91 protein-coding genes and 1 tRNA gene (1 of these 92 cut by a window edge) are annotated in these 90233 nt (G+C 59.6%); 54 read left to right on the forward strand and 38 right to left on the reverse strand.

The annotated features are described in order from the left end of the window. The 3 genes from leuS to PSJ8397_RS08730 form a co-directional block, all read right to left on the reverse strand. A protein-coding gene (gene leuS, locus PSJ8397_RS08720; RefSeq protein ID WP_085864178.1) for a leucine--tRNA ligase crosses the window boundary here: on the reverse strand, positions 1–197 show its start. 2368 nt of this gene lie to the left of the window's left edge; only the first 197 of its 2565 coding nucleotides appear in the window; its start codon is at positions 195–197; its stop codon lies off the left edge, out of view. A gap of 69 nt (positions 198–266) precedes the next feature. Next, on the reverse strand, positions 267–749 hold the full coding sequence (locus PSJ8397_RS08725; RefSeq protein WP_085864179.1) for a DUF3576 domain-containing protein: 483 nt from the start codon (positions 747–749) through the stop codon (positions 267–269). A gap of 161 nt (positions 750–910) precedes the next feature. Next, entirely contained in the window at positions 911–2008 is a 1098-nt protein-coding gene (locus PSJ8397_RS08730) for a porin (protein ID WP_085864180.1), read from the reverse strand. Between the two features lie 232 nt (positions 2009–2240). Here PSJ8397_RS08730 and PSJ8397_RS08735 point away from each other — a divergent pair, with 232 nt between their 5' ends. Continuing rightward, positions 2241–2897 carry a YggS family pyridoxal phosphate-dependent enzyme gene (locus PSJ8397_RS08735; RefSeq protein ID WP_085864181.1) on the forward strand — a complete coding sequence of 219 codons (657 nt, stop codon included), beginning with the start codon at positions 2241–2243 and terminating at the stop codon, positions 2895–2897. On the opposite strand, the gene PSJ8397_RS08740 is transcribed toward PSJ8397_RS08735, so the two are convergent. After that, positions 2894–3388, reverse strand: coding sequence for a L,D-transpeptidase family protein (locus PSJ8397_RS08740; protein ID WP_085864313.1), 495 nt, complete (start codon positions 3386–3388; stop codon positions 2894–2896). The two genes, PSJ8397_RS08735 and PSJ8397_RS08740, sit on opposite strands and share 4 nt — an antisense overlap. A gap of 99 nt (positions 3389–3487) precedes the next feature. On the opposite strand from PSJ8397_RS08740, the gene PSJ8397_RS08745 reads away from it, so the two are divergent. Continuing rightward, a complete protein-coding gene (locus PSJ8397_RS08745; RefSeq protein WP_085864182.1) occupies positions 3488–4333 on the forward strand; it encodes an EamA family transporter in 846 nt (281 codons plus the stop codon). On the opposite strand, the gene ribA is transcribed toward PSJ8397_RS08745, so the two are convergent. Further along, positions 4330–5403: a GTP cyclohydrolase II gene (gene ribA, locus PSJ8397_RS08750; RefSeq protein ID WP_085864183.1), complete on the reverse strand. Its 1074-nt coding sequence runs from the start codon at positions 5401–5403 to the stop codon at positions 4330–4332. The two genes, PSJ8397_RS08745 and ribA, sit on opposite strands and share 4 nt — an antisense overlap. A 154-nt stretch (positions 5404–5557) precedes the next feature. Here ribA and PSJ8397_RS08755 point away from each other — a divergent pair, with 154 nt between their 5' ends. The 7 genes from PSJ8397_RS08755 to PSJ8397_RS08785 all read left to right on the forward strand — a co-directional run bounded on the left by PSJ8397_RS08755 (position 5558) and on the right by PSJ8397_RS08785 (position 10686). Beyond that, complete coding sequence (locus PSJ8397_RS08755; protein WP_085864184.1) at positions 5558–6244, forward strand: response regulator transcription factor; 687 nt, start codon at positions 5558–5560, stop codon at positions 6242–6244. A gap of 196 nt (positions 6245–6440) precedes the next feature. Beyond that, a complete protein-coding gene (locus tag PSJ8397_RS08760; RefSeq protein ID WP_085864185.1) occupies positions 6441–7553 on the forward strand; it encodes an aminotransferase in 1113 nt (370 codons plus the stop codon). Positions 7554–7576: 23 nt separating this feature from the next. Then, a complete protein-coding gene (locus tag PSJ8397_RS08765; RefSeq protein ID WP_085864186.1) occupies positions 7577–8365 on the forward strand; it encodes an exodeoxyribonuclease III in 789 nt (262 codons plus the stop codon). 162 nt (positions 8366–8527) lie between these two features. Further along, positions 8528–9439, forward strand: coding sequence for a thioredoxin (trxA, locus tag PSJ8397_RS08770; RefSeq protein ID WP_085864187.1), 912 nt, complete (start codon positions 8528–8530; stop codon positions 9437–9439). Positions 9440–9466: 27 nt separating this feature from the next. Next, positions 9467–10099, forward strand: a complete 633-nt coding sequence (locus PSJ8397_RS08775) for an LON peptidase substrate-binding domain-containing protein (protein WP_085864314.1) — start codon at positions 9467–9469, stop codon at positions 10097–10099. Then, positions 10096–10296: a Trm112 family protein gene (locus PSJ8397_RS08780; protein WP_085864188.1), complete on the forward strand. Its 201-nt coding sequence runs from the start codon at positions 10096–10098 to the stop codon at positions 10294–10296. Before PSJ8397_RS08775 ends, PSJ8397_RS08780 begins: the two co-directional genes overlap by 4 nt. A 60-nt stretch (positions 10297–10356) precedes the next feature. Further along, on the forward strand, positions 10357–10686 hold the full coding sequence (locus tag PSJ8397_RS08785; RefSeq protein ID WP_085864189.1) for a hypothetical protein: 330 nt from the start codon (positions 10357–10359) through the stop codon (positions 10684–10686). A gap of 36 nt (positions 10687–10722) precedes the next feature. Here PSJ8397_RS08785 and PSJ8397_RS08790 read toward each other — a convergent pair whose 3' ends face one another. Further along, positions 10723–11982 carry a UbiH/UbiF/VisC/COQ6 family ubiquinone biosynthesis hydroxylase gene (locus PSJ8397_RS08790; RefSeq protein ID WP_085864190.1) on the reverse strand — a complete coding sequence of 420 codons (1260 nt, stop codon included), beginning with the start codon at positions 11980–11982 and terminating at the stop codon, positions 10723–10725. 47 nt (positions 11983–12029) lie between these two features. Here PSJ8397_RS08790 and PSJ8397_RS08795 point away from each other — a divergent pair, with 47 nt between their 5' ends. The 3 genes from PSJ8397_RS08795 (at position 12030) to PSJ8397_RS08805 (ending at position 17718) form a co-directional block, all read left to right on the forward strand. After that, entirely contained in the window at positions 12030–13358 is a 1329-nt protein-coding gene (locus PSJ8397_RS08795; protein ID WP_085864191.1) for an amidase, read from the forward strand. A gap of 123 nt (positions 13359–13481) precedes the next feature. Continuing rightward, positions 13482–14657, forward strand: coding sequence for an aminotransferase class I/II-fold pyridoxal phosphate-dependent enzyme (locus PSJ8397_RS08800; RefSeq protein WP_085864192.1), 1176 nt, complete (start codon positions 13482–13484; stop codon positions 14655–14657). A 13-nt stretch (positions 14658–14670) separates the two neighbouring features. Further along, complete coding sequence (locus PSJ8397_RS08805) at positions 14671–17718, forward strand: DNA translocase FtsK (RefSeq protein ID WP_085864193.1); 3048 nt, start codon at positions 14671–14673, stop codon at positions 17716–17718. A gap of 3 nt (positions 17719–17721) precedes the next feature. On the opposite strand, the gene PSJ8397_RS08810 is transcribed toward PSJ8397_RS08805, so the two are convergent. Then, positions 17722–19695 (reverse strand): cation:proton antiporter domain-containing protein, encoded by a 1974-nt coding sequence (locus tag PSJ8397_RS08810; RefSeq protein WP_085864194.1) that lies wholly within the window; start codon positions 19693–19695, stop codon positions 17722–17724. A gap of 277 nt (positions 19696–19972) precedes the next feature. Here PSJ8397_RS08810 and PSJ8397_RS08815 point away from each other — a divergent pair, with 277 nt between their 5' ends. Continuing rightward, the gene (locus PSJ8397_RS08815; protein WP_235000632.1) at positions 19973–20563 is read left to right on the forward strand and encodes a LolA family protein; all 591 of its coding nucleotides are present in this window, start codon (positions 19973–19975) and stop codon (positions 20561–20563) included. A gap of 79 nt (positions 20564–20642) precedes the next feature. Here PSJ8397_RS08815 and PSJ8397_RS08820 read toward each other — a convergent pair whose 3' ends face one another. Continuing rightward, positions 20643–21233: a transglycosylase SLT domain-containing protein gene (locus tag PSJ8397_RS08820; RefSeq protein ID WP_085864196.1), complete on the reverse strand. Its 591-nt coding sequence runs from the start codon at positions 21231–21233 to the stop codon at positions 20643–20645. Between the two features lie 85 nt (positions 21234–21318). Further along, a complete protein-coding gene (locus tag PSJ8397_RS08825) occupies positions 21319–22200 on the reverse strand; it encodes an AEC family transporter (protein ID WP_085864197.1) in 882 nt (293 codons plus the stop codon). An 83-nt stretch (positions 22201–22283) separates the two neighbouring features. Here PSJ8397_RS08825 and hspQ point away from each other — a divergent pair, with 83 nt between their 5' ends. Beyond that, a complete protein-coding gene (gene hspQ, locus PSJ8397_RS08830; RefSeq protein ID WP_085864198.1) occupies positions 22284–22610 on the forward strand; it encodes a heat shock protein HspQ in 327 nt (108 codons plus the stop codon). Here hspQ and PSJ8397_RS08835 read toward each other — a convergent pair. Further along, on the reverse strand, positions 22607–22801 hold the full coding sequence (locus tag PSJ8397_RS08835; RefSeq protein ID WP_085864199.1) for a hypothetical protein: 195 nt from the start codon (positions 22799–22801) through the stop codon (positions 22607–22609). The two genes, hspQ and PSJ8397_RS08835, sit on opposite strands and share 4 nt — an antisense overlap. Before the next feature lie 2 nt (positions 22802–22803). Continuing rightward, positions 22804–24396 (reverse strand): gamma-glutamyltransferase family protein, encoded by a 1593-nt coding sequence (locus tag PSJ8397_RS08840; RefSeq protein WP_085864200.1) that lies wholly within the window; start codon positions 24394–24396, stop codon positions 22804–22806. A 287-nt stretch (positions 24397–24683) separates the two neighbouring features. On the opposite strand from PSJ8397_RS08840, the gene PSJ8397_RS08845 reads away from it, so the two are divergent. From PSJ8397_RS08845 to PSJ8397_RS08890, 10 genes are all read left to right on the forward strand, one after another. Further along, a complete protein-coding gene (locus PSJ8397_RS08845) occupies positions 24684–25142 on the forward strand; it encodes a GAF domain-containing protein (protein WP_085864201.1) in 459 nt (152 codons plus the stop codon). A gap of 91 nt (positions 25143–25233) precedes the next feature. Beyond that, positions 25234–25803, forward strand: coding sequence for a helix-turn-helix domain-containing protein (locus tag PSJ8397_RS08850; protein ID WP_085864315.1), 570 nt, complete (start codon positions 25234–25236; stop codon positions 25801–25803). Between the two features lie 11 nt (positions 25804–25814). Beyond that, on the forward strand, positions 25815–26438 hold the full coding sequence (locus PSJ8397_RS08855) for a LysE family translocator (protein ID WP_085864202.1): 624 nt from the start codon (positions 25815–25817) through the stop codon (positions 26436–26438). Beyond that, a complete protein-coding gene (locus PSJ8397_RS08860; protein ID WP_085864203.1) occupies positions 26435–26821 on the forward strand; it encodes a GFA family protein in 387 nt (128 codons plus the stop codon). The genes PSJ8397_RS08855 and PSJ8397_RS08860 overlap by 4 nt, the downstream gene beginning before the upstream one ends. 11 nt (positions 26822–26832) lie before the next feature. Then, entirely contained in the window at positions 26833–29283 is a 2451-nt protein-coding gene (locus PSJ8397_RS08865) for a GcvT family protein (protein ID WP_085864204.1), read from the forward strand. Between the two features lie 64 nt (positions 29284–29347). Continuing rightward, positions 29348–30223: a homocysteine S-methyltransferase family protein gene (locus tag PSJ8397_RS08870; protein ID WP_085864205.1), complete on the forward strand. Its 876-nt coding sequence runs from the start codon at positions 29348–29350 to the stop codon at positions 30221–30223. 11 nt (positions 30224–30234) lie between these two features. Further along, positions 30235–32673 (forward strand): GcvT family protein, encoded by a 2439-nt coding sequence (locus tag PSJ8397_RS08875; RefSeq protein WP_085864206.1) that lies wholly within the window; start codon positions 30235–30237, stop codon positions 32671–32673. A 4-nt stretch (positions 32674–32677) separates the two neighbouring features. Further along, positions 32678–32893, forward strand: coding sequence for a DUF6552 family protein (locus PSJ8397_RS08880; RefSeq protein ID WP_085864207.1), 216 nt, complete (start codon positions 32678–32680; stop codon positions 32891–32893). Positions 32894–32956: 63 nt separating this feature from the next. Then, on the forward strand, positions 32957–33856 hold the full coding sequence (rarD, locus tag PSJ8397_RS08885; RefSeq protein ID WP_085864208.1) for an EamA family transporter RarD: 900 nt from the start codon (positions 32957–32959) through the stop codon (positions 33854–33856). 8 nt (positions 33857–33864) lie between these two features. Continuing rightward, entirely contained in the window at positions 33865–34515 is a 651-nt protein-coding gene (locus PSJ8397_RS08890; RefSeq protein WP_085864209.1) for an RluA family pseudouridine synthase, read from the forward strand. 46 nt (positions 34516–34561) lie between these two features. On the opposite strand, the gene PSJ8397_RS08895 is transcribed toward PSJ8397_RS08890, so the two are convergent. Next, a complete protein-coding gene (locus PSJ8397_RS08895; protein ID WP_085864210.1) occupies positions 34562–35569 on the reverse strand; it encodes a serine/threonine protein kinase in 1008 nt (335 codons plus the stop codon). A 74-nt stretch (positions 35570–35643) separates the two neighbouring features. Continuing rightward, positions 35644–37068 (reverse strand): aldehyde dehydrogenase family protein, encoded by a 1425-nt coding sequence (locus PSJ8397_RS08900; protein ID WP_085864211.1) that lies wholly within the window; start codon positions 37066–37068, stop codon positions 35644–35646. An 88-nt stretch (positions 37069–37156) separates the two neighbouring features. Between PSJ8397_RS08900 and PSJ8397_RS08905 the strand changes: the two genes are divergently transcribed. Then, positions 37157–37810, forward strand: a complete 654-nt coding sequence (locus tag PSJ8397_RS08905; RefSeq protein WP_085864212.1) for a peroxiredoxin — start codon at positions 37157–37159, stop codon at positions 37808–37810. 91 nt (positions 37811–37901) lie between these two features. Here the strand turns inward: PSJ8397_RS08905 and PSJ8397_RS08910 are convergent, their stop codons facing one another. The 5 genes from PSJ8397_RS08910 to PSJ8397_RS08930 all read right to left on the reverse strand — a co-directional run bounded on the left by PSJ8397_RS08910 (position 37902) and on the right by PSJ8397_RS08930 (position 43377). Beyond that, a complete protein-coding gene (locus tag PSJ8397_RS08910; RefSeq protein WP_306372140.1) occupies positions 37902–38441 on the reverse strand; it encodes a L,D-transpeptidase in 540 nt (179 codons plus the stop codon). An 82-nt stretch (positions 38442–38523) separates the two neighbouring features. After that, positions 38524–39078 carry a L,D-transpeptidase gene (locus PSJ8397_RS08915; protein WP_085864213.1) on the reverse strand — a complete coding sequence of 185 codons (555 nt, stop codon included), beginning with the start codon at positions 39076–39078 and terminating at the stop codon, positions 38524–38526. 233 nt (positions 39079–39311) lie between these two features. Beyond that, positions 39312–39986, reverse strand: coding sequence for an outer membrane protein (locus tag PSJ8397_RS08920; RefSeq protein ID WP_159453115.1), 675 nt, complete (start codon positions 39984–39986; stop codon positions 39312–39314). Positions 39987–40228: 242 nt separating this feature from the next. After that, the gene (gene pnp / locus PSJ8397_RS08925) at positions 40229–42361 is read right to left on the reverse strand and encodes a polyribonucleotide nucleotidyltransferase (protein WP_085864215.1); all 2133 of its coding nucleotides are present in this window, start codon (positions 42359–42361) and stop codon (positions 40229–40231) included. 155 nt (positions 42362–42516) lie between these two features. Next, positions 42517–43377, reverse strand: coding sequence for a LysR family transcriptional regulator (locus PSJ8397_RS08930; protein ID WP_085864216.1), 861 nt, complete (start codon positions 43375–43377; stop codon positions 42517–42519). Between the two features lie 91 nt (positions 43378–43468). On the opposite strand from PSJ8397_RS08930, the gene PSJ8397_RS08935 reads away from it, so the two are divergent. Then, positions 43469–44524 carry a sodium-dependent bicarbonate transport family permease gene (locus PSJ8397_RS08935; RefSeq protein ID WP_085864217.1) on the forward strand — a complete coding sequence of 352 codons (1056 nt, stop codon included), beginning with the start codon at positions 43469–43471 and terminating at the stop codon, positions 44522–44524. Between the two features lie 42 nt (positions 44525–44566). On the opposite strand, the gene PSJ8397_RS08940 is transcribed toward PSJ8397_RS08935, so the two are convergent. The 4 genes from PSJ8397_RS08940 to PSJ8397_RS08955 form a co-directional block, all read right to left on the reverse strand. Beyond that, positions 44567–45661 (reverse strand): THUMP domain-containing class I SAM-dependent RNA methyltransferase, encoded by a 1095-nt coding sequence (locus PSJ8397_RS08940; RefSeq protein WP_085864218.1) that lies wholly within the window; start codon positions 45659–45661, stop codon positions 44567–44569. A gap of 88 nt (positions 45662–45749) precedes the next feature. Further along, the gene (gene rpsO / locus PSJ8397_RS08945; protein WP_085864219.1) at positions 45750–46019 is read right to left on the reverse strand and encodes a 30S ribosomal protein S15; all 270 of its coding nucleotides are present in this window, start codon (positions 46017–46019) and stop codon (positions 45750–45752) included. Between the two features lie 140 nt (positions 46020–46159). Further along, positions 46160–47080, reverse strand: a complete 921-nt coding sequence (locus PSJ8397_RS08950) for a calcium-binding protein (protein WP_085864220.1) — start codon at positions 47078–47080, stop codon at positions 46160–46162. A gap of 166 nt (positions 47081–47246) precedes the next feature. After that, positions 47247–47756, reverse strand: a complete 510-nt coding sequence (locus tag PSJ8397_RS08955) for a DUF1643 domain-containing protein (protein ID WP_085864221.1) — start codon at positions 47754–47756, stop codon at positions 47247–47249. Between the two features lie 63 nt (positions 47757–47819). Here PSJ8397_RS08955 and PSJ8397_RS08960 point away from each other — a divergent pair, with 63 nt between their 5' ends. Continuing rightward, positions 47820–48188, forward strand: a complete 369-nt coding sequence (locus PSJ8397_RS08960) for a VOC family protein (protein ID WP_085864222.1) — start codon at positions 47820–47822, stop codon at positions 48186–48188. Between the two features lie 51 nt (positions 48189–48239). Here PSJ8397_RS08960 and truB read toward each other — a convergent pair whose 3' ends face one another. From truB to rbfA, 3 genes are read right to left on the reverse strand one after another with little or no spacing between them, the layout of a single operon-like run. Continuing rightward, positions 48240–49145: a tRNA pseudouridine(55) synthase TruB gene (gene truB / locus PSJ8397_RS08965; RefSeq protein WP_085864223.1), complete on the reverse strand. Its 906-nt coding sequence runs from the start codon at positions 49143–49145 to the stop codon at positions 48240–48242. Positions 49146–49174: 29 nt separating this feature from the next. Beyond that, positions 49175–49900, reverse strand: coding sequence for a phosphodiester glycosidase family protein (locus tag PSJ8397_RS08970; protein ID WP_085864224.1), 726 nt, complete (start codon positions 49898–49900; stop codon positions 49175–49177). Then, positions 49900–50295, reverse strand: coding sequence for a 30S ribosome-binding factor RbfA (rbfA, locus tag PSJ8397_RS08975; RefSeq protein WP_085864317.1), 396 nt, complete (start codon positions 50293–50295; stop codon positions 49900–49902). Before rbfA ends, PSJ8397_RS08970 begins: the two co-directional genes overlap by 1 nt. An 82-nt stretch (positions 50296–50377) precedes the next feature. On the opposite strand from rbfA, the gene dapB reads away from it, so the two are divergent. Both dapB and PSJ8397_RS08985 read left to right on the forward strand, forming a co-directional pair. Further along, positions 50378–51196, forward strand: coding sequence for a 4-hydroxy-tetrahydrodipicolinate reductase (gene dapB / locus PSJ8397_RS08980; RefSeq protein WP_085864318.1), 819 nt, complete (start codon positions 50378–50380; stop codon positions 51194–51196). Between the two features lie 56 nt (positions 51197–51252). Continuing rightward, positions 51253–51612, forward strand: a complete 360-nt coding sequence (locus PSJ8397_RS08985) for a dihydrodipicolinate reductase (RefSeq protein WP_085864225.1) — start codon at positions 51253–51255, stop codon at positions 51610–51612. Positions 51613–51703: 91 nt separating this feature from the next. Here the strand turns inward: PSJ8397_RS08985 and PSJ8397_RS08990 are convergent, their stop codons facing one another. Then, positions 51704–51877 (reverse strand): DUF1674 domain-containing protein, encoded by a 174-nt coding sequence (locus tag PSJ8397_RS08990; protein ID WP_085864319.1) that lies wholly within the window; start codon positions 51875–51877, stop codon positions 51704–51706. Positions 51878–51950: 73 nt separating this feature from the next. On the opposite strand from PSJ8397_RS08990, the gene PSJ8397_RS08995 reads away from it, so the two are divergent. The 10 genes from PSJ8397_RS08995 to PSJ8397_RS09040 all read left to right on the forward strand — a co-directional run bounded on the left by PSJ8397_RS08995 (position 51951) and on the right by PSJ8397_RS09040 (position 63180). After that, a complete protein-coding gene (locus PSJ8397_RS08995; protein WP_085864226.1) occupies positions 51951–53252 on the forward strand; it encodes an RsmB/NOP family class I SAM-dependent RNA methyltransferase in 1302 nt (433 codons plus the stop codon). Positions 53253–53364: 112 nt separating this feature from the next. After that, entirely contained in the window at positions 53365–55056 is a 1692-nt protein-coding gene (locus PSJ8397_RS09000) for a heparinase II/III family protein (protein WP_085864320.1), read from the forward strand. 23 nt (positions 55057–55079) lie between these two features. Then, positions 55080–56669 (forward strand): bifunctional phosphoribosylaminoimidazolecarboxamide formyltransferase/IMP cyclohydrolase, encoded by a 1590-nt coding sequence (gene purH, locus PSJ8397_RS09005; protein WP_085864227.1) that lies wholly within the window; start codon positions 55080–55082, stop codon positions 56667–56669. Between the two features lie 19 nt (positions 56670–56688). Next, a complete protein-coding gene (gene lspA / locus PSJ8397_RS09010) occupies positions 56689–57168 on the forward strand; it encodes a signal peptidase II (protein WP_085864228.1) in 480 nt (159 codons plus the stop codon). Between the two features lie 52 nt (positions 57169–57220). After that, a complete protein-coding gene (locus PSJ8397_RS09015) occupies positions 57221–57724 on the forward strand; it encodes a DUF3035 domain-containing protein (protein ID WP_085864229.1) in 504 nt (167 codons plus the stop codon). A 90-nt stretch (positions 57725–57814) separates the two neighbouring features. Beyond that, complete coding sequence (locus PSJ8397_RS09020) at positions 57815–59140, forward strand: M16 family metallopeptidase (RefSeq protein WP_085864230.1); 1326 nt, start codon at positions 57815–57817, stop codon at positions 59138–59140. Next, complete coding sequence (locus PSJ8397_RS09025) at positions 59140–60447, forward strand: M16 family metallopeptidase (protein ID WP_085864321.1); 1308 nt, start codon at positions 59140–59142, stop codon at positions 60445–60447. Before PSJ8397_RS09020 ends, PSJ8397_RS09025 begins: the two co-directional genes overlap by 1 nt. Positions 60448–60506: 59 nt before the next feature. Continuing rightward, positions 60507–62345, forward strand: coding sequence for a DNA mismatch repair endonuclease MutL (mutL, locus tag PSJ8397_RS09030; protein ID WP_085864231.1), 1839 nt, complete (start codon positions 60507–60509; stop codon positions 62343–62345). Positions 62346–62420: 75 nt separating this feature from the next. Next, positions 62421–62807 (forward strand): hypothetical protein, encoded by a 387-nt coding sequence (locus PSJ8397_RS09035; protein WP_200811298.1) that lies wholly within the window; start codon positions 62421–62423, stop codon positions 62805–62807. Continuing rightward, on the forward strand, positions 62788–63180 hold the full coding sequence (locus PSJ8397_RS09040) for a hypothetical protein (RefSeq protein ID WP_235000634.1): 393 nt from the start codon (positions 62788–62790) through the stop codon (positions 63178–63180). The genes PSJ8397_RS09035 and PSJ8397_RS09040 overlap by 20 nt, the downstream gene beginning before the upstream one ends. A gap of 78 nt (positions 63181–63258) precedes the next feature. Here the strand turns inward: PSJ8397_RS09040 and PSJ8397_RS09045 are convergent, their stop codons facing one another. Together PSJ8397_RS09045 and PSJ8397_RS09050 are read right to left on the reverse strand one after the other, a co-directional pair. Next, the gene (locus PSJ8397_RS09045; RefSeq protein WP_085864232.1) at positions 63259–63915 is read right to left on the reverse strand and encodes a ChrR family anti-sigma-E factor; all 657 of its coding nucleotides are present in this window, start codon (positions 63913–63915) and stop codon (positions 63259–63261) included. A gap of 8 nt (positions 63916–63923) precedes the next feature. Next, complete coding sequence (locus PSJ8397_RS09050; RefSeq protein WP_143515417.1) at positions 63924–64448, reverse strand: sigma-70 family RNA polymerase sigma factor; 525 nt, start codon at positions 64446–64448, stop codon at positions 63924–63926. 327 nt (positions 64449–64775) lie between these two features. Here PSJ8397_RS09050 and PSJ8397_RS09055 point away from each other — a divergent pair, with 327 nt between their 5' ends. Genes PSJ8397_RS09055 through PSJ8397_RS09075 form a run of 5 tightly spaced genes read left to right on the forward strand, consistent with a single transcriptional unit; the run spans position 64776 to position 69376 of the window. Continuing rightward, the gene (locus PSJ8397_RS09055; RefSeq protein WP_085864234.1) at positions 64776–66074 is read left to right on the forward strand and encodes an NAD(P)/FAD-dependent oxidoreductase; all 1299 of its coding nucleotides are present in this window, start codon (positions 64776–64778) and stop codon (positions 66072–66074) included. A gap of 4 nt (positions 66075–66078) precedes the next feature. Continuing rightward, a complete protein-coding gene (locus PSJ8397_RS09060; protein WP_085864235.1) occupies positions 66079–66834 on the forward strand; it encodes a DUF1365 domain-containing protein in 756 nt (251 codons plus the stop codon). After that, entirely contained in the window at positions 66831–68057 is a 1227-nt protein-coding gene (locus PSJ8397_RS09065) for an MFS transporter (protein WP_085864236.1), read from the forward strand. The genes PSJ8397_RS09060 and PSJ8397_RS09065 overlap by 4 nt, the downstream gene beginning before the upstream one ends. 4 nt (positions 68058–68061) lie before the next feature. Beyond that, positions 68062–68640 (forward strand): DUF3833 family protein, encoded by a 579-nt coding sequence (locus PSJ8397_RS09070; RefSeq protein ID WP_085864237.1) that lies wholly within the window; start codon positions 68062–68064, stop codon positions 68638–68640. 1 nt (position 68641) lies between these two features. Further along, on the forward strand, positions 68642–69376 hold the full coding sequence (locus PSJ8397_RS09075) for an SDR family NAD(P)-dependent oxidoreductase (protein ID WP_085864238.1): 735 nt from the start codon (positions 68642–68644) through the stop codon (positions 69374–69376). Positions 69377–69382: 6 nt separating this feature from the next. Here the strand turns inward: PSJ8397_RS09075 and PSJ8397_RS09080 are convergent, their stop codons facing one another. Together PSJ8397_RS09080 and PSJ8397_RS09085 are read right to left on the reverse strand one after the other, a co-directional pair. Beyond that, positions 69383–70414: a saccharopine dehydrogenase gene (locus tag PSJ8397_RS09080; RefSeq protein WP_085864239.1), complete on the reverse strand. Its 1032-nt coding sequence runs from the start codon at positions 70412–70414 to the stop codon at positions 69383–69385. A 73-nt stretch (positions 70415–70487) separates the two neighbouring features. Next, positions 70488–71339 (reverse strand): hypothetical protein, encoded by an 852-nt coding sequence (locus tag PSJ8397_RS09085; RefSeq protein ID WP_085864240.1) that lies wholly within the window; start codon positions 71337–71339, stop codon positions 70488–70490. Positions 71340–71479: 140 nt separating this feature from the next. Here PSJ8397_RS09085 and PSJ8397_RS09090 point away from each other — a divergent pair, with 140 nt between their 5' ends. Continuing rightward, positions 71480–73159, forward strand: a complete 1680-nt coding sequence (locus PSJ8397_RS09090) for a peptidoglycan-binding domain-containing protein (RefSeq protein WP_085864241.1) — start codon at positions 71480–71482, stop codon at positions 73157–73159. Positions 73160–73212: 53 nt separating this feature from the next. Here PSJ8397_RS09090 and PSJ8397_RS09095 read toward each other — a convergent pair whose 3' ends face one another. The 3 genes from PSJ8397_RS09095 to PSJ8397_RS09105 all read right to left on the reverse strand — a co-directional run bounded on the left by PSJ8397_RS09095 (position 73213) and on the right by PSJ8397_RS09105 (position 74890). Then, positions 73213–74421, reverse strand: coding sequence for an ABC transporter substrate-binding protein (locus PSJ8397_RS09095; RefSeq protein WP_085864242.1), 1209 nt, complete (start codon positions 74419–74421; stop codon positions 73213–73215). 192 nt (positions 74422–74613) lie between these two features. Next, positions 74614–74739 carry a type B 50S ribosomal protein L36 gene (ykgO, locus tag PSJ8397_RS09100; protein ID WP_010141322.1) on the reverse strand — a complete coding sequence of 42 codons (126 nt, stop codon included), beginning with the start codon at positions 74737–74739 and terminating at the stop codon, positions 74614–74616. Positions 74740–74815: 76 nt separating this feature from the next. Further along, a tRNA-Val gene (locus PSJ8397_RS09105) sits at positions 74816–74890 on the reverse strand. A gap of 170 nt (positions 74891–75060) precedes the next feature. Here PSJ8397_RS09105 and PSJ8397_RS09110 point away from each other — a divergent pair. Then, entirely contained in the window at positions 75061–75936 is an 876-nt protein-coding gene (locus tag PSJ8397_RS09110) for an N-formylglutamate amidohydrolase (RefSeq protein WP_085864243.1), read from the forward strand. Between the two features lie 49 nt (positions 75937–75985). Here PSJ8397_RS09110 and PSJ8397_RS09115 read toward each other — a convergent pair whose 3' ends face one another. Continuing rightward, a complete protein-coding gene (locus PSJ8397_RS09115) occupies positions 75986–77239 on the reverse strand; it encodes a DNA polymerase IV (RefSeq protein WP_085864244.1) in 1254 nt (417 codons plus the stop codon). 242 nt (positions 77240–77481) lie between these two features. Here PSJ8397_RS09115 and PSJ8397_RS09120 point away from each other — a divergent pair, with 242 nt between their 5' ends. Beyond that, positions 77482–78375: an SPFH domain-containing protein gene (locus tag PSJ8397_RS09120; protein WP_085864245.1), complete on the forward strand. Its 894-nt coding sequence runs from the start codon at positions 77482–77484 to the stop codon at positions 78373–78375. Between the two features lies 1 nt (position 78376). Further along, the gene (locus PSJ8397_RS09125; RefSeq protein WP_085864246.1) at positions 78377–78652 is read left to right on the forward strand and encodes an NfeD family protein; all 276 of its coding nucleotides are present in this window, start codon (positions 78377–78379) and stop codon (positions 78650–78652) included. A 110-nt stretch (positions 78653–78762) separates the two neighbouring features. Here PSJ8397_RS09125 and PSJ8397_RS09130 read toward each other — a convergent pair whose 3' ends face one another. Both PSJ8397_RS09130 and pyrF read right to left on the reverse strand, forming a co-directional pair. Next, the gene (locus PSJ8397_RS09130; RefSeq protein WP_085864247.1) at positions 78763–78975 is read right to left on the reverse strand and encodes a hypothetical protein; all 213 of its coding nucleotides are present in this window, start codon (positions 78973–78975) and stop codon (positions 78763–78765) included. A 355-nt stretch (positions 78976–79330) separates the two neighbouring features. Beyond that, entirely contained in the window at positions 79331–80059 is a 729-nt protein-coding gene (gene pyrF / locus PSJ8397_RS09135; RefSeq protein ID WP_085864248.1) for an orotidine-5'-phosphate decarboxylase, read from the reverse strand. A gap of 114 nt (positions 80060–80173) precedes the next feature. Here pyrF and PSJ8397_RS09140 point away from each other — a divergent pair, with 114 nt between their 5' ends. Together PSJ8397_RS09140 and clpB are read left to right on the forward strand one after the other, a co-directional pair. Continuing rightward, the gene (locus PSJ8397_RS09140; RefSeq protein ID WP_085864249.1) at positions 80174–80554 is read left to right on the forward strand and encodes a hypothetical protein; all 381 of its coding nucleotides are present in this window, start codon (positions 80174–80176) and stop codon (positions 80552–80554) included. Positions 80555–80692: 138 nt separating this feature from the next. After that, positions 80693–83305 (forward strand): ATP-dependent chaperone ClpB, encoded by a 2613-nt coding sequence (gene clpB / locus PSJ8397_RS09145; RefSeq protein WP_085864250.1) that lies wholly within the window; start codon positions 80693–80695, stop codon positions 83303–83305. Positions 83306–83351: 46 nt separating this feature from the next. Here clpB and PSJ8397_RS09150 read toward each other — a convergent pair whose 3' ends face one another. Both PSJ8397_RS09150 and PSJ8397_RS09155 read right to left on the reverse strand, forming a co-directional pair. Beyond that, entirely contained in the window at positions 83352–84098 is a 747-nt protein-coding gene (locus PSJ8397_RS09150) for an SDR family NAD(P)-dependent oxidoreductase (protein WP_200811299.1), read from the reverse strand. Positions 84099–84183: 85 nt separating this feature from the next. Beyond that, positions 84184–84660 (reverse strand): fasciclin domain-containing protein, encoded by a 477-nt coding sequence (locus PSJ8397_RS09155; protein WP_085864252.1) that lies wholly within the window; start codon positions 84658–84660, stop codon positions 84184–84186. Positions 84661–84940: 280 nt separating this feature from the next. Here PSJ8397_RS09155 and PSJ8397_RS09160 point away from each other — a divergent pair, with 280 nt between their 5' ends. The 4 genes from PSJ8397_RS09160 to PSJ8397_RS09175 all read left to right on the forward strand — a co-directional run bounded on the left by PSJ8397_RS09160 (position 84941) and on the right by PSJ8397_RS09175 (position 89864). Continuing rightward, complete coding sequence (locus PSJ8397_RS09160) at positions 84941–86425, forward strand: FMN-binding glutamate synthase family protein (RefSeq protein WP_085864253.1); 1485 nt, start codon at positions 84941–84943, stop codon at positions 86423–86425. 304 nt (positions 86426–86729) lie between these two features. After that, positions 86730–87623: a protein-methionine-sulfoxide reductase catalytic subunit MsrP gene (gene msrP / locus PSJ8397_RS09165; RefSeq protein WP_085864254.1), complete on the forward strand. Its 894-nt coding sequence runs from the start codon at positions 86730–86732 to the stop codon at positions 87621–87623. A gap of 437 nt (positions 87624–88060) precedes the next feature. Further along, on the forward strand, positions 88061–88678 hold the full coding sequence (gene msrQ / locus PSJ8397_RS09170; RefSeq protein WP_085864324.1) for a protein-methionine-sulfoxide reductase heme-binding subunit MsrQ: 618 nt from the start codon (positions 88061–88063) through the stop codon (positions 88676–88678). A 76-nt stretch (positions 88679–88754) separates the two neighbouring features. Further along, positions 88755–89864: an MFS transporter gene (locus PSJ8397_RS09175; protein ID WP_235000637.1), complete on the forward strand. Its 1110-nt coding sequence runs from the start codon at positions 88755–88757 to the stop codon at positions 89862–89864. The last annotated feature ends 369 nt before the right edge of the window (positions 89865–90233 follow it).

The following is a 90233-nucleotide window of genomic DNA, read 5'->3' on the forward strand; positions in this document are numbered from 1 at the left end:
GACAGTTTATACCGCGCAATCACGTCGCCCATGGTGTAGTTCCGCACGTGGCCGATATGGATGCGGCCGGACGGGTAGGGGAACATCTCAAGCACGTAATACTTCGGCTTGTCGTCACTGCGCACAGCTTTGAACGTGTCCGCCTTGTCCCAGGCGGCTTGCCATTTCGCTTCGATTTCTGAGGGGGTGTACGGCATGAAGAGTGTCTTTCAAAAACAAACGCCGGGTACGATGACCCGGCGCGTGGAAATCAGGGTCGGCGTCTTTTACAGCGCACCGTCCGCGATGCGCAACTGGCGCGCGCGCGATAGGATGGCGTCTTCGATGGCGCGGGTGGTGTCCGCCGCCGCGGGGCCTGATCGCGTCAGCAAAGCGACGTTCAGTGACCGCGCATCAAGCGCCGGATCGGTGATGGCCACAGTGGCGCGGTACGCGCGGCTGCCGCCAGGGGGCGTGCCGTAGCCCATCACGATGACGCCGGTGAACGGATCCACTGATTCTACGGGTAGAAAGTTCAGCACATCCAGCGAGGCCGCCCAAAGATACCGGTTTACCGCAACGCTTTCGGCGCCCCGTGTGCGGATCGCCTGGGTTGTCGCGGCTTCACCACCGGACCCTGACCCAAATCCAAGGCTGCCGATAGACCCCAAAGGATTGCTGCCCAGGCTGCCGGAACCGCCGCAAGCAGCGAGGGAGGCCAAAAGACCAATGCCAAAGGTCAGGCGACGAAGGGATGTAGATAGTGTCACGTGTCAGACTTTCACTTGTGCGTTGTGAAAGGTGTAGCGAAGGGGCGCGCATGTCACAAGTGTTGAAGGCAAAGCACCGGCCTGCGCACCTTGGTCAGCCCCCAAAAGCAAAGGGCGGCCCCCGAAGGAACCGCCCCAGCTTAGCAAATCTTCAGGTTCGATTAGAACTCGAAGGACAGCTCAACAGTTGTACCGCGCTGGTAGTCCTGTGCGCCGATTTCGTCTTCTTCGGAGTCGTCGTCATCTTCAGCGAAGGAAACGAGGAGCATCGCGCCGGAACCGAGGTCGTACTCACCACCAACATAGTAGTCGTCGCCGTCATCGGAGAGACCAGCGTAGACGACCAGGCCGGAACCTACGTCATAGGAACCGTCGATGGACCAGTCGGACTCTTCGTCGGTGGCAACGGTGACAGCGATTGGGCCGTCTTCGTATGCGATCGCCAGATCCCAGTCATCGTCCTGATCGGAGTTCGTGGCGTAGCCAGCGTCGATCGTCACAGGGCCGAATGGGTAGGATACGGAGACACCAATGGAGTCGTCGCCATCGGATTCAGCATATGCCAGACGAACGTCTGCGCCGCCGAAGGATGTACCAACGGAGATACCGAAGACTTCGTCTTCGTTAAAGTCGCCGTTGTCACCGGAAACGCCTGGGATCAGGTCTTCGTCTGTGTAAGCACCAGCAGGAACGCCAGCGGCTTCCTGGTAGGCCAGAACAACGTTGAAGTTGCCGAAGTCGCCGGACAGACCAACGGACAGCTGGTCGAGGTCGCTGTCGCTTACGTCACCAACGCGAGTACCGGCATTGTTTGCCAGAACGTAGGAAACCTGTGCTTCGATGCCACCGAAGGTGACTTCGCCGCGCAGGGCTTCTTCGCCGTCAGCTTCGGAGAAGTCGTCGTTGGCCATTGGACCAGCAGCAATCCAGACGTTCTGAGCAGCGAAGTTGGTGTCGCCGTAGAACAGGCCTGCCATGTCGTTGGACAAGGACAGCTCGTAGTCGGTGCCGTTTTCGTTGTTGCCGTCTGCCAGATCGATGAAGTCGATGGATGCAGCAGCTGTCAGGCCGTTGTCGAGCTCAGCAGCGAAGCCGATGGTCACGTTCAGGTCAGAGAAGAAGCCGTCGTTGTCGCCGATTTCGTCGTCGTTATAGCCCAGGGTTGCGTCACCGGAGAAGGTAACACCCAGGTGGCCCTCTGCGGAAGCGGCGCCAGCAAAAGCGACGATCGCTGCAGAAGAAAGAAGGATGCGTTTCATGTTGATTCCTCGTGTTTGCATTCTCGAGAATGCCAGTTGAACTAGCATTGGCACTGTCTTTGCGCGCAATGGGGTGCACACTCAAGGAAATTGGCCCGCGTTTTTGGACCCGCGTCAAAAATGATGCAGTCGTGCCACACAATGTTTTTCAACAAACGGCCCCTGACAGTCATGCGATAACGGCCTATGTCAGGGTGAAATATAAAACACGACGCATTTTCAGGAGGTTGCCATGTCTTTGGCCGAGATCACCGACCGTATCCACAAAGCCTGCGCCGCTGCAGGCCGTGACGCCGAAAGCGTTCAGTTGATTGCGGTGTCAAAGGTGCAGCCCAACGAACGGGTTGAGGCGGTTTTGAAGGAAGGCCATCGCATCTTTGGGGAGAATCGCGTGCAAGAGGCGGCGGGGAAATGGCCGGATTTTCGCACAGCTTATGATGGGATTGATCTGCATCTCATCGGCCCTTTGCAAACCAACAAAGCCCGACAGGCGATGGAGCTGGCACAGTCTATCCATACGTTGGACCGTCCCAAGCTGGCCAAGACCCTCGCGCGGCTCGCCCAGGAAACGGGGTCCTGTCCTGACTTGTATATTCAGGTGAACACAGGGGAAGAAGGCCAGAAGGCTGGTGTTTTGCCGGCTCAGGCGGATGCCTTTGTCAAAGAAGCGCGGGCGATGGATCTTCCTGTCAAAGGTCTGATGTGCATTCCGCCTGTTGATGAAGAGCCGTCGTTGCATTTTGCCTTGTTGGCCAAAGTTGCCGAACGCAATGGCCTGACCGGTCTGTCCATGGGGATGTCCGGTGATTTTGAACGCGCGATTGCCTTGGGGGCCACCCATGTCCGGGTGGGGTCTGCGATTTTTGGGGAACGCACCACGGCGGGTTAAACGACCACCAGACGGGTTTCGTGGCGAATGCGCGGGGCGATCCATGCCAGATCACGCGGTCGCAAGCCAATGCACCCTTCGGTCGGGTGACCTTGTTTGCGCCAGCGGTGAATGAATATCGCCGACCCGCGTCCTTTGACAGCGTAGGGCCAGTTCCAATCGGTGAGGATCACCAGATCATAAAGCGGGTCCGCACGGCGCAAAACCTCGTGTGAGTGTGGATAGGGCGCGCGGACCATCATGTTGTAGTCTTCGTGCGTGGGATCATCCGACCACAGATCCCCCCGTTTGATGGGCAGCGCCCAATCCACAGGCGCTGGTATCCTGTCAGGCCGATACAGCATTCCGACCAAGCGGTGTGTGCCGCGGGGCGTGGCGCCGTCGCCTTCGCGCTTGCGGTTCGTGATGCCGCCTTTGCCGACAGAGCATGGAAAGTGGCGGCCCATAAACCGAAGGCCCGTGGGCGTTACGACGAGATCTGTTGGTTTCATGGGCACATGATCAGCAAATCCCGCAGGGCGGGGCAAGCGGTTTGCGGGCATTGTCGTGTCGCCGGGCTGCGTCTACGGTGCGCGCAAAGGACGGGACTTATGCCCACCATTGTTCTCTTTACGACCCTTCTGGCCGCCATATTGCATGCCAGCTGGAACGCCTTGGCCAAGGGGGCGGCAGACAAACACCTCAGTATGGCGGGCGTGATCATTGGGCATTTGCCATATGCCGCCTTGGGGCTGTTGTTCGTGCCCATGCCTGATTTGGCGTGCTGGCCCTATTTGATTGGCAGTCTTGTCATGCACTTTGGCTATCAGGTGTTTTTGCTGAACGCCTACCGCATTGGCGACCTTACGCAGGTCTATCCTGTTGCGCGGGGCATCGCGCCGCTGATCGTAGCGGCCGTGTCGGTGACGGTGCTGGGCGTTGCTTTGGTGGGGTTGGAACTGGCGGCGATTGCTTTGATCGCGGCGGGACTGTTGTCGCTGGGCCTTGTGCGCGGACATGCGGGCGGGCGGAATACAAAGGCCGCGATGTTGGCAGCGGTCACGGGATGCTTCATTGCGGGCTATTCGCTGATCGATGGATTGGGCGCGCGGGTGTCGGGCACAGCCATCGGATTTTATGGCTGGTCAGCCATCGGCAACGCGATTGTCTTCGCGATCTTTTTGCGCCTGCGCCATCCGGGCGTGATCAGCCGCCTTTGGCCCGAGGGACGGTTTGTGTTGATCGTCGGCGGGGCTGCATCCTATGCCGCCTATGCCTTGGTGGTCTGGGGGTTCATGCAAGCGCCCATCGCACTGGTGACGGCCCTGCGCGAAACATCGATCATCTTTGCGCTGTTTATTGGCGTGGTTTTTATGAAGGAACGGCTGGACCTGATGAAGGTCGCGGCCACCTTTGCCACCATCACAGGCGCCATTCTGCTGCGGTTTGCGCGCTAGAACAAATGGCCCGACTTGGCGGCTTTGGTGGCAATGTAGGAGGCGTTCAGCGGATTTTCCCCGACATGCAGTGGCACCCGTTCCACCACGGACAGCCCGCAGCCCTCAAGGCGGGCCACCTTGGCGGGGTTGTTCGTCAACAGGCGGACCTGTGAAAATCCCATCTGCCGCAGGATTTCGGCACCGATGCGAAAATCGCGTTCGTCGTCGTTGAACCCCAGACGGTGGTTGGCCTCAACCGTATCGAAGCCTTGGTCCTGCAACGAGTAAGCGCGCATCTTGTTGGCAAGGCCAATCCCGCGCCCTTCTTGGTTTAGGTACAGCAACACGCCTGACCCTTCGGCCCCCATCTGCATCAGTGCTGCACGCAGCTGTGGGCCGCAGTCACATTTCAGGCTGCCCAGAACATCGCCGGTGAAACAGGCCGAGTGTAAACGTGATAAGACAGGTTGCGACCGGTCGGGGTGGCCAATTTCCACGGCGTAATGTTCTTCGCCGCCATCGTCGGGGCGGAAAATATGGAGCCGTCCAGCCTCTGACACATCCATGGGCAGGCCCGCATGAACAACGCGGTGCAGGGGGCTGGTGTCGGATGTGATCGCGTCCTCAGGCAGGAAGGTCAGATTATTGTTCAGGGCAAAGGCGCGTGGGTTCGCGACCTCAATGGTCAACACAGCGGGTAGCAAATGCGCGGCCTTGGTCAGGGCGATTGCGGCACGGTGCGGGCCTGCGGGCCCGTCACGCAGGGTTTTCAACGGCCCCTTCATCGGGTGATTCAGATCCCCTGCCGGATCCGCAATGGACGCGACCCAGGTGCGGGTGGCGGATTTGGGAAGGGCAATGCGGGCGATATCCCCGTCGTAGGCTGTGGCCTTGATCGTCTGCGCCCGCCAGCTAGTGATCGCGATAACCGGATCGCTGCCTTCGCCGCGCAGCGCGTTGAAGCGGCTTTCGGTCAAAACCTCGATCGCGCAAAACACCAGACCGCTGGACAAAACCACCGGCACACCCATGCGCAAATCACCCCGCGCGCGGGAGATTCGTTCGGAGGTGTCAGGCGAAATTGACATATTTGACCTTGTTTGACCGCCTTCAGGTCGCGGTTTTCGTGAGAATTTGAAACATTTGCCCTCTGCGCGACACGTCGCCGTGAGGGAGGGCGTGTCTGTCTTGCCAGTTTTGATGCATCCGGCCATGTGTAATAGCAAGACGGAGGACGCGAAAATGGCCCAATTAAAAAAGATTTTGCTTGTCGATGACGACGAAGACCTGCGCGAGGCGCTGGGAGAACAATTGCTGATGACGGAAGACTTCGACGTCTTCGAGGCCGGCAATGGGGCCGAAGCGATGACCAAGGCGAAGGAAGGCCTGTATGATCTGGTGATCCTCGATGTGGGCCTGCCCGACACCGACGGACGTGAGCTGTGCCGCTTGATGCGCAAGCAGGGCGTGAAATGCCCGATCCTGATGCTGACGGGCCATGACGGCGACAGCGACACGATCCTTGGGCTTGATGCCGGTGCGAACGATTACGTCACCAAACCCTTTAAGTTCCCTGTCCTGCTGGCCCGCATCCGCGCCCAGTTGCGCACCCATGAACAGTCGGAAGATGCTGTGTTCACCCTTGGGCCATACACCTTCCAGCCTGCGCAAAAGATGCTGGTGACCGAGGAAGAGAAGAAAATTCGTCTAACCGAGAAAGAGACGAATATCCTGAAATTCCTGTACCGCGCGACCGAAGGTGTGGTGGCCCGCGACGTGCTGCTGCATGAGGTTTGGGGCTACAATGCAGGGGTCACGACCCACACGCTTGAGACCCATATTTACCGTTTGCGACAAAAAATTGAACCAGATCCCTCCAACGCGCGTTTGCTTGTTACAGAGAGCGGCGGTTACCGATTGGTGGCGTGACGCGGATCTGAGAGTTTCCCTTGGTGACTGGGTTAAATCACCACCTCCCTGTTGGACTTGCCCCGGCCTTTTGGTCGGGGTTTTTTTATTTCGAATTTGCTGCGCAAATCCGACCCGCTGGGGGGCTAGCCCCCCAGACCCCCCAGAGTTTATATGGTCAGATGAAGATGAGGCAGGATGCCCAAGGGAGGTGGCCATGAAGATCGAACCGTTTGGTGTAGAGCAGTGGATGAACGCGTGGGAGACCAAGTGCGCGTATAACTTGGCCGAGACCTGTGTGGCGTCTTTGACTTTGGCAGAGCTGATGCAGATGGCGGGGGCCACGCAGCAAATGCCGTCAGATTTGGCCGCGATGCAGATGACCTATGGTGAGATCCGTGGGTCGACGGCGCTGCGCGGTCTGGTGGCCGCGATGTTTGAGGGGCAGGCGGCGGACAATGTGTTGATCACCCACGGCACCATCGGGGCAAATCACATGGTGTATCAGACCCTTGTGGGGCAAGGCGATCACGTGGTGGCGATCACGCCAACCTATCAGCAGCACACCGCGATTCCGCGGTCTTTGGGCGCTGAGGTGAGCGAGGTTGCCTTGCGCGAGGAAGACGGCTGGTTGCCAGATTGGGATGCGGTGGCCGCCGCAGTCACACCGGCGACCAAGGTGATTGCCTTGACGAATCCCAACAACCCGACGGGTGCCTTGATTGACCGTGCAGGGTTGGAACGGGTGGCCGAGATTGCGCGCGGCGTGGATGCTTGGGTGCTGTGCGATGAGGTGTATCGCGGCACGGAGCAGGGGGACCCTGTGCCGTCCATTGTGGATGTTTACGACAAGGGCGTTTCAACGGGGTCCACGTCAAAAGCGTTTTCGCTGGCGGGGCTGCGGTTGGGCTGGATTGTGGGGCCTGAGCCGTTGTTGGACGACTGTGAGATCCACCGCGATTACACGACCATCAGCGTTGGCATGGTCGACGATTATTTCGCCACAATGGCCTTGGGTGCCAAGGACGCGGTTTTGGGCCGGTCGCGTGAGATAACGCGGGGCAATTTGGCGATACTGCGCGATTGGATCGCGGCAGAGCCAAAGGCGGATTTTGTCGAACCCAAGGCGGGCACCACGGCCTTTGTGAAGCTGGACGTGCCTATGACGTCCTATGACACCTGCGTGGCGTTGTTGAAGGACACGGGCGTGATGTTCACACCGGGATCGGCGCTGGGCGTGGAGGGCTACGTAAGAATCGGATTTGCATGTTACCCCGAAACCCTGAAAGAAGGGTTAAGCCGCGTATCAGACTGGCTTGCGCAGCAATAGATCATAAAAACAAGGGGCTTGGCATGACCTTCACACTGGCGACATGGAACATCAATTCGGTGCGCTTGCGCGAAAATCTGGTGGCACGATTGATGACCGAAGAGGCGCCAGATGTGCTGTGCCTGCAGGAGTGTAAAAGCCCCGTCGACAAGATCCCGTTGGAGCAGTTTCAGACGCTGGGATACACCCACATGGTGGCCCGTGGGCAAAAGGGCTACAACGGTGTCGCGATCCTGTCGAAGCTGCCGATTGAAGAGGCGGGCGCAGAGGATTTCGCATCCCTCGGCCATGCGCGCCACATCGCGGGGCGGTTGGAAAACGGGGTGACGGTTCACAACTTTTATGTGCCTGCGGGCGGCGACAAACCGGACCGTAAGGTGAACGAAAAGTTTGGCCAAAAACTTGATTACCTGACTGAAATGCGGGACTTTTTTCGCGCTGAGACGCCGAAAAAAGCGATCCTTGTGGGGGATCTGAATATCGCCCCGCGTGAGGACGATGTGTGGGATCACAAGAAGCTGTTGAAGGTCGTCAGCCATACGCCGATTGAGGTGGCGCATTTGACCGAGACGCAAGAGGCGGGCTGCTGGGTGGATGTGACCCGTCAGGACATCCCAGAGGGGCAATTGTACAGCTGGTGGTCCTATCGCAGCCCTGATTGGGACGGGGCCGACAAGGGGCGGCGGTTGGATCACGTTTGGGCCACGCCTGACATCTCAAATGCGGCCCATTCCAGCCGCGTTCTGCGGGATGTGCGGGGGTGGGAGCAGCCCAGCGATCATGCCCCCGTCTTTGCGACGTTTGACCTGTAAAGGGGCAAAAACAGGGGGCTGGCACCCGTATGGCTTGCGTATGGCTCGCGTATGGCAGGGGTGCCAGTTTTTTGCAGATCGCCCTTCCCCCTTGGCCTTTGACGCGCGCCGCCCCATATAGGCGCACATGGCCCGACGGTTGTGGCCCAGACGGAGAATGCGATGCTTGAACTTGGTGGCGGGGCCCCCGCGGGTGCGGATGATTTGGTGAAGGACGGCGGCGACGCGACCTTTATGGAGGACGTGGTTGAGGCCTCCAAAGAGGTGCCGGTGATCGTCGATTTCTGGGCACCGTGGTGTGGGCCGTGCAAAACCCTTGGGCCCGCCTTGGAAGAGGTCGTCAAAAAGATGGGTGGCCGCGTGAAGATGGTGAAGGTCGATGTGGATCAGAACCAAGCTGTCGCGGGTCAGTTGCGGGTGCAATCCATCCCGACGGTGTATGCGTTTTTCAATGGCCAGCCCGTGGACGGGTTTCAGGGTGCCTTGCCCCCCAGTGAGGTTGAGGCGTTTGTGACCAAGATCGCCGATCTGGCGGGGGAGCCGGACAACGGTCTGGCCGATGCGATTGAGGCAGCGGAGGCGATGTTGACCGAAGGCGCTGCCGCTGATGCCGCCGAGACCTTTGCCGCGATTTTGGAAGAAGATGGCATGCATGCGGGGGCTGCCGGGGGGCTGATCCGGTCCTATCTGGCGATGGATGATCTGGATCAGGCGGAGGCCGTTTTGAATGGTGTCCCTGCCGAGATTCACGACGCTTCTGAAGTTGAGGCCGCACGGGCCGCTGTCGAATTGGCAAAACAAGCGCAGGATGCAGGGCCGGTGGCCGAATTGCGGGCCGCTGTGGACGCCGATGAGAACGACCATCAGGCGCGGTTTGATCTGGCGGTCGCCTTGCAGGGCGCGGGTGACAGTGAGGCTGCGGTGGATCAGCTGTTGGAGCTGTTCCGCCGGGATCGGGAGTGGAACGATGGTGCGGCCAAGACGCAATTGTTCACGGTGTTTGAGGCATTGAAACCCACAGATCCGGTGGTTCTGAACGGTCGTAGAAAACTGTCATCAATGATATTTGCCTGACGGATTTGTCGGCCTATGTCCTATCGCATGGTCAAGCCAACCAACCTACCTGATGTGATCTCAATCTTCCCGCTGCCTGGCGCTTTGCTTTTGCCGCGGGCGCGGTTGCCGTTGCATCTGTTTGAGCCCCGTTATCTGGCGATGTTGGATGACGCGATGAAGACCGATCATCGGATGATCGGGATGATCCAGCCCAATGGCGAAGACCGCCTGCATCGTATTGGATGTGCGGGCCGGGTGACGGCCATGTCCGAGACGGACGATGGCCGCTACATGATCACGTTGTCTGGCGTGTCGCGGTTTCGGGTCGTGAACGAAGTGGAGGGCTTTGTCCCCTATCGCCGGTGTGAGGTCATGTGGGACGGATTTGGAAACGATCTGGGCCCCGAAGAGGTGGATGCAGGGTTGGACCGCGACGGCCTGATGGCCTTGCTGGAGAGGTTTTTTGAAGACCGCGGCCTGAGTACGGATTGGGATGGCATCAAAGAGGCAGACCCCGAGCTGTTGATCAATTCACTGTCCATGCTGTGCCCGTTCGAGCCCGAGGAAAAGCAGGCGCTGCTAGAGGCACCATCGTTGTCCACGCGGCGCGAGACGTTGGTGACGTTGATTGAATACGCGTTGCGCAGTGGCGATGATGAGACGCGGATGATGCAATGACCGACGTTGACGATGCGGAAAAAGCGTTTGACCCCAAAATGTTGGAGGCTTTGGTCTGCCCCCAGTGTCACGGTGTGCTGAGCTATGACGCTGAAGCGAATGAGTTGATCAGCACGGCGGCGCATCTGGCCTACCCCATTCGCGGCGGGATCCCTGTGTTGTTGATTGACGAAGCGCGGTCGACCGACAAGGATTAAATCTGGGATCTTAATCACTTGGCAACCTTGTTTCTATGAAGGTGGGGCAGGAGGCCGAACATGGAATCATACCTGCTGCCAGCTGATGAGCTGGCGTTGATCCGCGCGAAGAAACGTAAACTCAGTGACCGAGAAAGACAGCTGCGTGACGGGTTTTTGACGGGGCGTTTGAACCCTGTGGGGTTGGACGCATCGGTTGAGGTGAAGGTGACGCGCCAACGTCTTTTGCGCAAAGAGATGTTGCCGCCTGAAATCAGAAACAATCCGCAGTTTTGGGACACGCGGGAGGTGACCTCCGTCGTTTTGCGGAAAGTCGGGGCACGCGGCGCCCTCCCGACCCCGCAGCAGGCTGCGGACCCGCGAGGGGAGTGGTCGGGGTCGCGCACCTAAGGTGCGTGGGTCCGAGCGCGGGGGGGTCCGATGGGATCAGGCGCGCATCAGGCTGGGCAGATCACCGGTGAGGCCTGCGGCCTCTCGAATAAAGGTGCGGCGCAGGCCAGGGGCGGCGTTCAAGAGGCCCATGCCTGCGTCCCGCACGGCACGCACCAGTGGATTGTCGTTCGAGAACAACCGGTTGAATGTGTCTGTGGCGATCGCCAGTGTCGCGGTATCGAAGCGTCGCCATTCTTCGTACCGTGCCAGAACGGCATCACTTCCGATGTCTTCACCTCGCGATTTGGCGTCTTGCAGCACATCGATCATGGCGGCGATGTCGCGCAGACCTGCGTTCAGACCTTGGCCCGCAATCGGGTGGACGCCGTGGGCGGCATCGCCCACCAGTGCCACGCGGTCCGCGATGAACCGGTTGGCCAGCGTCAGGCCCAGCGGATAGCTGAACCGTTTGCCGGTCAAGGTAATGTCGCCCAGAAAGTCGCCGAAGGCGGGGCGTAGGGCATCCAGAAACGCATTATCGTCCATCGCCATGATGTCCTTGGCGCGGGTATCGGTTTCGGACCACACGATGGAACAGCGGTTGTCTGTTAGGGGCAGAATTGCCAGTGGCCCTGCAGGCATGAAGAACTGATGTGCGATACCGCCGTGGGGCTTTTCATGTGCGACGGCACAGACAATTGCCGTTTGCCCATAGCCCCACCCCGTACGTTTGATGCCCGCGCGGGTGGCCGTGCCCGACGCGCGGCCGTCTGCGCCGATGATCAGCTTTGCGGTGATGACTTCACCTGAGGTGAGCGTGACTGCACCTTGCGATTGCGTGGACACCGTTTGTCCGTTCACTTGAGTGATGCGGTCGGTCTCATCCATGGCGGACAGCAGCGCGCGGCGCAGGTGGCGGTCTTCGACCATGAAGCCCATGGGGCCTTCTTCGATCTCGGCATGGTCGAAATGCAGCATCCACGGGGAGGGGCCTTCGCCCGCGCGCCCATCGGTGACTTTGATTTCCAACATCGGTTGGGCCGTGTCCGCCACTGCGTCCCACAGCCCCAAGCCACGCAACAGCCGCATGGAGGCATGGGCCAGCGCATAAGACCGACCGTCAAAATCACTAAGCGCGCGGGTGGGAGCGGGCAGGGTGTCGATGATCGTCACGTGCAGGCCAATATGGGCCAGCCCAAGCGCCAGCGCAGAGCCATTTAGCCCGCCACCTACGATCACAATGTCAGTCTGATGTGTCTTGGCTGTCGTCTTCGTCATGTCTGGCAATATGCGCCCCGCAGCGGGATTGTCCATGTGCGCTGTGGTCGCTACCGTTTGCCCATAGGGAAAAGAGGTGTGCGATGCAGGATTGGCTTTGGGCGACGGCGGCGGATTTGGGGCGCGGGATTGGCGCGGGCGACATTGATCCGGTCGATCTGTGTGAGGTGTATTTGGCGGCGATTGAGGCCCATCCCCACCGGGACCGCATTTATGCACGGGTGACGGCGGATCGTGCGCGGGTCGAGGCCGCTGCGGCCTCGGATCGTGCACGGGCGGGGCGTCGGGTGTCGCCGTTGGACGGTGTCCCGGTGTCGTGGAAGGATTTGTTCGACACGGCAGGTGTCGCCACGGAAGCGGGGACCGCGCTGATGGCGGGCCGTGTGCCGCAGAACGACGCAGAGGTGTTGCGCGCAGCGACGGCGGCGGGGCTGGTGTGTTTGGGCAAAACCCACATGTCGGAAATCGCCTTTAGCGGCTTGGGCCTGAACCCGATCACCGCGACGCCGCCTTGTGTGAATGACGACGCGGCGGTTCCGGGCGGGTCTTCGTCGGGGGCGGCCGCTTCTGTGGCGTTTGGTTTGGCGGCGGCGGCGATTGGGTCAGACACAGGGGGGTCGGTGCGGATTCCGTCGATCTGGAACGATCTGGTGGGGTTCAAGACAACACATGGGCGGTTGTCGCTTACGGGTGTTGTGCCGTTGTGTTCTGAATTTGATACCGTGGGTCCGCTGTGCCGCAGCGTCGAAGACGCGGCCCTTGTGACCGCCGCGTTGGAGGGATCGCGCGCGCCGGATTTGGCGGGGGCCAGCCTGACCGGACTGCGATTTGCCGCGTTGCAATCGGTGGTTCTGGACGACGTGGCTGAGGCGTCGATGGCGGGTTATCATGCGGCGCTAAAGCGATTGGCCGATGCGGGGGCCGTCATCGAAGAGGTGGCCGCGCCGGAGTTGGAGCGCGCCTTTGCGATGTCTTTGCCGCTTTATACAGCGGATGCCTATGCCAACTGGCGCGATCTGGTTGAGGCTGCGCCGGACAAGATGTTTCCGCAAATCCTGGAACGGGTCAGCGCAGGGCGCGATGTGCCGGCCCACGACTATCTGGCGCTTTGGGCGGAGTTGCGCGACCTGCGGCGCAGTTATGATGCGCGGATGGCGGGGTTTGATGCGGTATTGTGTCCGGGGGCTGCGAATATGCCCCCTGATGCGGACCGTCTGATGACGGACGATGCCTATTACAAAACACAGAACCTGTTGACCCTGCGCAACACGCGGGTGGCGAACCTGATGGGGGGCGCGTCTGTGGCCTTGCCTGTGGGCGTGCCGTCGGTGGGTCTTTTGATCAACGTGGCAGGGGGGCAGGATGACCGGTTACTGCGGATTGCCGCCGCCGCTGAGGCGGCGTTGCGCTAGGGCTTGGCGCAAAAGCCACACAAGCCCCCGATCTTGCGTCCTTTTTGTGGACAGGCCCGCCTGCCTCGGGCTAGTTTGGGCAAAAGCGGTCCGCCAATGAGGCCGTAATTTGAGGCAGTCATGATGTACCCCGAGCGGTTTTCGAACCTCCCGGCCTATGCGTTTCCACGCTTGAGGTCTTTGCTTGACGTCCATGAGGCGGGCGGCACGCCGATCAATATGACGATCGGGGAGCCTCAGCATACGTTTCCGGATTTTGTGCCGGGTGTGCTGGCGCGGTCGGTGTCTGAATTCAACAAATACCCTGTCAACGAAGGCGCGCCAGAGCTGTTGGCCGCTGTCTGTGGCTGGGTCACGCGGCGCTATTCGGTGGATTTGACGCCGGACCGTGTGATGGCGCTGAATGGCACGCGGGAGGGGTTGTACAACGCCGCGATGGCCTTGGCCCCTGAGGTCAAGAACGGCCAAAAGCCCGTCGTGTTGCTGCCGAACCCGTTTTATCAGGTGTATGCCGTGGCGGCCCTGTCGGTGACGGCGGAGCCTGTGATGGTGCCCGCAACCGCCGAGACGGGGCATTTGCCGGATTATGCGTCTTTGCCCGCGGATGTGCTGGACCGCACGACGATTTGCTACATTTGTAGCCCAGCCAATCCACAGGGTGCGGTGGCCGACAAGGCCTATTGGGCGCAGTTGATTGCGCTGGCTGAAAAGCACGATTTCAAAATTTTCGCGGATGAATGCTATTGCGAGATTTACCGCGACACGCCGCCCACCGGTGTGTTGGAGGCCGTGGCCGACACCGGCTGTGACCCCGAACGGGTGGTTGCGTTTCATTCGTTGTCCAAACGGTCGAACCTTGCGGGGCTGCGGTCGGGGTTTGTGGCGTCTGGGCCCAAGAACATCGCCGAAATTCGCCAGCTGCGGACCTATGCGGGATCGCCCTTGCCGATGCCCTTGCAGCGCGTCGCGGAGGCTGTTTGGAACGACGAGGCGCATGTCGAGGAAAATCGCAGACTTTATGCGGAGAAGTTCGACGACGCGGATGAGATTTTTGCAGGAGTCGAAGGCTATGCCTCACCTGAGGCGGGGTTTTTTCTGTGGTTGCCTGTTGAGGATGGGGAGGCCGCGGCGCTGACGCTGTGGCGCGAGGATGGGGTGCGGGTGTTGCCGGGCGCATACCTCAGCCGTCCTGGCCCAGCGGGTGATCCGGGGCAGGGATATATTCGGGTGGCTTTGGTTGCCCCAAAACAACAAACGCGGCGGGGTCTGACATTGATCCGCGACCGTCTGTATACGTGAGGATCTGAGGCACATGGCATCTTATCAAACCCGTCAACGTGACCCCCTTTTGGACAGCACAACGCAGGCCGCCATTGAAAAGCGCGGGCGAGAGCTGATCGGCATCGCGCTGTTTGTGGCCGGTTTGATGGTATCGATGATGCTGTGGTCCTATGTGCCGGATGATCCGAATTTCATGTCCGCCACGGATGCGCCCGTGCAGAACTGGCTGGGCCGTCCGGGCGCGTCCTTTGCTGCCGCGTTGTACATGATTGTTGGCTATGCGTCGTGGATGGTGCCGCTGGTTCTGATGGCGTGGGGTTTGCGGTTCACGCTGCACTACGGGCAGGACCGCGCGCTGGGGCGGATCGTGTTTGCGCCGATCGCCATTGCGGGGACTGCGATTTATGCGGCCACCCTGTCGCCCGGTGAGGGCTGGGATGAGACGTTCGGGCTGGGCGGGCATTTTGGCGACATGGTGCTGTCGATTATTTTGACGATCCTGCCGTTTGGCACGACGTTCAGTGTCAAACTGATGTCGTTTATCATGGGGATGGGCGTGCTGGCGCTGATGGCCTTTGCGCTGGGCTTTACCATGGTGGAACTGCGCAGGTGCGGGCGATTTTTGCTGATCGGCGTGATCGTGGCCTATTCGGCTGTGTTGCGCGTTTTAGGTATGACGGCGTCGGCGTCTTATGCGGGCGCGCAGGCCCTGGGCGCCAAGGTGCAAGAACGCCGCGAATTGTCGCGTCAGGAAAAGGAGGCCTATGAGGCCGAGTTGGCCGCCGCCCGTGCGGTTCCCGCGCCGTCCCACGCGGAGGAGGCCGCGCGTGTGGCCGCTGTGGTGCGGGCCAACCCTGCGATGCCCACACGGTATGAGGATTTCGATCCCGTTGAAGACGCCGCCGCGCCTATAGCGGCCCCCGTTGAGGCACCTTTGGTGGCACCTGCGCGCACGGCGGAGCCAGAGGCAAAGCCCGGTTTGTTCAAGTCCTTCCTGAAGCGGGCGGAGCCATTGCCCGAGCATGAATTGGTCGATGAGCAGATGACGGGCGACGTGCCTGAGGCGGACACGGACCGTATTTCTGCGCGGATCGCATCGGCGGTGCGCAACCGGTCTGGACAGCCGCCGCAGGTTCAGATTGCAACGAAACCAGGCGTGAACCCTGCGGTGACCGCCGCCATTGCCAGCCGGATGCAACAGCCCGCGCGGGTGGAACCGCCCGTGGCTTCGGGCCCGCGGCCTTTGGTGTTGAACACCGATCAGCAGCAGGCGCTTGCCCAAGCGGATCAGGGCGCCGTCGCGCCGATGGTGGATGTGATCGAGGATATGGATGTGGGTGCCGATGTGCCTGCGCAAACGCCTGCGGCGGCGTATGAAGCCGCCCCTGCGCCTGCCCCTGCCCCTTCGCCTGCGCCGGTTGCGCCAGCTGTGGCCCCGCGTGCTGCGCCGATCCGTGCGCCAGAGCCCAAATCGGTGGTGCAGCATCCTATGCGCAAGACGATCCAACCGTCGACTCAAGCCCGTGCTGAGGCGCAGCCTGCGTTGAAATTTGACGACAGCCGCCCGGCCTATGAAATCCCGCCGCTGGGCCTGTTGGCCAATCCTGCCGACGTGACCCGCCATGTGCTGTCTGACGAGGCGTTGGAAGAGAACGCGCGGATGCTGGAAAACGTGCTGGATGACTACGGCGTAAAGGGTGAGATCGTCAGCGTCCGCCCTGGCCCTGTTGTCACGATGTATGAACTTGAACCCGCCCCCGGTTTGAAAGCATCGCGCGTGATCGGTCTGGCGGATGACATCGCGCGGTCCATGTCGGCGCTGTCTGCGCGCGTGTCCACTGTGCCCGGACGCAGCGTGATTGGCATCGAACTGCCCAATGAGAACCGCGAAATGGTCGTGCTGCGGGAAATGCTGAGCGCGCGTGATTTTGGCGACAGCAATATGAAACTGCCACTGGCCTTGGGTAAGGATATTGGCGGCGAGCCGATCATCGCGAACCTTGCCAAGATGCCCCACCTTCTGATTGCGGGGACGACCGGATCCGGTAAATCCGTGGCGATCAACACGATGATCCTGTCGCTGCTGTATAAGCTGTCCCCTGACGAGTGCCGGTTGATCATGATCGACCCCAAGATGCTGGAACTGAGTGTCTATGACGGCATCCCGCATCTGCTATCCCCCGTTGTGACGGACCCAAAAAAGGCGGTTGTCGCGCTGAAATGGGTCGTGGGCGAGATGGAGGAACGCTATCGCAAGATGTCCAAGATGGGTGTGCGCAACATCGACGGCTACAACGGCCGCGTGGCCGATGCGTTGGCCAAGGGTGAGATGTTCTCGCGTACCGTACAGACGGGCTTTGATGACGAAACCGGTGAGCCGGTGTTTGAAACCGAAGAGCTGACGCCCGAGAAGATGCCCTACATCGTCGTCATCGTGGACGAGATGGCCGACCTGATGATGGTTGCGGGCAAAGAGATCGAGGCCTGCATCCAGCGTCTGGCGCAAATGGCGCGGGCGTCGGGCATTCATCTGATCATGGCGACGCAGCGCCCGTCGGTGGATGTGATCACCGGCACCATCAAGGCGAACTTCCCCACACGGATTTCCTTTCAGGTGACGTCGAAAATCGACAGCCGCACGATTTTGGGAGAGATGGGCGCCGAACAGCTGCTGGGCATGGGCGACATGCTGTATATGGCAGGTGGATCGAAGATCACCCGCGTTCACGGGCCCTTCTGTTCTGATGAGGAGGTCGAAGAAATTGTGACTTACCTGAAGGCCTACGGCCCACCGCAGTACATGTCCGGCGTCGTCGAAGGGCCTGCGGAAGAAAAGGCCGACACCATTGACGCGGTGCTCGGCTTGGGTGGCAACACCGATGGCGAAGATGCGCTCTATGACACCGCTGTCGCCATCGTCGCCAAGGACCGCAAGTGTTCCACGTCCTACATCCAGCGCAAGCTGGCGATCGGGTACAACAAGGCCGCACGTCTGGTTGAGCAGATGGAGGATGAGGGCGTCGTCAGCCCCGCCAACCATGTGGGCAAACGTGAGATCCTGATCCCCGAGGCGCAGTAACCTTTAGGTTGGCGTGCCGGTGGGGGTGTCCTCCTCCGGTGTGGCCAGGATCGCTTTCATGCGTTCGCTCAACTCCGCATCCCAGGCGGGGCGGGCCTCAAGCACGGCTTTGACGAAGGCCTCATTCTCGACCCCGCGCACGCCCGGAATGTGATGTTCGGCTGCGGCCAGCATCGCCTTGCGGTCCATGTCATTGAAGGCCTCCGACATCGCGTCGGCTTTGGCGCGGCTGTGGCCCAGCGCCTCATACGCCGAGCGCCCCATCCGAAGGGAGCTGTCATAGGTTTCACGGATGATATCGCGACAGCCCGCGTGCCACAGGTCGTAGACATGCATTCTGTCGATCGCGCGGGCGATGATGTGAACCTTGGGGTGTGTTTTGCGCACGTAGTGCACCAGCTCGGTGATCTGGTCTTTGTCGTCGATGGCCACCACAAGGATCTTCGCCTCATCAATCCCTGCAGCATGCAAAAGGTCAGGGCGTGTCGCATCGCCGTAGTAGGCGCGGAACCCGAACATACCGATCATGTCGATCTGGGCGGCTGAATAGTCGATCACCGTCGCGGATTCGCCCATTCCGGTCAGCATTCGGCTGACGATACCGCCCACGCGGCCATGCCCTGCGATGATGATGTGGGACGTGTCTTCGATGGCTTCCATCTCACGGTCCTCACTTTGGACAAACCGTGGCGCAATCACACGGTCATAGAGGATGAACAGCGCGGGCGTCAGCAACATCGACAGCGCCACGATCAGCAGCAGTTGATCGGCGATGGCGGTGGGGATGACGTTATTGGCGGTGGTGAAGGACAACAGGACAAAGCCAAATTCACCCGCCTGCGCCAGGCCCAGCGCAAAGAGCCACCGGTCGGCGCCGCCAATCCGGAACACCACGGCCAACAGATACAAAACGGCGGCCTTGATGGCGATCAACCCAAGGCTCAGCGCGACGATAGGCAATAGGTTCGCGGCCAGAAGGCCAAAGTTGATGCCCGCCCCGACGGTCATGAAGAACAGGCCCAACAGCAACCCCTTGAACGGGTCGATGTCAGATTCCAATTCATGGCGGTATTCGGAATTGGCCAGCACGACGCCTGCAAGAAATGTGCCCAAGGCGGGCGACAGGCCGACCAAAGACATCAACAAAGCGATGCCAATGACCATCATCAGCGCCGTCGCCACGAACAGCTCACGCAGGTTGGCCGCGGCGATGAAGCGAAAGATGGGCGACGTCAGAAAGCTGCCGCCCAGCACGACTGCGGCAATCGCTGCAATCGTGACACCTGCTGTGGCCCATGGGCCCAGACCGTCAACAAGGCTCATGCTTGGGCCGTGCCCGTCAGCGTGGCCATTGTCGTGCCCGCCGCCCTGTTCGCTGTGATCGCCCCCCGCATGGGTGTCCACCACGGTCGTGGTCGAAGGGCCTGTGTCGTGATGAACCGTTGCGCCAACATCCGACATCTCGGAGAGGGCCAGAAGGGGGATGAAGGCCAGCATGGGAATGACGGCAATGTCTTGGGTCAACAACACGCTAAAGCTGGACTGCCCGCCATCGCTTTTCATCAGCCCCTTTTCATTGAGCGTTTGCAAAACAATCGCTGTGGATGACAGGGCCAGAACCAAACCAATCGCCAAGGCAACCGACCACGCAATGCCAAAGATCATGGCAACCGCCATAACGGCCAGTGTCGTAAGCGCCACCTGACCGCCGCCAAGCCCCAAAAGACGCCCGCGCATGGCCCAAAGCATCTTTGGTTCCAGCTCAAGCCCAACCAGAAACAGCATCATCACAACGCCGAACTCTGCGAAATGCTGGATCGAAATCACGTCGACGTCCAGCAGTGCAAGCACGGGCGAGATCACAATCCCCGCGATCAAATATCCAAGAACGGACCCAAGCCCCAGCCGCGATGCAATCGGCACGGCAATGACGCCTGCAATCAAAAATACAAACGCCAACATCAAAAAGCCAGTCATGTCAGGACCCCCAAGTTATTCCCTGACATGCACGCTAAGCATTGGCGCAGTCCTTTGATAGGGCAAAACACCCGTCGCTTCTTTGGGTCAAAAATACCTAAATGCCCGACCGGCATTTAGTGGAACATGCGAAAATGCAGGGCTGTCATCGCCTATCAGGTGGCGTGATATCGCTTAGCGGCCCATATGGCCCTATCTAATTTCCAGCCAAAGGGTGCAAATCGCACCCACCCCGATTAGGTACAGGTCTATGAATAAAATTACGCGACGACTTTCCATGATGGCCCTTCCCCTCGCACTTGCGGGGTTTGCGGCTTCACCGTCTCAGGCGCAGCAGCTTTCGCTGGCGCAGGTGTCGGGTTACCTCAATTCATTCACGACGGCCGAAAGTGAGTTCACCCAGATCAATGCGGACGGGACGATCTCGACAGGGACCGTCTATATCAAACGGCCCAACCGCGTGCGGTTCGAATATAATCCGCCGGAACGGTCGCTTGTGGTGGCCGGGGGCGGGCAGGTGGCGATCTTTGATCCTCGCTCTGACGGGGGCGCTGACCGCTATCCGCTGAACCAGACGCCGCTGAAAATCATTCTAGAACGCAATGTGGATTTGACGCGCACTGATATGGTGACACGACACGTGAGCGATGGCACGACGACAACCGTCACCGCACAAGACCCCGACCGGCCGGAGTTGGGCAACATTCAGATGGTGTATACCGCCAATCCGGTTGAGTTGCGCCAGTGGATCATCACCGATGATACCGGCCAGCAGACCACGGTGATTTTGGGGGATCTGCAAACCGGCGGATCGGTGCCGGACATTTTGTTCAACATCCAGCGCGAGATGCGCAATTGGGGCAACTAGATTTGCCAAAAACGCCAAACAAAACATAATGCAAAACGCGCCCCTAAGGGGGCGCGTTTTTCGATTGGATCAGATGTGTTTATCGAAACCGGCGGCAGCTGCGCAGCTGGGCGTCGTACATGACTGCGCGGTCGCGCACTTCGCCTGCGATGCGCACCAGCCAAGGTTTGCTGCGATAGGTGCCACGGCGCCAGCCGGTGCGGCCATCGTGATAGGCCAGATACTGGTTGTAGGTGTCGTTAAGAGGGATCCCGTTTTCCTCCACCGTAAGGGACATATACCACCCCATGAAATCGGTCGCGTCACCGATGTTCGTACGGTCAGACCGGCGGCCGCCTTCTTGCTGCTGGTATTCTTCCCACGTCCCATCCAACGCTTGGCTGTATCCCAAAGCCGAGGATTGCCGCCCTGTCGGGATCACGCCCAACGCATAGACGTGGGGCGGGCGGTTGTCCGCGATGAATTTACTTTCCTGATAGATCATCGCCATCAGCACGTGGGGTTGCACGCCCCAATTGCGTTCTGCGGCCTTCAGCGCGCGAATATAATGCGGCCGTTCAGTGACGATGGAACAGGCGTTGTCCAGATTGCGCGGCGCAGAGCCGTCCCGGGTGCCGCAGCTGCCCAAGACCAACATCATCAACCCCGCGAGATAGAGTTTCTTGCTCATCTGCCTCTCGCTCTCAATATTTATATTTTTATTGCCCTCACGATAGCGGAGGCGGCCCCTTGTGAAAACAGGTTTTGCGGGTCTGTCAGATCACAAATGCCAGAATGAGCGGTAAAGTGATCACCGACATGATTGTCGACACCACCACAAGGCCCGCAACACTGTCCGCGTCGGCCCCGTATTTTTCCGCCAGCAGGTAGGATGTGACCGCAACGGGTGTGGCGACCTGTACGATCAGTACGGCAAGGGCCGTGCGATCAAGCCCGAACCAAGCGCCTGCCGCCCATGCACAGCCCACGCAGACTGCGACTTTCAGCGCTGACAGAACAGACGGCACCACGAACCCCGCCGGTTGCAGACGGGCCACGGCGACACCCAATGTGATCAGCATCATCGGGATCGCCATTTGCCCGATCAGATCCAGCGCATTGGTCAGGAACGTGGGTGTCTGCCAGCCTTGCCACAAAAACAGCGCGCCCAGGAGGGTCGCCGCCACCACGGGTTCTTTCACCACCTTGATCAGGGACCCGCCGCCCGACACCAGCCAGATGCCGAAGGTAAAGCTCAGGATGGCCATCACAGCAAAGACCACCACCGCGTAATCCAGCCCCACATCGCCAAACGCAAACAGCGCAAGCGGCAGGCCCAGATTGCCGGTGTTGCCAAAGATCAGCGGGGCCAGAAAGGTGCGACGGTCCAACCGGCCCAACACGACCAAAGCCAGCATTGCCAATGTCACCAAGGCATAGGCGGCAAAGCTGGCCAGTGACAAGGCGGCCAGTGCGCTGGCCTCGACCTGCGTACGCATCAGCGCCACGAAGATCAGGCAGGGCACCGACAGGGTCATCGCGAATCGCGTGACGAACTCAACCCGGTATTCGAACCCCAGTTTGACCCAAGCGAAGCCAACTGCGGCCAACAAGAACACCGGTGCCGTGATTTCCAGCACTGTCAGAAGCATTGGCACAGTTTGTTTCCTCAAAATTTAGAGACTTGCGATGGACTCCCATGGCACGGTTTGTCTAGTAACGGCCAAGGGGCTGAAAAACCATGCTGAAGACACGCGCGAAATATCATTTGGGCCAAGTGGTCAAGCATCGCAAACATCCGTTTCGCGGTGTGGTGTTTGATGTGGACCCGCGGTTTGCCAACACCGAAGAATGGTATGAGGCCATTCCCGAAGAGGCGCGGCCCGCCAAGGACCAGCCGTTTTACCACCTATTGGCGGAGAACGATCAATCCTATTACGTGGCCTATGTCAGCGAACAAAACCTCGTTGCGGATTATTCCGGCCAGCCGGTCGATCACCCTGATCTGGATGATCTGTTTGGCCCGTTTGAGGACGGCCAGTACCCGCTGCACTTCCAGCTGAACTAAGGCTTTTTCGACCAGAAAAAGACCATTCCACCGAATGAGAAGATCGCCGCATTGATCGCCGCCTGAAGCGTCGCGTCAGGCACGCCGTTTAACGCATCGTTCACCGCCACGCCGCACAGCAGCCCGCCTGCGATCATGCAGGCCAAGCCGCCCGTGCGGGCGAGGCGTTTGGCGAGGGCGTGCCAGTGCATGTCTAGTACCCCAGCGCGATGCCGTCTTTACGCGGATCAGACGCGCCTTCGAGCATCCCATCGGGGCGCAAACGGATGGCTTGCGCGCCACCGATCGGTGTTTCGGCGCGCGTCACCGTATGGCCCTTGTCGGCCAGCGCCTGCGCCACGGCCTCCGAGTACCCGGTTTCCACGTTCAGGGTGTCGCCTTCCGCAAAACACCGCGGCCGGTCAATGGCGGTTTGCGGGTCCATCCCGAAGTCTTCCATGTTGGTCAGGAACCGCGCATGGCCGCAGGGCTGATAGGCGCCGCCCATCACACCGAATGGCATTTCAATCTTGCCCGCCCGTTTGACCATGCCGGGAATGATCGTGTGCATCGGGCGCTTGCCGCCGCCAGCCTCATTCGGGTGGCCTTCCTCCAGTGTGAAGCCCGCAGCGCGGTTCTGAAACAGAATGCCGAATTTATCCGACGCAAGGCCGGACCCAAAGGAGTGGAAGATCGAATAGATCATGCTGACGCACATGCGGTCTTTATCGACCACGGTGATATAGACAGTGTCGCGGTGCACTGCCTCGGCCCCTGGCAGGCTGGGCGGGATCGCGGCGTTCGGATCAATCATTTCGGCCAGTTTGGCGGCCGTCTCGGGGCTGAGCATATGATCCAGCCGCGCGGTATGATCCGGGTCTGCGATCACGCGGTTGCGGGTGTCATAGGCCAGTTTGGCGGCCTCGGCCTCAAGATGGGCACGGTCGGCGCCCATGGGGTCGAGCCCTGCGATGTCGAAGTGTTTGAGGATGTTCAGCATCAAGATCGCGGTCGCGCCTTGCCCGTTTGGCGGATGTTCGACCAGTTCGATGTCTTTGTAGGTGCCCGAAATCGGGTCTGTGTAATCCGCGCGCACAGCGGCGAAATCGTCCAACGTGTGGGTGGCGCCCGCGGCATTAAGGGAGGCGACCATGTCTTCGGCCACCTCGCCCTCATAGAACCCTTCGCGTCCGTCCATGGCGACACGGCGCAGCACCTCCGCCTGGCCGGGGGCGCGGAACATCTGGCCGACGGTCAAGGGGGTGTCCTGTAGCGTATAATGCCTGCGCCCCGCACCCCAAAGCGTGGCGCCAGATTGGGCATAGTCAAACGCGACCTTGGGGGCCACTGGAATGCCTGCCTCTGCGTAATGGATCGACGGCGCGAGGATCGCCTTCAGCCCGATTTTGCCATGGTCTTTGGCCAGCCGGATAAACCCGTCCATTGCCCCCGGAAGGCTGATTGCGTGGGGGGAGGTGAGGGGGAGAACGTCCAAGCCTTCGGCCCGCAGCTTCGCCGCATCCAGCCCCGCAGGCGCACGGCCCGACGCATTCATAGCATGCACATCATCGGACCCTGGCAGGTTGAACAAACAAAACGCATCGCCCCCGATGCCAGTCGACTGCGGCTCACACAGGCCCAGCAAAATCGCGCCTGCGATGGCTGCGTCCATGGCATTGCCGCCCGCCTCAAGGATTTGGACGGCAACTTTGGCCGCCAAAGGATGGGAGGTTGCACAGATGCCGTTCTGGGCAATGACGGCTGAGCGGCCCGGGCTTTGAAAATCTCGGGATTGAAAATCACGCATGGAAGGTCCTTCTCGTCTTTGACGGAAACCTAGCACGGCACGATTGGGGGGAAAGCACATAAGTCCCCGACGTCGCGCACTGGGTGGGGGCTGTAAACGCGACGCCGGGATGAGCCTATGCAGCTACAAGAACAGTTATGACGTTCAATTCGGGTGAGCTTAGGTCGCCTTCGCGGCAATAATGTGGTTTTTCGTCCTTAACAGTCTCTTGCGACCTTGAGGTTTGCGCGACCTGCGTTTCTTTGGGTCAAAAATACCTAAATTCCGACACCGCAAAGGATCGCACCATGCCTGATTATGATCTTCTGGCCAAAACCATCCGAAGTCTGACCGAAGGCGAAGAGGATACCGTTGCTTTGATGGCGACTGTCACCTGCGAAGTGCATCATGCCGATGACCGGTTCGACTGGACGGGCTTTTACCGCGTGACAGGCCCGCAGATGCTGAAGATCGGACCCTACCAAGGGGGGCATGGATGTTTGCAAATCCCCTTTGCGCGTGGGGTGTGCGGGGCTGCGGCACGTACGGGGCAGGTGCAGTTGGTGCCAGATGTCGAAGCCTTCGAGGGTCACATTGCCTGCGCATCATCGACACGGTCCGAATTGGTTTTGCCGGTCTTCAACGCGCAGGACCAGGTGATTGCCGTGTTTGATATCGACAGTGATCAGCCAGATGCGTTCACCCAAGCGGATGCAGATGCACTGGAGGCGATTCTAAGCGATGTGTTTTCGCGCCAAACGGGCTGATTCCAGGAAACGAATGGTTTCGTGAAAAAATCCTTTGAAATTTCACGAAGCTGAGGCAAAGATTTTCCCGACGTCAGGGAGTTTGCCAAAAGTGATTCACAATCCGCCCGCTGAAAGCCGCACCCTTGGGGCTGACATTCGCGCTTTGCGGAAAGCGCGCGGGCTGACGTTGACGGAATTGGGCGAAACGTTGGGTCGGTCTGTGGGCTGGCTGAGCCAGGTGGAACGGGATCTGTCTGAACCGTCGATCACCGATTTGCGGCAGATGGCCAAGGCGCTTGATGTGTCTGTGTCCAGCTTGTTTCGGTCGGCCGCACCCGAACACGAATTGGGGCGCATTGTTCGCAGTGATGCCCGCCGCCCGATCGGGTCGCGCACGGAAGGCTTGGTTGAGGCGTTGTTGTCGCCTGATCTGACGGACGACTTTGAAATGCTGCATTCCACGTTTGAGCCGGGCGCGATCTTGCACGACGAAGTGACGCGCCCGACCCAAGAGGTCGGATACATCGCGTCAGGCAAGATGACCCTGTGGATCGCGGGTCAGCGGTTTGATGTGGCGGCAGGGGACAGTTTCCGCATCCGCGGAGAACCCTATCGGTGGGAAAACCCCTATGCCGTGCCCTGTGTTGTCATATGGGCCATCGCGCCCCCTGTGTATTAGGGGCGCTTGGGATGACGTTCGAAGGATGGACCGTGTTCGCGCTGTTCTGGGTGGTGTTTGTGACCACGCCAGGGCCCAATGCGGTCAACTGCATTTCCAACGGCATGACACATGGGTTCGTGCGCAGCCTTCCGGGTGTGGCGGCAATCCTGACACAGGCGAGCCTGTTTCTCGCGCTGTCTGCACTGGGGGTGACCGCCCTTTTGGCCGCATCCGAGACAGCGTTTCAGATTGCGAAATACATAGGCGCGGCCTTTCTGGTGGTCCTTGGCCTTCGTGGCTGGATCACTGCGAAGACGCCGCCCACGGCAGAGGGGCAGCCCGCCGCAGGTTTGTATTGGCGGGCTTTGGCCATCGCCACGATCAACCCGAAATCTGTCGCAGGCTACTTGGCCGCTTTCAGTCAATTCGTTCAACCTGACGTGCCAATCGGTCAGCAGATGTGGGTGATTGTTCCCACGGCGCTGACGCTGACCGCGATCAGCTATTGCACCTATACTGCGCTGGGCGCGGGGCTGGGCCGCGCGGCGTTGGGGGCTGTGTTCAACGTCTGGTTCCGCCGCGCGATGGCGGGCTGTTTTGTGATCTACGGCGTGCTTTTGGGCGCGTTCCAGCCGGTGGGGGCGCTGAGATGATCGGTGGGTCTTGTCTGTGTGGAGGCGTGACGTTCACGCTGAGCGGTGCGTTGCGCCCGTCAGTGGCGTGTCATTGCGGGCAATGCCGCAAGACGTCGGGTCACTATTGGTCTGCCACGCAGGTCGCCGCCGATCAATTTACGCTGACGTCGGATGAAACGCTGACATGGTTCGCGTCATCAGCACAGGCAAAGCGCGGGTTTTGTCATCGGTGCGGGGCGTCGATGTTCTGGATGCATGAGGACGACGGCGGCGCCGTGTCTGTCGCCTCCGGCACGTTGGATGGGCCCACGGGGCTGCACACAGACAAACATATCTTCGTCAAAGACAAGGGCGACTACTACGACATCGCGGATGGGACTCCGCAGATACAAAAATACTAGGGAGCAACAAAATGGCTGATTTTCCAACAACGGCCCGCGTGGTCATCATCGGGGGCGGCGTCGTCGGCACCTCAACCCTGTTTCATTTGGCGCGCGCTGGCTGGACCGATTGCGTTTTGCTGGAAAAGAACGAATTGACCGCCGGGTCGACGTGGCATGCTGCAGGCAACTGTCCCAACTTTGCGCCCAACTGGGCGGTGATGAACATGCAGCGGTTCGGGCTGGAGCTGTATCGTGGGTTGGCCGAGGACGTGGACTACCCGATGAACTACCACGTCACGGGGTCTGTCCGTCTGGCCCATTCCAAACAACGGATGGAAGAGTTCAAACGCGCCAAGGGGCAGGCCAAGGCCCAAGGCCTGGATCTTGAGATCCTGACACCCGAAGAGCTGCGCGAATATAACCCCTTCATGGAGATCCACGACCTTGAAGGCGGCATGTGGGACAGTCTTGATGGTGATATCGACCCTGCCCAGCTGACCCAGGCGTTGGCCAAGGGTGCGCGGGATGCGGGCGCGCGGATTGAACGGTTCTGCCCCGTGACAGGCGTGGACCGCGATGGGGATGAATGGGTCATCAAGACGGAAAAAGGCGATATCCGCTGTGAGTTTGTGGTGAACGCCGCAGGCTACTACGCCCAGCGCGTGGGCGAGATGTTTAAGCCTCACGGCGGGCGCACGGTCCCCATGGTTGTCATGTCGCACCAGTATTTCCTGACCGGTCAGCTGCCTGAGCTTGAGGCATGGACCAAGGAACAGGGCCACAAGATGCCGATGATCCGCGACCCCGACATCAGCTATTATCTGCGGCAGGACAAATACGGCCTGAACCTTGGCCCGTATGAGCGCAATTGTAAGGCCCATTGGGTGACGCCCGAAGATCCAATGCCTGAGGATTTCAGCTTCCAGCTGTATCCCGACGATCTGGAACGTTTGGAATTCTACATCGAGGACGCCATGGCCCGCGTGCCGCTCTTGGGCGAAGGTGGGGTTGAGCGCAACATCAACGGCCCCATTCCTTATGCGCCCGATGGCCTGCCCATGATCGGCCCCATGCCCGGTGTGAAGAATGCGTTTGAGGCGCATTCGTTCACCTTCGGCATCGCGCAGGGTGGCGGCGCGGGCAAGGTGCTGTCTGAATGGATCATGCATGGTGAGACGGAGCTGGACATGTGGTCTGTCGATCCGCGCCGTTACACCGATTATGCCGATCACGATTATTGTCTGTCCAAGGCGCTGGAAACCTACGGCCACGAATACGCCATGCATTTCCCGCACCACGAATGGCCCGCAGGGCGCGACAAGAAACACTCGACCCTGCACAGCCGTCTGGCCGAGGCGGGGGCGCAGTTCGGCGCCTACAACGGATGGGAACGGGCCAATTGGTTTGCCAAGGATGGTGAGGACACGTCCGAGGACAGCACCCAAACCTGGGACCGCAACGGACCTTGGGAGCCCGCCATCAAACGTGAGGTTGAGGCCGTGCGCGATGGCTGCGGGATGCTGCCGATCACTGGTTTCAGCCGCTACAAGATCGAAGGACCGGGGGCGAAGGATTTCGTCGACAGCCTGACCGCCTCGCGGTTGCCCAAACCGGGCCGCGTGTCGCTGGCCTATTTCCCCGACAGCCGCGGCCGCATCCTGACGGAAACCTCCGTCATGGTGCATTCGGATGACGAGGTTGGCCTGATCACGGCCGCCACGGCGCAATGGCACGATTACGAGATTTTCTGGCGTCAGGCGCCCGAAGGCATCACCGTCACGGACCACACGACTGAGGTGGAAACGCTGCTGGTCACAGGCCCCAAGGCCCGCGACATGCTGGCCCCGATCACCGAAGGCCACGATTTGTCTGCGTCCTGGCTGAGCCTTTCGATGAAGGGCACAGTGGCCGGACAGGACTGTGCGTTGCTGCGCGTGTCCTTTGCCGGTGAGCTGGGTTGGGAAATCCATGCCGCACCTGAAGCCATGCCCGCGATCTGGGATGCGCTTTTGGCGGCGGGGGTGACGCCGTTCGGGATGTATGCGCTGAATTCCATGCGGATCGAAAAAGGCTACCGTGCGTGGAAGGGCGATTTGTCGACGGATTATTCGTTGCTTGAAGGGGGGCTGGACCGGTTCGTGAAGCTGGACAAAGACGTCGATTTCCCGGGTAAGGCTGCGCTGTTGAATGAACAGCAACAGGGCCGAAAGAAGGGCTTTGCCACCATGGTGATGGAGCCCGGCCACCAAGACGCGCCGTACATGGCGCCGGTGTGGTCCAACGGATCGATCGTGGGAGAGGTCACGTCTTGTGCGATGGGGTATCGGACCAATCAGTGCATCGCGCTGGGCATGGTGCAGACCGATTATCTGGCCGAGGGCACCGAGCTTGAGATTGACGTGAATGGCACCCGACGCCGCGCTGTCGTCCAGAAGGATGCGCCCATGTGGGATCCTGAAAATATGCGCATTCGGGGGTGACCAAAGTCTGGCCAGACTTTAAGGGCAGAGTTTCAATGAAACTCTGCCCGCTTGAGGAAACGACATGACACAGATTACCCTTTTGGATGGTGGCATGGGCCAGGAATTGGTCCACCGCGCTGGTGACAATCCAACACCCTTGTGGTCGACCCAAGTGATGTTGGATCACCCTGGCCTTGTGGCGCAGGTACACCGCGATTTTGCCGCCGCAGGCGCGACTGTTGCGACGACAAACACCTACGCCATTCACCACGACCGGCTGGAGGGCACGCCCGTGGCCGACCGGTTTGCCGACCTGCATGCCACCGCGTTGAAGGAGATCGCGCAGGTGGAGGGGCGCAAGGCCGGATCCATCGGGCCGTTGGTGCAAAGCTACCGCGCCGACATCGCGCCGCCCTACGATGAGGCGGTCCCGAAGTATGCCGAAATCGCGCAGTTGTTGGCGCCGTCGGTCGATATGATCATCTGTGAAACCGTGGCTTCTGTTGCGCATGCGCGGGCGGTGTTTGATGGGGCCAAGACCGCGGGAATCCCCGTCTGGGTAGCCTTTACGGTGTCAGACACCGATGGGACTGTTTTGCGGTCGGGTGAGCCTTTGGCCGAGGGCGTGGCCGCCGTTGCGGGGGCCGATGCCGTGCTGGTCAATTGTTCAGCCCCTGAGGTGATCATTGACGCGCTGCCGTCCTTGGCTGCAGCAGGCCTGCCTTACGGGGCCTATGCCAACGGGTTTGAACAAATCACCGAGGACTTCTTGGGCCACAAGCCCACGGTAAATGCGCTGAATGCGCGCAGAGATTTCACCCCCGCTGTTTATGCCGATCACGCCATGGCGTGGGTCGATGCGGGGGCCACCATTGTGGGCGGCTGTTGCGAAGTCGGCCCCGCCCATATCGCCGAGATTGCCAACCGTCTGCGGGCGGCGGGTCACACCATCATATAGGAGGCCGATTGATGGCTGATCTTCCCAATAAAGCACGTGTTGTCATCATCGGTGGCGGCGTCATTGGCTGTTCTGTGGCCTATCATTTGACCAAACAGGGATGGTCGGATGTTGTTTTGTTGGAACGCAAACAGCTGACGTCTGGCACGACGTGGCACGCGGCGGGGCTGATTGCCCAGCTGCGCGCGACGCAGAACATGACCAAGTTGGCGAAGTATAGCCAAGAGTTGTACGGCACGCTGGAAGATGAAACCGGTGTGGCCACGGGGTTCAAACGTTGCGGGTCGATCACGGTCGCGCTGACCGAAGAACGCCGTGAAGAGATTTACCGCCAGGCGGCCATGGCCCGGGCCTTTGGCGTTGAGGTTGAGGAGATCAGCCCCGCTGAGGTTCAGGCGAAGTATGAACACCTCAACACCGACTGTGTTGTGGGTGGTGTGTATCTGCCCCTCGACGGGCAGGGCGACCCCGCCAATATTGCGCTGGCGCTGGCCAAGGGGGCGCGGCAACGCGGTGCGGTGGTCAAGGAACGGGTGAAAGCCACGGGTGTGGTGAAGGACGGGCGCCGGATCACGGGCGTGCAGTGGGAGGACGAGACCGGCCAAGGCACGATTGCCTGTGATCATGTGGTGAACTGTGCGGGCATGTGGGGCCGTGAGGTGGGCCAGATGCTGGGCGTGAACGTACCGCTTCAGGCCTGCGAGCATTTCTACATCGTCACCGAGGCCATCGAAGGGTTGCAGCAGCTGCCCGTGCTGCGGGTGCCCGACGAATGCGCCTATTACAAAGAAGACGCGGGCAAAATGTTGCTGGGCGCGTTTGAGCCCAACGCCAAGCCGTGGGGGCCCATCCCGGAAGATTTTGAATTTGATCAACTGCCCGAAGACTTCGATCATTTTGAGCCGATCTTGGAAGCCGCTGTCGAACGTCTGCCCATGTTGGCGGAGGCGGGCATCCATACGTTCTTTAATGGCCCCGAAAGTTTCACCCCCGATGACGCCTATCACCTTGGACTGGCGCCCGAGATGGACAATGTTTGGGTGGCCGCCGGTTTCAATTCCATCGGGATCCAGTCTGCGGGGGGCGCGGGCATGGCCTTGGCGCAGTGGATGGATGCAGGCGAGAAACCCTTTGATCTGGGCGATGTTGATATCAGCCGGATGCAGCCGTTTCAGGGCAACAAACATTTCCTGATGGAACGGTCCAAGGAAACGCTGGGCCTGCTGTATGCGGACCACTTTCCCTACCTGCAAAAGCGCACCGCGCGCGGGGTGCGGCGGACGCCGTTCCATCACCACCTGATCCAGCATGGCGCGGTTATGGGGGAATTGTCCGGTTGGGAACGGGCCAATTGGTTTGCCCGCAACGGCCAGACGCCGGAATATGAGTATTCGTGGAAGCGGCAGAATTTCTTTGACAATGTGCGCGACGAACACCTTGCCGTGCGGTCTGGCGTCGGGATGTACGACATGTCCTCCTTCGGCAAAATCCGCGTCGAGGGCCCCGATGCCGAGGCGTTCATGAACTATGTGGGCGGCGGAGATTATTCCTGCCCTGTGGGCAAGATCGTCTACACACAATTCCTCAACAACCGCGCGGGGATTGAGGCGGATGTGACTGTGACACGTCTGTCTGAGGTGGCCTATCTGGTCGTCACCCCTGCGGCCACGCGGCTGGCCGATCAGACGTGGATGGAACGCCATAAGGGTGAATTCAACGTGGTCATTACGGATGTGACAGCGGGCGAAGGCGTGCTGGCGATCATGGGCCCCAAATCCCGTGATCTGTTGCAGGCCGTGTCGCCCAATGATTTCACCAATGCGGTGAACCCTTTCGGTACGGCGCAAGAGATTGAGATTGGCATGGGGTTAGCCCGCGCCCACCGTGTGACCTATGTGGGGGAATTGGGCTGGGAAATTTACGTCTCAGCCGATCAGGCGGGCCATGTCTTTGAGGCGCTGCATGAGGCGGGGCAGGACCATGGGCTGACGCTCTGCGGGATGCATATGATGGACACCTGCCGCATCGAAAAGGGCTTCCGCCATTTCGGCCATGACATCACCTGCGAAGACCACGTGATGGAGGCGGGCCTTGGCTTTGCGGTCAAGAAGGACAAGCCTGATTTCATCGGTCGTGAGGCGGTTTTGGACAAGCAGGAAAAGGGGCTTGAGACCCGCATGGTGCAGTTCAAGCTGACCGATCCTGAGCCGCTTTTGTATCACAACGAACCGATCCTGCGCGATGGGGAGTTGGTGGGCTATCTGTCGTCGGGGGCCTACGGGCATGCGCTGGGCGGGGCCATGGGCCTTGGCTATGTGCCATGCAAGGGGGAAAAGCCTGGCGATGTTCTGGCCTCAACCTATGAGATCGACGTGATGGGGACACGGGTGAAGGCGGAGGCGTCGTTGAAGCCGATGTATGACCCCAAATCGGAACGCGTGAAGGTCTGACGTCATGGCAAAAGTCGATGGTGTGAAGTGGATTGCCACGGTGATCCAATTGATGGGGTACGCCTTGACAGGGTTGAACATCGTGCCGTGGAATATTGCGGCTTTTGTCGTGGGGATCGTGCTGTGGTTCATTGTGGGTGTGATGTGGAAAGACCGCGCGATCATGGTGGTGCATTTGGGTGCGTTCATCGCGATCGTGGGTGGCTATCTGAATTCGTGATCCAAGCCGAAAATGATCACGCGGTGGGTTTCCTTAGGCCGCACATCATGCGCTAGTGCGGGCATGGCAAACACATCCAACACGCCCAACGTCGATACGCCCCAAGGCTTGGCCTTTGCTATTTCGGCCTATCTGTTGTGGGGTTTTTTGCCGCTTTACCTGAAGGCCCTGTCGCATGTTCCTGTGCTTGAGGTCATCGGACACCGCGTGATCTGGTCGGTGCCTGTGGCGGGGGCGGTTTTGTTGGTCTTGGGGCGGACAGGGGACATCGTGCGGGCGATCCGTGATCCGCGTACCTTGGCGATGGCCTGTGTGACCGCCGCTTTGGTGTCGGTGAACTGGGGCATCTATGTTTATGCCATTGTGACAGACCGTGCAGTGGACGGGGCGCTGGGCTATTACATCAACCCGCTGTTTTCGATGTTTTTGGGGGCCGTGTTGCTAGGCGAACGTCTGACCCGCGCGCAGACGGTGGCCGTTGGGCTGGCGGCAATTGCTGTGGTGATCTTGTTTGTTGATGCGCAATCAGCGCCTTGGATCCCCCTTGGGCTGATGACGTCGTGGGGGTTCTACGCCTATTTCAAGAAGTCCCTGCCGGTGGGGCCGAACCAAGGGTTCTTGTTGGAGGTTTTGATCCTCAGCGTGCCGGCGCTGGCGTACCTTGCTTGGTTGCATGGGTCCGGTGGAGCGACGTTTGGCTTGGGCTGGGGTGTGTCGTTGCTGTTGGCGGGGTGTGGCCTTGTGACTGCCGTGCCGCTGATGCTGTATGCGAACGGGGCGAAGCTGACACGGTTGAGCACCATCGCCATCCTGCAATACATCGCGCCCACCATGATCCTGCTGCAGGCGGTGTTCGTGTTTGGCGAAGAGCTGGACCGCGCGCGGATGATTGCCTTTCCGTTGATCTGGCTGGCGCTGATCATTTACACGGTGGCGCTGGTGCGGGGCATGCGACGCGGATAAGAGGAGGCATGTCTGACGATTATGCCCCCCCGATGGACCCGCTTGAGGTGATCCACCACGACCATGAAATCCTGATCGTGAACAAACCCTCCGGCCTGTTGAGCGTCCCGGGGCGGGGGGACCATCTGGCCGATTGTCTGCTGTCGCGGGTACAGGATGCGTTTCCGACCGCCCTTCTGATCCATCGGCTGGATCGGGACACGTCGGGCGTGATGGTCTTTGCCCTGACGCCCCACGCGCAACGACACATCGGGTTGCAGTTTGAAAAACGTCAGACGAAGAAAACCTATGTGGCGCGGGTGCTGGGACACCTGCAGCCAAAGACCGGTACGGTGGACCTGCCGTTGATTGTGGATTGGCCGAACCGGCCCAAACAAATGGTGTGTCATGAGACGGGCAAGCCCGCACAGACGGATTGGCGGGTGCTGAAGGCGAGCGATGCGGAAAGCCGTGTGCGAATGTTTCCGAAGACGGGCCGCAGTCATCAGCTGCGGGTGCATATGTTGGCGCTGGGCCATCCGATTTTGGGCGATCCGTTTTATGCGGACGGGCCAACGCGCGATGACCATGCGCGTCTGATGTTGCATTCAGAGGAGTTGCGCCTGCGCCATCCTGACGGGGGCGAGGGTGTGCGGTTTCGGGCGAAGGCCCCGTTTTAGGACGCTGCGACCCCTCTGCCCCGGAGCCAGACGAGGCCCCGCGCCATCAAAGGTTGGCGAGCCGTCTGTCCGTCAGGTTCAGGCGCCCCGCGACGATGGGGGCCACTGTTTTGCGAAGGTCGGGGTCTTGCGCCAGCAAGAGGTCGAGCTCATCCAGGCGGTTCATCGCGATCAGTTCGGCGACCTCCGCGCTTGGAAGGGCGTGAACCGGTTGGATCAACTCAACGCGGGCCTCAGGGATCAGGGCGCGGGTGGCGTTGGGGTCAAGTGTGGTTTCGACAAAGGCGTAGATGCCGGTGCCCTTCGCGGGCAGTGCAAACGGGCTGAGGGTGACGCCCGTGACCGCGTCATGGGCCATCAGATCGGCCCTGATCTGGGCGCCCTCGGTGGCGATGCGGTTGCCGGTGCCTTCGCCATCGGACCAGTTGAACAGGCCGCGCGTGATGGCGTTGTAAAGGCGTTTGCCGGTGGCCATCCAGATGCGGGTGGGCAGGGATTTGCGGGCGAGAATGCGGCGTTCGGTGGCCGTCAGCAGATGTGGCGCGTAGCGACGTTTTTGTTTGAGAAGGTGGCGCAGGTCTTCGTAGCCCATGGTGCGGTAGAGCCAGCCGCGCCGCCGGTGGACGGAGGCCAATTGGAAGTCGATGACTTCCGCTTGGCCGTCTGGCCCCATCAGCCAGTTTTGCGGCTTTGCCAGATCGTTGTGCGTCACACCCCGCCGCCGCATGTCGCGCAGGATGCGTTTGGCGTCGGAGTAAAAGGCGGCATCACTGGGTTTGGACAGGTTCAGCGGCATACCGTCGGACCAGCTGCGCAAGATGCCCGCCCTGTCTTCGCGGATCAGATCGGGGGTGCCTGGGATTCCGGTGACAGTGCGCAGGGCGCGGGTTTCCTTGCGTGCAAGGAAGGTCGCGATGGGTTTGGCCCACCAAGGCACGCCATCCAGTTTGCGCAGAACCAGTTTGGTGTCCGGCGCGTCTTCGAGGTGGCCGGAGACGGTTTCGGAAAATTCGTCACGTTTGTGGACGGTGGTGGGGATGAAGCGGGCGGGCATGGGATGGTGTTACCCGCCCCGCAAGACTGGGGCAAGCACCCGCGCCATAGGCGCGAACGCTTGCTGGGTCTGGATCAGGACGTCCAGCCTGAGACGGCTTTGACCTCAAGGAATTCCTCAAGCCCGTAGAGGCCGCCTTCGCGTCCGTTGCCGGATTGTTTGTACCCACCAAAGGGGGAGCCTTGGGCAAAGCCTTTGCCGTTGGTTTCCACCATGCCGGAGCGCAGGCGGCGGGCGGCGTAGTGGCGCTTTTCGTCGTCTGGGGTCTGGATGTAGTTGGTCAGGCCGTAGTCGGTGTCGTTGGCGATCGCGATGGCCTCATCAATGGTGTCGAACTTCATGATCGCCAAAACGGGGCCGAAGACCTCTTCGCGTGCGATGGTCATGTCGTTGGTCACATCGGCGATGACCGTTGGCTTGACGTAGTAGCCGCGGTTCAACCCGTCGGGGCGCCCAAGGCCCCCGGCAGTCAGGCGGCCTTCGCCCATGCCGACCTCAATCAACCCTTGGATTTTGTCGAATTGCGCTTTGGACACGACAGGGCCGATGTGCTGGCCTTCTTCGGAGGCGGGACCGACGTGGGTTTCGTTGGCCACGCGTGTGGCGATTTCAACGGCCTCATCATAGAAGCTGGATTCAACCAGCATCCGCGTTGGTGCGTTGCACGATTGGCCCGAATTGCGGAAACAGCGGGACGCGCCGTATTCCACGCCCTTTTCGCCTGCATCCGCAAAGACCAGATTGGCGCCTTTACCGCCCAGTTCAAGGCTGACCCGTTTGAGGGTGTCGGCCGCCGATTTCGAGATCAGCTTACCTGCGCGGGACGATCCGGTGAAGGAGACCATGTCGACGTCCGGATGCGCGCTGAGCTGGGAGCCCACGCCTGCGCCGTCGCCGTTGACCATGTTGAACACGCCTTTGGGGAAGCCAGCCTCGTCCATGAATTCTGCAAAGAGCGAACCAGACAATGGGGCGATTTCGGAGGGTTTCAGCACTGTTGTGCAGCCCACGGCGATGGCGGGCACGGCCTTGAGCACCACCTGGTTCATCGGCCAGTTCCATGGCGTGATCAGGGCGCAGACGCCGATGGGTTCCAGCAAGGTTTTTTCCGTGCCTGTGAAGTCACGTTCGAAGGACATCTTATCGAAGGCTTTGATGAACCCTTCGAGGTGCCAGGACCCTGCGCCCACCTGATTGACGCGGGACATGGAAATCGGAGCGCCCATTTCCATGGACATGGCCTGTGCCATTTCCTCTTGGCGGTCGTTGTAGACCTCAAGCAGTTTGTGCAGCAGAGCCATCTTTTCGGATTTATCGACAAAGGCCCAATCGGCGAAGGCGGCTTTGGCGGCAGCTACGGCAGCGTCGGTGTCGGCCTGATCGCCCAATGAAATGACCGCGCAGGCCTCTTCGGTGGAGGGATCGATGACCTCATAGTCGTTGGCCTTGGCTGGGGCGACCCATTGGCCGTTGATGTAGAATTCGCGTTTTTCGAGCATGGAAAGTCTCCGCTGTGTGCTGTCCAGTTGGATCGATCGATCTAACGTCATATATGACTGACAGACGCTGACAAGAAGGAGAGCCGACATGGGCTTGCGCATCAACGACACTATTCCGGATTTGACGGTGGAAACCGATCAAGGGACCGTTTCCCTGCATGATTGGGTTGGCGACAGCTGGGCCATTATTTTTAGCCATCCGAAAGACTTTACGCCTGTCTGCACCACGGAATTCGGCGCGGTCGCACAGCTGGCAGACGAGTGGGAAAAACGCGACACCAAGGTGATGGGCGTGTCCGTGGACGGTGTGGAAGAGCACAAGAAGTGGAAGCAGGACATTGAAGCCGTTGGCGGCGCGCCTGCGAACTTCCCGATTGTGGCTGACGATGGTCTGGAGATTTCCAAGGCCTTCGACATGTTGCCTGCGGAGGCTTACATGCCGGATGGGCGCACGCCTGCGGACAGTGCGACGGTTCGGTCGGTCTTTATCATCGGGCCGGACAAGCAGTTGAAACTGTCGATGACGTATCCGATGACTGTGGGTCGCAACTTTGCCGAGGTGCTGCGGGCGCTGGATGGGTTGCAGACCTCTGCCCGTGAGGGCGTGGCCACGCCTGCGAATTGGCAGGTCGGTCAGGATGTGGTGGTGCCCGTGGCCGTGTCCGACGAGGATGCGATTGCGAAATATGGATCGATCGACACCAAACTTCCGTATCTGCGGATGGCGAAGCTGCCAGAATAGAAGGCCCGTCGAGCGACGCTGTCTGCTGCGCAGAAGCGCCCCGCCCGCCGTCCCATGAGAGGTCCCGCCCTGTTTGGGCGGGGCTTTTGATTTAGGCGTGCAGGACGACGACCGTGTCCATCGGGACGCGGGAATATAAGTCTTCGACGTCCGCATTGGTCATGCGTACGCACCCATTCGACACGCGTCGGCCGATGCCGGAATTGTCTGGCGTGCCATGGATGCGCAAGAACGTGTCCCTGCCGCCACGATACAAATAAAGCGCCCGCGCGCCCAGCGGGTTGTCGCCCCCGCCGTCCATGCCGTCGGCGAAGGGGCCATATTTTTCGGGATCACGACGGATCATCGCAGGAGTGGGTGTCCAGCGCGGCCATTCGGCCTTGCGGCGGATTCGGTAGGTGCCTGGACGCCAACGGTCCTGAGGTGCGATGCCGACCTCGTAGCGGAGGGCTTCGCGGTTGGGCAATGTCCAATAGAGCGCAAAATTCGACGGTGTGACGTGGACTTGTCCCGCAGGCACATCACCGGCCAAAGGCACGATGCGCGGTGCTGCGGCCGAGGCAGACAGCGCCGCGGGCGCGGCCAAGGTCGCCGCGGCAGTGGTCATCAGCGTGCGTCGGTTCATCATCATTGTTTGTCCTTTCGATACCAAGATCGTTTGAGGACACAACGGCACGGATGCGGGTGAAGTTCCGGTGACCGCCAAACGGGCTTTAGTGCAAAACAGCGCGGGTGCCCAAGGGCACGCGGTTGTACAGGTCAGAGATATGACTGTTCACCAGACGCACGCAGCCATTGGACACAGCAGACCCGATGGTGCGGGGCGCGTTGGTGCCATGGATGCGCAGGAAGGTGTCACGGTTGCCTTGGAACAGATACAGCGCACGGGCACCCAGCGGGTTGTTGATGCCGCCTTCCATGCCATCGGCGTATTGTTCGTAAGCTGCGGGATCACGTTCGATCATATCGGGCGTTGGTGTCCAGCTGGGCCATTCCTTCTTGGCGTTGATCCGGAAATCGCCGCTTTCATAGAGGCCACGGCGGCCGATGCCGACTGCGTATTCCAGCGCAAGGCCGGGGCCAAGCATCCAGTAGAGTTTGAACGATTGGGGTTCGACGTGAATTTCACCGGGCGCGTAGTCGCGGTCAATTTGAACAACGCGGGGCAGCTGACTTTCTGGGACAAGGTATTGTGCGGAGGCTGGGCCTGCGGCGGCCAGACCGGCCGTGGCAGCGGCGGTATTCAAAAATGTACGGCGCGTAATCATGATGTTCCCCTTGGTGTCTGTCTTCAATTGTATGCCGTGGATGTCAGATTCGGGGCAAGGGGAGCATTCTCAAGTTTTGGTCAGGATTTCCAGACCGTTGTCGTGACGACACCACCAAACCGCAGGACGATGAAACGTCGGTTTGTGCGATGTCAGGTGGAGCGTGAGACATGAGCCGGAAAACAAAGGCCCCGACGCTGTCGGGGCCCTCGGTATTCAGGTGTCTTGATGTCTTAAAACGCGAACCGAACGCCGAAATTCACGGTGACAGTATCGACGTCGTCACCAACGGAGCCTGTGATCGTCCCGTCTGGGGCACGACGCGCGGATTCGATGTCAAAGTCACGGATAAACCGCACATCTGCAAACACGTCCATCGTATCGGATACGGCGTAGGCACCACCGGCGATGATTTGGGCTGTGAGGCCTTCGTCAGTGTCCGCAAGCGTCACGCCAGGCCCGTAGGAGATGTCAAAATCCGTCGAGGCGATGCCCAGACCCCCGCCGAGATATGGCGTAACGGGGCCAGCTGTTGGAAAGTCTTTGTACAGGTTTGCGAACAATCGCGTGGTGTTCAGCCCGCCATTTGCCGGTTCTTGGCCGGGACCGTTGCCAGAGAAATCTGTGTTGTCGATATTGGTCTCAGAGTACGACAGTTCAATCTCTCCGCGCACGCCGTCGCCCAATTGAGGCAGGCCGCGACCGACGCCGAACCCGATGGAATGGCCATCATCAAAAAAGGTTTGAACGTTGGCGGGGTTGCCGCCCACCACGCCTTCAAAGGTTGGCTCTTGGGAGACTGCAAAACCGCCAAAGGCAAAGCCGTAAAGGGCTGTTGAGGAATGACCCTCCGCCATGGCGGAAGTTGCGAACAAGGTCGCGGCGAAAATGGGTAGGGATTTGAACATGGGAAACCTAACGCGGTTTGAGGGGGGAGAGTATGCTGAAGAGCCAGCGGTGATGCCCATTTCGTACGCCACTGTATACGAGGCGTCATTACACTGATCTTCACATGCGCGCCCTGAAACGTGAGTGACGTTTCACAATCGTGAGTGAATAAATTTTCCAGATCCCGCAGAAGTCGATTTATCAAATAAAAACAGGCCCCTGCGGGACAGGGGCCTGTTCATTTTGCTTTAGGAAAGAAGATTTAGTCTTCTTTTTCTTCTTTCGTGATCTCTTCGCCGGATTCCTGATCGACCATCTTCATGGCCAAACGGACCTTGCCGCGGTCATCAAAGCCCAAGAGCTTTACGAAGACCTCTTGGCCTTCTTTCAGAACGTCGGACGGATGGTTCAGGCGACGGTTTTCGATCTGGCTGACGTGCACGAGGCCGTCTTTCTTGCCGAAGAAGTTCACGAAGGCGCCGAAGTCGACGATTTTGACGACTGTGCCTTTGTAGATCATGCCTTCCTCAGGCTCTGCTACGATCGAGTGGATCATGTCGTAGGCCTTCTTGATCGATTCGCCGTTGGGCGATGCGATCTTGACCACGCCGTCGTCGTTGATGTCGACCTTGGCGCCGGACACTTCCACGATTTCGCGGATGACCTTACCACCGGAGCCGATGACTTCGCGGATTTTGTCCGTTGGAACCTGCATCGTTTCGATGCGTGGTGCGTGAACGGAGAAGTCGGAGGCACTGGAGAGTGCCTTGTTCATCTCACCCAGGATGTGCATCCGGCCTTCTTTGGCCTGTGCCAGGGCTTTCTTCATGATCTCGGGCGTGATGCCTGCGATCTTGATGTCCATCTGCAGGGACGTGATGCCGTTCTCAGTCCCGGCCACTTTGAAGTCCATGTCGCCCAAGTGGTCTTCGTCGCCCAGGATGTCGGACAGAACCGCGTAGGATCCGTCCTCTTCGAGGATCAGACCCATGGCCACCCCGGCAACCGGTGCTTTCAGCGGCACGCCTGCGTCCATCATGGACAGGGAGCCACCACAGACGGACGCCATAGAGGACGAACCGTTGGATTCTGTGATCTCGGACACCACGCGGACGGTGTAGGGGAAATCGGTGGCGGCGGGCAGAACGGCCTGAAGGGCGCGCCATGCCAGTTTGCCGTGACCAATCTCACGACGTCCGGGAGGACCAAAACGGCCAACCTCACCCACCGAATAGGGAGGGAAGTTATAATGCAGCAGGAAGTTCGACTTATACATGCCCTGCAGGCTGTCGATCATCTGCTCATCGTCGCCGGTGCCCAGTGTGGTCACGACCAGACCTTGGGTCTCACCACGGGTGAAGAGGGCAGAGCCGTGGGTCCGTGGCAGAAGGCCCACTTCGGACACGATGTCACGGATTTCGTCGGTCTTACGACCATCGATCCGCTTGCCGGTTTTCACGACGTCACCGCGCAGGATGGACGCCTCAAGCTTTTTCATGGCGGAGCCAAGGTTGGCATCCTCAAGCTGCTCATCGCTCAGGGCTTCTTTGACCGTCTCGCGGGCGTTGGCCACGGCTGCCGTGCGTTCCTGCTTGTCGGTGATCGCAAAGGCGGCCCGCATTTCGGTTTCGCCAGCGGCTTTCACAGCGGCGTAGAGGTCCGAGTAATCAGGCGCCTGGAAATCAAACGGCTCTTTCGCGGCGTCTTCGGCCAGATCAATGATCAGGTCGATCACGGGCTGGATCTGCTCATGGGCGAATTCAACGGCGCCGAGCATCTCTTCCTCGGTCAGCTCATAGGCCTCGGATTCGACCATCATCACGGCGTCTTTGGTGCCGGCCACAACAAGATCCAGACGCTGGTCTGGGTTGTTACGCAGGTTGTGCATGTCGTCGAGCTCAGGGTTCAGGATGTAATCGCCATCCTCATAGCCCACGCGGCAGGCAGCAATCGGGCCCATGAACGGCGCGCCGGAAATCGTCAATGCGGCGGAGGCGGCAACCATGGCAACCATGTCAGGATCGTTGACCAGATCGTGGCTGAGAACGGTACAGATCACGAGGACCTCGTTCTTGAAACCATCGACGAACAGCGGACGGATCGGACGGTCAATCAGACGGCTTGTCAGTGTCTCTTTTTCCGTGGGGCGCGCCTCACGCTTGAAGAAGCCACCCGGTACTTTACCGGCGGCGTAATACTTTTCGTTGTAGTGAACCGTCAGCGGGAAGAAGTCCTGCCCTGGTTTTTGTTGCTTGGCGAACGTCACGTTGGCCATGACAGAGGTTTCGCCATAGGTGGCGATCACGGAACCGTCTGCCTGACGGGCAACCTTGCCCGTTTCCAGTGTCAGCGTTTCTTCGCCCCACTGGATGGATTTTTTCACTTCTTTGAACATTATCGTTTCCTATCAGGGGGCGCGCTTGGGCGTTCCCAAGTCCCCCGTGTCATTGGTGGCCCCATTGCCACCGACCCCAATCCTTTTGTGTGCGCCGGGGTCTTAAGCGTCACGTCTCAGATAAGCGCGCGTTTACACGGGTTTGGTACGTTTGGCTAGGGGTGCGACAACAGCTTCGCCAGCAGGGGATGGGGAAAGGTGCGGCGGCGGGTGATGGCGTAGAATGTCTCATGCAGGGCCAGATCGAAGGGCGCGGTTGTCAGGCGGCCTGCGGCGACCTCATCGCGCACGACGATGGGGGGCACGACGGCAAGGCCTTCGCCCTCACGGGCAAGCAGGCGGATCATCGCCATATCATCGACCTCAGCCGCGATGCGCGGGGTGATGTTGTGCCTGTCGGCCTGTGCCAGAATGCCTGCTTTTATGGCGGGATCTGTGGGCAGGATCAGAGGTTCGGCCCGCAGCAGATCGGGCAAGGTCGCATGGCGCATCTGGTCGGGCCGCCCGTGGATTTGCACCGGTTGTTCGGCCAGTCTGTGGGTCAGGATGTCGGGGCCAATCGCGGTGCTGGGCAGGCTGTTGGACAACATAACATCAAGGTTGAGTGTCATCAGATCGGCCAGAAGCGCGGCTTCGGTGCCCGACCGTAGGATGATTTCAAAGTCATCGCGGTGCAGCGCAGGGCGCAGGAACGACAGCTGAAAATTGCGTGACAGGGTGGGCAGGGCACCGATGCGAAGGGTGGGCACGCTGCCTTCTTTTTGCAGCACCGCTAAAAGATCCTGGCCCGTTGCAAAGATGCGGTCGGCGTGGTCCAGCGCGATACGTCCGGCCTCTGTCAGCTCAAGTCGGCGGCCGATGCGTTCAAAAAAGGCGTGGCCCAACCTGTCTTCAAGCTGTTTGATCTGCATCGACAGGGCGGATTGCGACACGTTCAGCTTTTCGGCGGCGCGGGTCAGGTTGCCCTCATGCGCGACGGCGTGAAAATAGCGCAGGTGATGATAGTTCAGGTCCATGTTCTTATAAATAGAACGTTTGGTGCTGTATGTTATATTTTTCTTTATCTTGGTGCCTCGCTACCTCAGGCCAAAGCCAGTGGAGAGCATCATGGACATCATCACCGACATCGCCAGCACCATGTTGGCGCAGTTGCAAAAACCCACCTTGTCCTTCCTGATTGGTGGGATGTTGCTGGCCGCGATGGGCAGTAAGTTCGAAATCCCGCAGCCGGTCTACAAATTCGTCGTCATATTGCTGTTGCTGAAGGTTGGCATTGGCGCGGGGATGTCCGTGCGTGATGCAAATTTGGCTCAATTGGTCGTGCCTGCGGTTGGGGCGGCTGTGGTTGGCATTGCGATTGTGTTGATCGGCGCGCGCACCATCGCGCGGACCCGCGGGATCAGCCACATGGACGGAATGGCGACGGCCGGATTGTTCGGCGCGGTCTCGGCATCGACGTTGGCGGCGGGCATGGCGGTGCTGGACAGTGAAAACATCGCATATGAAGGGTTCATCGGCGCACTGTATCCGTTCATGGACGTGGCCGCCTTGGTCACAGCGATTGTCTTGGCCAAACTGGCGGAGGCCCGGCAGGGGGCTGCTGCGGTGCAGGGTGGGACGATGACCATTGGCGGTGCCCGTGCGGGTGGCCCAACGGTCGAGGGCGGGTTGGTGCGTACGATCCTGAAGGACACGGTGCAAAGCCCTGCGATTTCAGCACTGTTGTTGGGTTTGGCGCTGGGCCTGTTTGCGCGGCCTGAGACGGTTTACGCCAGCTTTTATGAGCCCCTGTTTCGCGGGCTGTTGTCGATCCTGATGTTGATCATGGGGATGGAAGCCTGGCAGCGGCTGTCTGAGATGAAGGGCGTGGCCCATGCCTATATCGCTTACGGTCTGTTGGCGCCGTTGGTGCACGGCGCCTTGGGGTTCGGTGCGGGGCTGATTGCGCATGAGGTGACGGGATTTTCAGCCGGGGGCACGGTGTTGCTGGCGATCATGGCGGCGTCTTCGTCTGACATCAGCGGGCCGCCTACGATGCGCGGGGCGCTGCCCAAGGCAAACCCATCGGCCTATGTTGGCACGTCGACGGGGTTGGGAACGCCTGTGGCGATCCTATCGATCCCGTTGTGGATGGCCCTGGCCGATGCGCTGATCGGGTTCTGAGGGCGGGGCTAAAATTCCGGAATTTTAGCGGGCACCGGGGGGTTAGAGTGGTTCCGTCAGGTAGAGCCGGACCTTCAGGCCCCCGTGGGACACCGGCGCGCCCGCGTCCTTGAACGGCAGTTTGGTCGCCTTTGCGAGGCCAGCATCCGTGGTTGTCAGCCCCACACGCCAGCCCTGAAAATGGCTGCGCATCCGGTCGCCAAAGGCCGTATAGAGCGCGAACAGCGGGGCCTTGTTCCCGATCCGCGCGCCGTAGGGTGGGTTCGTCAGGATCAGGCCGGGGGTGTCGCTGGGCGGGGTGATCGCGCTGATCGGGTTGGGTTTAAAATCGGTGACCTCCGCAACGCCTGCGCGATCCGCGTTGGCCTGTGACATCTGGATGGCACCGGTGTCACGATCGCTGCCGTGGGCCGTGTGGGCCGAAGGACGATCGGGGCTGTGCATGGCAGTAAAGATGTCGGCGTCGAAATTTGGCAACTGTTGGAACGCAAAGGCGCGGCTGCGGCCGGGGTCGAGCCTGCGGGCAATTTCTGCGGCCTCGATCACAAAGGTGCCAGACCCGCACATCGGATCAAAGAAGGGTGTTTTGCCGTTGTAGCCCGCCGCCCGCAGGAACATCGCGGCCATGGTTTCGCGCATGGGCGCTTTGTTCACTGCCTCTTTGTGGCCGCGTTTGTGCAGGCTGTCGCCGGAGGTGTCCAAGGAGAGCGTGACAATGTCGCGGTCGATCCGGACCTTGAGGGCGAAGGAGGTTTCTGTTCCGGGATCAACAGGGGTATAGCCATGGGCGGCGAGGGCGGTTTTTACCCGTTCTGCGGCTGCGCCTGCATGGTAGATTTTCGATTTGTGGCACGTCGCCTCAACCGAGATGAAACCCTCGCGGGGCAGCAGGCCCGGCCAGTCAAATTCGCGGACGTTCTTTTCCAGCTGCGACAAATAGAGCGCACGGAAATTCGCGATGCGCGCCAACACCCGGGTGGCCCCCCGCAGTTGCAGGTTGGCGCGCCAGACGGCGGGCCAATCGCCCTGCACCGTGACGCCGCCGGGCATGGTTTCAGTGACTTTGAACCCTTTTTCGCGGGCCTCGGATGCCAGAACATCCTGCTGGCCGGGGGCGGTGATCAAAAAGATATCCATAGATGTGCTTACCGTGAAAGGGAGGCAAAGAAAAACCGCCGAAAGCTGTAGCCCTCGGCGGTTTCAAATGCGTGAGACGCAAAATGTCTTAGCGACGGATGCCCAGACGCTTGATCAGGTCCTGATAGCGGGCTTCGTCTTTGGCTTTGGTGTAGTCCAGCAGTTTCCGACGCTGGGCGACCATTTTCAAAAGGCCACGGCGACCGTGGTTGTCTTTCTTGTGGGTCTTGAAGTGTTCCGTCAGCGTGGTGATGCGGGACGTCAGAATGGCAACCTGAACTTCGGGCGAACCGGTGTCGCCTTCTTTGGTTGCGAATTCTTTCATAAGGCGTGCTTTTTCGTCAGCGGTGATCGACATCGGGGTCTCCTTGGTTAAAGGGTGAATGGCGCAAGCCGGGATGTCGTCCAGCAGGGCCCATGGAGGGTGAACTGCGCCCGTAAAGGGAGCAGATGCGGGCGTATAGGAAGATTCCCCATGCTTGGCAAAGGGTTTTTGGCCTAGGCGGCGGTTTCGTCCTGGCTGTCCGAAGGTTCAAGCCGGACGAGGCTGGTGTCGAAACTGTCGACCCCATGCAGGATGGCGACAGGTTCACCGTCCGCAAGAAGCGTCAGGCCTGTGTCATTGGGGACAGTTGTCAGCGCTGGTTCTGTGCCGGAGTAATTGACGACAAGGACGTCTTCGCCGGTCATATCCATGATCTGGACGGTGCCGGATGTCACCTGAAAGGTGTCCGCATCATCACCGCCGGTCATGACGTCGCCATCATTGCCGACTAAGGTATCATTGCCTTCGGAGCCGTTGAGGTAATCGCGTTCGGCCACGTCTTCGCCCGTGACGCCATCGACAATATCGTTGCCTTCGGAGCCTTGAAGATTGTCTTCGCCTGCGCCGCCGATCACCGTGTCATCGCCGTGGCCGCCCAAGACGTTATCGTTGTTTGCGCCGCCATCCATCCAGTCATCACCATCGCCGCCCTGCAGCGCATCATCACCCGCGCCGCCAGACATGATGTCGTCCCCAACATGACCGTTGATCAGATCATCGCCCTCATCGCCGGAGAGTGTGTCACCGCCGCGCCCGCCCAAAAGCTGGTCGTTGCCCGCGGCCCCTGTGAGGCTGTCATCGCCATCGCGGCCATCGATAAAGTCATCGTTTGTGTCGCCATCGATGGAATCCTCGTCGTTTGAGCCGAATTCTTCAACGCGGTCTGCCTGCTCATCCTCAACCGTGGTTTCTGTGGGACCGTTGGTCGGACCCTCACCGGTTGTTCCATCAATCAGGTCGAGCATATTTCCCGAAAGCTCATCCTCGGACGGCTCTTCGACGACGTCTTCTTCGAGTTCTTCGACATCCGCACTCATGCCGACCAAAGCCGTCCCTGCGATTGCCGCGCCAAGTAGTCCGAGAATTGCAAGCATGGGGTCGCTTTCGTGGTTAATGAGAACTGCTTTTGATCGTTTGGTTTGTCTCACCCTCTCATAAATGGGCCGCGACATCCAATTCCTCGCCTTTGATATAGAACAAAAGGTGAAATTGCGCGGTTTTTATCGATAGTTGGTTAACGCAGGCTTAGTCGGAATAGTGTCAGTCAACCCAGGGCGCCGGCGTTTGGCTGTAGGCAATGTAGAGGGGATGTTTGGGATGCCCTGCCTTGGTTAGCCCCAGATGAAAGAGGGGTGCGCCTGTATGGCGCAGCATCGTTTTCACGGCGAGACCGCGATTCATGTGGTCGCCGTGCGCACCCCAGGCGCAGATCGTTGTGTGGGCCCAATTGACCGCCTCAAGAATCGCTGCGTCGTTGTCGGGGCCAATCGGGTCGGCCGCCTGCCTCATGTCGCGGGGATCGGTGTCGCGCCATGCGAAAATATTTGTCACACGAAAGGCCCCGTGGCCCAAGGCGCGGGCCCGACGTTCGCAGCGCTCAACGGTTGGGTCGTTCTGAACCTCTGTGGCGGTGGACGGGTTGAGCATGACAAAATGCACCTTCGTTCCGCCCGTATCCCACACCCGCGTCAGCGCATAGCGGTAGCGTTCGCAGTCGGAATAAATCGCGGTGGAGGGCGCGTCGCCCTTGGTGTGGGTGCGTGTGATCATGGGTGGCTTATGACGGAGAGGGCCGATCTGTGCTAGGGTGGTCGCAGCATGAAAGGAGACGACATGAAACTCGGTGCATTTTCGATCAGTCTTGCGGTGAAGGATCTTGCCGCATCGATCGCGTTTTATAAGGACCTTGGGTTTGCCCGGTTTGGCGGGGACGATGCCCATGGATATGCGATCATGAAGAACGGGGAGACGTTGATCGGGTTGTTTCAGGGCATGTTCGAAGGCAACCTGATGACGTTCAACCCCGGTTGGGATCAGTCTGCGGGGGCGGTCGATCCGTTTGACGACGTGCGTGCGATCAAGGCGGATCTGGTCGCCAAGGGGCACGCCGTCAGCCAAGAGCAGGGCGGGGAGACGGGGCCTGCGTCGTTTGTGGTTGTGGACCCGGACGGGAACCCGATCTTGATTGACCAGCACCGTTGAGACCCAAGGGAAACGGGCCCTCCGGGGGGAGTTTTTCTGGTCAGATGAAGATCAGTCGCGCACGAAAACGCGGGTTGGGTGAAGTTCGCCGGATTTGAAGGTGCCAACAGCGATGGCTTGTCCGTTGTGGTCGGCCCAGCAGTCTTCGCCATAGTCGACATCGCCCATGACGAGGGCGGCATTGCCGTTGCGCAATTTGACGATGCTGGCCTCGGGGCAGTGGACGCGAGGCAGATCATCGAGGCCGTCTTCGAGGGGGCGGATCAGGTGATCGAGGTTGGTGGTTTTGGCGTGTTCGTTGAGTTGGTCGAGGCCAATCCCATCGGCGGCATCAAAGGGGCCGGACCAGATGCGGCGCAAGTCGCGCACGTGCCCGTGACAGCCCAGGGCCTCCCCCAGATCGCGGGCGATGGCGCGCACGTAGCCGCCTTTGCCGCAGGTCATCTCAAGCGTGACGTGATCGGGGTCGGGGCGGTCGATGAGCAGCAGTTCTTCGACCCAAAGGGGGCGGGCGGCGATTTCGAAGTCTTCGCCATCGCGGGCGCGTTTGTAGGCGCGTTCGCCGTCGATTTTGACAGCCGAGAAGGCTGGTGGAATTTGCATGATATCGCCCACGAATTGGCCCAAGGCCGCTTTGATCTCATCGTCTGTGGGGCGGGTGTCTGAGCTGGCGATGACTTCGCCTTCGGCGTCGTCGGTGTTGGTTTTCTGGCCCAGGCGCACGGTGAAGGTGTAGGCCTTGAGCGCGTCGGTGATGTAGGGGACGGTTTTCGTGGCCTCCCCCAAAGCGACGGCCAGCACGCCGGTTGCTTCGGGGTCGAGTGTGCCGGCGTGGCCTGCCTTTTTAGCATCCAGCGCCCAGCGGACTTTGTTGACCACAGAGGTCGAGGTGATGCCTGCGGGTTTGTCCACCACCAGCCATCCGTGAAGATCGCGTCCTTTGCGTTTACGTGCCATGTTGCCCCCTTATGGTTCAGGCGGGCGGGTTAGTCTGCGGCGCTTGCGTCGTCAAGCACGCCAACGATCGGACCCAATGCGCCGAAGCCGAAATCTGAGCGGCCTGACGCGGCATCATAGAGGCGGCTGACCTTTCCATCGAAGAACAGCGCGTTGGGCGTTTGCAGCACATCGCGAAAGAGCGTGGCGAAATCATGGAAGTTCACTGCATCGTTGGAAATGGCGAAGTGCGCGGTTTGCCCGTCTGCGGTGGTGCCGACGCCGTTGCGGATGTTGCGGCTGTCGCTGCCGTCAATGAAACGCGGATGCAGGGCGCCATCGATCACAAGCATAGGGCCGGATTGGGTGGCGTGGGTGCAGGCGGGTGGGTTGGCGGCGTAGGCCCGTGCCTCAATCACAGTGTACGTGTCGGCGATGCAGAACACACCGTTGGGCAGAAGGCCGAAATTGCCGGGGCCGTCCGATGTAATGACACGCATTTCTTCAACACCGTCTTCGATGTAGTGGCCGACGGGATCGCGGTCATCGTGGTACATGCCGGCGTTCATCGCGAAGAGTAGATTTTTGCCTGACGCCGCCTCAACCGCGCGAAAACTGCCCAGGATGTCACCGGCATCGTCGCGCAGAAACAGCTGCAGGTCGTCGTCAGTGGTTACGTCACAAACGGTGAAGGAGGCACCCAAATGCGTGATGTCTTCGCAGGTCACAGCCGCCGCAGGGCTGGCGCAGACCACCAAAGCCGCCACCCACCGCATCAGTCGTCGAGGTCCTGCCGCACCCGTTGATCTGCAAACATTGCGCGGGTGGCGTCCATCCGGTCGTACATATCATCAATGCGGAATCGCAGGTCTGGGGCGTGTTTCAGTTTCATCCCCTTGGTGATCAGGTGACGGATTTCGCCTTTGTTGCGGGCCAAGGCCTCAATCGCGAGATCTGCGTCCTTGCCGCCCAAGGGCAGCACGAAAGCGGTTGCGATACTGAGGTCGGGGGTCATCCGAACCTCACCGACGGTGATGGACATGCGTTGCAGGTCAGGGTCGTGCACCTCACCGCGTTGCAACACTTCGGACAGCGTGCGGCGGAGAAGTTCGCCAACACGCAGTTGTCTTTGGGACGGACCGTCCTTGCCTTGAAAACTGTTCTTTGCCATGGGGTCCATGTAAGCAGACTGAACGTCCTTGCCAAGCGGCAGGGTGTGGATGTGACGTAAAGGACAGGCCATGAGCGAAACCATGACGGACAAACCAGGGATTGTGATCACCGGCGGATCAGGGCGCATGGGGCAAATGTTGACGTCCGCTGTCTTGGCGTCTGATGCGTGCCAGCTGGTGGGTGTGCTGGAACGTGAGGGGCACGATTGGATCGGGCGCGATGTGGGGCAGACCATGGGCGGCGCGCCGGTCGGAGTGACTGTGACGGACGATGCGGTTGCGGCCTTTGCAAAGGCGCAGGCGGTGATTGATTTCACGGCCCCCGCGGCCACGGTCGGGTTTGCGGAGCTGGCGGCACAGGCCCGCGCGGTGCATGTGATCGGAACGACGGGGCTGACCGAGGGCGACATCGCCAAGCTGGATGCAGCGGCCCATCATGCGGTGATTGTGCGGGCGGGCAACATGTCCCTGGGTGTGAATTTGTTGGTGCAGCTGACAAAAAAGGTCGCGGCGGCCCTGGATGAAGATTTCGATATCGAGGTGATTGAGGCGCATCATCACCACAAGGTTGATGCGCCGTCCGGAACAGCCTTGATGTTGGGGGAGGCTGCTGCGGAAGGGCGGGGTGTGTCCCTCAAAGACGTAAGCGACAGCGGGCGCGATGGCATCACAGGTGCGCGGAAACGGGGTGATATCGGTTTTTCCGCGATCCGTGGCGGTGATATTGTCGGCGAACACGACGTGCTGTTTGCGGCGGCGGGGGAGCGGATCAAGCTGACCCATATTGCGACAGATCGCGCCATTTTCGCGCGCGGCGCGTTGAAGGCGGCGCTTTGGGGGCAGAGCCAGAAACCGGGAGCCTACGATATGTTTGACGTGCTTGGTTTGGGCAAAGAGTGAACTTTTTCACCTCTTGATGCGTATCTTAGGGAAACCGATTTAAAGGAGGCCTCGATATGCTTCGTGCCCTAACCCTTTCTTTGGCGGCCATTGTCGCCCTTCCGGCGGCGGCATCCGCCTTTGAACGCATCACCGACCGCTCCACTTTTATGGAGACTGTGGGCGGTAAAGATTTGCGTATTGCGCTTTATGGTCTGACGATCAATGTGCTGGACAGTGGGGCCATTACAGGCCGTGCGGCCGGTTGGGATTTGACGGGATCATGGTCGTGGGAGAACGGGTATTTCTGCCGCGATATGGATTGGTCCGGCTATCCGATTGAATACAACTGCCAGCTGGTTGAAGTGAACGGGGACCGGATCAGGTTCACGGTTGATCAAGGCGCGGGCGATGATGCGGTGTTGCGAATCCGCTGACGCCTGCGACCCGCCGCGTGACGCGGCGACCCTCAGGCGGGGGTCAGCCCGATGGGGCTTGGGTCCTGCCGTGCTGCGATAAGTCAAACGTTCAAAAATCGATGGCGAGGCCTTTTTTCTCCCAATCGCCATAGCGGACGGGTTCTGGTCCGTCGCGGCCGCCCAGTTCTTCTGGAAGATCGAGGGCTTTGGCCGCTTTGCGGCGGGCCTCGGCCTCGGCCAGTGCGCGTTGGGCGGCAGGGGGCAGATCTTTGGGCTGGTCCATTGGCATGTGCGTCTCCTTGCGGTGGCTCAGTTCCTGATATACGCGCCTGAGGCAGATCGCCAAGGGGTTTACGATGTCGCAGCCAGACGCAAAACGCAGCCAGTCGAAACAGGGGTTGGGCCCGCGCAAGGCCGCGTTGTACCTGTTGGATCAGGTGACGGGGCAGGGCAAATTGCTGCCCGAGTTGATTGGCGACGGGGCGTTGGCACATTTGCCGCCCGAAGATCGCGCCCGCGCCCAACGGTTGGCGACACAAACATTGCGCGGGTTGGCGCGTGCGGACCGGATGTTGGCCCGCTTTGTCAATCGCACCCCGCCGCTGGCGGTGCGCAATGTGCTGCGGCTGTGCACGGTTGAGCTGTGCGGCGGTGAAGCGGCGCATGGTGTGGTCAATGCCGGTGTTGAGCTGGTGGCGCGCAACAAGCGCACCGCGTCGATGAAAGGTCTGGTCAATGCGGTGCTGCGCAAGGTTGCCGCCGAAGGACCGGAGGGCTGGGCCAAACTGGCGACGCCGCGGCTGCCCGGCTGGCTGCGCGACCCCCTTAAAGATGGATACGGGCCACAGGTGGTGGCCGCGATGGAGGCTGCACATTTCGCAGGTGCGCCGTTGGACATCACCGCGAAGGCGGACCCTGAGGCCGTGGCCAAGGCGTTGGGCGGTGTGGTGTTGGCCACGGGCACGGTGCGGTTGGCTGAGGCGGGGCAGGTGTCCTCGCTGCCAGGGTTTGAGGCGGGCGACTGGTGGGTGCAAGACGCGGCCGCCGCGATCCCTGTGCAGATTCTGGCGCCCCAAAAGGGGGAGGCGGTGTTGGATCTGTGCGCCGCACCTGGCGGCAAGACGATGCAGCTGGCGGCTGCGGGCGCACGGGTGACGGCGGTGGATGCGTCTGGTGGCCGGATGAAGCGGGTGCGGGAAAATCTGGATCGGACCGGTCTGGCCGCCACAACCTTTGTGGCGGATGCCTTTGCGGTCACCGATGGCGGATTTGATGCCATTTTGCTGGACGCGCCGTGTTCGGCAACCGGCACGATCCGGCGGCATCCTGATTTGCCTTATGCCAAGGACGGGTCTGAATTCGGGATGTTGATCGATCAGCAAGCGCGGATGATTGATCACGCGCTGGGCTTGCTGAAACCGGGTGGCCGTTTGGTCTTTTGCACCTGTTCGCTGCTGCCCGATGAGGGGGAGGTTCAGGTGGAAGAGGCCGTGTCACGTCACGCGGGTCTGACGGTCGATGCGGCGGCCTTGGAGCGCCCCGGGCTTGACCCAAATTGGCGCACCGACGAGGGTGGATTGCGTCTGCGGCCTGATTATTGGGCCGATCAAGGCGGCATGGATGGATTTTACATCGCCCTGATGCGAAAGCCTGCGTGACTTAGACCCCTGTTTGCATATAGATTGGCCCCGCAAAGATGCCGAATGGCACGGGCGAGAGGCAATTTCAGTGGTGGACACGACCCACATTCAAACCGGACGCGTGGGCGTCATGGATCGGCTGCACGCGCGACTTGCGGCCCGCACGCGGCCTGCGACAGGGTTTCGGTCAAATCCTGAACCGCGCATGATCGGGCATTTTGCCCGTGGGCGACAGCTTTTGGCCGGTAATTTTCTGTTTTCGGGTCAATTGGTTGAGGCCCCGAACACATCCATCTGGGATGCGGTGACGCAGGTTGACGCCTCTGCGCCTGAGGTTCACGGGTTTGCGTGGCTTGATGATCTGGCGGCTGTGGGCGACAACAAGGCGCGCATGGCTGCGCAAACGTGGCTGCACGACTGGATTGACAGATACGGACAGGGCGGCGGCGATGGGTGGACACCTGACGTGACGGGCCGCCGCTTGATCCGTTGGATCGCCCATGGCTTTTTTCTGTTGCGGGGGGCGGACAAGGACGCGTCTGAGGCGTATTTCCGCTCAGCCGCGCAGCAGGCGATTTTCCTGTCGCGCCGCTGGAAGGCCACGCGATCCGGTTTGCCACGGTTTGAGGCTGTGGCGGGGATGATTTACGCAGGGCTGAGCCTGCAAGGGATAGAAGATCGCGTCACACCGGCGATTGCGATGCTGACCCGCGATTGCGACCGTCAGATCGGGCCGGACGGGGGCATTGCCTCACGCAATCCCGAAGAGCTGTTGGAGATTTTGACCCTGCTCACATGGGTTGAAACCGCGCTGACCGAAGCCGAACACCCCGTGCCGAGCGCCCTGAGAGAGGCCATGGGCCGGATCGCGCCCACCTTGCGCGCGTTGCGTCATTCGGACGGCGGGTTGGCACGGTTCCATGGTGGCGGGCGCGGGCTGGACGGTTGGCTGGATCAGGCGCTGGCGGCGGTTGGGACGATGGAACAGCCGGACCGGACGTTGCAGATGGGCTATGGCCGGTTGGCCGCGGGGCGCACGACCCTTATTACGGATGTGGCCCCCCCGCCGGGCGGGGTGTCTGCGGCGCAGGCCCATGCCTCGACCCTCGCGATGGAGGTCACATCGGGGCGGCGGCCCTTGATCGTGAATTGCGGATCCGGTGTAAGTTTTGGCCCAGATTGGCGGCGGGCGGGGCGGGCCACGCCCAGCCATTCTACCTTGGGCATCGACACGCGGTCGTCTTCGCTTTTGTCGACGCAGCGCGACGGGTCGGAGGTGATGACAGATGGCCCGGTTGAGGTGCAATCAGAGATCAGCACCGTCGCAGACGGGTATCGCCTTGCCATGGCGCATGACGGATACCGTGTCAGTCACGGGCTGACCCATGTGCGCACGTTGGATCTGACGTTGGATGGACGGGCGATTGCGGGCGAAGACCTGCTGACGATCCTTGATCCCGAGGATGAGCCTGTCTTTGATCGCGCGTTGGACGCCGAGACGTTGCAGGGCATTCCGTGGTCGGTGCGGTTCCATTTGCATCCAGAGGTCGAAGCTGCGGTCGATTTGGGCGGCGCGGCGGTGTCGTTGACGCAGAAATCTGGTGAAATTTGGGTGTTTCGGCAGGACGGGGCCGAAGATATGCGGCTTGAGGCGTCCGTTTACCTTGAAAATGGGCGATTAAGGCCCCGTGCGGCGCAACAGGTGGTTTTATCTGGGCGGGCTTTGTCATATGCGACGCGCATCCGTTGGTCATTGTCCAAGGCGCAAGATGTGCCCACCGCGTTGCGCGATGTCGATGATCCTGCGGCACTGGAGTTCTGACCTGCCTGAGGGGGCCTTATTCAATGACCGACCTGCAACCTGTTCGCCGCGCGCTTTTGTCTGTTTCCGACAAGACCGGATTGATTGATCTGGGAAAGGCGTTGGCCGCGCGGGGGGTTGAGTTGTTGTCGACAGGCGGATCGGCCAAGGCGCTGCGCGATGCGGGATTGACGGTGCGCGATGTGGCCGATGTTACGGGTTATCCCGAAATGATGGACGGCCGCGTAAAGACGTTACATCCGGGCGTGCATGGCGGTTTGTTGGCGCTGCGGGACAATGAGGCGCATGTAGCCGCGATGGACGACCACGGGATCGGCGCGATCGATCTGCTGGTGGTGAACCTGTACCCGTTTGAGGATGCTTTGGCGCGCGGTGCCGACTACGACGATATGATCGAGAACATCGACATTGGCGGGCCCGCCATGATCCGCGCCGCCGCCAAGAACCATGCTTTCGTGAACGTGGTGGTGGATGTTCAGGATTATGAGGCTGTTTTGGCAGAGTTGGACGCCAACGACGGGGCCACGACCTATGCGTTCCGGCAGACGTTGGCGCAGGCGGCCTACGCGCGCACGGCGGCATATGATGCGGCGGTGAGCGGTTGGATGGCCGGTGCTATCGGAAATGACGCCCCGCGTCGGCGGGCGGTGGCGGGGACCCTCGCCCAGACGCTGCGCTATGGCGAGAACCCCCACCAGCAGGCGGCGTTCTATGTGGATGGGTCAGATCGTCCAGGTGTCGCGACGGCGCAGCAACATCAAGGCAAAGAGCTGTCCTACAACAACATCAACGACACAGATGCGGCGTTTGAATTGGTCAGCGAGTTCAACCCCGAGGACGGCGCCGCTGTTGCCATCATCAAGCACGCCAACCCCTGTGGCGTGGCCAAGGGCACCAGCATGGCGGAGGCCTACACCAAGGCGTTCCGCTGCGATCAGACGTCTGCCTTTGGGGGCATTGTCGCCCTGAACGGTGAGTTGGACGCGGAAACGGCTGACATTATCACCGGGATTTTCACCGAAGTTGTGATTGCCCCGTCGGCCACCGAAGAGGCGAAGGAGATCTTTGCCAAGAAAAAGAACCTGCGTTTGCTGACAACCGGTGGTCTGGCCGATCCGCTGACCACGGCGCAGACCATCCGCCAAGTGTCGGGTGGCTATCTGATGCAGGACAAGGACAGCGGCTTTATCGGGCGCGCCGATTTAAAGGTCGTGACCAAGGTTGCGCCGACGGATGCGCAGTTGGACGATCTGTTGTTTGCGTGGAAAGTCGCCAAGCACGTTAAATCCAACGCTATCGTCTATGTGAAAGACATGGCGACCGTGGGCGTCGGTGCAGGCCAGATGAGCCGCGTGGACAGCGCCCTCATTGCCGCCAAGAAGGCCGAACGTATGGCCGAGGCGTTGGATTTGCCCAACCCCTTGACCCAAGGGTCTGCCGTGGCGTCCGATGCGTTCTTCCCCTTTGCCGATGGTCTGCTGGAGGCCGCAGCCGCGGGCGCGTCTTGTGTGATCCAGCCCGGCGGATCCATGCGCGATGATGAGGTGATTGCCGCCGCAGATGAGGCGGGCCTTGCCATGGTGTTCACCGGCATGCGTCACTTCCGCCACTGATCGAGATTGGGGATTTGTTATGCGTTTGATGTTCTGGACTGGGATGTGGGTGTTTCTGGCGGATCAGCTGACAAAGTATGTCGTGCTGTATCAGATCGACCTGCCCAATCAGCCAGGTCAAACGTATGACGTCTTCCCGCCCTATCTGGTGCTGCGCATGGCGTGGAACCGTGGGGTGAATTTCGGGCTTTTTGCCGATTACGATATGCGTTGGGTTCTGATTGGTGTGGCCTTGGCGATCACCGCGTTCGTCATTTGGTGGGTGAGGCGAGAGGCGATGTCGCGCTGGGCCTTGATCAGCGCGGGCCTTTTGGTGGGCGGCGCGCTGGGCAATGTGATTGACCGGTTGATCCATGGCGCCGTGGCCGATTTTCTGAACATGTCATGCTGTGGGTTTACCAACCCTTATGCGTTCAACATCGCGGATATTTCCATTTTTATCGGCGCTGTGGGTCTTGTGTTGTTCACCGATGGGGACAACAAAAAGAAGACCGCGTGACGGGGCCTTTGCTTTGGTCTAAGAACGTCGGCAAGGAATGAAGGGGTTCGATATGCGCAAGGCAATCGTGATGGGTGTTATGGTGCTGACCTTGGCCGCCTGTGCTGGCGGTGACCGAGGTCTGCGGGATTTGCGCAGCAATAGCGGTGGCCCCGATGAGTTTCAGGTGAACCCCGTCAACCCTTTGGTTTTGCCGTCTGATCTTTCGAATTTGCCCGCCCCGACACCTGGAGGCGCAAACCGTGTCGACCCCAACCCGAATGGGGAGGCTGTGGCGGCCTTGGGCGGTAATCCCGCAGCTTTGGTGCCTGCAGGTATTCCCGCGACTGACAGTGCCATTGTTGCGGCAGCGGGCCGGAATGGCGTTGATCCGTCCATCCGTCAAACGCTTGCGGCTGAGGATCAGGCGTTTCGCAGCCGTGCGTCGCGGCTGAGCTTCTTTGGCGGACGGGACCGTTATTTTGCGGCCTATGCGCGGCAGGCCCTTGATGCCTATGCCGAACTTCAACGGTTCCGCAATGCGGGGGTGGCGACGCCGACGGCGCCTCCACAATAAACGCTCGCGCCGCTCACATCCGCGTATGACACCTTGAAGACCGCGTCGCGCGACGTAGATTTTAAGGGACGGACAACCGCGGAGATTTTTATGCGCCTATTTGCCCTTGCCCTCAGCCTCGTGGGGACAATGACCCTCGCCGAAGAGGTGACGACCTATCAGCTGGACAACGGAATGGATGTGGTGGTGATCGAAGATCATCGTGCCCCTGTCGTCGTTCATATGCTGTGGTACAAGGCGGGATCGGCGGATGAGCCTGCGGGTGTCTCAGGCATTGCGCATTTTCTGGAGCATCTGTTGTTCAAGGCGACTGAAAATGTCGAAAGCGGAGAGTTTCAGCGCGTCGTGGCCGAAAACGGCGGATCCGACAACGCATTCACCAGTTATGATTATACGGGCTATTTCCAAAGGGTGGCCGCCGACCGTTTGCCTCTGATGATGCAGTATGAAGCGGACCGGATGAACAACCTTGTCCTGACCGAAGAGGATATCGTGGCCGAGCGCGGCGTGATCCTTGAGGAACGCAACCAGCGGACCGAAAACTCCCCCGGAGCTTTGGCGCGCGAACAGATGATGGCGGCGCAGTATCAAAACCACGGCTACGGTGTTCCAATCATCGGTTGGATGCATGAGATGGAACAGCTGGATATGCAGGACGCATTGGCGTTTTATGACCTGTATTATTCGCCCAACAACACGATCCTCGTCGTGGCAGGGGACGTTGAGCCGGACGAGGTTCTGGCCTTAGCCGAACAATACTACGGCCCTATTCCGGCGGAACCTGATTTGCCCGAGCGGGTTCGCCCACAAGAACCCCCGCAGCGGGCCGAACGCCGTTTGGTTTTCGAGGACCCGCGGGTCGCACAGCCCTATGTCACACGCACTTATCTGGCGCCAGAACGGGATGCCGGTGCGCAGGAAGATGCCGCCGCGCTGACCTATCTGGCCGAAATTCTGGGCGGATCGTCCTTTACCTCGGTTCTGCCGGTGGCGTTGCAGTTCGACACCAACACCGCCATTTACGCGGGTGCTTTTTATTCAGGCGTCAGTCTGGATGATACGACCTTTGGCCTGACGGTGGCCCCCGCCGAAGGGGTCACCCTGCAGGACGCAGAGGACGCGATGGATGCGACCCTTGCGCAGTTCATGGAAGTCGGCATCGCGCCCGACCGGATGGAGGCGTTGCGGACACAGCTGCGCGCCGGTGAAATCTATGCGCGCGATGATGTGGGTGGGCTGGCCCGCCGCTACGGCGCGGCCCTGACCTCGGGCCTGACGGTTGAAGACGTGCAGGCGTGGCCTGACGTGCTGCAAGCTGTGACGGCTGAGGACGTCATGGGCGTGGCCGCCCGTGTGTTGAACCGTGACCGCGCGGTCACCGCCTATGTCGTTCCTAGCCGGGAGATTTTGCAATGATCCGTCGCCTCATCGCCGCCCTGACCTTGTCCGTGACAGCTGTAACCGCCCAAGCCCAGACCCAGATCAACATCCAAGAGGTCACATCGCCCAGCGGGATCGAGGCGTGGCTGGTTGAAGAAAATTCTATCCCCTTTGCGGCGATTGAATTCGTGTTTGATGGGGGCGCTGTTCTGGACGCGCCCGACAAACGAGGCGCTACAAACCTGATGATGGGCCTGATTGAGGAAGGGGCGGGTGACCTGACAGCGCGGGAATTCCAGGAACGCCGTGAGGCGCTGGCCGCGTCGTTTTCGTTTGATACCTTCGACGATTCGGTCACTGTGTCGGCTGTGTTCCTGTCCGAAAACCGCGACGAGGCCATCGCCCTGCTGCGCGAAGCGTTGATCAATCCGCGGTTTGATCAGGACGCGGTGGACCGTGTCCGCAGTCAGGTTCTGGCGGGCATCCGGTCTGATGCGAACAATCCCAACCGGATCGCAAGTGCCGCCCTTGATGCGGCGGCTTTTGGCGATCACCCCTATGCTACTCCGATCAACGGGACCGAGGAGACGGTCACCGCCTTGACGCGCGATGATATTCTTGAGGCGCACCGCAACGCGCTGACCACGGGCCGCGTCCATGTGGGCGCGGCTGGTGATTTATCCGCTGAGGAGTTGGGTGAGATCATCGATGCGTTGATTGGTGATCTGCCAGAAACGGGGCCGGAGTTGCCCGAGGATGTTGCGTTCGGGTTGGACGGGGGGATCACAGTGGTCCCTTATGCCACGCCGCAATCGGTCGCCTTGTTTGGTCACAGTGGGATAGAACGCGACGACGAAGATTTTTTTGCGGCCTTTATTCTGAACGAAATTTTGGGCGGCAATGGTGTGGAAAGCCGTCTGTATAGAGAGGTTCGTGAAAAGCGCGGGCTGACCTATGGCGTGTCGACGTTTCTGGTGCCCAAAGATTTTACCGAGATCTATTTGGGGTCCGTCGCGTCCTCAAACGATCGGATTGCGGATGCGATTGAGGTGATCCGCGATGAATGGGCCGCTTTGGCGTCCGAGGGGATCACGCAAGAAGAACTGGATGCCGCGAAGACCTATTTGACCGGTGCCTATCCCCTGCGGTTCGACGGCAACGCCGAGATTGCGGGGATCTTGGTGGGGATGCAAAGCGTGGATTTGACGCCCGAATATGTCGCTAACCGCAATGATTTTATTGAGGCTGTGACCTTGGACGACGTCAATCGTGTGGCGGCTGAGCTGTTGGACCCGGACGGTCTGCACTTTGTCGTGGTGGGGGAGCCCGAGGGCCTGCAATAACCCGTTAACCACGAATAGGGCCTGTCAGAATCAAAGCGAGTTATGCTAGCTTTTGTGGCATGGCTGCCTTTGACCACAACATAAGCGCGACACAACCTGTGATCCGCCAACTGGACGATGCTGCGATCAACCGGATTGCCGCGGGTGAGGTTGTCGAACGCCCTGCGTCTGCGGTCAAAGAACTGGTTGAAAACGCGTTGGACGCCAAGGCCAGCCGGATTGAGGTCGCAATTGCCGATGGCGGTAAGACGCTGATCCGCGTGACGGACAACGGCGTGGGCATGACGGCGGATGATTTGCCGCTGGCCCTGTCGCGCCATGCCACGTCCAAAATCGACGGGACCGACCTACTGAACATCCACAGTTTCGGCTTTCGGGGGGAGGCGTTGCCGTCCCTTGGCGCTGTTGGCCGACTGACGATTCGCAGCCGCACGGCCACCGCGGACGGGGCCGAGGTGACAGTTGCCGGTGGTGCCCATGAGGCTGTCCGCCCTGCCGCGCTGACGGCTGGCACGGTGGTTGAGCTGCGCGATCTGTTCTATGCCACGCCTGCACGGCTGAAATTTCTGCGCACGGACCGGGCCGAGATGCAGGCGATCAGCGATGTGATCAAACGGCTCGCCATGGCGGAGCCGTTCGTGACCTTTATCCTGACCGATGTGTCAGGCGGCAATTCCCGTGTGACGTTCCGCGCGGATGCGGAAACCGGCGATATGTTTGACGCGTTGCATGCCCGTTTGCGCTGTGTGTTGGGCAAGGATTTCGCAGAGAATGCGCTGGCGATTGATGCCGAACGCGAAGGGGTGCATCTGACAGGATATGCCGCGCTGCCGACCTATTCGCGCGGATCCGCCGTGCAGCAATTCCTGTATGTGAACGGGCGGCCCGTGCGCGACAAGGTCCTGATTGGGGCGTTGCGCGGGGCCTATATGGACACGCTGAGCCGCGATCGACATCCGGCGGCATGTCTGTTCATAGACCTTGATCCGACACGCGTGGACGTGAACGTGCATCCTGCGAAATCCGAGGTCCGGTTTCGCGATCCAGGGTTGGTGCGGGGCCTGATCGTCAGCGGATTGCGTCATGCGCTGGCCGAGGCGGGGCACCGTGCGTCGAGCACGGTTGCGGCGGCGACGTTGGGGGCCCTGCAGCCGGAACAGCCTGCGCAAGACAGCGCGCGAATTTATCAAATGGACCGCCCCACACCGTCGCGTGGGTCCGCCTATCAGCCGCCAAGCACCGGCTTTGCCGAGTTCGCGCCGGATTATTCCGGTCGTGTTGAGGCCCAGCCCGTGGTCGAAGATGAGGAGACACAGGATCATCCGCTGGGAGCCGCCCGCGCGCAGGTGCATGAAAATTACATCATCGCCCAAACGGCTGATGGCATCGTTATTGTCGATGGCCATGCCGCGCATGAGCGGTTGGTGTACGAAAAACTAAAGGCCCAAATGGCGGAGACTGGCGTGGCGGCGCAGGCCCTGCTGATCCCCGAAATTATCGAGATGTCAGAGGTCGATGCCGCCCAGCTGTTGGCGGTGGCAGATGACCTTGCGCGGTTCGGATTGACTATTGAACCGTTCGGTGGCGGGGCCATTGCCGTGCGTGAGACACCTGCTTTGTTGGGCGAAGTGAACGCTGAGGCCTTGTTGCGGGACGTTCTGGATGAGTTGAGCGATCAGGGGGCCAGCACCTTGGTGCAGGAAAAGCTTGAGGCGATCCTGAGCCGTGTTGCCTGTCATGGATCAATTCGCACGGGCCGCCAGATGCGGGGTGAGGAGATGAACCAGCTGTTGCGCGACATGGAAAGAACGCCCCGTTCGGGCCAATGCAACCATGGACGACCCACGTATGTGGAGCTGAAACTCAGCGATATTGAGCGTCTTTTCGGACGCACCTGACCCCTTGTGTGTCAAATCCCTATTGAGAGACGTCCCGCCGCTGGATAGCCTGCCGCAAATCATTTGGGGGCCCGTATGAGGATTCTTGCAGTATTGGCAGGTGTTTTGACGCTCGGCGCGTGTTCCGTCGCGGATCTGGAACGTGATGTTGAGGGTCTGCGTCTGAACAACCTGACGGAGGAAACCCGTCGTGCGTGGGACGAGGCGAACCGCGATCTGCCCTTTGATCGTGGAACGGTTTTCGTCATCGCGAATGAGCACGGCGATATGCATACCTATTCTTTGCGGCCCTGTGGCGGGGGGCATATTTGCGGCGGGGCCGGACACCGTGGGCATGTCGAACGGACCGCTGATTATTTTATCGTGACCGGTGCCTACCCGCACCGCACATTTCTACTATCGCCAGGTGGCGACGGTTATTTGACTTGGCGAGGAGTACATCGTGATCTTGCGTGGAATTAAACTGACAGGGTTGGCAGTTGTGGTTGGCGGCCTTTCGGCCTGTATGACACCGCTGCCCGGCGGGGAAACCGGCCCGTTCGCCCCTGGCAACACATTGACGTTTTTCTATCAGGGGGTCCTGACGGATCCGCCTGAACAGGCGCAGATCGTTGAATGCGGCAATGAATTCGTCTCTCGGTCCTGCGTGCGTCAATCCAACGGCGTGACCTTGCCCCTTGAGGGGACAGAAACCGGCGCTGTGATGTATGGCAACGAGACGCTTCAGATCGTGTTGCAACCGGATGCGGGTGGTGTGCCGTCCGGTGTGGGTCAGTTGAACAACCTTGAAGAGGGCACGTCCAACGGAATGCGCTGGGTGTCTTTGCCGTCGTAAAACCGTTCGGCTGAAACGAATAAGGGCGTCCCTGATCTTTCGGGGACGCCCTTTGTCGTTCTGGTGCTTTGCTTTGCGTCAAATGCGCAAAAACGGCTGTGCGATCTTCGGGATCCAGCTGTTGAACCGCAACGGCGCGTCCGTGGCCGCAAGGCAGATGCAATCCATCCCCTCTTCGGCGACGGGCTGGTGATCCAGTTCATCCGTGGCGACCTCAATATCGCCAGTGGCGAAACGGTCGCTTTCATCGCGAAAGGCGCCTTGCAGCACAAGGGTCAGTTCGGTCCCGCGGTGGCCGTGATCGGGCACCGCGACGCCAGCAGGAATGTGGAGCAAACGAACGCTGGCGGACTTGTCGGTTTTGAGGATCGCCTGACGAACCCCGCCGCCCACGCGACGCCATTTCACGGCATCAAGATCGCCACCGACGTAGTCTTGCAACGGGCTGGGAAACAGGCCGTTGCGTGCGGGGGTTTCTGCCACAGGTTCGTGCAGGGCCGTATCGTCTTTCGCGATCAACTCAAGCGTGGCTGCGAAACTTTCGTCGGACACGTTTGCGGGTGTCTCAGCGTCCATGACGGCCCCACCTACGGTGTCGAATTCCATCATCCGCGCGCGGCATTCGTCGCACATGGAAATGTGGGTCGCCACGACAAGGTTGAACCCTTCGGGCAAGGTGCCGGCTGAATAGGCCATCAACAGCGCATCAGTCAGGTGGTGTTTAATCTCGTTCATTGCTCTCTTCACTTCAACTGATGGCGCAAGCGTTCCAGCGCCAGCCTTATCCTTGATTTGATCGTCCCGAGGGGGAGGCCGGTTTGCTCTGCGATCTCACTGTGGGTCAGGTCGCCGTAGTAGGCCTTTACGATCAGATCTCTCTGTTTTTCGGGCAGGGCAGCCAAAGCCACCCCGAGTTGTTCACTTTCTTGCTGGAGGGCCAGCACATCTTCTTGGTCGGGTTCGGCCTCCGGTCCCCATGGCAGGTCTTCTGGTTCCGGCCTGCGCTGTTTGCGCAGAATGTCGATCCGCCGGTTTCGGGCGATTGTGAAGACCCACGTGGACACACTCGCCTTTGTGGGATCAAACATATGCGCCTTACGCCACAGGGTCGCCATGACCTCTTGCGCGACTTCTTCTGCCAGATCAGGGCTGGCGCCCGACTTCATCAAAAACGCTTTCACCCGTGGGGCGAAGTGCCCAAAGACCTCAGCAAAAGCCTTTTGGTCTTTGTCATCCCGGATGGCTGTAAGGTGGGACACCCATGCCATACGATCTGGTTTTTGTGTTGCCACAACGTCCGCCTCTTTTAGGGGCCTGCCCGTCTTTGGGCCGGCCTTCAAAAGTGTCTCTGCCAGCTGTCCATCTTTTGCAGTCCGGGACGCGGGCTTCGCCAAGGTCGATGTTTTGGTCAACATAAGAGGATTACGTCGCAGATTTGCGGCTGGATCACCTGTGGCAGCGAAAAAGTTAACAATTGGGACTGTTAATTTTATTGCCTTGAAATGAAACCAAAACTCCAGCCTGACCGTAAAGGATATGAGACAACTTGCAAAGAAAAGTGTAAGTAAAAAATGACACATAGGGGTTCGGGTGTAATGTCGAGTAAACAAACAGGCGAAACACCGCGGCGGATCGCCGTCATCGGTGCGGGCATTTCTGGTATGGCCGCCGCGCATGAGTTGGCAAAAGACCACCGCGTGGTGTTGTTTGAGGCCGAGCAACGGCTGGGCGGGCATGCGCGCACACGCATGGGAGGACGGAACGGTGATCAGCCGGTCGATACCGGATTTATCGTGTTCAACTATGCCAATTACCCGCATTTGGCGGCTTTGTTCGACGAGTTGGACGTGCCCGTGGTCAAATCCAACATGTCCTTTGGGGCGTCGATGGATGGGGGGCGGTTTGAATATGCGCTGACCAGCCTGCGCGCCTTGTTTGCGCAGCCCAAGAATGCGGTGAACCCAAAATTTCTGCGCATGATCCGCGACATCTTTAATTTCAACAAAAACGGTCTGCGGTTGTCCAAGGAAGAGGGGCTGACCGTTGGCGGCCTGTTTGAAAAGCTGGGCGCGGGGGAGTACTTCCGGGACCGTTATCTGCTGCCCCTGAGTGGGGCGATCTGGTCTACCCCGACCGAAAAGATCATGGATTTCCCGGCCCATGCGATGATGACGTTTTTTGAAAACCACGCGCTGTTGGGAATCACCGGCCAACATCAGTGGTACACCGTGAAAGGGGGCAGTCAGGAATATGTGTCCCGTCTTGGGGTGTCGATGGCGGAGCGTGGCGTGGTCATGCGCCTGGGCACCCCGGTTGAAGGCGTGCGCCGGACGTCTGATGGCGTGACCATCAAGGCCCCCGGTTCTGATTGGGAGGCCTTCGACGACGTCATCTTTGCAACCCATTCCGATGACAGTCTGCAGATGTTGCAGGACCCGACGGGGCAGGAACAATCGGTGCTGGGTGCGATCAAATATCAGCCCAACCGCATTGTTCTGCATTCCGATGAAACGATCATGCCCAAGCGTAGATCTGTCTGGGCCTCGTGGATTTACTCCGAGGACAAGGACAAGGCGTCGGACCGGATTGACCTGACCTACTGGATGAACAAATTGCAGCCTTGGTTGAAGGCGGATTCATTGTTTGTGACGTTGAACACCACGCGCGACATCAACCCGGATTTGATCTGGGATGAGGTCGTGCTGCGCCATCCTGTTTATGATCTTGGGGCGCTGTCCGCCCAAGGTGAGGCGGCGGCGATGAATGGTACGGCCAACACGTGGTTCTGCGGGGCTTGGATGAAAAACGGGTTCCACGAAGATGGGATCGGGTCTGCAATGGATGTGGTGGCTGCGATCCGTGCGCGTGGTGCGATGGCCTTGGCTGCTGAGTAACGACGTGTCCGCCGTTCAACATATCGCAGGTAAAACCTATCATGGCAGGCGCGGGGCGACGAAGAATGCCTTTCGCTATTCCATCGACTACGTGTTGTTGGATGCCGAAGGCGCGCCCGACCACCCCGCGCTGTTCGCGCGGAACGGTCGGGGGGCGATGTCGCTGCATGACAGCGACCATGGCGGGGCGCCGGGTCAGGGCCGCGGTGCGGCCTGGGTGCGGGATATTTTGGCGGAACACGGGCTGAATGTCGCAGGGCGGATCGAGCTTTTGGCGCAACCGCGGGTGTTGGGGCACGTGTTCAATCCCGTGTCGTTTTGGCTGTGCCATGACGCGGAGGACGTGTTGCGTGTGGTGATCGCCGAGGTCACGAACACCTTTGGCGACAGACATTCCTATCTGTGCCATCACAATGATCTGCGCGAGATCACGAAGGCGGAGACGATCACCGCGCAAAAGATTTTCCATGTCTCGCCGTTTCAGGACATCGCGGGCGGCTATACATTTCGGTTCGACATTCAGCCGGACCGTGTCGGCATCTGGATTGATTTCTCAGAGGATCATGCAGGGTTGATTGCGACCCTGACAGGGCCTCGCAAACCTTTGACCAACGCGGGCATCCTGCGGTCGATGTTGCGCCGCCCGTTTGGATCGCGCCGCGTTTTGGCGCTGATCCACTGGCAAGCGGTGAAACTGTGGTGGAAGGGCGTGGCCTATCGTGCGCGACCCGAACCGCCGAGTGATGAGGTGTCGCGATGAATGCCCTTGCCCAACGGTTTCCGGCCTACACCGGCTTTGCAGCGGTTCTGTCTGGCGCGGGCCTGCCAATCTATATTTACGCGCCCAAATACTATGCGGACACCTACGGCGTCAGCCTGACTGCCTTGGGCGCTGTTTTGTTTGGCCTGCGACTGTTCGATGTTGTGCAAGACCCTGTTCTGGGCTGGGTGGCCGAACGGTTGCGCGGTGGTAAGGCGTGGGCCGTGGCCGCGGCGGCCGCACTTTTGGCCTTGTCGATGATTGCGCTGTTCGCGGTTGAGCCTTTGTTTGATCCCGTCTGCTGGTTCGGCATGTCCATCACGGGGCTGTTTTCGGCGTTCAGCTTTCTGACCATCAATTTTTACGCCCAAGGGATCGCGAAGGTTGAGGGGCTGGACAAAGGCCACACGCGGTTGGCGGCATGGCGCGAATCCGGTGCGTTGTTGGGCGTGTGTCTGGCGGCGGTGGCGCCCACTTTGCTGATGGGGGTGTCTGACAATCCGTTCGCCACATTCGCCTGGGGCTTTGCTGCGGCGACGGCGGTTGCAGCGGTGTTCATGTGGCCCGAATGGACAGCCGCATCAACCGAACAGGAACCGACGCCGATCGGTTCGATCCTGTCGGATCCCTTGGCCCGCAAACTGCTTTTGCTGGCACTTGTGAACGCCACGCCGCTGGCCGTGTCCTCAACCCTGTTTTTGTTCTACGTCGAAAGCCGTCTGGATGCGCCGGGCTGGGAAGGCCCGTTGTTGGTGCTGTTCTTTCTGGCGGCAGCACTGTCTGCACCTTTGTGGTCCGCGCTGGCAAATCGGTTTGGCGAAAAACCTGTCTTGCTGGCGGCGATGATGCTGGCGATTGCGGCCTTTGGATGGACCCTGACATTGGGCACGGGCGATGTGATCCCGTTTGCGGTGATCTGCGTTTTGTCGGGTGCGACAATTGGTGCCGATTTAACTTTGCTCCCGGCCCTCTTTGCCAAACGTATGTCTCATATAGCCCCCAACGGTGGCCAAGGGTTCGGTCTGTGGTCGTTGGTGTCAAAATTCACACTCGCCTTTGCGGCGGTACTTTTATTGCCCTTGATGGAAGGGGCCGGTTTTGCCGCCGGTACTGACAATCCAGCAGAGGCGCTTACGATGTTGACGGTGCTTTATGCGTTGGTGCCGTCGCTGTTGAAATGCGTGGCGGTTGCGCTTTTGCTCGCCACGAAACTGGAGGACTGAAACGATGACGTCCACGATCCTAATACTTCTGGGTGCCGCTGCGGTGGTGGCCCTGTTGCTTTTGAAATTCCGTTTTGCGTCGTTTATGGCGCAGACGCCCGATGATTACACCGAAGGCCCGCTGTTCAACATGCGCGAGGTCTTTAACGGCCCCATTGAATGCGAAGGCGTGATTTATGGCCCTACGGGTCGCGTGACATCGCGGTTTGAGGCCGATTTCGTGGCCTCTTGGGACGGTAATGTCGGCACGGTAAAAGAAGAATTCCGCTACGACAGCGGTAATATCCAGCACCGTGAGTGGACCTTCACGTTGGGCAACGACGGCACGATCAAGGCGGAGGCCCCCGATCTGGTCGGCGCAGGCACTGGCACCCAGCGCGGCAGTGCGGTTCAGCTGAATTATAACATCAAGTTGACGGATGAGGCAGGCGGCCATGTTCTGTCCACCACGGACTGGATGTACATGACGCCCAATGGAAACGTGATGAACCGATCGCAGTTTCGGAAGTTTGGGATAAAGGTCGCTGAACTGGTGGCCACGATGCGGCCCAAACACGCCGCAAACCTGCAACCAGGAGAGTGACATGAGAGATTTCAGCGGCAAGACATATTGGTTGGTGGGCGCGTCCGAAGGATTGGGCAAGGCGCTTGCCGCTAAATTGAGTGCCGCTGGCGCCGAAGTGATTTTGTCGGCTCGGTCTGAGGACACCTTGGCCGAGGCCGTCAAAGACATGCCGGGCAAGGCGCGCTATCAGACCATCGATATCAGTGACGACGACAGCGTGAAGGACGCGGCGACAGCCGTGGGCAAGATCGACGGTCTGGTGTTATTGGCGGGTGTCTATTGGCCTTTTGGCGCGGATGAATGGGACGCCGACAAAGCCACGGCGATGGTCGATATCAATTTCACCGGTTTCGTGCGGGTGTTGGGGCAAGTGGTGCCCGCGATGGTGGACCGAGACGATGGACACATTGTCATCACGTCCTCCCTGACGGGGTTTCGTGGGTTGCCGGGGTCTATTGGTTACACCGCGTCCAAGGCGGGCACGATGTCCTTGGCCGAATGTATGCACGCGGATTTGCGCAAAACGGGCGTCGACGTTCAGGTTGCCAACCCCGGTTTCATCAAGACCCGCCTGACGGACAAGAACGATTTCAACATGCCGTTCCTGATGCAGCCCGAAGAGGCCGCACAAGAAATGCTGGAGCATATGCGCACGGACCATTTCAAGAAGAGCTTTCCGATGGTCTTTTCGTGGGTCTTCCGCCTGTCACAGTTTTTACCCGATTGGGCCTATTACCGCATCTTTGGAAAGTGACCGTCTTTACACATTGTCTTTGAACGTCGCGCGGGCCCGTGCCCAGACGCCTTGTTTGTCGTCTTTCAGGTCAAGCAGGTATGGCAGCAACTGGTCCGCGAAATCCTCGGTGCTTTCTGTGGGCATGAGAGACGGCAGATTGTCGATGGCCATCACCTCAAGCGGTGGGGTGCGGTGAACAACAGTGGTAGGATTGCCCCAAGTTGTTGACTGGTCATAGACCTTGATCGGTGAAAAATCAGAGGTCGGATCACAGGCAATGTCGCCGATGACACGCAGTTGTCTGTCGGCGTCGGTGGCGTCTTTGTCCACGAACACCGGCGCACCTTTATGGGCGAGGATGCAGTTGAGGAAAACATCGTATTCTAAAACCTCGGGGAAGGGGCCGCCATGTGCGGTTTCGTCTTTGTCCCATTCGGTGGGAGTGATGCCCACTTGTTTGCACAGATCCGCAGCCCCGCTGCCCACGCGCCCTTTGGCGCCAATGATGATCACACGGGTTGATCTTTGAAGGGCCTTGCGGACCTCATCGACCATATCATCTGCCGACGCATAGGCCGACACCTTGCCCAACGTCTGATCGTTGCGCTGGGCCGCCAACGCCAAAAGGGATACCGCAGCACCGGCAAAACCGGCCCAATAGCCAAAGGCCGCGACGCGCCGTTCGTTGCCGTCCACGAGATATTCCAGATCAAGCAGGGTGCCGCCGCCCTTTTTGAACCGATCTAGCAGTATGCGACCGTCCGCTTGGCCTTTGTAGGCGTGACCGAACATGATGTGCGTGTGGGGAAGCGCAGTGCCGTCGTCGTCAAGCTCTTTCAGGCCGAGAATTATGGTATCGTCGGGCGCGTTGATCCAAGAGGCGGGCGGGGCGATCTCACAGCCCTGATCGCGGTAGTCTTCTGTCGGGATGGCGCGGTTTTCGTCGTCTTCCACCACCACGCGCCAACCTTGATCGATCAGCTTGGCCGCGCCCGCAGGCGTCAGCGGCGCGCGGGCTTCGTTGTTGCGGGGTTCAGCGCGCATCCAGATCAGCATGGGGTGTCCTTTTTATTGGATGGCGCAAGCGTTGCACAGGGCCTTACCGTTGTCACCTTTGGCGTGGCGCGATTTAGGCTTGATCTTTGGCGGCGGCGTAGTCTGACCGCAACTCCTCCAGCCGCGACAGGGCCTCTTCTTTGGTGTTGCGAATGTTGGGACGTGTTGTCTTGGCCTCATACCGCAGGCGTTTGTCGGCCTCGGTCTCGGACCCCATGGCGTAACGGACGGACCCCATCGAATAGGTGTCATTGAACGCCTCTGACCGGAGGGAGAACTGGACCCATGCGGCGGACTGGATCCGCGTGCCTTCGTAATTGTAGATGATCCACCATTTATGACGCGTGGCCCGGATGGCCTCTTCCGTCCAGTTGTGCACGTCGTTGACATCGCGCGAATGCAGCAGGTTCATCCCGCTAAGGTCGATGTGCAAAATGCCGGTGTCATGGTCGAACGACAGACGCCGCAGGAACGCGTCTTTGGTGAAACTGGGATGATGCGCCAGCCTTTCGCGCCGTTTGGAGGGGAGCGTGCGCAGGTGATCCCATGCCTCATCTCGGCTGCCAAAGAGGTTGGGGTTCTCGCGATCTGTGCCCTTGGTACGGGCAATCTGGGCCAGCGTGTCGGGGTCTGCATCATAGCGCACGGTCCTCATCCCGTGTCCTTCGTTCAAATCACGCCCACGGCGCGTAAAGGCGAACCATGCGCTTTCATCGACGCGGTAGTCTTGTGTGTTCACCATGAAGAACCATTGCGGTTCCCCTGTGTCTTGCAGCCTGCGTTCGACCTCATCGTAAAAGGCGTTGACGTCTGCCGACGACCGGAACTTTAGCCCCTGAAAATTGATTTCGACAATTTGCGCGCCTTCATGGACAGTGATCCGGTCCTCTAGGGCGGTGGGGGTAAAGTCGGACACGTAGGGCATTGAAACACTCGGTGAGTTGCGAGGCCGGAACACAAACGGCACATTCAGGGTTAAGGGTAGCACGCAATCGGCGTGTTGCTATTGGATAGCCGGTGCTGACGGTCAATATCTTTATCAGCACACCACAGAAAGGACGCCCCATGCGCCATCTTTTGATCTCTGGCCTGATGATTTTGCCTCTGTCCGTTATGGCACAGGACATGGCCTTGGTGTTGGGCCAAGAACGGTACGAGGATTTGGACCGCGTGCGGGGCGCGGATAACATCCTTGCGGCGCAGGACCGGTTGGAGCGTCTGGGGTTTGAGGTTTTGGCCCGCGCCAATGGGCGTGCGGATGTTGTGCGGGATTTGGCGGTGGCCTTTCGCGCGGGGGCCGCGGATGCGGATCGTTTGGTTGTTTCGCTATCAGGGCATTTTGTGACGGACGGAAGCCGCACATGGCTATTGACCGCAGAGGCGGGCGCGCTTGATCTGTTCACGGTGCAGACCACCAGCGTGTCGGTGGACAGCATTCTGCAGGTGCTTGCGTCAAAACCGGGACAGGCAGTTCTGCTTTTGGGGCAGGGCGACGGCGATGATCTGGATCTGGACGGGACCGGTCTGCGCGCCGGTGTGGGGGCGGCTGACATCCCGCAAGGTGTCACCGTGATTTCGACCGATCCGGGCACCGCTGCGGACACGCTGAGCGGGCTTCTGACGACGCCCGAGGCGGTGATCGGTGCGCGCCTTGCGTCGAACCGTGAGTTGGATGTTTCAGGGTATCTGCCCATGGATTGGACACTGATGCCATCCGAGGTGATCGTGGACGAGGCAGAGGTTGCGCCGCCCGCAGGCCCCACCGAAGATGATCTGACGGCTGAGGCTGAATTGTGGGATCAAGCGACGGCCGCCGATACGGTTGAGGCCTATCGCACCTACATCGCACGGTATCCTGAAGGTCGGTTTGTCGAGGATGCAGAGGCGCAGATTGCTGCGATCCGGTCCGAGCCCAACCGAGATGCCCGCCTGACCGAAGAGGCGTTGAACCTGAGCCGCGATCAGCGCCGCGATATCCAGTCGGATCTGACCTTGCTCAATTACAATACACGCGGGGTGGATGGTATTTTTGGGCCTGGTTCTCGGGGTGCCATCACGAATTGGCAGCAATCCAACGGGTTCCCGCAGACGTCATATCTGGATCGTGATCAGATCAACCTGTTGGACGCACAGGCAGGACGTCGTCAGGCAGAAATCGAGGCGGAAGAGGCCCGCGAACGTGCGGCAGCAGAGGCCCGCGACCGCGCCTATTGGGCCGAAACGGGTGCGCGTGGCGATGAGCCGGGTTACCGCGCCTATCTTGAACGGTATCCAGAGGGGCTTTTTGCGAACATCGCGAGTGCCCGATTGGCGACGATCGAAGACAGCCGCCGCGCCGAGGCGGAGGCCGCGGATCGTGCCGCGTGGTCCATTGCCGACAGTGAGGACACGCTTGCGGGTTATCGCGAATATCTTGTGGCCTATCCCGACGGCGTGTTTGCAGCCGAAGCCAGAACACGGATTGAAGCGGCAAGCGGGCCGCAAGTGACCGACGCACAGCGCGCGCAGGCCCGCGCGGAGGAAGAGAATTTGCGTCTGTCTGGCGTGCGCGCACAGCTTCTGGAATTGCGTTTGCGGGATCTGGGCCTGAACCCTGGTCGTCTGGACGGCGTGATTGACGACGCAACCCGAAGCGCCATTGCGGAGTATCAACAGGCTGAGGGGATCACCCCCACCGGATTTGTCGACCGGCGCACCGCGATTGGCCTGATTTCAGGGTCAATCAACATCACAATCAGCGACTGACGAAAAAGGCCCCGCACAGCATGCGGGGCCTTCCTATTCATATGGACAGGGCGTTACGGGCGCGCTGGCACGTAGCGTTCGAACACCATCCGGATGAAACCGGTCGTCGAATCGTCCAGCTGCCGGACGGCCACCAGATAGGTCCCGGGTTGCACCCGCACGGTCAGCAGGGAATCCAGCGATCCTTGGCTATCGTCATTGTATCCGACCTGACGCCCCAGATCGTCGTACATCACCAAGACCGGATCACCTTGGCCTTGGGCGATGGCCTCAACCAGAACCAAGCCGCCTTCGTAAATGTCGAAGGAATACCAAACGGCGTCACCGCTGACATTCACGTCTTCGCGCAAACGGGTTTCCAATTCACCCAAAGAAAACACGGGATGCGATCCATCCAGCGGCGGGCTGGCATCGCCACGGTTATAGAGGTTCCGTTGAACTTCAGCCGCGTCATATTCCTTTGCGGTCACGGTGATGGGCGCAGATTCGTCGCCATAAAGGCCCAAGGACACACAATAGGTGCCAGCGGCCAGCGGGTCTGCCAGATCTACACGGCTGTTTAGGCCGTCAAAATCGTCGTTTTCCGCGATCCAGTCGCCCGCAGGATCAAAGATGGTCAGGATCGGGTCCGCGTCCTCATTCTCAGCTGTCAGGGTTACGGAGGTGGGCGCATCCAACTGAAGGCTGTAGGTGTTTTGTTGGTTCCACGCGTTTGTGACAGGCTGGCCCAACGTAAGCGGGGTTGCGCTGGACAGATCACATTCACCGCCATCGGACGCCGGGGGCAATGCGCCAAATCCATCGGTCAAAGGTTCCAGATCAATGCGGCCTGCGCGGACAAATCCGGTCAGCGGGGTGCCATCAAAACTGCGCATCGCGACGCAATAGGTCCCGGGTTGCAACACAGTTTCCGCACGGCTTGCGCCTGCGCCGCCGCTGTCATCGTCAGAGGCGACGATCGTCCCTGCCGCATCGCGGATGTCGATGACTGTGTCGCCACCGCCCCGACCCTCTGCCTCGATCCGGTATTCGCCCGCCTCGGAGACGGTGAACAGACCGACATATTCATTGCGCAGCAAAACCAACGCCATTTGTTCGACATAGGACGACGTCGTGGAAATATCCGACGAGGCCTCATCCCCGCCCAGCCACTGGGCATTGGCTGCGGTGCCGCCGCACAGACCCGCATCCTGTGCTGCTGCAGGCAGGGCGGCCAAGGCAAAAAGGCCGGCCGTCAAGGCCGTTGAAATTCGTTTGGTCATGAAATCCTCCGATCAAAGTAATTGACCAAAGGGTAAGCGGCCTGCCTGTCCATGACTAGGGTCGAGATGTGCAATTTCTGCGCAAGGCTGGCAAACCTGACCTGCGGGAGATCCTAAACGGGTGAGGGCATGAAACGAAAAAGCCGCGCCTCGATGTCTCGGGCACGGCCTTTGAATTGGTCTTTGGTCGATTTAACCCTGGCGGGCTTTGAACCGACGCTGGGTTTTGTTGATCACATAGACCCGGCCCTTACGGCGCACGACGCGGCAATCGCGGTGGCGCTGCTTGAGCGAGCGGAGGGAGTTGCGAACTTTCATAGTTCTTTCCTTTATCTCGCGGCGCGGCGATTGCGCCTGTTGTCGTTTGCCAGCACATAGGCTGGCGGTGAATTCGTGGTGGACGATACTGGGATTGAACCAGTGACCCCTTCGATGTCAACGAAGTGCTCTACCGCTGAGCTAATCGTCCGTCCCCGTCTTACGTTCCGCGTCCCATAAACAAACAGGACGCGCAATCGCGCGTCAGGTGAGGAGGGCTATATAAAGAGTCGGCAGAGGGATCAAGGGCTTTTGGCATTTGAGTTTTCTGCGCTACGTTGCGACACGAGCGGGGACTGTGCGAGGCACAAAGGGGCTGCGATGACGGCTGACGTTGAAAACCAATCCTATCTGTTGCGTCGCCCTGATCGGGTGACGACCGCTGTCGTTTTTGCCTCGCCTCATTCGGGCCGCGCATATCCCGAACCATTTATGCGTCAGACCATTCTGGATGAACAAGAAATCCGGTCATCGGAAGACGCGTTCGTTGATGATCTGTTTGCATCGGCTGTGGCGCATGGGGCGCCTTTTTTGATGGCACAGGCACCACGGGCCTTTCTTGATTTGAACCGAGGGGCTGATGAGTTGGATGGGGCTGTGATCAGTGGTGTCCGACGGGTGGCCCACAATCCGCGCATCGCCAGCGGTCTGGGTGTGATCCCGCGTGTGGTGTCCAACGGGCGCCCGATCTACAACGGGAAACTGTCTTTGCAGGATGCGCACGACCGGATCTCAACGGTGTGGCGGCCTTATCATGATACACTGCAAATGCTGTTGGATGAGGCGCACAGCACCTTTGGGGAGGCGATTTTGATCGACTGCCATTCCATGCCCAATGAGGCCTTGGAAAATGTGGGCCCACCTGGTGCGGTGCGGCCTGACGTGGTTTTAGGGGACCGGTTCGGGGCCTCTGCGGCGTCTTCGGTGGTCGAAAAGGTTGAGGCAGCGTTTACTGCGGCGGGGTTGAAAGTCGCGCGGAATATGCCGTTTGCGGGTGCCTATATTTGCCAGAATTACGGCCGCCCCTCCCGTCGATGTCATGCGGTTCAGGTCGAAGTGAACAGATCGCTTTATATGGATGAAAAGACGGTCAAACCGAATGCCTCCTTTGCGGCCTTTAAGGACCTGTTGAATGGTGTCGCAGGGCAGTTGGCCGATATTGGTCGAAGGGACGACGCCCGGATGGCGGCGGAATAACAAAATTCCGGAATTTTGTTACGTGTCTAAATTTCTGGAAATTTAGACCTCACCGCAGCGCACGGCCCTTTAGAATAGCATCGGTCCCAAATTTTTCACGAATGGCATCCGCCGCCCGTTCTGCCTCGGCCCGTTTTCCAGCGTCAGGATCCAAGAGATCACCTTCGCGGTCCGCATCGCCAGCAGGCACAAGATCCGAAATGCCGACCCCTAAAAGACGGTAAGGCCCTTGGTCGCCCACTTGATCGAACAAGCCCCGCGCCGTGCGGTAGATCGTATCGGCCAGTTGTGTGGGCTGATGGAGGATTTGACGTTTGGACAACAGTTTGTGGTTGGCACGTTTGAGTTTCAGTGTGACCACCCGTCCGGCTTTGTCTTTGGCTTTGGCGCGCCCGGACACCTTTTCGGCCATGCGCCATATGTGGCCATCAAGGATATCGGTGTCATTTGTGTCGTCATGAAATGTCGTCTCATTTGACAGGCCTTTGACGGGGGTGTGGGCACTGACGCGGCGGGCATCTTCTCCGCGTGCCAGGGCATAAAGCCGTTCACCCATGCTGCCGAAGCGGTCATTCAAATCGCGTCGGTCCCATCGCAACAGATCATCGAAGGTGCGGATACCTGCGGCCTCAAGGCTCGCTTGTGCTGCAGGGCCGATGCCCCAGATGAGGCGGACAGGTTTGGGACGCAGGAAGTCCGTCGTCTCGGCGGCGCCAATCACTGAAAACCCGCGCGGCTTGTCCAGATCCGATGCGACCTTGGCCAGAAACTTGTTATGGCTCAGCCCGATGGAGCCGGTGATCCCGATTTCATCCGACATGCGTTTGGTCAGCCGCGCCAACATGACCGCGGGCGGCGCGCCATGCAGTTTCGCGGTGCCGGTCAGATCCATGAACGCTTCATCCAGAGAGAGCGGTTCGACTGTTGGGGTCAGCTCATCCATCATGGTGCGGACCTGGCGGGATACTTCAACATAGCGGTCCATCCGGCCGCGGACGATCACCGCCTCGGGGCAGAGTTTAAGGGCCTGAAACATCGGCATGGCCGAACGCACGCCTTTGATCCGTGCGATATAGCAGCATGTGGACACGACGCCCCGACGGCCTCCGCCAATGATGACCGGTTTGCCTTCGAGGTCTGGATTGTCGCGTTTTTCAACGCTGGCGTAGAACGCATCGCAATCCATATGCGCGATACTCAGGTCAAAGAGTTCAGGGTGGCGCGTGACGCGTGGACTGCGACAGACAGGGCAGCGGTGTCCGTCATCAAAAGTGTGCAAGCAGGCGCGGCAAAGGGCAGGCATAGTGTTCTTTAACGGGCAGAGGAGAGCCGTGGCAAGCGGGCCCTCCGGGGGAGGTATTTCAGACCCAAAGAAACACCGCGTCGGACATGGGGGTTGCTGTTGCGCAAATACAAAATGGGGTTGATGGTTGGCGGGCCATGACAAGCCTTGGTTGCGCGGGGGACGGTAGGGATTTAAGGTTTTGTTATAATAAATCTTGATCCAATTCGGATTGGGCAAAGCACGAGGGTACGAGGGACATCATGGATTTTGAACAACTGATCGGCGATCTGATTGGGGGCAATATTGTCCTTATTTTGTTGGCCGCGTTTATCATTGTTTGCATTTTGGTGGGCGTGCGGATTGTCCCGCAGTCCGAAAAGTTTGTGGTTGAACGGTTCGGACGGTTGCGAGCGGTGCTTGGCCCCGGCATCAATTTCATCATCCCGTTTCTGGACCGCGTTGCACACAAGATTTCCATTCTGGAACGGCAGTTGCCGACGATGGCGCAGGACGCGATCACCAGCGATAACGTGTTGGTGCAGGTTGAGACCTCCGTGTTCTACCGCATTATTGAGCCTGAAAAGACGGTCTACCGGATCCGCGATGTGGACGGTGCGATTTCCACGACGGTGGCCGGCATCGTGCGGTCTGAGATTGGTAAAATGGAATTGGATCAGGTGCAGGCCAATCGCACAGGTTTGATCATGGCCATTCAAGACCAGTTGGCGGCGCAGGTGGACGATTGGGGCATCGAAGTGACCCGTGCCGAAATCCTTGACGTTAATCTGGATGCTGCAACGCGGGCCGCGATGTTGCAGCAGTTGAATGCAGAACGTGCGCGCCGGGCGCAGGTGACCGAGGCCGAGGGCAAGAAGCGCGCGGTTGAGCTTCAGGCGGATGCGGAGCTTTATTCAGCGGAACAGGCCGCGAAGGCCCGCCGTGTGTCCGCAGACGCAGAGGCCTATGCGACACAAGTGGTGGCCGTGGCGATTGCCGAAAACGGGCTTGAGGCGGCGCAGTATCAGGTGGCGTTGAAACAGGTTGAGGCCGTGAATGCGTTGGGATCTTCGCAAGGCAGCAACACTGTCGTTCTACCAGCCAATATCGTCGACAGCTTCGGCGACGCCTTCAAGATGTTGAAAGGGCGGGGCTAATATGGGCTGGTTCAATGAATGGTGGATCTGGATGGTCGCAGCACTTGTGCTTGCGATTGTGGAAGTTCTGATCCCAGGTTGGGTGTTTCTTGGCTTTGCAGTGGGCGCGTTTTTCATGGGGGCCATGATCTGGCTGGGCGTTGGCGCGGGCCTGTCGCTGGCGTGGTCGTTGGTGCTGTTCGCGGTGCTGTCCCTGGTGGCCTATATCTTGCTGCGTCAGATGTTTGGGATCCGACGGGGCCAGGTGAAAATTTGGGATCGTGATATCAACGACTAGGCAGCGCATAAAAAAGGCCCCGCACATGAGGCGGGGCCAGTTTGGTCAGTCACGAGGATTCAGGTCCGAGGGACAGATCGGACAGAGGCAGTGACAGACGTTTCGAAATTCTATCGGATGGACATAAGACCGCCTTCGCGCCCAGCCATCTTTTGCGCTTGTTGCGTCAGGCTGCGGCGGATTGTTGCATCGTCCATCATGAGCGTGCCAGGAATAGAACACGGGTACCGGTACGTTCGGCCTTCGCGATCAATATCCACGCGCGCCTCAAATGCACCGTTGGTGGGATTGTAGCAAATGTCGCCGACTGCAATACGAGACATATTCAACTCCTTCTTTCTAATTACCGAGTGCGCTGCCGAACGGCATGACCAAGCAAAGCGCGTTTTACCTGTGAGGGGTCGAGTGTTGCTGGTCCGTCGACGCGACAGTCAAACGAAAGAGGCCCATCGCGGGTGGGCAGAACCACTGCGGCCTCGAAACCGCGGCCAGTGTATCGGATGTCATTCAAACGGATCATGGTTAATCCCTCATGTTGATTTGGTGGCAGCATTCTCTGCCTACACAACATTTGGGGATAAATTTGGTTCCATGGAAGGGAATCAGGGGTCACAATTCCCCTCAAACCCGTGATAATGCGCGAAATTCTCGTGATATTTGCGCCGAAAGTCTTGTTTTTTAAGCGTTTGGGCGGGTTGCTGCGGCGGAGCGTAATTCCGCTTGCACCGCCTCGGCTGCGGCCTTTGGGTCGGGATTTTGCCAAATCGGGCGCCCTACAACCACGTGATCCGCGCCATTCGAAATGGCTCTGGCAGGGGTCGTGACCCGTTTTTGATCGCCCAAGTCTGCCCCTGCAGGCCGCACCCCGGGGGTCACGATCAGTTTTCCGTCTGCCTCTGGCAGGGCCCGGATCAGCGCTGCTTCTTGAGGGGAGGCGATGACGCCATCCGCGCCATTGGACAATGCTGTGCCCGCGCGTTCCTGCACCAGATCAGTGATGTCGCCGCCCTTGATGCAGGAGGCATCAAGATCAGCGCGGTCCAGCGATGTCAGGATCGTCACAGCCAGAATTTTCATATTGCTGCCGCCTTTGCCCTCTGCGGCGGCGCGGACGACATGAGGGTCGCCGTGGACTGTCAGGAAATCATGCCCGAATCGGGACAACCCGCGCACGGCGGCCTCAACCGTGGCACCGATATCGAACAGCTTCATGTCAAGAAAGATGCGTTTTCCGTGTTCATCCGAAAGTTCATTCGCGAGGGCCAGCCCGCCCCCTGTCAGCATACCAAGTCCGATTTTATAGAAGGTCGCGGCGTCACCGATTTTCTGGGCAAGCGCGAGGCCCTGCAACGCGTCCGGAACATCGAGGGCGACAATCAACTGATCTGAGGCGTGTGCGGCGGTCATGGCGGGGCTCCGTGATGGTTGCGTGCCTTTTAGGCGGGGTCATCTGATCCCACAAGATGGGAACTTTGTGCCAGAGGGCATCGTTGGAGAGGCGTAACAAGAGCGGAGAGTACCATGTCAGATCAAACACCGAACGCATCCACGTCCACATCCAGAACCAGCGTGTTTTGGATCATAGTGGTCCTTTTTGTGGCTGTTGCTTTGATCATGTCCGTGGCGCTGATCTTTTTGGAAAGAAACACGACGCCGACGACGGGCACGGCAAACAGTTCGACCGAAGAGGTCGGGCCTGCCGCTACAGGTGTCGTTGATACCACCGGCGCTGGGCTGTTGGAGGACGAAGGCGTGGACAGCGCGCTGGAAAACGGTGCTGGCGCAAATATGGGCGGTGACGTCCAGGGGAGCGTGGCCACCACAGACGAGGCACCTGACCGGGGCGTGACAGACACCGAACCACGTGTTCAGGGGGATGTAACGCCGGACATCGAAAACTAATAACAGCGGCCCGTCAGGTTTTTGGCGGGCCTCTTGATATCTGTTGGGGACTTTCCCATTTCTTGACTGAGGCCCTACCTTTCCTGTGCCGCCAAGCGGGCAGTTCATTTTCGGGGCGCTTGAAAAAGGAGAGACGCTATGAACTTGGACAAGTTCACGGAGCGGTCGCGTGGTTTCATTCAATCCGCGCAGACGATTGCATTGCGGGACAGCCATCAGCGGTTGACCCCCGAACATCTGCTAAAGGCATTGCTTGACGATGATCAGGGCCTTGCTGCCAACCTGATCAATGCGTCAGGAGGCAACGCAAAGCAGGTGCACCAAAACACTGAAATTGCGTTGGGCAAGCTGCCTAAAGTCACCGGTGACGCGGGTCAGGTCTATATGGATGCGACGACTGGCAAGGTCTTGGCCGAGGCTGAAAAGCTGGCCAAGAAAGCCGGCGATAGTTTTGTGCCCGTTGAGAGGGTGCTCATGGCGCTGTCGATGGTCAAATCGAAGGCGAAAGAGGCGCTGGATGCCGGCAAGGTGACGGCCCAAGGGTTGAACGCCGCGATCAATGATATCCGCAAAGGTCGCACTGCGGACAGTGCGTCAGCCGAAGACGGCTATGATGCGCTGAAGAAATACGCGATGGATCTGACGGCCCGTGCCCGCGAAGGCCGCATTGACCCGATCATCGGGCGGGATGAGGAAATCCGCCGCGCCATGCAGGTGCTGTCGCGCCGGACCAAAAACAATCCCGTGCTGATCGGTGAGCCGGGGGTGGGTAAAACCGCGATTGCCGAGGGCTTGGCCCTTCGTATTATTGACGGTGACGTGCCGGAATCCCTGCGCAACAAATCCCTGTTGTCGCTTGATATGGGCGCGCTGATTGCAGGCGCGAAGTATCGGGGTGAGTTTGAGGAACGTCTGAAAGCCGTGCTGTCCGAAGTGTCCGAGGCTGCGGGCGAAGTGATCTTGTTCATCGACGAAATGCACACCCTTGTGGGGGCGGGCAAAGGCGACGGTGCCATGGATGCCGCGAACCTGATCAAGCCTGCGCTGGCGCGCGGTGAATTGCACTGCATTGGTGCGACCACGCTTGATGAATATCGCAAGTATGTCGAAAAAGACGCGGCTTTGGCCCGCCGGTTCCAGCCGCTTGTCGTGCAGGAACCCACGGTCGAAGACACCGTTTCGATTTTGCGCGGCATCAAGGAAAAGTACGAATTGCACCACGGTGTGCGGATTTCCGACAGCGCCTTGGTCTCTGCCGCGACCTTGTCGCACCGCTATATCACGGATCGGTTTTTGCCGGATAAGGCGATTGATTTGGTGGATGAGGCCGCGTCGCGCCTGCGGATGGAGGTCGACAGCAAACCAGAGGAACTTGACGCGCTGGACCGGCAGGTGTTGCAGCTTCAGATTGAGGTGGAGGCCCTGCGGCTTGAGGATGATCAAGCCTCCAAAGACCGTCTTGTGAAACGCGAAAAAGAATTGGCCGATCTGCAGGACCGCTCAGCCGAGATGACGGCCAAGTGGCAGGCAGAGCGTGACAAGCTGGAAGGCGCACGTGAGCTGAAAGAACAGTTGGACCGCGCCCGTGCCGATCTGGATATCGCCAAGCGCGAAGGCAATCTGGCCAAGGCCGGTGAGCTGTCTTACGGCGTCATCCCAGCGTTGGAAAAGCAGTTGGGTGAGGCCGAGGAGGCCGACGACCTGATGGTCGAGGAAGCTGTGCGGCCCGAACAGATCGCATCCGTGGTGGAACGGTGGACGGGTGTGCCCGTCGCCAAGATGCTGGAAGGCGAACGTGAAAAACTGCTGCGCATGGAAGACGGCCTGCACAAGCGGGTCATCGGCCAGAATGCGGCGGTCCGTGCCGTGGCCAATGCTGTCCGCCGTGCGCGTGCGGGTTTGAACGATGAGAACCGCCCGCTGGGGTCGTTCCTGTTTCTGGGGCCAACGGGTGTCGGTAAGACTGAGCTGACCAAGGCCGTGGCCGAGTTCCTGTTTGACGATGACAACGCCATGGTGCGCATCGACATGTCCGAGTTTATGGAGAAACACGCGGTCGCTCGTCTGATCGGCGCACCGCCCGGATATGTGGGGTATGACGAAGGTGGCGTGCTGACTGAGGCCGTTCGGCGGCGCCCGTACCAAGTCATCTTGTTTGATGAGGTCGAAAAAGCGCATCCGGACGTCTTCAATGTCTTGTTGCAAGTGCTGGATGACGGTGTGCTGACCGACGGTCAGGGCCGCACGGTCGATTTCAAACAGACGTTGATCATCCTGACATCGAACCTCGGAAGCCAAGCCCTTAGCCAACTGCCCGAAGGTGGGGACAGTGCCACGGCGAGGCGTGATGTGATGGACGCAGTGCGAGCCCATTTCCGGCCTGAGTTCCTGAACCGGCTGGACGAAACGGTCATCTTTGACCGGCTTGCCCGCGCGGATATGGACGGCATCGTTGATATCCAGATGGTGCGGCTGTTGAAACGTTTGGCCGCCCGTAAGATCACGCTTGATCTTGATGACGGCGCCCGCAAATGGCTGGCCGATGAAGGGTACGATCCGGTGTTTGGGGCACGTCCGCTTAAACGGGTCATCCAGCGGGCGTTGCAGGACCCACTGGCAGAGATGTTGCTGGCCGGCGATATTCTGGATGGAGCGACCGTTCCGGTCAGCGCCGGCAGCGATGGTCTGATCGTGGGCGACCGCATCAGCGCCTCAAACCGGCCCAAACCGGATGAAGCCACGGTCCACTGATCCAGCTGAGATGTGAAAGCCCTTCGATCAAATCGGGGGGCTTTTGCTATTTGCGCAAGGCGGGCAGGCCGACGCCCGTGGCCTCAAATCCGCCATCTGCGGCGATGGTTTGACCAGTGACGAAGCTCGCCTTGTCACTCAGTAAAAAAGCGATCACGTCGGCAATTTCGCGTTCGGATCCGTACCGGTTCAGCGGAATGGCATCGTGGTAGGCATCAATGATGTCCTGGCTGTGCACCGCCATTGCCAGCTTTGTTTTCACAGGCCCCGGGCAGACTGCATTGGCGCGAATGCCGTATTCGCCCAGCTCCACCGCCTGTTGCAGGGTCAACTGGATCACTGCGGCCTTCGACGTGCCGTATGCCACCCGTAAGGTCGACGCGCGCAGGCCGGAAATGCTGGCGATGTTCACGATCGCCCCACGGCTGTCCTTTAACGCAGGCGTTGCGGCCTGCGTGCACAGAAACACACCGTCCAGATTGGTCTCCATCACCGTTTTCCAACGGTCGAATCCCGTCTCTTCGATCGGGCCGAAATCCGCGACACCTGCATTGTTCACCAAACCGTCGATGCGTCCGAAATGGCGCAAAGTTTCGGTGATCATTCCATCAACCGCGTCCGGATCGGACACGTCGCAAAAAATGCCGTGGACATTGTCGCGGGTCGTCACTGCCTCGGCCAAGGCATCGCCGTCGCGGTCAACCAACGCAACCTGCCATCCGGCCTCGATCAGAACATCTGCAGTGGCCAACCCAATGCCGCGCGCGGCGCCTGTAATAAGTGCTGTTTTCATAGTCGGCATCCTGTCCGGCCAAGCGGGCCATGTAAACGAAAAAGGGCCGCCCGAGGGCGACCCTTTCGTTGGATCGGACAAGGCCTTATTCGGGGATGAGGACCGTGTCGATCACGTGGATCACGCCGTTGGATGCCTCAACATCTGCGGTCACAACGGTGGCGTCGTTGATCATCACGCTGTCGCCCAAGGATACGGTGATCTCTGCGCCGTTTACAGTCGGGGCCATCATGCCGTCGGACAGATCACCGGACATCACTTTACCGGCCACGACGTGGTACGTCAGGATTGCGGTCAGCGCTTCTGTGTCTTCCAACAGGCCCTCAACGGTGCCTTCGGGCAGGGCTGCAAAGGCCTCATCCGTGGGGGCAAAAACGGTCAGCGGGCCGTCACCCTTGAGGGTTTCAACCAAGCCAGCGGCCTCAGCAGCGGCCAGCAATGTGGTGAAGGACCCTGCCTCTGCGGCGGTGTCCACGATGTCCTTGGAATGACCGTCAGCGAATGCGGACGATGCAGTCAGGGCGAGGGTGGCAGTGGCTGCCATAAAAGTACGACGAAGCATAAGTTTCTCCTTTTATAGGTTAGACACCTCGTTGGTATCGAAAGGGAATACGTCGGCGGAGCGCTTTGGTTCAGCGGGGTTTTCCGCCGCTGGGGTTTGACGACATCGCGTCCCGCGCTAAGCCGCGCGCGTGTGGTCATTCCAGTCACAAACTTGTGATCGGTTGCGGAATTCGCCGGTTGATCCAGCCGGTTTTTGCCAATGATATAACGGCCTGTTCAGTTGACGTTACCCCTCCGAACGGGTCTGCTGGGAACAACGTCAGTCAAAAGGCCTCGCCATGTTTTCCAGTTTTTCCATGAACGTCTTCGAAGGCTTGGCAGTCGCCTTGATCGTGGCCGTTGGTGTGATCTTCGCCGTGCTGGCCGTGATGTTTGTGATCGATCGGTCCCAGACCCACGATGCCATCCGCCGCAATTATCCGGTGGTTGGACGGTTTCGGTATTTGTTTTCTGCCTTGGGGGAATTCTTCCGCCAATATTTCTTTGCAATGGACCGTGAGGAATTGCCCTTCAACCGCGCCCAACGGGATTGGGTCAAACATGCCGCCGAAGGCAAGGGCAACACCGTGGCCTTTGGATCGACGCGCAACCTCATGACGCCGGGCACCCCGATTTTCACCAATGCCGCCTTTCCGCCGCTTGATGATCAATTTGCCAAGACCGAAAGCCTCGTGATCGGCGGGGGCGCCCGTGAACCCTATGCAGCACCCTCCATCTTTAATCTCAGCGGAATGTCCTATGGGGCGATCTCCAAACCCGCAGTGCAGGCACTGTCACGGGGATGCGCGAAAGCAGGCATCTGGATGAACACAGGCGAAGGTGGCTTGTCGCCCTACCACCTCGAAGGTGGCTGCGACATCGTCTTTCAGATGGGAACGGCCAAATACGGTGTGCGGGATGCGGATGGCAACCTTGACGATGATGCCTTGCGCAAAATCGCGGCGCATCCAACGGTCAAGATGATCGAAATCAAGCTGGCCCAAGGGGCCAAGCCCGGCAAAGGCGGCATCTTGCCCGCCGCAAAGATCAGCTCTGAAATTGCCGAAATCCGCGGGTTGCCCAAGGGGCAAGATGGCATCAGCCCAAACCGCCACGCCGAGGTTGATGATTGGCATGACCTGCTGAATTTCATCGCCCATGTGCGCACCGTCTCTGGTTTGCCAACAGGCATCAAAACCGTCATGGGCGCCGAGGCGGCCTTTGCAGAGTTCTTCGATACAATCGTCGAACGCGGCGCAGACCTTGCGCCCGACTTTATTACGCTGGACGGGGGCGAGGGCGGCACTGGCGCATCTCCGATGCCATTGATGGATCTCGTCGGCGTCTCCATCCGTGAGGCCTTGCCGCGCGTGACCGCCATGCGCAACGAACGCGGCCTGAAGGACCGCATTCGGATCGTGGCATCGGGCAAATTGGTAAATCCAGGCGATGTGGCATGGGCGTTGTGTGCTGGTGCCGATTTTGTCACCTCGGCGCGGGGCTTTATGTTTTCGCTGGGCTGTATTCAGGCCCTGAAATGCAACAAGAATACTTGCCCCACAGGCATCACCACCCACGATCCACGCTTTCAAAAAGGTCTGGTTCCGGCTGAAAAATACGACCGCGTGGCCGCCTACGCCAAAAGCCTCATTAAAGAGGTGGAAACCATCGCCCATTCTGTCGGCGTTTCTGAGCCCCGCAAAATGCGCCGCGATCATGTGCGCATTGTGCAGGCGGACGGCACCAGCGTTCAACTGTCCAAACTCTACCCCGTAGAGGCATAGGTTCCGGCTTCTTTGGGTCACAAATACCTCGGGGGAGGGCCGTAGGCCCGGGGGCAGCGCCCCCTAACAAAAACATGGGCAGCGCCCCCTAACAAACACATGGGCAGCGCCCCCCAAACAAACACGCAGCGCTCTCAACATGTCGACCTTAAATAGCGCCCGCCGGGCGCGCTGGTCGGATGGGCAACGCCCATTCGAACTCAGAAACATTACAGGCCCCCCGCGAAGACGTGACAACGGATTAGGTGACCTCGCCACAATCGCCCTATATAGAACTCTAAGCTTAATGAACCGGAGGCCCCCAATGGCGTATCGCTGGAAAAACACACTCACACAGGCCGACGTTACGCCGAAACATCTGTGGATGAACCGTCGCGCCGTTCTTGCAGGGCTTGCGGGGGCCGGCGCCTTGGGTGGAACAGTCCATGCCCAAGAAACGCTTGAGCCGAACACCTTGGAAGAGATCCGGTCCTACAACAACTTCTATGAATTCGGCACCGGCAAGTCTGATCCGGCTGCCAACGCGGGTGACATGGTCACCGACCCGTGGGAGGTGACGGTCGATGGTCTCGTCGACAATCCCGGCACCTATGCGCTGCAAGACCTCATCGGCGATCTGACGGTCGAAGAACGCATCTACCGGTTCCGCTGTGTTGAAGCTTGGGCGATGGTGATCCCGTGGAATGGATTTGAACTGGCCGACCTGCTGAACAAAGTCGGCGTCAAGGAAGGCGCCACCCATGTGGCGTTCGAAACCGCTGTGATCCCTGAGGTGATGCCAGGTGTGCGCCGCCGTGTCATCGATTTCCCCTATGTCGAAGGCCTGCGTCTGGATGAGGCGATGCACCCGCTGACGATGATGGCCACCGGCATTTACGGCGAACCGATGGCCAACCAGAACGGCGCGCCCATGCGCTTGGTTGTGCCATGGAAGTACGGGTTCAAATCCATCAAGTCGATCGTGCGCATTACTTTGACAGACGAACAGCCCCCCGCGACGTGGAACATCATCAACCCCCGCGAATACGGGTTTTATTCCAACGTGAACCCGCAGGTGGACCACCCGCGGTGGAGCCAGGCATCGCACCGCGTGATCGGGGGCGGGCTGTTCTCCGCGCGTGAGGACACGCTGATGTTCAACGGCTACCCCGAAGTTGCATCGCTTTATGACGGGATGGATTTGACCGTCGATTACTAAGCCCCACACTCGCCCCTCGTCGTGCCGCTTGATCTGACAACAGATGCTTTGCACAGCCGAGCGGTATTTGAAGTAGGGAATTTTAGGATTAGACCTCTGGGCCGACGCAGAGGCCTTTTGGTCCGCCGTTGGTGGTCCCGATCTGACCTCTGTTGTACGCCCTTATGTGAATATGTCGACCGCCTTGTGTGAGGACCAATCCCAACGTTGCATGGCCCGTATGGTCATTGATGAAACCTACCGCGGTGGGGGCAACAGCGACTTCAATCCCTACCTGTGCAGCCAAGCCCTGCGCTGATCGGGGTGGAACGCACCTCTGAAACAAGTCCTCACCTTCGTGTTGGTCAGCTGACAAAAGGGTTCCATCTGAACCTTTTGGTGTCCAAATGGGTTCAAAGTATGCAGACCCACATAAAAGGTGCGCCCCTATGACCGCGATTGTCGACCCGATCAACCGATTTGCCCGCAAGGTGCCGACATGGGTTGTCTATATAGGGTATCTGCTGCCGATCCCGTTCTTCTTCTATCTTGCCGCAACGGGCGGCATGGGGGTTGAGCCGATCAATGCCCTGGAACGTGAGATGGGCGAGATTGCGTTGCAGCTGTTGATCATCGGTCTCGCGATCACGCCGCTTCGCAAACATGCCGGATTGAACCTACTGAAGTTTCGCCGCGCCATCGGCGTGCTGGCTTTTGTCTACGTGGGTGTTCACCTTGGAATTTGGGTGGTGTTGGATATGTCGCTGCGCTGGGAACAGATGTGGGGAGATATCTGGAAACGGCCCTATATCACGATCGGCATGATCGCGTTTTTGGCGATGATTCCATTGGCCGCGACGTCCAACAATTACTCTGTGCGAAAAATGGGCGCCACCGCATGGCGGAAGATGCACAAACTGGTCTATCCGATCGCCGCCTTGGGGGCCGTCCACTTCATCATGGTCCAAAAAGTGTGGGAGGCCGAGCCGCTGATCTACCTTGCCGTGATCCTCGGCCTTGTGGGGCTGCGTTACATCCCGTCACAAAAAGCGACTGGCGTTGCGTCCAAAGGTTGATAGCGTCGCGCCATGATCTGATCATGGGACGACTGCGATGGACAATCGAGACGCACGCGCGGCAACATATTTGATTATGGCGCTGTTTGCACTTCAGCCCATGGCCTTCGGGGCTTGGTTGGCCCTGATCCCCTATATCAAGGACACACTGTCGTTGGAGAAGGCCGATTTGGCCCTCGCCCTGTTGGGCATGCCAGTGGCCCTGATTGCGGTCTTGCAAGTGGCCAGTCGGATTGTGGCGCGGATCGGGATACGTCGAACCTTCATCTATCTGTTCCCGCTCCAGACCCTTGCTGTTTTGTTGCCGTTCTTCGCGACAGGTCAGACCTCGTTGTTTTTTGCGCTGGCCAGCCTCGGCGCAATCGTCGCCTTTATGGAGGTCGCGTTGAACACCTATGCTGGGCGACTGGAAAAGGAGGCTGATGTCATGATCATGTCGCGCTGCCATGGGTTTTGGGCGCTGGGCGTGACCGCTGGGTCCTTTATGGTGACGATGCTGTTTGGTCTCGGGCCTCTGGTGGCTGTACTTGCCGTGTGCGCTGTGTCTGCGGGTGTTGGAATATTTGCAGCAATGAACTTGCCAAAGCTCGCGGGACAAGAGGACGGTCCGGCCCCCAAGCCGCAAAAGCTACGGGATATGCCGCGCATCTTGTTTATTATCGCGGCCTTCATGTTTCTCGTCACGATGGTCGAAGGCGCGATGACGGATTGGGCAGCTGTGTATTTGTCCGAACGTCAGGGCGGTGCACCCGAAGACGCAGGCATCGCCGTGACAGTGTTTGCGGGCTTCCTCGCGGCGGGGCGGTTTGTCGGTGACTATATGAAGGCCCGGCTAGGTGCGCGCGGGGTGGCGCGGCTGACCGTTGGGTTGGCAATTGCCGGTCTTGGCTTGGCGACGATCCCTGAAGGACCGGTGTTTTTGTTCGCAGGGTTTGCGCTGTCGGGCTTGGGCGTTTCGATTGCATTCCCTCTGGGGGTTTCGGCGGCTGCGGGGTTGGACGACCAACACGAAGCACAGAACATCGCCACGATTGCCATGATTGCCATGTCGTCCTTTTTGATCGGCCCTCCGTTGATCGGGTTTCTTGCAGAATGGCTTACCCTTCGGACTGCGTTGATGTTGCTTGTGCCGGGGCTGGGGGTGGCGTGGATATTGGCGGGCACATTGCCTGCGAAAAGATCCTAGACAGGAATCCACCCAAATGAGTCGCAGCAAATCAGCGATTCATTTAACCAAATCACCGGAAAACAGCGCCGAGGATTGAGTGGATAGTAGAAGGCAAGGCGCGGACCGCTACATCTAGGACATAGGACAATGCCCTACGCGCAATAATCCTGCGAATGACCCAAGGGCAAACGCAAGGGATGGCAAGCAACACTCTGAAAATATGGGTAAAATCGGAAAAGTGAGAAAAAATGAATTTTTCCGAAAAAAGGGGTTGCGGGTGTTTGTTAGTAACCGTAGAACCCCCCTCACCGGCGGCGCTGAGAGGCGCGGACGGGGCGCCAGACGGGTCGGACGGAGCGGAAACGCAGCCAGACGGAGACGAGGCGG

It is taken from the genome of Pseudooctadecabacter jejudonensis, assembly GCF_900172275.1.
Lineage (GTDB): Bacteria > Pseudomonadota > Alphaproteobacteria > Rhodobacterales > Rhodobacteraceae > Octadecabacter > Octadecabacter jejudonensis.

Coding starts and splice junctions, on each gene's coding strand:
- PSJ8397_RS08730 (WP_085864180.1), bottom strand. CDS start 2,008: ATGAAACGCATCCTTCTTTCTTCTGCAGCGATCGTCGCTTTTGCTGGC.
- PSJ8397_RS08735 (WP_085864181.1), top strand. CDS start 2,241: ATGTCTTTGGCCGAGATCACCGACCGTATCCACAAAGCCTGCGCCGCT.
- PSJ8397_RS08740 (WP_085864313.1), bottom strand. CDS start 3,388: ATGAAACCAACAGATCTCGTCGTAACGCCCACGGGCCTTCGGTTTATG.
- PSJ8397_RS08745 (WP_085864182.1), top strand. CDS start 3,488: ATGCCCACCATTGTTCTCTTTACGACCCTTCTGGCCGCCATATTGCAT.
- ribA (WP_085864183.1), bottom strand. CDS start 5,403: ATGTCAATTTCGCCTGACACCTCCGAACGAATCTCCCGCGCGCGGGGT.
- PSJ8397_RS08755 (WP_085864184.1), top strand. CDS start 5,558: ATGGCCCAATTAAAAAAGATTTTGCTTGTCGATGACGACGAAGACCTG.
- PSJ8397_RS08760 (WP_085864185.1), top strand. CDS start 6,441: ATGAAGATCGAACCGTTTGGTGTAGAGCAGTGGATGAACGCGTGGGAG.
- PSJ8397_RS08765 (WP_085864186.1), top strand. CDS start 7,577: ATGACCTTCACACTGGCGACATGGAACATCAATTCGGTGCGCTTGCGC.
- trxA (WP_085864187.1), top strand. CDS start 8,528: ATGCTTGAACTTGGTGGCGGGGCCCCCGCGGGTGCGGATGATTTGGTG.
- PSJ8397_RS08775 (WP_085864314.1), top strand. CDS start 9,467: ATGGTCAAGCCAACCAACCTACCTGATGTGATCTCAATCTTCCCGCTG.
- PSJ8397_RS08780 (WP_085864188.1), top strand. CDS start 10,096: ATGACCGACGTTGACGATGCGGAAAAAGCGTTTGACCCCAAAATGTTG.
- PSJ8397_RS08785 (WP_085864189.1), top strand. CDS start 10,357: ATGGAATCATACCTGCTGCCAGCTGATGAGCTGGCGTTGATCCGCGCG.
- PSJ8397_RS08790 (WP_085864190.1), bottom strand. CDS start 11,982: ATGGACAATCCCGCTGCGGGGCGCATATTGCCAGACATGACGAAGACG.
- PSJ8397_RS08795 (WP_085864191.1), top strand. CDS start 12,030: ATGCAGGATTGGCTTTGGGCGACGGCGGCGGATTTGGGGCGCGGGATT.
- PSJ8397_RS08800 (WP_085864192.1), top strand. CDS start 13,482: ATGTACCCCGAGCGGTTTTCGAACCTCCCGGCCTATGCGTTTCCACGC.
- PSJ8397_RS08805 (WP_085864193.1), top strand. CDS start 14,671: ATGGCATCTTATCAAACCCGTCAACGTGACCCCCTTTTGGACAGCACA.
- PSJ8397_RS08810 (WP_085864194.1), bottom strand. CDS start 19,695: ATGACTGGCTTTTTGATGTTGGCGTTTGTATTTTTGATTGCAGGCGTC.
- PSJ8397_RS08815 (WP_235000632.1), top strand. CDS start 19,973: ATGATGGCCCTTCCCCTCGCACTTGCGGGGTTTGCGGCTTCACCGTCT.
- PSJ8397_RS08820 (WP_085864196.1), bottom strand. CDS start 21,233: ATGAGCAAGAAACTCTATCTCGCGGGGTTGATGATGTTGGTCTTGGGC.
- hspQ (WP_085864198.1), top strand. CDS start 22,284: ATGCTGAAGACACGCGCGAAATATCATTTGGGCCAAGTGGTCAAGCAT.
- PSJ8397_RS08835 (WP_085864199.1), bottom strand. CDS start 22,801: ATGCACTGGCACGCCCTCGCCAAACGCCTCGCCCGCACGGGCGGCTTG.
- PSJ8397_RS08840 (WP_085864200.1), bottom strand. CDS start 24,396: ATGCGTGATTTTCAATCCCGAGATTTTCAAAGCCCGGGCCGCTCAGCC.
- PSJ8397_RS08845 (WP_085864201.1), top strand. CDS start 24,684: ATGCCTGATTATGATCTTCTGGCCAAAACCATCCGAAGTCTGACCGAA.
- PSJ8397_RS08855 (WP_085864202.1), top strand. CDS start 25,815: ATGACGTTCGAAGGATGGACCGTGTTCGCGCTGTTCTGGGTGGTGTTT.
- PSJ8397_RS08860 (WP_085864203.1), top strand. CDS start 26,435: ATGATCGGTGGGTCTTGTCTGTGTGGAGGCGTGACGTTCACGCTGAGC.
- PSJ8397_RS08865 (WP_085864204.1), top strand. CDS start 26,833: ATGGCTGATTTTCCAACAACGGCCCGCGTGGTCATCATCGGGGGCGGC.
- PSJ8397_RS08870 (WP_085864205.1), top strand. CDS start 29,348: ATGACACAGATTACCCTTTTGGATGGTGGCATGGGCCAGGAATTGGTC.
- PSJ8397_RS08875 (WP_085864206.1), top strand. CDS start 30,235: ATGGCTGATCTTCCCAATAAAGCACGTGTTGTCATCATCGGTGGCGGC.
- PSJ8397_RS08880 (WP_085864207.1), top strand. CDS start 32,678: ATGGCAAAAGTCGATGGTGTGAAGTGGATTGCCACGGTGATCCAATTG.
- rarD (WP_085864208.1), top strand. CDS start 32,957: ATGGCAAACACATCCAACACGCCCAACGTCGATACGCCCCAAGGCTTG.
- PSJ8397_RS08890 (WP_085864209.1), top strand. CDS start 33,865: ATGTCTGACGATTATGCCCCCCCGATGGACCCGCTTGAGGTGATCCAC.
- PSJ8397_RS08895 (WP_085864210.1), bottom strand. CDS start 35,569: ATGCCCGCCCGCTTCATCCCCACCACCGTCCACAAACGTGACGAATTT.
- PSJ8397_RS08900 (WP_085864211.1), bottom strand. CDS start 37,068: ATGCTCGAAAAACGCGAATTCTACATCAACGGCCAATGGGTCGCCCCA.
- PSJ8397_RS08905 (WP_085864212.1), top strand. CDS start 37,157: ATGGGCTTGCGCATCAACGACACTATTCCGGATTTGACGGTGGAAACC.
- PSJ8397_RS08910 (WP_306372140.1), bottom strand. CDS start 38,441: ATGATGATGAACCGACGCACGCTGATGACCACTGCCGCGGCGACCTTG.
- PSJ8397_RS08915 (WP_085864213.1), bottom strand. CDS start 39,078: ATGATTACGCGCCGTACATTTTTGAATACCGCCGCTGCCACGGCCGGT.
- PSJ8397_RS08920 (WP_159453115.1), bottom strand. CDS start 39,986: ATGTTCAAATCCCTACCCATTTTCGCCGCGACCTTGTTCGCAACTTCC.
- pnp (WP_085864215.1), bottom strand. CDS start 42,361: ATGTTCAAAGAAGTGAAAAAATCCATCCAGTGGGGCGAAGAAACGCTG.
- PSJ8397_RS08930 (WP_085864216.1), bottom strand. CDS start 43,377: ATGGACCTGAACTATCATCACCTGCGCTATTTTCACGCCGTCGCGCAT.
- PSJ8397_RS08935 (WP_085864217.1), top strand. CDS start 43,469: ATGGACATCATCACCGACATCGCCAGCACCATGTTGGCGCAGTTGCAA.
- PSJ8397_RS08940 (WP_085864218.1), bottom strand. CDS start 45,661: ATGGATATCTTTTTGATCACCGCCCCCGGCCAGCAGGATGTTCTGGCA.
- rpsO (WP_085864219.1), bottom strand. CDS start 46,019: ATGTCGATCACCGCTGACGAAAAAGCACGCCTTATGAAAGAATTCGCA.
- PSJ8397_RS08950 (WP_085864220.1), bottom strand. CDS start 47,080: ATGCTTGCAATTCTCGGACTACTTGGCGCGGCAATCGCAGGGACGGCT.
- PSJ8397_RS08955 (WP_085864221.1), bottom strand. CDS start 47,756: ATGATCACACGCACCCACACCAAGGGCGACGCGCCCTCCACCGCGATT.
- PSJ8397_RS08960 (WP_085864222.1), top strand. CDS start 47,820: ATGAAACTCGGTGCATTTTCGATCAGTCTTGCGGTGAAGGATCTTGCC.
- truB (WP_085864223.1), bottom strand. CDS start 49,145: ATGGCACGTAAACGCAAAGGACGCGATCTTCACGGATGGCTGGTGGTG.
- PSJ8397_RS08970 (WP_085864224.1), bottom strand. CDS start 49,900: ATGCGGTGGGTGGCGGCTTTGGTGGTCTGCGCCAGCCCTGCGGCGGCT.
- rbfA (WP_085864317.1), bottom strand. CDS start 50,295: ATGGCAAAGAACAGTTTTCAAGGCAAGGACGGTCCGTCCCAAAGACAA.
- dapB (WP_085864318.1), top strand. CDS start 50,378: ATGACGGACAAACCAGGGATTGTGATCACCGGCGGATCAGGGCGCATG.
- PSJ8397_RS08985 (WP_085864225.1), top strand. CDS start 51,253: ATGCTTCGTGCCCTAACCCTTTCTTTGGCGGCCATTGTCGCCCTTCCG.
- PSJ8397_RS08990 (WP_085864319.1), bottom strand. CDS start 51,877: ATGGACCAGCCCAAAGATCTGCCCCCTGCCGCCCAACGCGCACTGGCC.
- PSJ8397_RS08995 (WP_085864226.1), top strand. CDS start 51,951: ATGTCGCAGCCAGACGCAAAACGCAGCCAGTCGAAACAGGGGTTGGGC.
- PSJ8397_RS09000 (WP_085864320.1), top strand. CDS start 53,365: ATGGATCGGCTGCACGCGCGACTTGCGGCCCGCACGCGGCCTGCGACA.
- purH (WP_085864227.1), top strand. CDS start 55,080: ATGACCGACCTGCAACCTGTTCGCCGCGCGCTTTTGTCTGTTTCCGAC.
- lspA (WP_085864228.1), top strand. CDS start 56,689: ATGCGTTTGATGTTCTGGACTGGGATGTGGGTGTTTCTGGCGGATCAG.
- PSJ8397_RS09015 (WP_085864229.1), top strand. CDS start 57,221: ATGCGCAAGGCAATCGTGATGGGTGTTATGGTGCTGACCTTGGCCGCC.
- PSJ8397_RS09020 (WP_085864230.1), top strand. CDS start 57,815: ATGCGCCTATTTGCCCTTGCCCTCAGCCTCGTGGGGACAATGACCCTC.
- mutL (WP_085864231.1), top strand. CDS start 60,507: ATGGCTGCCTTTGACCACAACATAAGCGCGACACAACCTGTGATCCGC.
- PSJ8397_RS09035 (WP_200811298.1), top strand. CDS start 62,421: ATGAGGATTCTTGCAGTATTGGCAGGTGTTTTGACGCTCGGCGCGTGT.
- PSJ8397_RS09045 (WP_085864232.1), bottom strand. CDS start 63,915: ATGAACGAGATTAAACACCACCTGACTGATGCGCTGTTGATGGCCTAT.
- PSJ8397_RS09050 (WP_143515417.1), bottom strand. CDS start 64,448: ATGGCATGGGTGTCCCACCTTACAGCCATCCGGGATGACAAAGACCAA.
- PSJ8397_RS09055 (WP_085864234.1), top strand. CDS start 64,776: ATGTCGAGTAAACAAACAGGCGAAACACCGCGGCGGATCGCCGTCATC.
- PSJ8397_RS09065 (WP_085864236.1), top strand. CDS start 66,831: ATGAATGCCCTTGCCCAACGGTTTCCGGCCTACACCGGCTTTGCAGCG.
- PSJ8397_RS09070 (WP_085864237.1), top strand. CDS start 68,062: ATGACGTCCACGATCCTAATACTTCTGGGTGCCGCTGCGGTGGTGGCC.
- PSJ8397_RS09075 (WP_085864238.1), top strand. CDS start 68,642: ATGAGAGATTTCAGCGGCAAGACATATTGGTTGGTGGGCGCGTCCGAA.
- PSJ8397_RS09080 (WP_085864239.1), bottom strand. CDS start 70,414: ATGCTGATCTGGATGCGCGCTGAACCCCGCAACAACGAAGCCCGCGCG.
- PSJ8397_RS09085 (WP_085864240.1), bottom strand. CDS start 71,339: ATGCCCTACGTGTCCGACTTTACCCCCACCGCCCTAGAGGACCGGATC.
- PSJ8397_RS09090 (WP_085864241.1), top strand. CDS start 71,480: ATGCGCCATCTTTTGATCTCTGGCCTGATGATTTTGCCTCTGTCCGTT.
- PSJ8397_RS09095 (WP_085864242.1), bottom strand. CDS start 74,421: ATGACCAAACGAATTTCAACGGCCTTGACGGCCGGCCTTTTTGCCTTG.
- ykgO (WP_010141322.1), bottom strand. CDS start 74,739: ATGAAAGTTCGCAACTCCCTCCGCTCGCTCAAGCAGCGCCACCGCGAT.
- PSJ8397_RS09110 (WP_085864243.1), top strand. CDS start 75,061: ATGACGGCTGACGTTGAAAACCAATCCTATCTGTTGCGTCGCCCTGAT.
- PSJ8397_RS09115 (WP_085864244.1), bottom strand. CDS start 77,239: ATGCCTGCCCTTTGCCGCGCCTGCTTGCACACTTTTGATGACGGACAC.
- PSJ8397_RS09120 (WP_085864245.1), top strand. CDS start 77,482: ATGGATTTTGAACAACTGATCGGCGATCTGATTGGGGGCAATATTGTC.
- PSJ8397_RS09125 (WP_085864246.1), top strand. CDS start 78,377: ATGGGCTGGTTCAATGAATGGTGGATCTGGATGGTCGCAGCACTTGTG.
- PSJ8397_RS09130 (WP_085864247.1), bottom strand. CDS start 78,975: ATGTCTCGTATTGCAGTCGGCGACATTTGCTACAATCCCACCAACGGT.
- pyrF (WP_085864248.1), bottom strand. CDS start 80,059: ATGACCGCCGCACACGCCTCAGATCAGTTGATTGTCGCCCTCGATGTT.
- PSJ8397_RS09140 (WP_085864249.1), top strand. CDS start 80,174: ATGTCAGATCAAACACCGAACGCATCCACGTCCACATCCAGAACCAGC.
- clpB (WP_085864250.1), top strand. CDS start 80,693: ATGAACTTGGACAAGTTCACGGAGCGGTCGCGTGGTTTCATTCAATCC.
- PSJ8397_RS09150 (WP_200811299.1), bottom strand. CDS start 84,098: ATGAAAACAGCACTTATTACAGGCGCCGCGCGCGGCATTGGGTTGGCC.
- PSJ8397_RS09155 (WP_085864252.1), bottom strand. CDS start 84,660: ATGCTTCGTCGTACTTTTATGGCAGCCACTGCCACCCTCGCCCTGACT.
- PSJ8397_RS09160 (WP_085864253.1), top strand. CDS start 84,941: ATGTTTTCCAGTTTTTCCATGAACGTCTTCGAAGGCTTGGCAGTCGCC.
- msrP (WP_085864254.1), top strand. CDS start 86,730: ATGGCGTATCGCTGGAAAAACACACTCACACAGGCCGACGTTACGCCG.
- PSJ8397_RS09175 (WP_235000637.1), top strand. CDS start 88,755: ATGGCGCTGTTTGCACTTCAGCCCATGGCCTTCGGGGCTTGGTTGGCC.